This window comes from Streptomyces sp. cg40 (genome assembly GCF_050320165.1).
GTDB classification, from domain to species: domain Bacteria; phylum Actinomycetota; class Actinomycetes; order Streptomycetales; family Streptomycetaceae; genus Streptomyces; species Streptomyces hokutonensis.
In genome coordinates, this window is record NZ_CP190128.1 from 10004902 (window position 1) to 10119120 (window position 114219).

Here is a 114219-nt window from a genome sequence, read left to right on the forward strand (position 1 = left end):
CTGCTGGACGGCGGTGTCCGCAGGGGCGGCGATGTCGCCAAGGCCCTGGCCCTCGGCGCCCGCGCCGTCCTGATCGGCCGCGCCTATCTGTGGGGCCTGGCGGCCAACGGACAGGCCGGAGTGGAGAACGTCCTCGACATCCTGCGCGGCGGACTCGACTCGGCGGTACTGGGCCTCGGACACTCCTCCGTCCACGAGTTGACCCCCGACGACCTGGTGATACCTCCAGGCTTCCGCCTGGAACTGGGCGCCCTCTCCGGCCATGACACTTCGGCCGCCCGGGCGACACGGTGACCGAACTGGCCCGCGCCGCCTGGCCGGACGTGCCGTCCGACGCGCTCGTCCTGCTGCCGATCGGCTCTACCGAACAACACGGCCCGCATCTACCGCTCGACACCGACAGCGTCATCGCCCACGCTGTCGCCCGGCGAGCCGCAACTGCCCTCCCCGGCAAGCTGGTTGCGCCGACCCTGCCCTACGGCGCGAGCGGCGAGCACGCGGACTTCCCCGGCACCGTCTCGATCGGCCACGAAGCACTGCGCGCGGTACTCGTGGAGTTGGTGCGCTCACTGTCCCTGTGGGCCGCACGGACCGTCCTGGTCAACGGCCACGGCGGCAACACCGCCACCCTCGAAGCCGTAGTACGCCTGCTGCGCGCCGAGGGTCACGACGTGGCTTGGACCGGTTGCTCGGTACCCGGAAGCGACGCGCACGCCGGCCGTACGGAGACCTCGGTGATGCTCCATCTCGCCCCCGGGCGCGTGCAGTTGGAGGCCGCGGTCACCGGCGACACCCGGCCGCTGTCCGTCCTCCTCCCGGAGCTGATGGCTCATGGCGTCCGCGCCGTCTCCCCGTCCGGCGTCCTCGGCGACCCGACCGGCGCCTCGGCGGGGGAGGGCCGTACGACGATGGACGCGATGGTGTCGACGGCGGTACGCCGGATCACCGCCTGGAGTGTGGACGACCGGGGCCGCTTGACCGAGCCCGCTCATCAGGCCGTACGGCCATGACCCTGCCCGTCGGCTTTCTGGTCGAACTGGACCGGCACACCCGGATCGTGGACGGTGGCCGGGCCCTCGTCGGCGGCTTCCCGACCCGGCTGATCCGGTTGACCGCACGGGCCCAACGGCTTCTCTCCGGGCGGACGTTGTACGTGCGGGACGCGGCGGGAGCGCTGCTCGCGGACCGGCTGCTCGACCTGGGCATGGCCAACCCGGTCGTCGGTGCCCTGCCCCCGCCCGCCGACCCCCGGTACACCGTGGTCGTGCCGGTGCGTGACCGACCGCGTCAACTCGCCAGGCTGCTCAGCAGTGTTGGTGGCGGCCATCCCGTGATCGTGGTCGACGACGCGTCACGGAACCCGAGGGCCGTCGCGGCCGTAGCCGCCGAACACGGCGCCAAGCTGATCCCCTTGACCACGAACGTCGGCCCGGCCGGCGCCCGCAACGCCGGACTACGGCTCGTCACCACCCCGTTCGTGGTGTTCGTCGACTCCGACATCGTGCTGGCCCCCGACACCGTGCCCACCCTGCTCCGGCACTTCGCCGACCCCGCCGTCGCCATGGCCGTACCCCGCATCACCGGATTGCCCTCGGCCGCCCCCACCTGGATCGAACGCTACGAGAACGCCCGCTCCTCGCTCGACCTGGGTGCCCACCCGGCCGGCGTACGACCCGGCAGCCCGGTCTCCTGGGCCTCGACTGCCTGTGTCGTGGCGCGAACCGATGCCCTCGTGGAGGGGTTCGACGAGGAGATGAGGGTCGGCGAGGACGTCGACCTGTGCTGGCGGCTGATCGAGCGGGGCCGACGGGTGCGCTACGAACCGGCCGCCGAGGCGGCTCACGAACACCGGACTCGCACCGCCGACTGGCTGCTGCGCAAGGCCGTCTACGGCACCGGGGCTCACCCCCTGGCCGAGCGCCACCCACGGTTCATCGCCCCCGCCGTGTACGCCCCGTGGAGCGCGGCACTCGTGACCGCATTGCTCGCCCAGCGGCGCTGGTCGGCGCCGGTCGCCGGGGCGGTCCTCGCCGGCGTCACCTACCGGATCGGCCGCAGACTCGGCGACACCCGGGACCGCCACCGGCTCGCCGCGCGACTCACGGCCAATGGCGCGCTGGCCGCCCTCGCCCAGACCTCGGCGCTCCTGAACCGGCACTGGTGGCCGCTCACGGTCGTCGGCTGTGTCGTCTCCCGCAGGGTGCGCCGGGCGACTGCGGTGGCCGCGCTGGCCGACATCGCCCTGGAGTACCGACGGGACCGGTCCAATCTGGACCCGGTCCGCTACGGCGTCGCCCGCCGCCTCGACGACCTCGCCTACGGGGCCGGTGTCTGGCTGTCCGCTCTCAAGGGACGTTCCACCACCGCGCTGCGGCCTCGCATCACTCGCTGATCCACAGTCCCGGTCAGCGGAAACCGGCCAGCGGGCGCTCGGTACCGGAAATGACACTGGGATCATCCCGCCGCGTGTGTGCGGCACTTGCGAGGAATCAGCCAGCAGGAGGTGTGCGGCGTGACGCACGAAGTGGTCAACCGTGTCGAGGAACTCGGGCCCGAACTGGCCGCACTCGCCGAACAGAACGAGAAACTGGGCAAGTTGAGCGACCGCACCGTCGAACTCCTTTGCTCCGCAGGGGTGATACGGCTCCTGCAACCCAAGGAGTTCGGCGGCTACAGTGCCCACCCCCGCGACTTCGCCGAAGCGGTGATGGCGGTCGCGCGGTACGACGGGGCGGCGGGCTGGGTGTCCGGTGTCGTCGGCGTACACCCTTGGGAACTGGCCCAGTTGGACCCCCGGCTCGCCCACGAGGTGTGGGACGACGACCCGGACACGTGGATCGCCTCGCCGTACATGCCCAACGGCATCGCGGAACCCGTCGACGGCGGCTATGTGCTCAGCGGCCGCTGGCCCTTCTCCTCAGGGAGCGACCACTGCAGCTGGGACTTCCTCGGCGCGCTCGTCGGCGACGGCAAGGGGAAGCCGGCGGGGCCGATCTCCGTGCTCCATGTCGTCCTGCCGCGCTCGGACTACGAGATCATCGACGGCACCTGGGACGTCATCGGCCTGGCGGGCACCGGCAGCAAGGACGTCGTCGTCGACAAGGCGTTCATCCCCACGTACCGCACCATCCGGCAGGAAGTGGTCCAGGAGGGCAGTGCCGCCGAGGCGGTCGGACTCACCGACACCCTCTACAAGCTGCCCTTCAGCTCCATGTTCCCCCTCGGGATCACCGCCGCCGTCGTCGGCATCTGCGAGGGCGCCCTCGCGCTGCATCTGGCCCAGCAGAAGGACCGGGTCGCCGTGACCGGGGTACAGGTACGCGACGATCCCTACGTGCTGTACGCCGCAGGAGAGGCCGCGGCGGAGATCGCCGCCTCCCGGGTCCAGTTGATCGACGGCATCAGCCGGTTGTACGACCAGGTCGAGGCAGGGAAGCCCATCAGCGTCGAGGACCGGTCCAATGTCCGCCGCAACCAGGTGCGTTGCGCGTGGCGGGCCGTCGCCGCCCTGGACGAGATCTTCGTACGGTCCGGCGGAAACGCGATCCGGCGCGGCAACCCGCTCCAGCGGTTCTGGCGGGACGCGCACGTCGGGCTCCAGCACATGATCCACGTCCCGGGGGCGGCCTATCACGCAAATGCCCTCGCCCAGATGGGACTTGAGCTGCCCGAGCCGATGCGCGTCCTGATCTGACGGGACGTCAAGAGAGTGGGCGAGCAAGGAGGGGCCGTGGCTGACGCGGTCGAGGCGCGCTATTTCCGTGAGGTGCTGGGGCACTTCCCCACCAGCGTGGTCGCGATCACCACGACGGACAGCGACCGGCAACCCCAGGGAATGATCGTCGGAACCTTCATGTCCGTGTCCCTGGAACCGCCCCTGGTGTCCTTCCTGGTGGACGGTTCCTCCAACACCCTGCGGACGATCCGGACGGCCGGGCGGTTCTGCGCCAACGCCCTCGCGGGCAACCAGGAACGCCTGTCCCGGCGGATGGCCGGCGGCCCGAACCGTTTCGAGGGGACCGAGTGGGAGGAATCCCCGCTCGGCAATCCCGTCCTCGCCGGAATCGTCGCATGGGTCGACTGCACGGTCGAGAAGATCGTCGAACTCGGCGACCACCAACTCGTCGTCGGACGGGTCCGCACGCTCCGCGTCGAGTCGATGAAGACCCCACTGCTCTTCTTCCGCGGTGGATACGGCGACTATCTGTCCAGCGCGGGACTTCTGCTGGACAGGCTCGTCGGCTGGTGAGAGAGCGAAGAGCACAAAGAGCCGCGAGATCAAAGGAGATCCGTTGATGCGCCAGGACCTGCATTTCAGATTGGAACGCATCTCCGCATGGTGCGGATTTGTACTGCTGCTGGGATTCGCCGTGGCTTTCTCCGTCGGCCATCTCATCACGCCGATGGACCCGACGAAGAATGCGCAGGGCGTCGTCGAATTCCTCACCGACCATCAGACGGGCATCCTCGCCTGCGCCGCGATCATGGTCCTTGTCGTGCCGTTCGAGTACCCGTTCGTCGTCCTGACCAGCATGCAGATGCGCCGTATCGAAGGCGGCTGGGGCCTGCTGTCCATGGTCCAGCTCACCACCGGCGTCGTCGCGCCGATCGGCTTCTTCTTCCCGATCGCGATACTCGCCGCCGCTGCCTACCGACCGGAAAGCCACTCGCCCGACGTGCTCTACGCGATGTCGGACATCTACTGGCTCATGCTGGTCGGCAACGCCTGCATATTCGTCCTCCAGGTCTGGTCGATCGGCTACGCGGCACTCGTCGATGACCGCGCCAAACCGGTTTTCCCGCGTTGGTTCGGCTATCTCAACCTGGTGCTCGGCGTGCTGCTCATTCCGGGCGCCTTCGTCTTCCTCACCAAGACCGGCCCGTTCGCCTGGAACGGAATCCTCGCGAACATGCTGCCCACGCTGGTGTATTTCATCTGGAAGATCGCCACACCGATCGTGCTGCTGCGCGCCGTGAAATCCGAGGAGGAGGAAGCGAAGGCGAAGGCAGCGGAACCCGCCGCGCTCGCGAGCACATAGCCGGCCGTCAGCCGAGCCCCCGGGAGCCGACGATGAGGAACGTGGGATGGTCGGCGGGGTCGGGGAGCTGCCGGAACGTCTCGGCCACGGTGGGGAAGCGGCCGAACCGTTCCAGATAGACCTGGATCAGCGGCGTGCGCTCCGTCACCGGGACCTCGACCGCCTCGAACTCCTCGCCACGGCCCTTGCGTTGGAGCCGTCCGCTCTTCGCGGCCCGCAGATTGCGCGACCACTCGGTGTTGCCGCGGGGTGCTATCAGATAGCGCTCCCCGTCGTGGTCGAGGACGGCCACCGGCACACTCCGCCAGCGGCCCGAGACACGGCCCCGGACACTCAGCGTGCTCAGCACCGACCGGGCGAAGAGCTTGGCCATCCGGTTGCCGATGACCCGGGCTCCCCAGGGCGGGGGCAGGTACGGGGTACTCATCGGGACCTCCTCGGAGACGGCAGTGAAGTACTATCTAGGGTGACCCAAAATATAGGGTCACCCTAGAGTATTTTCCGGACGGAGGCGACGATGGGACTGCGCGAGCTGAAGAAGGAGCAGACGCGGACACTGATCGCTGACATCGCCTGGCGGCTCTTCACCGACCGGGGGTTCGACGCCGTGCGGGTCGCCGAGATCGCCCGTGAGGCACGCGTCTCGGAGGCCACCGTCTTCAACTACTTCCCGCGGAAGGAAGACCTCCTCTACTCGCGGCTCGACGACTTCGGCGAACGGCTCCTCGCGGCAGCCGACTCCCGGCCGCCGGGCGCCTCGGTCCTGGACGCCGTACGGACCTTCCTGACCGGGACGGCCGGGCTCCTCGCCCAGGTCGCGGCCGGCGACGACGAGGCCCTCGTACGACTGCGGACCGTGCACCGAATGATCGCCGACAGCCCCACGCTACGAGCTCGCGAACAGCAGGCGATCACCGATGCGACGACGGCACTGGCCGCCCTCCTCGCGGCGGAGTCGGCCGAGACCGACGAGGTGACCGCGTACGTGGCGGCCAACGCCCTGATGGGTGTCCACCGGGCGCTCATCGACCTCGTACGCCGACGCGTTCTCGCTGACGAGGCGCCGGATCGACTCGCCGACGATGTCCGGGCACAGGGCACCCGCGCCTTCGCCCTCCTCGGGAAGGGGCTCGCGGACTACGGCGTACGTCCAAGTGCGGGGAACGGACGGTGACTTGACCGGCCGTCCCATGACATGCCACCGCTACGGACAGGACTCCCCGAACTTCACCGCCTTGAACTCCACGGGCTGCCCGGTCAGTTTCGTCCCGGCCGACGGTTTCTGCGAGCAGACCTGCCAGTTCGAGGGCAGCAGGATGAAACGCCCTTTGCCGGACGCGTCCTTGACCGTGACCGACGTCCCGGACGCGAGTGCGGCGCGGGCGGTGTTCACCGACTTTCCCTTGAAGTCCGGCATTGTCGAGCCGGCCCGTGCGGGTGGGGACTGGTCCTTCGACGGGCAGGTCTCGGCGAGCTTCACCGCGCCGAAGTCGAGCCGGGTGGTGGTGGCGGTACGCGTACCGGCCTTCACGTTCTGCGAGCAGACCTTCCAGTCCCGGTCGAGGATCTGGTGGCGGTCGCGGCCGAGCGAGTCGTGGGAGGTGAGGCTGTAGAAGCCCTGTTTCTGGGCGGTGTCCTGGGCTGACTGGAGCCCCATGCCCACGAAGGCGGGAACGGTCCTGGTCCCGCCACCGGTCTTGGCGTTGCCGCTCGCGCCCGCGGTCGTGCCCCCTTGCCCGGTGTCGGGATTGCAGGCGGTTCCGAGGCCGCCGATGACGAGGACGCCTACGACGACTCCGACGACGAGCTTCCCCTCACGCCGCCTGTTCGGCGACAGGAATACGGAGTTGGACACGGTACGCCCCCTGGTGTCATCGGCAACGCGGGCTGATCCGCGCCTACTTGAGATGCTGCCCCAGGAAGTCGACGATGTGCCCCGTCGTCCCCTGCGTGGACCAGGGCAGGGCGGCCGAGGTGTCGCCGGTGAAGGACAGGTCGGCCGGGCCGAACTCGTCGACCACGCCCTGCACTTCACCGCTCTGGTCGAGGTTGTCGCCGACGTCGAAGGACTTCTCCCCGTTGGTCGCGCCGGTCATCGCGGCACGACATCACCCGGGAGGCGGTACGAGTGGTAAGGCGGAGCCCGCTGAACCCGGCAGGGCGCCGCTGCGGCGCGACGCCGAGCTGAGCCGACGCCGGCTGATGGCCGCCGCCCGCGAGGTGTTCCGGGACAGGGGAATGGCAGCGACCCTCGACGACGTCGCCCGTCACGCGGGGCTCGGCGTGGGGACCGTCTACCGGCACTTCGCCAACAAGGAAGAGCTGGTCGACGCGGTCTTCGAGGACATGATCGACCGGGTCGAGGAGTGCGCGCGGGAAGCGTCGCCGATCCCGATCCATGGCACGGGCCGGCGGCCGGCCCGGAGAAGGTCTGCGAACTCCAGGCGCACGATCGCGGGCTGCGCGAGGTCATGCTGGGCACCGGCAAGGCCGCCCGGCGGCGCGCCCTCGTCGACCGGCCGATCAAGCCTCTGGTCGATCCACTCATCGACCGCGCCGAGGAGCAGAGGGCGCCGCGGCCGGATGTGGAGCCCCTGGATCTCCCGATGATCCAGCTGATGGTGGCAGCGGTCACCGACCAGACCGGAGAACCCGACCTGTGGCGCCGCTATCTGCGGATGCTGCTGGACGGCATGCGCACCCGCCCGGACGGCACCGAGCCGCTGCCGCCGGGCCGCAAGTCCCACCCGCTGTGACTCGGGAAGCCGGACACTCCGACTCGAAACGCTAGACGGAGAGCGCGAACCCGCCCGTCACCCGCAGCGTCTCACCCGTGACGAACGACGCCTTCGACGAGACCAGATACAGCAGCGCCTCGACGATGTCCCGTTCCTCGCCCTCCCGTTGGAGGATCTGCTCGCCCAACACCCGCTTCGCCTCGGCCTCGGGCAGTTGGGCACGCACGGTGTCCGTGAAGATCAGGCCCGGCGCGATCGCGTTGACCCGGATGCCGTCGGCGGCGAACTCCCGCGCGAAGGACACCGTCAGACCGCGCACGGCGAGCTTGGAGACGCCGTAGATGCTCCGGTTGGCGTAGGCCGCCGACGAGGAGATGTTGACGATGGCGGCACCCGCGCGTCCCCGCATGGCCCGTTGGGCCGCGAGGGAGCAGATGACGACGCCCATGACGTTCACGTCGAGCACGCGCCGCACCTTGGCGAGGCCGAGTTCCGTGAACGGCCGGTTGTAGGCGGCGTGCAGGCCCGCGTTGTTGACCAGGATGTCGAGACCGCCGTGGCGTGCGACGACCTCGTCCATCACCGTTTCGACGGCGGCCTCGTCGGCCACGTCACAGGCCACGCCCGTCAAACTGCCTCCGGCGGCGGTGAGTTCGGCCGCGGCGGCCTTCGCCGCGTCCCCGTCGATGTCCGCGAGCACGACATGCGCGCCCCGCGCCGCCAGCGCGGCGCCGAACGCCTTGCCGAACCCGCGCCCGCCCCCGGTGATGAACGCGACCTTGCCCTGGTGCTCGTCGTGATCCGGCATTACGGATGCTCCCCTCGTCGTCCTGGCTCCAACCGGCCCCTGACACCGCTCACTTGGGACCGAACCGCTGCCCCGCGTCGAGCCGCAGGCACTGGCCGTTCAGCATCGGGTTGTCGACGACGGCGAGCGCGAGCTTCGCGTACTCCTCCGGCCGGCCGAGGCGCTTGGGGAACGCCGCGTCCTTGACCAACTCGGCGCGCACCTCGTCCGGGATCTTCTCGACGGCGCCCGTGTCGAACAGGCTGGGCGCGATGGCCAACACCCGGATGCCGAACGGCCCGAGATCACGCGCCATGGTGAGACACATGCCGGCGATCGCGGCTTTGGCCGCCCCGTACGCGACTTGGCCGATCTGCCCCTCGAAGGCCGCGATCGACGACGTGTTGACGATGACACCGCGTTCGCCGTCCGGGTCCTCGGGCTCGTTGCGGCTCATGTGCGCGGCGGCGAGCCGGCTGATGTTGAAGGTCGCGACGGTGTTGAGGTCGAGGATGTGGCGGAAGGTGTCGAGGTCGTGTGGACCGTTCCTGCCGAGGGTTCGTTTCGCCTTGCCGCCACCGGCAGTTGTGATCGAGACATGCAGCCCGCCCAACGCCTCCACGGCGGCGGCGAGCGCACTCTCCGTCGCCTCGAAGTCGGTGACGTCGACCGGTTCGAAACGCCCGCCGAGCGCCGCCGCGACCTCGGCACCGGCCGACGCCGGACGGTCGAGCACGACGACGTCGGCACCGCGCGCCGCGAGCAACTCGGCGCTGGCCCGGCCCATTCCGGAGGCCCCGCCGAACACCACGGCCTTCTTGCCCTTGATCTCCATCGGTATCGATTCCCTTTCGCTTGCGCTCAGGCCGGCGCGGCGGACCGCTGAAGGAGGGTGCAGAGCCGGTCGCGATGGACGGCGGTGTCCCCGTACAGCACCCGGTCGGCCCTGGCCCGGCGCAGATGGAGGTGCAGGTCGTGCTCCCAGGTGAAGCCGATCCCACCGTGCAACTGCAGGGCGCGGGCGGCGACTTCACCGGTACCGGCCGTGGCGTAGGAGGCGGCGGCACAGGCCGCCCGGGCGGTGTCGTCGGCGCCGGCATCGGCGGCCATCGCCGCGTAGTAGGTGGCGGCACGGGTGCCGTGCACGATCAGCGCCATGTCGGCGCAGGCGTGCTTGACCGCCTGGAAACTCCCGATCGGCCGGCCGAACTGCACCCGGGTCTTGGTGTGTTCGACGGTCAGCTCCAGCATCCGCTCCATCACACCCAGCGCGTCGGCACACCGCAGGACGGACGCCTCGTCGAGCAGGGCCTGGACTCCGGCCGGCCCACCGTCGAGACGGGTGTCGAGCGGCACGCGTACGGCATCGAGGCGGACCTCGTGGAACGCGCGCGTGGGATCCAGAACGCGCTGCCGCCGGACGGTCACTCCAGGAGCCGCGCGGTCGACGAGGAATGACGCCGGTACACCGTCGTGGAGCGCAGTGACGAGCAGCCAGCGGGCACCGCCGGCATCCTGTACCACGGTCTTGACCCCGTCGAGGACGACTCCGCCGCCGTCGGTGCGTGCGGTGGCGTGGATCCCGTCCAGTGTCCAGGGCGCGTGCGGCTCGGCGAAGGCCCAGGTGGCCCAGCCGTCCCCGGCGGCGAGCGCGGGCAGAACCTCGGAGCGCAGCCGCTCGGAACCGCCGTGGGCGATGCCCCTGCCGACGACCGCCGTCGGCAGGAACGGGCCCCGGCCGAGTGCGCGCCCGATCTCCTCGGCGACCAGGGCGAGTTCGACCAGGCCCTGGCCGGAGCCGCCGTACTCCTCGGGCAGGGCCAGGCCGGGCCAGCCGAAGTCGGCCGTCAGGCGCCACAGCTCGGGGTCGACGTCTTTGGAACGGTCCATCGAGGCTCGTACGACGGCCATCGGGGCCCGGTCGGACAGCAGGTCGCGCGAGGCCTCGCGCAGCATGGCCTGCTCCTCGCTGAGCTCGAAGTTCACCAGCCACCACCCGGGTCCGCAGCGGATCAGTACCTCGAAGAAGGTATCCTCTTTTGTGTCGCCGGTCGAGATCCAGTACGGATTCTGGGCGTTCTTACGTCCGTATCGCCAAGTTGAGTATCATCAATTGCATGACTGATGCCGTTCTGCTCGCCGCCTGCCGCACCGCGATCGGTACCGCCCGCAGGGGAACGCTCCGCGACACCAGCGCCTTCGACCTCGCCACAGTCGTCGTACGGGAGGCGGTCCGGCGCTCCGGGCTGCCGCTCGATCTGATCGACGACGTCGTCCTCGGCGAGACCCTGGCCGGAGGCGGCGACATCGCCCGCTACGCGGCACTCGAAGCGGGGCTCACGCATGTGCCGGGACTCGCCCACAACCGGCACTGCGCCTCGGGGCTGGCCAGTGTGGCGACCGCCGCCGCGGGCGTGCTCGCCGGCATGGACCGCGCGGTCGTCGCCGGCGGCACCCAGTCCTCGTCCACCGCCCCGCGGACCCGACGCCGGATTCCGGGCACCGACGACTGGCAGGACCCTTGGTCGTCGCCCTCGCACGCGCCGACCCGCGAGGCCCCCAACAACGACATGGCCACGCTGGTCGGCTGGAACACGGCCCGGTTGACCGGTATCTCCCGCCAGGACATGGACAGTTGGGCCCTGCGCTCGCACCAGCGAGCCGTCCGTGCGATCGACGAGGGGCAGTTCGTCGACGAGATCGTCCCTGTGGACGTCACCGACCGCAGCGGCTCGGTCTCCGTGTTCGACACCGACGAACACCCGCGCCGCGACACCAGCATCGAGAAGCTCGCCGCACTTAAGGCGCTGCGCCCCGAGATAGAGGGCTACTCCATCACCGCGGGCAACTCCAGTGGGGTGAACGACGGTTCGGCCGCGGTCGTCGTCGCCTCCTCCGAGATCGCCGCCCGTCATGGGCTCACCCCGCTCGCCACCGTACGGTCGTGGGCGAGCGTCGGAGTCGACCCCGTCGAGACGGGACTGGCCCCGATCGCCGCCATCCGCAAGGCACTTGACCGGGCCGGGCTGCGGATCGAGGACGTCGATCTGTTCGAGGTCAACGAGGCCTTCGCCGCGGTCGCCGTCGCCGCCACCCGTGAACTGGGCCTGGATCCCGAGCGGGTGAACCCCTTCGGCAGCGGGTGCAGCCTCGGCCACCCGATCGCGACCACAGGCACCCGCATGATCGTCACGCTCGCGCACGAGCTGCGCCGCCGTGGTGGAGGCACCGCGGTCGCGGCGATGTGCGCGGGCGGCGGCATGGGATCGGCGATGGTGCTCACCGTGTGACGTGCTGGGCACCGGTCAGCGGGCCGCCCAGCTCACCGTCTTCGTCTGGAGATACTCGTCGAGCCCGAACTCGCCCCATTCCCGGCCGAGTCCGCTCTGCTTGTAACCGCCGAACGCGGACCGTGGGCTCACCCCGGCGCTGCCGCCGTTGATCGTGACCCCGCCGGTCCGCAGCCGGGTCGCCATCTCGTACGCGGCCACGGTGTCGGCGCTCCACACGGCACCACCGAGGCCGTAGAGACTGTCGTTGGCGATGTGTACCGCCTCCTCGTCGGTGCGGAACGGGATGACGACGCCGACCGGTCCGAAGAACTCCGTCCGGGCGACGGTCATCGCGTTGTCCACGGCGGCGAAGAGCGTCGGCTCCACGAAGTAGCCCCGGTCGAGCCCGGCCGGACGCTTCCCGCCGCACACGATGCGGGCGCCCTCCTCCTCGCCGACCCGGATCAGCTTCTCCACCTTGTCCCGCTGGGCCGCGCTGATGAGTGGCCCCATTGTGGTGGCCGCGTCGGCGGGATCACCGACCCTGACCCCGGCGAGGGCCGCGCTCAGCCGGTCGACGAACTCGTCGTGGACGGACTCGTGCACCAGCGTGCGGGTCAGCAGCGAACAGCCCTGCCCCGCATGGGTGGTCATGCCGGAGAACGCGGAGCGGACGGCGCCGTCGAGGTCGCCGTCGGCGCGCACGATGCTGGCCGACTTGCCGCCGAGTTCCAGGACGACCTTCTTCATGGAGGCCGCGGCCTGGGCGTACACCGTGCGGCCCACCGTGTCCGAGCCGGTGAAGCTGACGAGATCCACCATCGGGTGCGTGGTCAGCTCCCGGCCGGCCTCCACATCGCCGGTCACGATGTTCAGCACCCCCGGCGGCAGCCCGGCCGCGTCCGCGAAGTCGCCGAGCAGCAGTGAGTCGAGCGGGGTCTGCGGCGCCGGCTTCAGGACGACGGTGCAGCCCGCGGCCAGGGCGGGGATCACCTTCATCATGCTGAGGAAGAAGGGGAAGTTGTACGCCGAGATCAGTGCGCACACCCCGAACGCCTCGCGGCGCAGCACCCCTTGGAAGATGCCGGCGCCCGGCGCGATCGTGGGATCCATCGGACGCTCCCACGCGAATCGGGGGATCACCCGCTCCGCCATGTCCCGCAGATGCGCCACCGGCACCCGGGTCTGCAGCGTCTCCGCGAGCCCGCGCACCGAACCCGCCTCGGCCATGTTCACGGCGACCAGTTCCGGCAGCCGCCGCTCCAGCTCCTCGGCCATGCGCAGCAGTAGCGCACCGCGCTCGGCCGGCCTCATCCGCGGCCACGGCCCCTCGTCGAAGGCCCGGCGCGCCGCCTCGACCGCCCGCCGCACATCCCCGAGCGAGGAGTCCGGCACTTCGGCGACCGTCTCCTCCGTCGCCGGATTGCGTACGACGATCCGCGCGTCCGACGTGCCGTCGGTGTGCCGTCCGTCGATGTAGAGCCGCGAAGAGAACGAGTACGTCGTCGTCATGTGCCGTCTCCTCATCAAGTGTGTCCCCTGTTGAGTGTACTGAATTAAGAGGGGTGGGTCAGGGCTGTGCCATTTTTATTGACTCGACCGGTCGGTACAGCTAACTTCGCAGATATCTGGGGGTCGGCCTTCTGGCTACGAACGACGGAGTTCGAAAAGAGGTACCGCCTGTGTTCAAGGAATTTGTTGTGTCCGGCGATTCGCACATCATCGAGCCGGTCGATCTGTTCAAGACCCGTCTGCCCAAGGCGCTGCGTGAACGTGCCCTGTGGGAGGAGGAGTTCACCCTGGACGAGCCGATCGTCCCGGGTGGGCACACGGAGTTCAAGAAGCTCCACACCATCGGGTTCGACGGCTGGACCATCTCCAAGTACCGCCAGACCGGCGGGGAGACCCCGGACGGCGATCCCGACCACATCATCCGGGACATGAACTTCGACGGCGTGGACGCCTCGGTGATGTTCCCGAACCTCTCGCTGTTCGTCCTGTTCACCGACGACCACGAGCTGTCGATGGCCCACGCGCGCGTGTGGAACGACTACCTCGTCGAGCGGTACCTCCCCTACAAGGACCGGCTGCGCCCCACCGCCGCGATCCCGATCACGGACGTCCCCGCTGCCGTGGCCGAGATCGAGCGAGTCGCGGGTCTCGGACTCGGCGCGATCCTGCTCCCGGAGATCCCGCCGCTGCCGTACTACGCCCGGGAGTACGACCCGGTGTGGGCCGCCGCGCAGGCCCACGGCCTGCCGGTGTTCATCCACGTCGCCACCGGCGGCGTGAAGGTCAAGGAGCAGATCTCCGGGACGGCGCAGACCGTCCGGGGCCTGATGACGTCGATGAACATGGGCAAGGGCAACCTCACCGACGACATGGTGGCCGGCCGCACCATGGGCTTCGCGGCCGGTGCCGGAGTGGCGGGTCCGCAGGGCATCATCGCCAGCCTGGTCGGCGGCGGGGTCTGTGAGCGTTTCCCGGACCTGCACTTCAACCTGATCGAGTACACGGCCGGCTGGCTGGTGTCCTTCATGGGATACATGGACAAGGCGTGGAAGACGGGCACCGGCCAGGACCCCGACTGGTGGCTCGGTTTCTGGGACGACAACCGTCCCGCCAACGAACAGCCCTCGATGGGAAGGCTGTTCGCGATCAACGACAAGTGGCCCTACCCGCTCAAGCCCACCGAGTACGTCCGCCGCCAGATCCATGTGCAGTTCGCGGACGACCCCACGGCGGTCAAGGCGCGTCACATCACCGGTCTGTCGACGGTCATGTGGGGCAACGACTACCCGCACGCGGAGGGCACCTTCCGCAGCAGCGCGGAGTGCATCGCGGAGAACTTCGAGGGCGTCAACGACGAGGACCGCGCGGCCATCCTGGGCGGCACGCTCGCCGACGTCGTGCACTTCGACAAGAGCCGCAAACTCGCCCCGGTCACCGAAAGTGCCTGACCATCGGAACGGCGTTTCAGGGCACTGAGACGCGACGGTAGCGGCGGGCGGTCCGAGGGTGCCGCCCGCCGCTTCTCCTGTCAGGGCGTGGGCAGTTCGCCGATCAGGGCGAGGGAGGCGCGGGCGTACGCGGCCCGGCGCCGCCGGCTCACCAGGAAGCTGGGCGGTGCGAAATAGCCGACGTCCCGAGGGAGCGAACCGGCGCGAGCGGCGAGCATGTCCTTCGCGTCGGCCGTCGTCCCGCACACGGCGATCGCGGTCAGCATCTCGTCGGTGACGGCGGCGGCCATCGCGTCCGTGTCCCCGGCCCTGAACGCCTTGCGCAGCTGCGCCACCGGAGCCTCCCAGCCGTGGTGGGCGACGAACGGGTCGTACGTCTTCACCGTGAGGTAGAAGGCGATCATGCGGCGGGCGTCGGCCACCGCGCGTTCGGGGGCGGAGTCGTCCACCGCCGTGATGACCCAGCCGTGCTCCAGGGGTGGTTCGGTGCGTCCGGCAGTGGCGGTGCCGCGCTCGACGGACGGCCGTACGACGTCGTTCCACCAGGAGCGGGTGAACAGCCCGTGCCCGATGACGCCGTCGGCCACCCGGCCCGCCGTGGCGGCCATGCGCGTGTTGAACGCGGCGAGCAGCACGGGGATGTCGAGCCGGCCGAGCACGGGGGCGCGGACGTCGGCGTCCAGCGAGTAGAACTCGCCGGAGTAGTGGACCTTCTCGCCGTTCTCCGCGTGCAGCCAGGCGCGGACGGCGCCGACGGTCTCCGCGATCCGGTCCACCGGGCGGTCGGCGGGTACGTCGAGCCAGTCGCGGTTGATACGGAACGCGGCGCTGCCGAGGCCGAGGAAGAGCCGTCCCGGCGCCTGGGCGTGGAGCTGGCGCAGCGCGGTGGCGTGCGCGTACGGGGTGCGGGCGAAGGCGTAGGCGATGGCGGGCCCCGCCAGGGCGCGTTCGGAGTTCGCGACGATCTCGGCGAGGGTGAGGTAGGCGTCGTGGTCGACGAACTCGCCGGCGCAGAAGGCGCCCGCACCGGCCTCCTCGGCCTCGTGCGCCACCTCTCGGCCCGGCCAGGGCATGCCGAATCGCATCAGAGCCAGCCCTTCATGGAACCTCGTGAATAAAGGATACTGTTTTATGGAGCGTAGGGGAGTGTCAGCGCAGTGTCCACCGTCCTCGCGGCACCGTGGCGCGGTCCACCTCGGCCTTCCCGACGGGGTTTCCGATCTGCGTGTACGACAGCCCGGTGCGCAGGGCCTGTGTGCGGGTCGCGTCCAGGGACTCCCAGATCGCGCGAACCGTGCCCTGGATGGCGGCCGGCGGTTTGGCGGCGATGATGCGCGCGATCTCGTCGGCCCGGTCCCAGAGCTCCGCACCCGGCAACACCTCGCTGACCAGGCCGATCTGGAGGGCCCGTGCGGCCGACACGCGCTCGTCCAGGCCGAGCAGTGCGATGCGCAGGGTCTCGCCGAGCGGGATGCGGCGGGCCAGCCCGATCGGTTCGAGGGCGGCGGTGAGTCCGTAGCTGACATGCGGGTCGAAGAAGGTCGCGTCGTCCGAACAGATCAGGATGTCGGCCTCGTTGAGCCAGTAGAAGGCGCCACCGGCGGCCATCCCGTGCACCGCGCAGACCAGCGGTTTCCACACCTGGTTGAGCTTCGGCGACAGGAACTCCCCGGGGTCGGTCTGCGACCAGGCGTTGGGATGCCGGTCGATGCCCTCCTTCACGTCCATGCCGGTGCTGAACGCCCGCTCGCCCGAGCCGCGCAGCACGACGACCCGCACGTCGTCGTCGGTCTTGACCCGGTCCCAGATCGCGGAGAACTCGTCCAGCATCTGCTGGTTGAAGCTGTTCATGGCCTGCGGCCGGTTCAGCGTGATGGTGGCGACATGGTCGGTCACCTCGAACAGGACGGTCTTGAGATCCATCCGGCGACTCCGTTCGTGGACTCGGTTCGTCATCTCGACGTGATCGAGGTAAGTAGTATACTTTTTTCTGGTCTTCGGGCGTCCGGAACGGAACAAGATCCGCGGAGGAACCTGCGATGAGGCCACGAGTGGGACAGATGCTCGCCAGCACGGTGGACACGACGGCGGTGGTGGTCGTGCGCTGCCCCGACAGCGAGCTGGACATCACCTGCGGCGGTGCCGCGATGGCCGAGGGGCCCGCGACCGGGGCCCCGACCGGCACCCCGGACCCGGACCGGATGGACGGTTCGCTGCTGGGCAAGCGCTACGCCGAGGAGGACCTCGGCCTCGAACTCCTCTGCACGAAGGGGGGACCGGGCACCCTCGCGGTGAACGGCGTCCCGCTGCCGGTGAAGACCGCGAAGCCGCTCCCGGCCTCGGACTGAGAAAGAGGGAAGCGCGCCGATGAACGTGTCGATGATCCTGGACATGGCCGCCGAGGGCTTCGGCGACCGGATCGTGATCGGACGCGCACAGGACGGGCTCACCCCCGTACGGCTGCGCGAACTGGCCCTCGGCGGGGCCCGGGTGGTCCGCGCGGCCGGCGCCGACGCGCTCGTGTACCTGGCCACGAACGGCCCCGCCTTCGCCGTCGCCCAGTTCGCCGCGGCCCACGCCGGAGTCCCGCTCGTCCCGGTCAACTACCGCCTGGGCGAAGAGCAGTTGGACGCGCTGCTCGCGAACCACCCGCGCGCCCTGGTCATCGCCGCCCCCGACCAGGACGCGGCCCCGCGCCGCGCCGGACTACCGATCCGCAGCCCGGCCGACTGGCTCACGGAAGCCGCCGCGCACACTGACGGCGACACCGAACCGGCCCCACCGACCGACGCCCCCGCCGTGCTGATCTACACCAGCGGCACGACCTCGGCCCCGAAGGGTGTGGTCCTGCGCCACCACAACCTGGTGTCGTATGTGCTCGGCACCGTGGAGTTCGCCGCAGCGGACCCGGCCGAATCGGCGCTGATGAGTGTGCCGCCGTACCACATAGCCGCCGTCTCCAATGTGCTGACGAACCTCTACGCCGGCCGACGCACCCTCACCCTCGACCAGTTCACCCCCGAGGCCTGGCTGGCGCTCGTCCGGGAACAGCGGGTCACCCACGCGATGGTCGTCCCCACCATGCTCGCCCGGATCATGGACACGGCAGGGTTGGACCGTTCCATACCCTCAATGCGCTCGCTCGCCTACGGTGGCGCGAGGATGCCGGTGCGCGTGATCGAGACGGCGCTGCGCTCCTGGCCCCGCGTGGACTTCGTCAACGCCTATGGCCTGACGGAGACTTCGTCCACGATCTCCGTGCTCGGCCCGGCAGAACACCGCGCGGCCGTCGCCAGCGACGATCCCGTCGTACGGGCCCGGCTCGGCTCGGCCGGACTGCCGGTGCCGGGCATCGAGATCGAGGTCCGTGACGTGACCGGGGAACCCCTCGGCGCGGGGGAGACGGGGCAGATCTGGGTGCGCGGGGAGCAGGTCTCGGGGGAGTACGCCGGTCAGGGCTCCGCCGTCGACGAGCGCGGCTTCTTCCACACCCGCGACCGCGGCCGCCTCGACGCCGACGGCTACCTCCACATCGAAGGCAGGTCCGACGACACGATCATCCGCGGCGCGGAGAACATCGCCCCCGCCGAGATAGAGGACGTACTGCTGCGCCACCCGGACGTCCTGGACGCCGTCGTGGTCGGTGTCCCCGACGAGGAGTGGGGGCAGCGCATCGAGGCCGTGGTCGTAGCCCGCGACGGCGCGCAGGTCGACGCCGGAGCACTGCGCGCGGCCGTGCGCGGCACCCTGCGCGGCTCGAAGACCCCGGAGCGCATCACGTACTGGACCGAACTCCCGCGCACGGTGACCGGCAAACTGGTGCGCCGCGACATCGTGGCCGCACTCACCGCACCCGAGAACGGGACGAAGGGGCAGGCATGAGCGTCGCGACCAACACCCCTGACGTGCTACGGGAGTTGACGGACCGGACGGCCTCCGCGGTCGTCGGCTGGATCCCCGGCGCCACCGTCGACGGCGTCGAACCGCTCACCGGCGGCACGTCGAGCCTGACGTACGTCGCGACCCTGTCGGGTGTCCCGGCCGGTTACGAACGTGTCGTCCTCAAGGTGGCCCCGCCCGGCCTGCCCCCGGTCCGCAACCGGGACGTGCTGCGCCAGGCGCGGCTCATGGCCGCCCTGGCCGGACAGCCGGGCGTTCGGGTGCCGAAGGTGCTGTTCTGCGACGCGGGCACGCCCCCGGACGTACAGCCTTTCGTGGCAATGGAGTTGGTGCCGGGGGAGTGCGTCGAACCGATACTTGTGCCGCGCGGCAGGCTCACGGCGGGGGAGGTGCGGTCCCGCGCGCTGGACGCGGCCCGGATGCTGGCCGACCTGCACCGGGTGGATCCGGCGCGGACGGCGCTCGCGGCGGAGTCGGCCGTGTCGCTCCACGCCGAGATCGACCGCTGGACGCGGGCGTTCGGCACCGTCCCCGACGACCTGCGCACCGGGCACGAGGCGGTCGCCGACCGGCTGCACGCCACCGCGCCCGCCGCCATGACACCGGTGTTCACCCACGGCGACTACCGGCTCGGCAACACGCTGTGCGCGGACGGTTCGATCACGGCGATCATCGACTGGGAGATCTGGTCGCTAGGTGATCCCCGAGTCGACATGACCTGGCTGACCTTCTTCACCGACGAGGCCCGCCACCCCGCCTCTGCGTCGGACGAAGCGACAGGCATGCCGAGCAAGGCCGAACTGGTGGGCGCCTACGAGGAGTTGCGAGGCGAGGCGCTGCACGACCTGCCGTGGTTCGAGGCGCTCACCAAGTACAAGGAGTCGGCGGCGACCGCCCTGCTGATCAAACGGGGCCGCAAAGCGCGGCAGTTGAACGCCATGCATCAGCGGATGCTGCCCGCGCTCCCGGTATTGCTGGACGAGGCGGCCGAACTGCTGGGCACAGCCCGCAGTTGACGGATGCCCAGATCGAGGGCCGCTTCGAGATGTGTGAGCGAGCCGGTGGGCATCATGATCAGGACGCCGATGGCGAGCTTGTCCTGCCACGAGGCGACGAGCTGGCTGGTGACGGCCCGCACACCGGGTGAGGCGGGGGTCAGCTGGGAGATGAGCGCGTTGAGGTGGGGCTGCTGGCAGGACAGGACCCAGTCCGCCTCGTTCTGGGCCAGGGCGAGCAGGAGCTCCTCCTTGCCACCGGGGAAGTAGCGGAAGAGCTGGCTCTTACTGGTGGACGTGCGGGCCCGGATGTCGTCCAGGGTCGTCTCGGTCACACCGCGGGCGCGAACGCTCCCTCGGCGGCGAGGGCCCCGAGACGGCCGCTCACTGGACTTGCGGGTCCATTTGCCGGGTACACCGATAGCGTTGGTGAAGCCGGTGACCAGGGCATTCCGCCTTAGTCGCTCGATCATGTGGCTGTACCTCTCCGAGTCCACTCGCCGGAGGAGATCCGTCGTCAGCGGACGCGACGAGCGGCGCGGAGCCGAGGTGGTGGCCCGTATCGAGAAGGACGGCGATACGGGGGCCTTCGTCCAGGCGGATCTGTCCGGGGGCGCCGAGGTGATCGACCGCTTCGCCACCGAGGCGCGCACCGCGGCCGGCGGGCGGATCGACGTGCTGGTCAACAACGCGGCGCTGATCCTCCCGCCCGCCCCACCGCCGAGGTCGCCCGGGAGACCATCGACGAGGCGCTGGCCGTGAGCGTGCGGTCGGTGTTCCTGCTCACCGGCCTGCTCGCACCGCCCATGGCCGAGCGAGGCCACGGCGCCGTGGTCAACCTGGGCTCCATCTCCGGCCTGCGGGGCAGCGCGCACTCGGCGCTCTACAACATGACCAAGGCGGCCGTGCACTCGCTCACCACGTCGTGGGCCGGGGAGTACGGACCACACGGCGCGCGGGTCAACACCGTTGCTCTCGGACCGACTTCGACCGAGAAGGCCGCGACGATGGAGGAGCGCCTGGCCCCGTTCGTCGCGCGCATGCCCTCCGGCCGTGCCGGTACTCCGGACGAGGTGGCCTCCGCCGTCGTCTTCCCCGCGAGCGACGAGGCATCCCGGATCCACGGCGCCACGCTCACCGTCGACGGCGGATTCTCGGCGGTGTAGAACCGCTCCTTCGATGGTCAGTACAGCCCGCCGTCCACCCGGATCAGCGCCCCTGTCGTATAGCTCGACGCGTCGCTCGCGAGGTACAGCGCGGTGCTGACGATCTCCTCCGGCTGCCCTGGACGCCCGATCGCGCTGCGGGTCGTCTCCCGTTTCTCCGGCGCCCAGGCCTTGGAGATGTCGGTGAGGAACGGCCCGGCCGAGATCGTGTTGACGCGCACGGACGGGCCGTACTCCAGGGCGAAGACCGTAGTGAGCGCGTTGAGAGCGGCCTTGGCGCCCGCGTACGGGCCGAAGCGCGGCTGGGGCATCAGCGCCCCGGACGACGAGACGTTGATGATCGAGCCCCCGTTCTCCGACTCGGCCATCCGCTGTCCGATCAACGAGGCAAGCCGGAACGGGCCTTTGAAGTTGACGCCGATCACCTTGTCGAACAACTCCTCGCTGGTGTCGGCCGAGGAGGGGGCGAGGGGTGACATGCCGGCGTTGTTGACCAGGACGTCGACCCGGCCGAACTCCTCGTAGGCCGCGTCGGCGAGGCGGGCCAGGTCGTCCCAGTGGCCGACGTGGGCGGCGACCGGCAGGGCGCGGCGGCCGAGGGCGCGGACCTCGGCCGCCGCCGTCTCGCACGCGTCGGGCTTGCGGCTGGCGATCACGAGGTCGGCGCCCGCGGTGGCGAAGGCGCGCACCATCGCGAGCCCCAGCCCCCGGCTGCCTCCGGTGACGAGCGCGACCTTGCCGGAGAGGTCGAACAGGTCTGCGGGGGCAAGGGACTTGGTGTCGCGTGCCTCGCTCATGCCTGCACCCGGCCGGAGAGGCTGTCGTCCTCGACGATGTGCGCGTACCGCTTGCGGGCGGCCTCCAGCTTCGGCGGGATGTGTTCGCTGGGGAACAGACCCTCGGCCGGACGGCGGTTCTTGAGCAACTGCTTGGCGATCGTGGTGCGGTGCACCTCGGTGGGGCCGTCGGCGAGCGCGAGGTTCGGTGCGGCCATCCACCATTTGGCGAGCGGGAGTTCGTTGGTGGTGCCGAGCGAACCGTGCAGATGCAGGGCGCGCTGGATGACGTCGTGCAGCACCTTCGCCGTCTGCACCTTGCACATCGCGATCTGGGTGCGGGCCGCGCCGTGCGGCTGGGTGTCGATGATCCACGCGGTGTGCAGCACCAGCAGCCGGAACTGCTGCAACTCCACCCACGAGTCCGCGATGAACTGCTGCACCGCCTGCTTCTCGGCGAGAAGAGTGCCCTGAGTACGACGGGACAGCGCCCGCTCGCACATCATGTCGAAGGCGCGGGTGCACTTGCCGACGGTGCGCATCGCGTGATGGACGCGGCCCCCGCCGAGCCGGGCCTGGGCGACCTTGAAGCCCTCGCCGGGGCCGCCGAGCATGGCGTCGAGCGGGACGCGCACCTGGTCGTAGCGGATATAGGCGTGGATGCCCTCGTCGAGGGAGTCGCGCTCGTCCATGGTGCCGACGTTGCGCTTGATCTCGATGCCGGGTGTCTCGGCCGGAACGATGAACATGGACATCCGGGCGTGCGGTGGCGCCTCCGGGTCGGTGACGGCCATGACGATGAGGAAGGCCGCGTAGCGGGCGTTGGAGGAGAACCACTTCTCCCCGTCGATCACCCACTCGTCCCCCTCGCGCCGCGCCCGGCACACGAACTCCTTCGGGTCGGCCCCGGCCTGCGGTTCCGTCATCGAGAAGGTGGAGACGATGTCCCCGTCGAGCAGGGGCTGGAGATAGCGCGCCTTCTGCTCCTCGGTGCCGAACATGGCCAGGATCTCCGCGTTGCCGGTGTCCGGCGCGGCGGTGCCGAACACCGTCGGCGCCCAGTAGGAGCGGCCGAGGATCTCGTTGAGGTAGGCGAGCTTCACCTGGCCGTAGCCCGCGCCGCCGAGTTCCGCGCCGAGGTGGCAGGCCCACAGCCCCTGGGCGCGGACCTGGTCCTGGAGCGGCTTGAGGATCGCGCGGGCCTTCTCGTTGCGCGTGTCGTACGGGTCTCCGCCGTGCGGGAAGAGGAGGTCGAGCGGCTCGACCTCCTCCCGTACGAAGGCCGTCGCCCAGTCCAGCTTGGCCTGGAACTCGGGTTCGATCGAGAAGTCCAGCATCGGCCCTCCGGAAGGTGCGGGTTGGTCGGCGACAGCAAAACAGTATACTTTTTAGCGAGGTTCGGTCCATACTCGGAGTGCGTGACGGCAGATGAGTATGAGGAGTTGGTCGATGCGCAGGCCGATGGAGGGCGTACGCGTTCTCGAAGTAGCCCAGTTCACCTTCGTCCCGGCGGCGGGCGCCGTGCTCGCCGACTGGGGCGCCGATGTGATCAAGATCGAACACGCCGAACGCGGCGACGGACAGAGGGGGTTGGTCCGTGTCCTCGGTTACGACGCCACCAGTGAGGGGTCGTCGTTCTTCCCGATCGTGGAGGGACCCAACCGGGGCAAACGCAGCGTCGGCCTCGCCCTGGAGAAGCCGTCCGCCCGTAAGGCGTTCGAGGAACTGGTCCGCCGCAGCGATGTGTTCCTGACCAACTTCCTGCCCGAGGCGCGCGCGAAACTGCGCATCGAGGTCGAGGACATCCGGGCCATCAACCCGGACATCATCTACGTGCGGGGCAGCGGTTTCGGCCAGCGCGGCGACGAGGCCACGAAGGGCGGCTACGACTCCACTGCCTTCTGGGCACGCGGCGGCAGCGCCGCCGGTGTCACACCGCCGGGCGCGGACCGGATGATCCGGATGCCCGCCGGTGCCTACGGCGACGCGATGGGCGGCATGACGATCGCCGGCGGTATCGCCGCCGCCCTCTACTCCCGTGCGACCACCGGCGAACCGTCCGTGGTGGACGTGTCGCTGCTGGGCGTAGGTGCCTGGGCGACCCAGTTCACGGTCAACATGGCGCTGATGAACGGCGGCCCGCTGCCGGCGAACGTTCAGCCCCGGCACGGATCGCGCACCAACCCCCTCATCGGGGCGTATCTCACGTCGGACGGACGCTGGATCGAACTCTCGATGCTCCAACCCGGCCGCTACTGGGCCGAGTTCTGCAAGCTCGCCGGACGCGGCGAACTCGGCACCGACGAACGCTTCGACAGCACCGCGAAGTTGATGGCCAACGCGGCGGACGCGGCCGACATCGTCGCCGAACTCATCGCGTCCCGCCCCTTCGAGGAGTGGGTCGAGATCCTCTCCCGAGGCGAGGGGCAGTGGTCGGTGGTGCAGAACGCCTGGGAGGTCGGCCAGGACCCCTCGCTGCGCGCCAACGGACTGATCGCCTCCGTCGTGGACGCGGACGGCGTCGACCGCGAACTCGTCGCCAGCCCGGTCCAGTTCGACGAGACCCCGGTCGACATCACCCGGGCACCGCAGTTCGCGGAACACACCGACGAGGTCCTGCGCTCACTCGGTCTCTCCGACGAGGAACTGATCGCGCTGAAGATCGACGGCGCGGCGACATGAGAGCCGTGGGCGACCTGGCCGCGGTAGGTCCGGCCGCGGTAGGTCCGGCCGCCGTGGGCATCCCGCAGACCGTACGAAAGGAGCCGTGATGAGCGCGACCCTCGAACCCGACGGGACGCACCAGGGCGTTCCCGCCTACCACTTCGACAACCGGCTCGGCGGCCCGGTCCTCAGCCATCAGGAACGCTGGGACGAGATCGCCCGCACCCACTCCGGATTCCGCAGCACCACCGCGCGCGGATACTGGGTCGTCACCGACGGCGAGGCCGTCCAGCAGGCTCTCCAGGACTGGCGGACCTTCTCCAACCAGTCCGTGACGGCGCTCGATCCGGACCCCAGGTTCCTGTGGATCCCGGAGATGCTCGACCCGCCCCAACACACCGCGTGGCGGCGCCTGCTGGGCAGCGCCTTCTCGCCCAAGACCGTCGCCGCCCGCGAACCGGAGATCCGCGAGGTCGCGTCCGGCCTGATCGACGAGCTGAAGGACAGCGGCTCCGCCGACGTCCTCGACTCGTTCGCCCGCCGCTTCCCGACCCTGATCTTCATGCGCCTGATGGGCCTGCCCGAACAGGACCTCCCGCAGTTCCTCGACTGGATCCACGACCTGCTGCATCTGTCCCACGGCGAAGACCCGCACGGCGAACGGCAGTTGAGCGCCATGAACGCCGTGTCGGAGTACTTCGAGCAGCAGATCGCGATCCGCCGCGAGGCACCCCGCGACGACCTCCTGTCCCGCGCCATGACCTGGACGATCGACGACGAACCGATCAGCGACCGGGACATGCACGCGTTCTGCATCCTGCTGTTCCAGGCCGGCTTCGACACCGTCCCCATCTCCATCGGCTGGGCCCTCTACCACTTCGCCACGCACCCGGAACAACGCGGGGCGATCGTCGACGACCCGTCGCTGATCCCCACGGCGGTCGAGGAACTCCTCCGCGTCTACTCGTTCGTCGTGCCCGCCCGCAAGGCGACCCGGGACGTCGAGATCGGCGGCTGCCCGGTGAAGGCGGGGGAGATGGTGATGCTCCCGCTCGCGGTCAGCAACCGCGACCCCGAACGCTTCGACCGACCCCTCGAAGTCGACCTCCGGCGCAAGACCACCAACCACATCGCGTTCGGCTCGGGACCGCATCGCTGCCTCGGCTCCCACCTCGCCCGCCTCGAACTCAACGTCGCCGTCGAGGAATGGCACCGGCGCATCCCCGACTACGGGATCACCCCCGGCCAGGAACTCGAACAGCACGGCAACATGTACGGGATCAAGCAACTCCGGCTGGAGTGGTGAACGATCCCATGACGCATCCCCTCAGCGCGACGGACCTTTACCACACGGGAATCGTCGTCCCGGACATCGAACTCTGGAAGACCCGGCTGACCGGGATCGCGGGCTACCGCTGGACCGAGACCCTCGCCGCCGACCTGCCGATCCGGCTCGCGGACGGCGACCGCGTGCTCCCGATGCGCTACGCCTACTCGCTGGACGCCCCGCACATCGAACTCGTACAGGAGATTCCCGGGACACCGTGGACGGCGACCGAGCACATCGCCACCCATCACCTCGGCTACTTCTGCGACGACGTACCGGCGACGTCCAAGCGCATGGAGGAGGCGGGATTCCCGCTGGAGGCCTGCGGGTTGGTCGACGGCGCCATGTCGATCTTCGCCTACCACCTGGCCCCCTCGGGCCTGCGCATCGAGATCGTGGAGCGCACCCGCATCCCGGACCTCGAGGCCTACCTGCGGTCCAAGGCGCAGCCGTGACCGTGACGTTCACCGAGGAGCAGGAGCAACTCCGTACGACACTACGGCGCTTCCTCGCCGACAAGGCACCGAGCGCCGCCGTACGCCGTGCGATGGACTCCACCGAAGGGCACGATCCCCTGCTGTGGCGGCAGATGGCCGACCAACTCGGCCTGCACGGCCTCGCGTTGCCCGAGGAGTACGGCGGATCAGGCGGCGGGCCGGTCGAGTTGGGGATCGTACTGGAGGAGACCGGACGGGTCCTGCTCCCGTCGCCGTACTTCGCGACGGTGGCGGTCGCCGGTCAAGCCCTTGCGGCCTCCGGCGACGAGACGGCGAAGACGCGCTGGCTGCCCGCGATCGCCGACGGAACGCTGACGGCCACCCTGGCCCTCGCCGAGGAACGCGGCTCATGGCGGCTGGAGGACATCGAGACCTCGGCCGCGAACGGGACCCTCTCCGGCACCAAGATGTTCGTCGTCGACGGCCACACCGCCGACCTCATCCTCGTAATGGCCCGCACCGGCACGGGACTTGGGCTCTTCGCCGTCGAGGGCGACGCCCCCGGAGTGACCCGCACCCGGCTGGAGACCCTCGACCCGACCCGGCGGCTGGCCCGCGTCGACCTCGACGGCGCGCCCGCACTGCGGGTCGGCCCGAGCGGGGACGCCTCCGCCTATCTGCGCACCGTGCTGGACCTCGTGGCGGTGGCGCTCGCCGCCGAACAGGTCGGCGGGGCACAGGCGTGCCTCGACGCGGCCGTGGCGTACGCGAAGCAACGTGTCCAGTTCGGGCGTCCCATCGGCTCGTTCCAGGCGATCAAGCACAAGTGCGCCGACCTGCTGGTCGCCGTGGAGGGAGCCCGGTCGGCGGTCTACCACGCGACGGCCGTCGCCGCCGCTGAACCACCCCTGTCCGGCGAGCAGTTGGTGACCACCGAGCTGCCCGTGTCCGCCGCGCTGGCCGCAGCGTGCTGCGCGCAGGCCTTCACTCACGCGGCCAAGGAGAACATCCAGATCCACGGCGGCATCGGCTACACGTGGGAGCACGACGCACACCTCTATCTGAAGCGCGCCAAGTCGTCGGAGCAGTTGTTCGGCGGCCCGGCGACGCACCGGAGCCGGTTGGCCGACCTGGTCGGAATCTGAGACCGACGTCCTGTCGAAAGGTTCATCACGTGGGAATTCGCGACCGCCTGTCCCGCCTGCTGGCGGAAGCGCCCGCGGCTGCCGAGGCGATCGAGTACGACCGGAACTGGTGGACCTGGGGACAGGTCCAGCGCACCGCGCGGGACCTCGGCGACGCGCTCGACGCGCTGGGCCTGCCCGCCGGCACCCGCGTCGGAGTCGTCCTGGAGAACCGGCCCGAGCACGTCGCCGTGGTCGCCGCGGTGATCGCCTCCGGCCGCTGCCTGGTCATGCTCAGCCCGCTCCAGCCCGCCGCCCGCCTCGCCGCCGACATCGCCCGCTGCACCCCACCCGTTGTGGTCTCCGGCGCCGAAGTCCTCGCCCGTGAGGGCGTATTGGACGCGGTGACCGCACAGGGCGCGGCCCTTGAGCTCGACACCGACGGGTCCCTACGACCCGCAGGCGGCACCGCACCCGCCGGGGCACCGGCCGGCCCGGGCATCGCCGTAGAGATGCTCACCTCCGGCACGACCGGTCCCCCGAAACGTGTCCACCTGCGCATCGGCCAACTCGACCAGGCCCTCGTCTCCGGTGGACAGACACGCAAGGACGACCGGCTCCTGTCGGAGTCGGCGTCCCTGGTGGCCACCCCGCTCGTGCACATCGGCGGCCTGTGGCGGGCCCTCGCCTGCCTCGCCACCGGCCGCCGCATGCTCCTGATGCCCAGGTTCGCCGTCGAACCCTGGGTGAGCGCCGTCGAACGCCACCGGCTTCGCGCGGCGAGCCTGGTCCCGGCCGCGATCCGCGCCGTACTCGACGCACGGATCCCGAAGGAACGCCTCGCCACGCTCCAGGTCGTCACCTCAGGCACGGCCCCCTGCCCGCCGGAACTCGCCGACGCCTTCTTCCGCACGTACGGCATCCCTGTCCTGATGACCTACGGTGCGACGGAGTTCGCCGGAGCCGTCGCCGGCTGGACCCTCCCGCTGCACGAACACTGGTGGCAGCGCAAGGCGGGCAGCGCCGGACGCGCCTTCGCCGGCGTCGAGTTGAGGGTGACCGGCGAGGACGGCACCGAGCTGCCGCCCGGCCGGACCGGCCGACTGGAGGTCCGCACCGAGCAGAGCACCCACGGCGGCCGGACCTGGATGAAGACCAGCGACCTGGCCCGGATCGACGCCGACCGGTTCGTGTGGATCGAGGGCCGCGCGGACGACGCCATCATCCGCGGCGGCTTCAAAGTGCAGCCGGAGACCGTCAAACGCGTCCTGGAGACCCACCCCGCCGTACGCGAGGCAGCCGTCGCCGGACTACCCGACTCGCGGCTCGGTGAAGTACCCGTCGCAGCCGTCGAGTTGGAACCGGAACGTCCCGCACCGGACGCGGCCGAACTCACCGCCCTGTGCCGCACCCACCTCACCCCGTACGAGGTGCCGGCCCACATCGTCGTCCTCGACCGACTGCCCCGCACACCGTCGAGCAAGGTCAGCCGCGTCGAACTCCTCGACCTCGTACGGTCCCGGCTCGCCGAGCACACGGAAGCATCCGAAGACCTGACCGCGTTGTCCAGCAAGGAGGTCGACCGGTGAGCGACACCGAACAGAAGCCGGCCGAGCAGTTCGGCGTGCTCACGGACGAGGCCGTCGAACGCTCCCGGCGCCGCCTCGGCGTCCCCCAGCCGCAGCGCAACCCACCGCACAACTACGAGGTGACGTGGGACGGTTCACGCCACTTCGCCTACGGCTACGGCGACGCCAACCCCTTGTACTGCGACCCGGACTACGCGGCGAAGACCCGCTGGGGCGCGCTCGTCGCACCGCCGACCTTCCTCTACACGATGGGAGAGGACGCGGCCCCGGCACCGGACCCGGAGACCAAGGCGCTGCTCAAGGGCGACCCCTTCGCGGGCCTCGGCTCCTATCAGGCGGTAATGGAGTTCGAGTGGTGGCGGCCCCTCCAACTGGGCGACCGGTGCCGGGTGTTGCAGACCCAGGTCGGCGTCGAGCTCAAGCGCAGCAGCTTCGGCGGACGTACCGCGCACGTCGTCCGTGACTACCTCTACGCCAACGGACGCGGCGAGATGCACGCCCTGCGACGCGGCACCTGGATCAACGCCGAACGCCACACGTCGAAGAAGCGCGCCAAGGAAACACTCGAACAACAGCCGTACCCGCCCGAGCAGTTGGCCGAGATCGATGCCGCCTATGCCGCCGAGACCAGGCGCGGCGCCGAACCCCGCTACTGGGAGGACGTCGAGGTCGGCGAGGAACTGCAACCCCGCGTGAAGGGCCCGTTGACCACGACGGACGTGGTCGTCTGGCACCTGGGCTGGGGCATGCAGCTCACCCCGCCCGGCGCCTTCGGCATCGCGGCGGCCGTACGGCGCAAGGCCCCCGGCCTCTACCCGCCCAACCGCCTGGGCGTCCCCGACACCGTGCAGCGCCTGCACTGGGAACCCGAGCGGGCCCGCGAACTCGGCCTCCCCAACCCCTACGACTACGGCGGCATGCGCGAGACCTGGCTCTGTCATCTCCTCACCGACTGGATCGGCGACGACGGCTGGCTGTGGCAACTGCGCTGCGAACACCGCAGGTTCAACTACCTCGGTGACACGACCTGGGTGCGCGGCACGGTCGTCGACAAACGGCGGGTGGACGGACGCGGCGAGGTGCACATCGATGTGCGCTGCGAGAACCAGCGCGGCGAAGTCACCACACCCGGCAGAGCGGTTGTGCTGCTGCCGACCAGGGAGCGGGCCGTCGAACTTCCCGAGCCACCCGCCCAGGACCTGGACGGCATGGTCGCCCACGAACTGGAGCGGTTCGCCGTCAACTGAACGGCGGTCGAGAACGAGAACTCAAGGAGGCAAGGTGTCGGACGAAGTGCTGGTGGAGCGCCGGGGCGCGGTCCAGATCATCACGATCAACCGTCCCAAGGTCAAGAACGCGCTGGACGCCGGGGTGGGCGCCGGAATCGCCGCCGCCGTCGACGAGTTGGACGAGACGGACGAGCTGCGGGTCGGCGTGCTCACGGGAGCGGGGGGCACCTTCTCGGCGGGCATGGACCTCAAGGCGTGGCTGCGCGGTGAGAGCCCCGCGATCGAGGGCCGGGGGCTGTGCGGGATCACCATCACCCCGCCGCGCAAACCGCTGATCGCGGCGGTCGAGGGCTGGGCGCTGGCCGGCGGCTTCGAGCTGCTGCTCGCCTGCGACCTCGTCGTGGCGTCCCGCGCGGCGCGGGTCGGGGTGCCGGAGGTGACGCGGTCCCTGGTCGCCCGGGCCGGTGCGGCACTGCGGCTGCCCCAACGGGTTCCGTACGCCATCGCGTTGGAGCTGCTGCTGACCGGCGAGCCCATCACCGCCGAACGCGCGGCCGAGGTCGGACTGGTCAACCGGCTCACCGACGAGGGCGGCGCGCTCGCCGGAGCGCTGGAACTCGCCGGGACCATCGCGGCGAACGGCCCACTCGCCGTCGCCGCCACCAAGCAGATCGCGCAGTCCGCCGCCGACTGGACCCTGGAGGAGGGCTGGATCCGGCAGGCCGAGATCGCCTCACCGGTGTTCTCGTCCGAGGACGCGCGGGAGGGCGCCGCCGCGTTCGCCGAGAAGCGCCCGCCCGTCTGGAAGGGACGCTGACGGCGTCGTAGAAGTGCCGGGATCCTCAACTCAGGCTGCCAGGGAGGGTGTTGTGAGCGCAGGACCACTGTCCGGCTGTCGCGTGGTCGAGCTGGGCGGCATCGGGCCGGGCCCGTTCGCCGGGATGCTCCTCGCCGACCTCGGCGCGGAGGTCGTCCGGGTGGACCGGCCGGAGCGGGCGGCCGAGCCCGACGCGGGCGGCCCGGCGGACGTCCTCAACCGGGGCAAGCGCTCGGTCGTACTCGACCTGAAACACCCGGCAGGACCCGCCGCACTCCTCCAACTCGCCGAGCGGGCCGACGTGTTGATCGAGGGATTCCGCCCCGGCGTCACCGAACGCCTCGGCATCGGACCCCACGAGTGCCTCGCCCGCAACTCCCGGCTGGTCTACGGCCGGATGACCGGCTGGGGCCAGACCGGACCGCTCGCCGCGGCCGCCGGACACGACCTCACCTACATCGCCCTCACCGGCGCGCTCGGCGCGATCGGCGACGCGGCGGGCCCGCCGCAGATACCGCTCAACCTGGTCGGCGACTTCGGGGGCGGTGGCTGCTACCTCGTGATCGGCGTGCTGGCCGCCCTGCACGCCGTAGGACGCACGGGAGTTGGGCAGGTCGTCGACGCGGCCATCGTCGACGGGACGGCGCATCTCCTCGCGAGCACCTTCGGCAAACTCGGGCGCGGGGCCTGGACCGACGAGCGGGGCATCAACCAACTCGACGGCGGCTGGCCCTTCTACGCCGTCTACGCGACCAAGGACGGCGGACACGTGGCGGTCGGCGCCCTTGAGGCCAAGTTCTACCGGTGCCTGATCGAGCTGCTGAAACTCGACGTAGACCCCGGACTTCAGCACGACCGCTCGACCTGGCCGGAGTTGCGCCGCCGGCTGGCCGAACGCTTCGCCGAGCGCACCCGCGACGAATGGGCGGCCCTGTTCGAGGGCACCGACGCCTGCGTCGCACCCGTCCTCGGCCTCACCGAGGCGGCGGCACACCCCCAACTGGCCGCGCGCGGCAGCCTGTTCACCCGGGAGGGCGTCGTGCAGCCCGCCGCGGCACCCCGCTTCTCTGCCACACCGTCGAGCCCCGGCCCGGCGGCCCCAGCCGTAGGCGCCGACACCCGCGCCGTCCTGAGGGACTGGGAGATCGCCGATGCCGACGCACTCGTGGACAGCGGCGCCGCCGTCCAGTTCCCCACCGACTGAAAGGACCCTGTCATGCCCGAGGCCGTCATCGTCGACGCCGTACGCACGCCCATCGGCAAGCGCAACGGCTCCCTGGCCGCCGTGCACGCGGCCGACCTCTCGGCACACGTACTGACCGCGCTGGCGGAACGCACCGGCATCGACCCCGGCACCGTGGACGACGTGATGTGGGGCTGCGTCACCCAGATCGGCGACCAGTCGAGCAACATCGCCCGCTTCGCGGCACTGGCCGCGGGCTGGCCCGAGCATGTGCCCGGGGTGACCATCAACCGGGCCTGCGGCTCCAGCCAGCAGGCCGTCGACTCGGCCGCGCACGCCGTGATGGCCGGGCAGTACGACCTGGTGGTGGCCGGGGGAGTGGAGACCATGACCCGGGTCCCGCTGGGCTCGCACCGGACCACCGGACAGCCGTACGGACCGGCCGTCCTGGCCCGCTACGACGGGTTCCAGTTCAGCCAGGGCGTCGGCGCCGAGCTGATCTCCGAGCGGTGGGGCCTCAGCCGTACCCGCCTGGACGAGTTCGCCTCCGAGTCGCACGCCAAGGCCGCCGCGGCGATCGACTCGGGGATCTTCGACGACCACATCGTGCCCATCGAGGTCGAGGGCACCAAGTTCACCGCCGACGAGGGCCTGCGGCGCGGCACCTCGGTCGAGACCCTCGCCAAACTCAAGCCGTCGTTCAAGGAGGACGGTGTGATCCACGCCGGAAACGCCTCCCAGATCTCCGACGGCGCCGCCGCACTGCTCATCACAACTCCCGAACGGGCAAGGGAGTTGGGCCTCAAGCCGATCGCCCGCTACCACTCCGGCGCGGTCAGCGGCGCGGACCCGATCATGATGCTGACGGGCCCGATCCCCGCGACGGAGAAGGTCCTGCGCAGGTCCGGACTCACGATCGACGACATCGGCGCCTTCGAGGTCAACGAGGCTTTCGCACCGGTCCCGTTGGCGTGGCTCGCCGAGACCGGCGCCGACCCCGAGCGGCTCAACCCACTGGGCGGGGCGATCGCGGTCGGCCATCCGCTCGGCGGCTCCGGCGCCATCCTGATGACCCGCCTGCTCGCCCGCATGCGGCAGCGGAACCTGCGCTACGGCCTCCAGACGATGTGCGAGGGCGGCGGCACCGCCAACGCCACGATCGTCGAACTGCTTCCGTGACAGCTGTCCTCCGCCCGCGGATGGCCGGTCCACCGGCATGACGGAGGGCCGAGCCCGCTTCACTCGATCCCGGTGATCCCTTGCCAGTGGCCGGGGACGGGCATCGCCGGAGGCGGGCCCGCGACGCGCAGCGGCCGGTGCGCGGGCCGGGCCACCAGGCCGCGGGCGGCAGTGGCGAAAGCGGCCCGGTCGGGGTGGCCGGTCTTCCGGAGCAGACTCGCCACATGCTTCTCCACGGTCCGCGGCGAGATGTGCAGCCAGTCGGCGATGTCCTTGTTGCCGTTCCGCTCGACGAGCAGCCGGGCGACCTCGAACTCCCGGCCGGTGACACCGCACCGGCGCAGATCGGGCGGTACGTGCTCGGTACCGCTGCGCCGCTGCCGGACCGGTGCTCCCATGCCGCGCAACAGGCTCCGGCAGGCGGCGGCGACCGTCGGCACGCCGACTCCGTGGAAGTACTCCTCCGCCTCACGTACCCAGTCGACGGGCTCGCCCCACCCGTCCTCGTACGCCGACCGTGAGACCAGGCGCAGGCACAGGTTCCGTGCCACCGGGTACGGTGCCGCGGCCTCAAGTGCCGCGGTCGCGGCGGCGGTCGCCTCGACCGGCCTGCCCTCGCGACCCAGCAGCACCGCGTGCGCCGCCCCGGTGAACTGCCGGTTCCACCGGGTGCCGTCGGCGGCCCGGGCGACATCGGCGTGGTGCCGCCGGCCCGCGCGCCCGGCGAGCACACCGCGCAGCAGCATGACGCCGTACAAGTCGTGCGCCCCGAACTCACCGGCTCCGGGATTCTCCCTGTCGTAGGCGAGAGCCTGCGCGAACTCCTGCTCGGCGGCGTCGTGGTTCTCCTCCAGCAGCGAGCAGAACGCCCGCGCCAGCCCGTACGACATGGCCCGCACTCCGGGCGCGTCGTCGACGCCGGGGGCCAACTCGTCGAGTGCCTCTTCCATTTCGGCGCGTCGCCCCTGGTGTGCGAACCGTACGGCCTCGGCCAGCCGCAGCATGGCCGCGACCGGACCCAGCCGCAGGCGTGTCGCGGCGGTCAGCCCTTCCCGGATCCGCCGGCCGGCCGCCTCGAACTCGCCGCGTCGCACCTGGTCCAGCGCGAGGACGCAGCCCGTCTCGTGGGCCAGCGGGAGCACACTGAGCCGCAGGGCCCGCCGCTGGACCTCTTCGAGCCCGGCCGGCTGTCCGTCGCTCCGCAGCGCGCTCCGGGCCAGGTGTACTTCGGCGGACACCCGCAGGTCGGGGAGCCGGTGCAGTTCGGCGATCGCGCCGGCGCGCGCGAAGTGTGCCGCGGCGGTCTCAGCGTCGTGTTCCGGGGCCAGGTGCCCGAGCATCAGCAGTGCCCCGCCGAGCACATCCGGAAGGTCGGCCCGCTCGGCCGCGTCCGCCGCCCGGCGGGCGTACTCGGCGGCCGTGCGCAGCCGGTCGGGCGCCGGCCGGGTCAGTTCCACGTGGGCCGAGGCGAGGTCGACCGGGGCGGTGTGCGCGGCGGTCGGAGCGGCGCCGAGCAGTCGGCGGGCGATGTCGAGCTGCCGGAAGGCGTCGACGGGCCGGCCCGCCGACGCGGTGGCACGGGCCAGCCGGGCATGGAGCCCGGCCCGGCGGGCCGCGGGAATGTCGTGGCCGCCCAGGGCTTCGAGGTCGGCGGTCAGCCCGGCTACGGCGTCGAACCGGGCCGCGCGCGAGACGGTGTCCAGGAGCAACTCCAGCACAGTGGCCCGTAGTTCGGGGTCCGAACCGGCATCGGCCGACCGCTGGGCCCGGGTGAGCAGGACCACGGCCCGGTCCACCGCGCCCTCTCCCGTCGCCCGCCGCGCGGCCTCGCAGTAGCGGGGGACGGCCTCGCAGGTGTCACCGGCCTGCTCGAACAGGTCGGCGGCGTGGGCGCACCACTCGCCGGGCAGCCCCGGATGGAGCGCGAGCAGGGCGTTCGCCGCGCGCCGGGCCTGTCCGGCGCGTTCCGCCGGCCCGAGATCCTCCAGCAGGACCTGTGCGGCGAGCCGGGGCCGGAACGCGTACCAGTCCGGGCTCGACCCGTCCGGTTCGAGCAGATACGAGGCGACTCCCGCTTGGAGGACCGTGAGCAGTTCGCGGTCGTCGCACCCGGCCGCGTGCTGGAGCGCGGGCAGCGGGAATCGTGGTCCGAAGAGGGCCGCGATGCCGAGGATCGTGCGTCCGCGGGCGTCGAGCCGGCCGGTCCGGTACCGGACGCTGCGGGCGACCGCGGCGGGGACAGGGAGTCTCCGGGCGGCATCCCGGGGGTGGCGGGTCACCGCGTCACGCAGGAGTTCCTCGACCACCAGCGGGATACCGGTGCTGTCCTCCACCACGGTGTCGACCAGTTCGGCGCCGGCCGCGCCCGGGACGGATCCCAACTCGGCCACGACGAGGGAGCGTACGTCCGGGTGCCCCAGCGGGCGCAGTTCGAGGGTCGTCGCGGCACCCCGCTGACGCGCCCGGTCGGCCAGTTCGGTTGCCACACAGGGCTCGCGACCTGCGATGAGGAGCAGCACGGCGGGCTGCTCCGCGAGATTGTCGAGGACGTACTCGAGGACGGCCAGCGTCTCCGTGTCCGCATCGTGCAGATCGTCGAGCACGAGCAGGAATCCGTGGTCTCGTCCGGTCACGGTGAGCACGCGCAGGAGGGTCTCGGCGACCGTGAGGTGCGAGCCGACGGCCGTGCCGGAAGCAGGGCTTCCCGGCAGCAGGTGGGCGAGCACCGGCCCGTAGAGGCCCAGTTCGTCCGCGTCCGGCAGCAGGCCGGCCCGGGACAGCGAGAGCAACGCCTCGACCAGCGGCCGGTACGGCACGACCGATCCGACCGTAGCGGCCCGGCCCCGTGCGGTGACCATGCCCGCCGCCGCAGCCGCGCGCAGCGCCTCCACGGCGAGCCGCGTCTTGCCGATACCGGGTTCGCCGGTGACGAAGACGGCGCCGCCGCGCCCCGAGCGCGCGGCGGCCAGCGCCCTCATGACCTGCCGCATCTCGGCCTGCCGACCGACGAACTCGCCGCGGGCGCCGGCCCGGCCCCCGGCCGGACGGATCCGGCGGACGACCGTGGTGCCGCCGCCGTCCGTCGACGTGTGCCGTGAGTCCAGGAAGCCGGTGGCCGCCTGCCCCGCCGTGTACCGGACCTGCCGGCATCCGCGTGCGCTCATCAACATTCCCCCGATGTCGAGTCGTCCCAAGTCAGCGTGGTTCACCGTGGTCCGCCTGTCGCGTCGGGTTCCGTTCAACGGACCGGATCCGGCGCCTCCCGCCCGGGAAACGAGGCAGGACCACCACCATTCGAGCGGGCCGGAAGCGTGTGTTCCTGGGGGCTGCGCCGCCCAAATACGGGGTGCTTTCCCTGATGTACGCGTCCGGAGCGCGCCGTTGACTGGCGCAGCCGACCGGTCGGTACCCGTTCCATCCCCGGAGCGCGTCCAAGCGCTCCCGACCATCGAGGAAGTGACCCGCATGAGCGTTCTGAAGCTGCAGTCGATCGAACCGCGGACGGAGAACAGCAGCGCTCTGGTACTGAGCATCACCAGCAGCCTGAGCAGCACCTGCTGCCGGAACCCCTCCTGAGCGGTATCCGCCTGAGGTGAACTGACGGCGTGAACCATGCGGGGCGCACACCGCGCGCCCCGCATGGTTCACGCCACCCCTGCGCCCCGTCGAGAACCGCCCGCCAGGCTCCTCGGACACACTCACAGAGGCAGACATGATCAACGAACGATGGGTATACCGATTCCCCTTCTGCTGGAACGACACCCTGTTCTTCGACCCGCTCGACGTCTCCTACGAGCCGAAGCCCGACCACTTCCTCGCCTCCCTCGACGAGCGGATACGGTCGCGATTCGTCCGCAAGGGCATCTGGTGGAGCTACCGGCACAATCCGGACCTGCCCGAGCAGGGGTGGAAGATCCATGTGTCGGCGAACCAGCGCAACGTGCGCGAGGTCGCCGCCTCGGTGATCGGGTATCTGACCGAGCACGACATCGACTTCAAGATCGCACTCGATCTCATGGTCTTCGAGATGCTGAGTTCGAAGGCCATATCGCGGGGCAGCGGCGGCAAACTCGTCACCGTCTACCCCCGGGACGACGACGAGTTCCGGTCGTGTCTGGCCGACCTCGCCCGGGTCCTGGACGGAGCCGAGGGCCCGTACGTGCTGTCGGACCTGCGGTACCGCGACTGCAAGGCGCTCTACTTCCGCTACGGGCAGTTCCTGGACACCCACTCCGTCGACGTCCTGGGCCGGCCGGTGCCCCACATCACGGGGCCGGACGGGCCGGTCGCCGACGACCGGCGCCCCGGATACGCCCAACCGCCCTGGGTGGCCTGGCCGTTCACCGACTGGGAGCCCCCGGCCGATACCGACGAGGACGGCCTGCTCGCGGGCCGCTTCCGGGTGACCGGGGCGCTCCAGTTCTCCAACAGCGGTGGGGTGTACACCGCGCAGGACACGGCGAACGACGACCGGGTGGTGGTCCTCAAGGAAGCCCGCCCGCACACCAACGTGGACCCGCGGCAGGACCACGACGCCGTGGACATCCTCAACCGCGAGTGGGTGTTCCTGAACCGGCTGGCCGACGTCGGCTCGTTCCCCGCCCCGATCGCCACCTTCCGGCACTGGGAACACCACTTCATCGCGGAGGAGTTCGTCGACGGCACCGACATCCGCTCCATGCTGCTCGAACGCAACCCGCTCGCCCGGCTCGGACCCGGTGGCGTAGCGCAGTCGCGGGAGTTCCTGCGGATCTTCCTGGGCGTCTTCCGGGGGCTCGCGGGCGCGCTCCGGGCCGCCCACGACCGCAAGGTGATCCTCGGTGACTTCACCGCCGCGAACGTGCTCATCGACCCGGACACCCTGGACGTCACCATCGTCGATCTGGAGACGTGCCGACTGACCGAGGCCGACCCCGAGCACGCCCACCTGGAGGCACCGGTCGAGCTGTACACACCCGGGTTCAGCAACTTCCGGCGCCGCTTCGCCGCGTCCGCGGTCGAGGACGACCAGTTCGGCCTCGCCATGACCATGGCCTACTTCATCTTCCCGGTCGCGGCCCTGTCGTATCTGCGCGAGGACATCCTGGACCGCTACCGGATCTTCACCGACAGTCTGGGCTGGCCGAAGCGGATCCACGAGATGCTGACCGACCTGGCGCAGGCGCGGATCACGCTCACGGACGTACTGCGGGAACTGGAACACGAGGACGACCTGGTCGACCAGGTCCGTGCCGTTGCGGTGCGGCCGGTCGTGGAGGAGCGCCTCGGCCTCGCGGAGACCGAGGCCGGACTGGCGGCCTTCATCGACGTCGTCGCCGACACCGACCGGCCCACGCTCTTCCCCGTCGACCCGTTCGCGCACGTCACCAACCCGCTGAGCCTGGGCTTCGGCGCGAGCGGCGTCCTGTGGGCCCTGAACTCCTCGGGCGTCCCGCTCCGATCGGAATGGACACGGCGGCTGCGCGACGACCTGGCCGACCTCGACCCGGCCCAGTACCCGGCCGGCCTCATGAACGGGCTGGCCGGCATCGCCTGGGCGACCGACACACTCGGACTCCCCACGCAGGCACGGCAGTTGCTGGCACAGGCCAACCGGCACGCGCACGAGTCCGGCGACCACACCTTCTACTACGGCCTCTCCGGCGTGGGCATGACGAACCTGCGGTTCTACCTCCACGACCGCGACGAACGTCACCTCGCCGCGGCGCGGGACTGCGCCCGGGCGCTGTGCGAGACCGCACGGCACGACGGCGAACGGGTCCACTGGCGCAACGAGTTCACGACCGAGGTCCCGTTCACCGGCCTGGGCTTCGGCCAGGCGGGCGTCGCGATGTTCCTGCTGCGCATGCACCAGATCACCGGAGAGGACTGGTGTCTGGACCTCGGCCGCGGCGCACTGGCCTGGGAGATGGCACACGCGGACCGGCAGGACGACGGCAATGTGACGTTCGATCACCGCGGGACCGCGGAGCCCTATCTGGAGGTGGGTTCCGCGGGTGTCGCCCGAGTCCTCCTGCGCTACGGCGACCTGGATTCCGCACGGACCGTCCTGCGCGCGCTGGACGTCCGGCAGGCCGTGCTGCCCGGGTTCTCGTTCGGTATGTCCGGGATCGCCGACACGCTGCTCGACGCGGCCTCGATCACCGGCGACACCGCGTACCGGGGCATCGCACTGCGGCAACTCGACTTCGTGAGGCGGCTGTTCCTGTTCGAGCCGGACGAACGGTTCGCGATACCGCGACACGGCGAGGCGGTTCCCCTCGGCTCACCCGGCGACGGACTGCTGCGCTGCTCCACCGACTACCTCACCGGATCGGCCGGCATCCTTCGGGTGCTCCACCGCGTGAACCACGGCGGCACGGCGGACTTCCTGCTGGACGAGGTGTCGCGGTGAGGGAGCTGTGGCACACGCTCAGGGGCCACCGGACCCAGTTCTCGGTGATCGTCCTCATCGAGGCGGCCCTCGGCGGGACCGAAGCCCTGGTGCATCCCCTCCTGCTCAAGGCCCTGTTCGACCAGGCGATCCTGACCGGCCGCTTCCACAGGTTCGTCGTACTCGCCGCCTGCTATCTCCTGCTCGGCCTCACCCTGAGCCTCGCGGGCTACTGGGTGGCGCGGTGGCGCAAGGGGTTCGAGAACACGTTCACACTCGACCTGGAGATGGAACTGCTGGACCGCGCGCTCGACCAGGACGGACGGCGGATGGCACAGGCCGGCAACGCCTCGTTCGTCAGCCGGGTGCACAACGACGTCAAGGAAGGCGTCCTGCCGGCCGTCGACGTCTCGATCCGGATCGCGAAGCAGGCGGTCTCGTCCGTCGTCTTCGTCGGCGTGCTGCTGTACCTGTCCTGGCAGGCCAGTCTCATCCTGCTCGTCATCGTGCCGCCGCTGGTGTACGTCAGCAACCGCATCGCCAAGCGGATCGAGGACAACACGGAACCGGAACGCGAGGCGGAGGCGCAGTACGTCAACACACTGTCCCGGACCCTGGAGTCCTTCCACGCCCTGCGCGGCCTGCCGGCGCTCCTGTCCGGCACCCGGGCCGCCAACAGGAAGGCGCTGCGCGGCTTCCTCGGCATCACCTTCACCAACTTCCGGCTCACCCAGAAGCAGAGCACGCTCAGCGACCTCGTCATGAACCTGTCCGACACCACCTCGATGATCACCGGGGCGTACTTCGTGTTCGCCGGCCGGATGACGTTCGGCAGTTTCCTCGCCTTCGTGAACTCGCTGTGGCGGGCCGTCACCGGAATCTTCGAGCTCGTGAACATGATTCCGCAGGCCCGCCGGAACACCGCGGTGCTCAGGCGGATCACCGCGCTGCGTGCCTCCGGGGTGTCGCCGTACCACGACGAGGGACACCTGGTGCTGGTCCACGCGGCCCGCGTCGGGTACGACGACGGCGCGGAAGTGACGATCGACGACTTCGAACTGGCCGTCGGCGAGCACGTCCTGCTCCGTGGCCCCAACGGCTGTGGCAAGACGACGCTCCTGCACATCATCTCCGGAGCGCTCGCCCCCGACTACGGGATGGTCACGCTGCCGGCCCGGGTGGCCGCCCTGACCGCTCCGGTCAACCTGCCCCCGTTGCCCGTGCGTGAACTGGTCGCCGACGAACGGGTGCGCACCGCCCTGGGGCTCGACGGGGTGGCCGGCCAACTCCCCTCGGAGCTGTCGTCCGGCCAGCGGCAGCGGACCGGGGTCGCGGCCCTCCTCTGCGAGGAAGCGGACGTGTACCTCGTCGACGAGCCGTTCGCGAACCTCGACGAGACCGGCCGGGACCTGGTGCTGCGGGCGCTGGAACAGCACACCCACGGGCGCGGCCTGCTCGTGGTGCACCACGGCGACGAGGACCTCGACAGCCGGTTCGACCGCGTGGTCACCTTGTCGACGACCGCCGCCCACCCCTAAGCCGTCGCGGACGGCCGGGTGTCACCAGGCGACCGGCAACTCGTAGATGCCGTAGGCCTGCGAGTCCTCCTTGAACTTCAACTCCGAGAAATCGACGGCGAGTCGCAGGGTGGGCACGCGGCGGAACAACGTGCTGAAGACGACGTGGAGTTCGATGCGGGCGAGCTGCTGGCCCACGCACTGGTGCGGGCCCCAGCCGAACGCGTGGTGGTGGGCCGCGGCGCGGGTGAGGTCGAGCTTCTCGGGGTCGGGGAACGCCTGCGGGTCCCAGTTCGCGGCCGGCAGCGAGGCGATGACACCCTCGCCCGCGCGGATGATCTCCCCGTCGATCTCGATGTCGTCCAACACCGCCCGGCGCGCCAGCAGATGCGGGATGGTGAGGTAGCGCAGCAGTTCCTCGACCGTGCTCGTCACATACTTCGCGTCGTCGGAGTGCTCGCGCAGGCCCGCGAGTTGAGCGGGGTTCTGCAGCAGCAGCGCGGTGCCCAGCGTGATCATGTTGGCGCTGGTGTCGTGCCCGGCGACGAGCAGGATGTGCCCGAGAGGGGCCGCCTCCTCCATCGACAGCTCGCCCGCCTTGATGCGCGCGCCGAGATCGGAGAGGACGTCCTCACCGGGGTCGTCCATCTTCGCCTCGATGAGCCCGGCGATGTAGCGGCGCACGGTCGCCGTGCTCTCCGCCGCCTGCTCCGGGGTCTTGAAGCGCGCGTTGGTCACACCCGCGTGCTCCTGGAAGAAGTCATGGTCCTCGTACGGCACCCCGAGGAGCGCGCAGATCATCAGCGACGGCAGCGGGAGCGACAGCGCCTCGTTCAGCTCGGCCGGGTTGGGACCGTCCAGCATCTTGTCGATGAGGTCGTTGGTGATCCGCTGGATCTCCGGGCGGATCTTCTCCATCCGGTGCCGCGTGAACGAACTCGTCAGCATCCGCCGCCACCGTGTGTGCTCGGCCCCGTCGGTGTTGTTGATCGACGGCTGGATATGCGCCGCGTGCGCCTTCATCGCCTCGGTCGTGTGCGGATATCCGGGCGCACCGATATTCGCGCTGAGCCGGGGATCGGTCAGCAACTGCCGCTGGGCCGCGTGCGTCGTGACGACCCACGGCGTCGTACCGTCCCACGTCCTCGCCCGCACCAGTGCCTTGCCCGAGTCGTGCAGCTTCAGCAGCCCAGGCGGCGGCGCGAACGGGCACTCGCCCGATCGGGGCGACGGGTACTCCGGCAGCTCTTCGGGGACGTCGGTTCCGGCCGCGCTCTCGGTCATGGTTCTGTCGTCCTCTCGTCGGCCCCACACCTGACGGAACCATACGTCGACCGATCGGTACAATCAATCTCCCGGAAACCTTCGAGAACCTTCGAGAACCTTCGAGAACCTTCGAGAGGCTGGTGAAGGAATGTGAAGTCGAAGTATTGACCGAGTGGTCTATTTTCGCGTCCGGGTCGCCGGTCAGCGAGGCTCCCGCGGCATCCCGAGCCCCCGCTCGGCCACCTGCGTCCGCAGCACCTCGTTCGCCCCGCCCGCGATCGTGTACGCCCGCGAGTAGAGATGCGCGTCCTGCCACCAGCCATCCGCCACGGCGTCCACGTCCCCCTCGATCAAGAGCCCGTCCGTGCCCTGGAGGCCGAGGCCGAAGTCGACCAGGTCGTGGTTGAGCTCGCTGAAGAAGATCTTGCCGAGGAGGGCGTCGACGGGACCCTCCGTGTCGTGCAGCATCCGGGACCGGGCGAGGTCGAGCAGCGCGCCGTTCACGTGAACCCGCGTGGCCAGCTCACCGATCGTCTGCCGGGTCGCGGAGTCGTCCAGCGCGGGCCGGCCGTTGACCGACGTACGCGCCGCGAGACGCAGCAAGTCGTCCAGTACGGCGATCAGTTCGACACCGCGGGCGCCCACCCCGGACCGCTCGTGGCCGAGGCTGCTCATCGCCACCCGCCAGCCGTCGTTCACCCGCCCGATCACGTTCGCGGCCGGGATGCGCACGCCGTCGAGGAAGACCTCGTTGAAGTCGGTCGTCCCGGTGATCTCCCGCAACGGCCGGATGTCGACGCCCGGGCTGCGCAGATCGAGCGCGAACGCGGTGATGCCCTTGTGCTTCGGCGCCTCGCGATCGGTGCGCGCGAGCAGGTAACCCATGTCCGCGTGCTGGCCGTTGGTCGTCCACACCTTCTGGCCGTCCACGACGAACACCGCGTCCTCGCCCTCGCCCTCGCGAACAGCCCGGGTCCGCAGTGCCGCCAGGTCGCTGCCCGCCTCCGGCTCGCTGAACAGCTGGCACCACACGTCCTCGCAGGAACGGATCCGGGGCAGGAGACGCGCCCGCTGCGCGTCGGTGCCGAACTCCAGCAGCGCGGCCGAGGCCAGCGAGGCGGCCCCGATCGGCTGCCAGGTGCGGGCGCGGGCGATCTCCTCCGCCACGACCGAGGGTTCGAGAGGGTGTGCGTCGGGACGGCCGCCGAACTCGGCCGGCCAGTCGATCCCGAGGAAGCCGGCCTCGTACAGCTTGGCGGTCCACTCCCGGATCGCCGGCATCAGTTCGGGCTCCGGTGCGCGCACTCCCGTATGGGTCTTGATGCCCGGGGCGTGCTCCGCGACGAACGCGCGCACCTTCCTCCGGAACGCTTCGAGCTCGGGCGTGGACTCCAGTCGCATCGCTGTCGGCTCCCTGTTCTCATGCAGCGGCCCAGAAATGAGGTTACTCTAACTGTGTCGATCACCCGCCTGCCAGAGCCCGGAACCAGAAAAAGTGGCCTCATCTAGGTTCCAGGTGCCCGAACCGCACGCCTCCGGCCCAGGTGACGAATAGACTGGGGATCCGCAATATCCGCCCCAGAGGAGTTGGCCATGGCGACTGCCGTCGACCGCGAGCCCGCCGACGGCGAGACCGGCATCCCGGTCGGCAAGCTGGCCGCGCAGACCGCCCGCCGTATCGAGGCGACCGTGATCCGCCAGGGCTGGCCGGTGGGCGAGTCGTTGGGCTCCGAGGTGGACCTGCGGGAGCGGCTCGGGGTGAGCCGGGCGGTACTGCGCGAGGCAGTACGGCTCGTCGAGCACCACCAGGTGGCCAGGATGCGGCGCGGCCCGAACGGCGGCCTGATCGTCTGCGCACCCGACGCGGGACCGGCCACCCGCGCCATGGTGATCTACCTCGAATACGTCGGCACGAGCGTCACCGACCTGCTCCAGGCCCGCCTCCTGCTGGAGCCGATCGCCGCCGGACTCGCCGCCGAGCGCATCACCGAGCGGGGCATCGACACCCTCCGCACCACGCTCGACGCCGAACTCGACCACTGGGACGACCCCGGCGTCCACTCGCAGGACCCCCTCCACCCCGTGCTGGCCCAGCTCTCGGGCAACCCGGTGCTCCACCTGTTCGTCGACGTGCTCACCCGGCTCACCGCCCGCTACGCGCACACCTCCCGCCGTATCTCCAAGACCGAGATGCACGCCGCGAAGGACACCTCGCACCGCGCGCACAAAGCCGTCGTCGACGCGGTGATCGCCGACGACGGGGCACGCGCCCAGACGGAGTTGACCGCGCATCTGGAGTCGGTGGCCGGCTGGATCGAGAAGCACCGGGTGCGGCGCGGGCAGCGGATCGCGGGCAATGTCGTCGAGCCCGAACTGGTCGAAGGCCCGCGCGCCAAGCTCGCCGAGGTGGTCGCCGCCCGCATCCACGACGACATCGCCGCGCGCGGCTGGCAGACCGGCATGGTGCTCGGCTCGGAGGCCGACCTGCTCGCCCGCTACTCGATCAGCAGGGCTGTACTCCGGGAAGCCGTACGGCTGTTGGAGTACCACTCGGTCGCCCGGATGCGCCGCGGTCCCGGCGGCGGCCTGATCGTCACCGAGCCCGAACCGCAGGCCAGCATCGACACCATGGCGCTGTTCCTCGAGTACCAGGGCGTCACCGCCGACGACCTGCGGATCGTCCGCAACGCCATCGAACTCGGCATCGTCGCCCGGGTCACCGCCCGTGTCGCGGAGGGCGACAAAGAGGTGACCGAACGGCTCGGCAAGGCCGTCCGCTGGAGCACGGAGGGCCCCGCCGACGACCCGCGCAAGGCCGACCTCTTCCACACCGAACTGGCCGCGCTCTCCGACAATCCGGTGCTGTCCCTGTTCCTCTCCATCATCACCGAGCTGTTCCGCCGCCACGCCTCCGGCCACGACCGGCCGCTGCCCGGCGACACGGCGGCCGAGGAGGTCCAGCACGTTCACCAGCGCATTCTCGACGCCATCGTCGAGGGCGACGCCGGGGTGGCCCGGCACCGGATGCGCCGCCACCTGGACGCGCTGATCCCTTGGTGGCACTGATCTCCTGATGCTCGACCTGCAACGCCCCTGTGCGGCCTTCGGGCCCGCGGGGGCGTTCTGCTGAACCGGGCTGTGTCGGGCGAGGCTAATTAGGTATACTGAATAGGTCGAGCCGAAGGAGATCCGATGCGCCGGACCCTGTTCGAAGAGACCCATGAGGACTTCCGTCTGCTGGTCCGTGACTTCATCGCCCGCGAGGTGGTCCCGTCGTACGAGGACTGGCGGCGCGTCGGACTCGTCCCCCGGGACCTGTTCACCGCGCTGGGCAAGCTCGGCATCATCGGCACGTCGATCCCGGAGGAGTACGGCGGGGGCGGCCAGGACGACTACCGCTACAACGCCGTGATCCAGGAGGAGTGTGCCCGCGCCTGCGTCACGCTCGGCGGGCTGCGCACCCACCTGGACATCGTCGTCCCGTACTTCACGGGCCTGGCCAATGCCGAGCAACGGGCCCGCTGGCTACCGGGGTTGGCCTCGGGCGAGCTGTACACCGCGATCGCGATGAGCGAGCCCGCCACCGGCTCCGACCTGGCCGGCATCACCACCCGGGCGGTCCGCGACGGCGACCACTTCGTCCTCAACGGCGCCAAGACCTTCATCACCGGCGGCCACCACGCCGACCTGGTGATCGTGGTCGCCCGCACCACCGTGGACCCGGACAACCGGCGCGCCGGGCTCTCCCTCCTTGTGGTGGAGAGGGGCACGCCCGGCTTCACCGTCGGGCGCAAGCTGGAGAAGATCGGCCTGGCCGTCCAGGACACCGTGGAACTCGCCTTCGACGACGTCCGCGTGCCCGCCGCCAACCTCCTCGGCGAGGAAGGCGCCGCCTTCACCCTCCTCGGCCGCAACCTCGCCCAGGAACGCCTGGCCATCGCGGTCGGCGCGGTCGCCCAGGCCCGTACCGCGATCGACCTGACCGTCTCCTACGTCCGCGACCGGAACGTGTTCGGAAAGCCGCTGGCCCAGTTCCAGAACACGAAGTTCGAACTCGCCTCCCTGGACGCCGAGTTGACGGCCGCGCAGGCTCTGCTCGACGCGTCGATCACCGCGCTCGTCGCGGGAGAACTCGCCCCCGTGGACGCGGCCCGCACCAAGCTGGTCTGCACCGAGACACAGGGGCACGTGGTCGACCGCTGTCTCCAACTGCACGGCGGCTACGGCTACATCCTCGAATCCCCGATCGCCCGCCTGTACGCGGACGCCCGGGTGACCCGTATCTACGGCGGCACCAGCGAGGTCATGAAGCTCATCATCAGCAAGTCCCTGGGCCTTTGACACCACGAAGACCATGAGGAGTTGGGTGTGAACATCGACGGTTCAGCGGCACTCGTCACCGGCGGCGCCTCCGGGCTCGGCCTGGCCACCGCGCGCCGCATCATCGAACGCGGCGGACGCGTCGTCCTCGCCGACATCTCCGAGGAACAGGGGGTCAAGGCGGTCGCCGACCTCGGCGAGGCCGCACGCTTCGTCCGCACGGACGTCACCGACGCGACCGAGGTCACCGCCGCCCTCGACGCGGCCGAGCAACTCGGCACCCTGCGCGCCGTCGTGCACTGCGCCGGACGCGGCGGCGACCGCACCCGGATCATCGACCGCGACCGCAACCCCGGCGAACTCGACACCTTCGCCGAGGTCATACGCGTCAACCTGATCGGCACCTACAACGTCCTGCGCCTGGCCGCCGCCCGCCTCGCCGGCAACGAGGTCGTCGACGGCGACCGGGGCGCCGTGGTACTCACCGCGTCGGTCGCGGCCTTCGACGGCCAGATCGGGCAGACCTCCTACACCGCGGCCAAGGCAGGAGTCCACGGCATCACCCTCGTCGCCGCCCGCGACCTGGCCAGCTGGCAGATCCGGGTGAACACCATCGCCCCCGGCATCATGGACACCCCGATGCTCGGCCGCCTCCGCGCCGACATCCGCGACGGCCTCGCCGCCTCCGTACCGCACCCCAAGCGCCTCGGAGAGCCGGACGACTTCGCCCGCCTCGCCGTGGAGATGCTGGAGAACCCCTACCTCAACGGCCAGACCGTCCGCCTCGACGGCGCGATCCGCATGGCCCCGCGATGACAGCGGACGGGACCGGCGAGTCGGACGACCAATTCCGCGCCCGCCTGCGGGCCTTCCTCGCAGAGCAGCATCCCGGGCGCCGCCCCAAGGACCCCGTCGAGCGGGTCGCCTGGCAGAAGAAGTGGCTCGCCACGCTCTACGACGCCGGTTACGCGGGCCCGAGTTGGCCGCGCGAGTACGGCGGCATGGACCTGTCCTTCGCCCGCCAGGTGAGCTACCAGGAGGAGTACGCCCGCGCCCGCGTCCCAGGACCCCTCGGCACCGGACTGGGCATCGCCGCCCCCACCCTCATCAAGTACGGCACGCCCGAGCAGAAGGAGCGCCACCTGCGCCCCATGCTGCGCGGCGACATGGTGTGGGCCCAGGGCTACTCCGAACCGGAGGCGGGATCGGACCTCCCCGCGCTGCGCACGACGGCACGGCGTGAAGGCGAGGAGTACGTCGTCAACGGGCAGAAGGTGTGGAACAGTTCGGCCGACATCGCCGACATCTTCTTCACCCTCGTCCGCACCGGGCCCCCCGACTCCCGCCAGGACGGCATCAGTTACCTCCTGATCGACGCCCATGCCTCCGGGGTGACGGTACGCCCGCTGCGTGATCTGACGGGCGACGCGCACTTCTGCGAGATCTTCTTCGACGACGTCCGCGTCCCGGTCGCCAACCGCATCGGCGAGGAGAACGGCGGCTGGCCGCTGGTGCGCACGAGCCTCGGGCACGAGCGCGCAGCCGGGGCGATGAACCAAGCGGCCCTGTACCGGCGGGTGTTGGACGAGTTGATCGAACTCGCCCGTGAGCGCGGGGCGACGGCCGACCCGATCGTCCGGGATCGGCTCGCCGACTTCGAGATCCGCGTCCGCGTCATGCGGCTCACCGGCATGCGCACCATCGCCGACATCATGGCCAAGGGCGAACCCGGGCCCGCCTCTTCGACGGCGCGGCTGTCCATCGTGACCTTCGAGCAGGAGCTGCACGAGTTCGCGCTCGACCTGCTCGGACCGTACGGCATCCTCGACCGCCACGACCCGCACGCCGTCCAACGCGGGCGCTGGGTATGGGGGTTCCTCCGTACGCGTGCCTCGTCGATCGGCGCGGGCACGGCCGAGATCCAGCGCAACACGATCGCCGAACAGGTGCTGGGGCTGCCCCGCGACCCGGCGATGCCGACAGTGGAGAGGACCCGATGAAGGCCGCACGCTGCACGGAGTACGGGCCGCCCAGCGGCCTCTCGGTCGTCGAACTCGACGATCTACGGCCCGGACCCGGCGAGGTGCTGGTCCGGGTGCACGCGGCGGCGGTGAACTTCCCGGACGTACTCCTCGTGGCGAACCGCTACCAGGTGCCCGCGCCACTGCCCTTCACGCCGGGCAGCGAATTCGCCGGTGTGGTCGCGGAGTTGGGACCGGGCGTGTCCGGCCCGCCCGTCGGCTCCCCCGTCGCCGGGGCGGTGCTCACCGGCGCCTTCGCCGAACAGGTCGTCGTGCCCGTCGCGGGTCTGCGCCAGGTCCCCGAGGGCCTCGACATGGTGCACGCCGCCGCGTTCCACGTCACGTACGCCACCGCCTACCACTCTCTCGTCACCGTCGGACAGGGCAGCGCGGGGGAGTGGGTGGCGGTGCTCGGCGCGGCCGGCGGGGTCGGTTCGGCGGCGGTCGACATCGCGACGCGGCTCGGCATGCGGGTGGTCGCCGCCGCGTCGAGCCAGGAGCGGCTGACGGTCGCCCGCAAGCTCGGGGCCGAGGCCGGCGTCGACTACGTGCATGAGGATCTCAAGCTCCGCACAAGGGAGTTGACCGGCGGCGAGGGTGTCCACCTCGTGATCGACCCGGTGGGCGGCGACCACGCGGAGGCCGCCCTGCGAGCGCTGCGCCGGGGCGGCCGGTTCGTCACGGTCGGGTACGCCGACGGGAAGATCCCGCGCATCCCGCTGAACCTGGTGCTGCTCAAGGACCTGGTCGTACGGGGCTTCGAGATCCGTACGGTGCGGCAGTACGCCCCGGCTGCCGTGGCCGCCGCCGACCGAGCCCTCGCCGCGATGGTCCGGGACGGGATGCGCCCGCTGGTCTCCCGGGTCCACCCGCTCGCCGAGGTCGCCACCGCCCTCACCGATGTCGCGGAGCGCAGGACCACCGGCAAGGTGGTCCTGGATCTCACCTCATAGCAAAGGCCGTCGGAGCCAAAACGCTTCAGAACGTGGGGAGTTGAGGACGCCTGCGGACATAGCCGCCGGCGTCCACCCGCATCTGCATCCCGGTGACGTAACGGGACTCGTCGGAGACGAGGAAGAGCACCATGTCGGAGACGTCCTCCGGCTCGACATACGGGATGTCCATACCGGTCGTCGCGGGGAAGGACTCCAGCGCGTCCTCGCGCGTCGGGTTCTCCAAGTCCGGCCGGAAAGACCGGTACATGATGTCGCTGTTGAGCATGTCCGTGTTGACGTTGGTGGGGTGCAGGCCGTTGACGCGGATCCGCCGGGACAGCAGCACCGTCGCCAAGTCGTGCACGAACGCGGCCACTTGGCGCTTGGCGAAGGAGTAGCCGAGGCCCCCGGGCCCGTTGGTCGGGCTGTCGACCGTCGCCGGGGTCAGGGCCGCGATCGATCCGGTCGCCACGATCGAGGCGCCGTCCGGCAGATGGGGCAGGGCGGCCTCGACGGCGTGCACGACACCGTTGAAGTCGACGGTGACGGCGTCGATGAAGGCCTGCACGCCCTGCCGGGGACCGAGCGGGGCGATGCCGGCCTGCGCCACCACGGCGTCCAGCCGCCCGAGTTCGGCCACCCCGTCGGCCACGGCCGCCTTCAGCGCCGCCGGATCCCGTACGTCCGCCTTGCGCGCGACGATGCGTCGCCCGAGCTTCTCGACCTGGCGCACGGTTTCGTCCAGGTCGTCCTGTGTGGCCAGCGCATACGCGTTCGTCGCGATGTCCTCGCACAGGTCGACGGCGATGATGTCGGCGCCCTCCGTAGCCAGCCGGAGCGCGTGGGCGCGGCCCTGTCCGCGCGCCGCCCCGGTGATGAACACGACCTTGTCCTGTACTCGGCCCATCCTGGGGCTCCTTCCGCCGGAGATAAAAGAGTAGCCTGAATACTGTCCGATGGTGCTGTTCGTGATCCATGATCGGTATCAAGTCCGCTGACTGCTGGCCGGTTTCCGTTCAGTGGGACCTGAACAGTGCACACAATTCGGCCGGTGCTAGAGAGTCCATGAGATTCGAGGGAGCACATCGATGCCATTGCAGCCATGGATGAAGTTGCTGTCGACCGACGACCACCTGATCGAGCCGCCCCGCCTGTGGACGGACCGCCTGCCGGCCAAGTACCGCGACCTCGGGCCGAGGATCGTCGAGCAGGCACGGGGAGAGGGCCAGGCCCCGGCCGAGGTGTGGAACTACGAGGGCCGCATCTACCCCTACATCGGCCTGAACGCCGTAGCGGGCAAGTCGCCCGAGGAGTTCGGCCTCGAACCGACCCGCTACGACGAGATGATCCCGGGCTGCTACGACCCGAAGGCCCGGCTGCGCGACATGGATCTGGACGGGGTGTGGGGCGCGCTGTGCTTCCCGTCGTTCCCGCGCTTCGCCGGCACCGTGTTCCTGGACGGCCAGGACCGGCAGCTCGCCCTGCTCTGCGTCCAGGCGTGGAACGACTTCGTGATCGACGAGTGGTGCGCCACCGCTCCCGGCCGGCTGATCCCGCTGGTCATCCTGCCGCTGTGGGACGTCGACGCCTGCGCGGCCGAGATCCGGCGGACGGCGGCCAAGGGCGCCAAGGCGATCTCGTTCCCGGAGAACCCGGTCCCGCTGGGCCTGCCGTCGTTCCACACCGACCACTGGGACCCGGTGTTCACGGCGGCCGAGGAGACCGACATGCCGCTGTGCCTGCACTTCGGCACCTCGGGTGCGGCGCCCAAGACCGCCCCGGAGGCACCGTTCGCGGTGACGATCACCCTGTTCGCCACCAACTCGATGTACGCGGCCGCCGACCTGCTGTTCTCCCCGGTCCTCCACAACCACCCGCGGCTGAAGATCGGCCTGTCCGAGGGCGGAATCGGCTGGATCCCGTATCTGCTGGAGCGCGCCGACGGCACCTGGGAGCGGCACCGCTTCTACCAGAACGTCAACCAGAGCGTGCGGCCCTCGGAGCTGTTCCACAAGCACTTCCACGGCTGCTTCATCGACGACCGGTTCGGCGTGGAGGTACGCCACCACATCGGCGTCGACAAGATCACCTGGGAGTGCGACTACCCGCACTCCGACTCGTACTGGCCCAAGAGCCGCGCCTACGCGGCCGAGGTCCTCGCGGACGTTCCGGACGACGAGGTGCACAAGATCGTGGAGCTGAACACCCGCCGCCTCTACAACCTCCCCGCATGAGCAGGCGCCCGGAGTCCGAGCGCTCCGACTGGACCGACCTCGACCTGCTGACCCGCGACGAGGCGTACGGCCGCCTCCAGGAGGAGATCGCCGTCACCGCCGGTCGGCTCGCCGAACTCGGCGCTGGTGACGAGGCCGAGCGCGAACTCCTCGACACCCGGCTGCGCGCCCTGCGCGAGGCCGCCGAGGATCTGAATGTCCGCTGAAAGAGAAGGAGTTGGCGTGGGGCGCATGGAAGGCAAGGCGGTGCTCATCACGGGGGCCGCCCGGGGTCAGGGACGTTCCCACGCCGTGCGGCTGGCGGAGGAGGGAGCCGATGTCGTCGTGACCGACGTGTGCCACGACATCAGCGACGAGCTGCCCTACTCGCTGGCGTCGAAGGAACAGCTGGAGGAGACCGCGGAGTTGGTGCGCGCGACCGGCCGCCGCTGCATCGCCATGCAGGCCGACGTGCGCTCGGTGGTGGAGCTGCGGGCCGCCGTCGACGCGGCGTGGGAGGAGTTCGGACGGCTCGACACCGTGGTGGCGAACGCGGGCGTGATGAGCATCGGCGCCGCCTGGGAGCTGTCCGAGGAGGCCTGGGACGTCAACATGGACGTCAACCTCAAGGGCCCCTGGAACACGGTGCGGGCCGCGGTGCCCAGGATGATCGAGGCCGGACAGGGCGGCTCCATCGTCATCACCAGCTCGGCGGCGGGCATCCGCGGCCATGTGCCGTACGCCCACTACACGGCCAGCAAGCACGGTGTGGTCGGCCTGATGAAGGCGCTCTCCAACGAACTCGCCCCGCACCGTATCCGGGTGAACACCGTGCACCCCACCGGCGTCAGCGACACCGGCATCACCGTCGGCGTCCCGATCGAGGAACTCGCCGCGCGGGAACCGCTGTTCGCGCTCGTGGCGATGAACCCCCTCGCCCCGTACGTCGAACCGCGCGATGTCTCGAACGCCGTCCTGTTCCTCGCGTCGGACGAGTCGCGCTATGTCACCGGCCTTCAGTTCACCGTCGACGCGGGCTCGACGAACAAGCCGTAGAGACGAACGAGCCGTAGAACGGAGTTGTGCATGAAGATCACGATCGACTCCTCGTTGTGCTCCGGGCACGCGAGGTGCGCGGCGGCGGCCCCGGAGGTGTACCGGCTCGACGACGACGGCTATGCGCTGCCCTACGACGGCGAGGTGCCGCCGGAGCTCGAACAGGCGGCCAGGGACGGGGAGTTGGCCTGCCCGGAGCGGGCCATCACCGTCGAGCGCTGACATATGGAACAGCCCCACGGCCGTGGACCGTGGGGCTGTTCCGCTGCCTGTTCGGATCAGCCGGCGGGCTGCGGCGGCGGGGTGAAGTGGTGGCCCCAGAACGCGCCGTCGGTGATCTCGTAGACCGGTACCGGCTCGGGCACCTTCAGGCCGTTCCAGCCGAACTCGACGGCGTAGTTCTCCGGCGACCACACGTAGAAGGACACCATGTGGTCGTTGGTGTGTTTGCCGAGCGAATGCATCATCGGGACGTCGAGCTTCGCGGCCCGGTCCAGGGCGCGGCCCACGTCGTCCAGGGTCTTGCCCTCGACCATGAAGTGCAGCAGCCGCCCGGGGCCCGGCGCAGGGGTGACGCCCAAGGTGTGGTGGCGCGGGTTGCAGCCCATGAACCAGGTCGTGCCGCCCGGCGAGCGCATCGTGTTGCGCTCGATGAAGCCGAGGGTGTTGACGTAGAAGTCGAACGTGCCCCGCGCGTCCTCGGCGGAGACGATCGCGTGCCCGAAGCCCATGTCACCGGTCAGGAAGCCCGAGACCAGCGGAGTGTGCACCGGAACGTGGTCGAGGATCGCGCCGTAGAACAGCTCGACCGGGTTGCCGCCCGGGTCGTTGAACTTGACGAAACCCGTGACCCGGCGTTCCGCGGCCTCGTCCTCGGTGCCGGCGGTGACCTTGATGCCGGTCTTCTCGACGTCGGCGACCAGTCGGGCCAGCTCCCGCTCGTCGATCACCTCGAACCCGAGGGCGGTCATCCCGTTCTGCGAACCGGGGGAGACCACGATGCGGGCCGGATAGTCGTCCATCCGGTAGTAGAGGGATTCCGGGTCGCCGCCCTCAACTGGCATCAGGCCGAGGAAATCCGCCCCGAACACCTTCCATTTCTCGATGTCACTGTATTCCAGCCGGACATACCCGAGTGAGCGCACACCCATCAGGGTTCTCCCATCACCGTCGTCAAGTCCTTGCGGTCCGACGCTAATGAGGCGGGCGGACCAGGAGTCGTGGACGTCCCACTGATCGGGAGGAGTACGGCACCCGGCAGGGACGCGGTGGCACGGTGACTGTCGCCTGTCACCCCGCGACCGGAGGCCACGCACCGCCATGACACTCACCGCTGAGGACACCCTGCGCGAACTGCACACCGACGAGGGCACGTTGCGCTACCACGAGGCGGGTGACGGGCCGCCGCTGCTCCTGTTGCACGGTTCCGGTCCGGGCGTGACCGGCTGGCGCAACTACCGGGGAAATCTCCCCCTGTTCGCGAAACACTTCCGCTGCCTCGCCCTGGAATTCCCCGGGTTCGGGGTCAGCGACCCCACCGACGAGAACCCGATGATGGCGGCCCCGAAGGCCGTCCTGCGTTTTCTCGACGGCCTCGGCCTCGAACGAGTCGACGTCATCGGGAACTCCATGGGCGGCTTCGTCGCCGCCGGACTCGCCGTCGCCCACAAGGACTTGTTCCGCCGGGTCGTCACCATCGGCGGCGTCGGCCGCAACATCCTCTCGCCCAGCCCCAGCGAAGGCCTCAACCTGCTCGTCGAGTTCGCCGAGAACCCGACCCGCGAGAACCTGCTCCAGTGGCTGCGGTCGATGGTCCACGACCCGTCCCTCCTCACCGAGGAACTCATCAAGGAGCGCTGGGCGAGCGCCACCGAGCCCGCGACCCTGGAGGCCTCCCGGCGGATCTACGGCCGGCAGGCCATGGCCGCCATGCAGGCCGCGCAGGCCCACTCCGACCAGCCCATCTGGGCCGCCCTGCACAAGATCACCGCGCCCACGCTGCTGACCTGGGGCCGCGACGACCGGGTCACACCGCTGGAGAGCGCGCTCATCCCGATGCGTACGATTCCCAAAGCGGAACTGCATGTGCTGCCCGACTGCGGCCACTGGGCCATGATCGAGCAGAAGGAGGCCTGGGAGAGCGCGGTCCTGGCCTTCCTGACCCGCCCCGAGGCGTCCTGAGCGTCGGCGGGAGCACCCAACGACCGGGGGGACGACGTGGCGAGAACCGCTGAGGGACGGCAACCGGCGGCCCCGATGTCGAGCGGCCAGGCCGCCCGCCGAGTGCGCATCCTGCGCGCCGCCTCCGAACTCGGCGCCCGCGAGGGACTGGCCAGCGTCCAGATGCACGACGTGGCCAAGGAGGCCGGCGTCGCCATCGCCACCCTGTACCGCTACTTCCCGTCCAAGCCGTATCTGTTCATGGCGGTCCTGGAGTGGCACATCGAGCAGTTCGTCGGCGGCCACGGGAACACGGCCGTCGCCGCCGAGGGCGCGGACCCCGCCGCCGAGATCGCGGAACTCCTCATCACGCTCAGCGTGAAGCTGCTGGACAGCCCGCTGCTCGCCTCGGCGGTGGCGCTGTCGTCGTTCACCGAGTACACGAGCGTCGTCCCGGCCCACGCGGACCTCGTCGACAGCCCCCTGGGCCAGGCCATCCTGCGCCTGCTCCGTGGCAGTGTCCGCGAGGCTTCCGAGACCGACCGCAGCCGGGCCCGCCTGCTCATCTACGGCTGGTGGGGCCTGTTCGTGGCCATGCTCACCGAGGAACTCTCCACCGAGGAGGCGGAGACCAACATGCGCCTGGCCGCACGGCTGCTCCTCACGCCGTAGGACATCACGACAGTGCCCGGAACACCCTTGGTGTTCCGGGCACTTGACGTGGTGTCAGCTTTTGGTGTCCGCGATGTCGAGTACGGCCAGGTACGAGAACGCGACACTCGAACCGATGGGGGCTCCCGCACCCGGGTACACGCGGCCCGTCATCGCGGCGGCGGTGTTGCCGGCCGCGTAGAGCCCCTCGATCGGGCCGCCGTCCGGGCGCAGCACCCGCGCGTGGTCGTCGATCTTCAGGCCGCCCTTGGTGCCTATGTCGGCGGGGACGATGGTCGCCACGTAGTACGGCGGGGTGTCGAGCGGGGGCAGGATCGGGTTGGGCCAGTCGTTCGTGGGCGGCGGCGCCGGGTAGTTGAGCTGGGGCAGGGCGGGGAAGCCCAGCACGTACTGGGCCATCTGGTCCCAGGGCGTCTCGCCGCGGTGGAACTTCTCGTCGACCCCGGTGTGCGCGAAGCCGTTGAACTCCTCGATGGTCTTGCGGAGGGCGTCGAGCGGTACGTCGATCAGCTGGGCCAGCTCCTCGAGCGTGTCGGCCTTCTTGAGCGCGCCCGACTCGAACCACTCGGGGCGGACCGGCTCGTCGTACGGGCCGCCGAAGCCGTCCCGGTCGAGCTGGCGCTGGTCGATGATCCAGTGGGCGGGGATGTGCGAGACGCCCGACGTGGCGTGCAGGCGGACCAGCTCGCGGCCCGCCTGGTCGTAGGGGCGGGTCTCGTTGACGAAGCGTTCGCCGGCCGCGTTGACCCAGATTCCGCCACGGGTGCCCGTGTGGAAGAGCGGCAGGCCGTCCGGCCACACGAGTCCCGGGGTGAACCAGGCCGCGTCCAGCAGATCGGTGGCGGCGCCGACCGCGATGCCGGCCTGGAGCGCGTCGCCCGTGTTGCCCGGGGCGCCGTGGCTCCACTCGCTGCCGCGCTCCGGAACCGGCTGGTACTTCTCACGCAGCTCGCGGTTGCGCTCGAAACCGCCGGCCGCGAGGATCACCCCGCCCGTGGCGCGGAACGTGACCCGCTCGCCGTCGCTCACCGCCTCCACGCCCACGACCCGGCCGTCCTCGACGACCAGACTCTCCAACGCGGTGTCGAGGCGCAGCGTGCCGTGGCCCGTCTCCAGGAACGCGGCCAGCGTCCGGCCGATCAGCGCGCGGCCCCCGCTGAGGACCGGGCCCTCGTCCTGCCCCCAGCGCTGGGCGGGCAGGCAGGCGCGGACCAGTCGGGCGTGTTCGCCCAGCTCGGCGACGGTGACCGTCGGCGGGAAGATGGTGTGACCGGTGGGGGACGAGCCGGCGACCGACGGATAGTAGTCCGGCACCGGGAGGTGCTCGAACGACTGGAACCACGGGTTCTGCTCCAGCTCGTCGATCAGCTGGACGCCGGCCCGCAGATAGGCCGCCTGGAGCGGCTCGCGCGACGCGTCGTCGACGGTGTCGCGCAGATACGTCCGCGCGTCCTCGATGCTGTCGTCCAGCCCCGCCCGCCGCATGGGCGCGGAGCCGGGGTACCAGAGACCGGAACCGGAGTAGGCGGTGGTGCCGCCGACCCGGTCGGTCTTCTCGATGACGAGGGTGCGCAGTCCGCGCGAGGCGGCGGCATAGGCACCGACCAGACCTCCGCCCGACCCGACCACGATCACGTCGTAGACGTCCTCGTTGCTGGCCAAGATGACCTCCTCAGGTGTGCTGACGTTCTCGACGGCGAGCGCGGCTCAACGCCACAACCTCAAGCAATGTGCGGGCGACGGTATCGAGCCGACTCCCCGGCTCCGACCGGTCATCTCGCTCAGCGAGACCATTTGTCCACACCCGGATCGAGTCCCGGTGAGCGGAACGCGCGGGCCCGTGAACGGGCACGGATGCCCAGGCTGGAGGCCATCACGAGTTGAGGATGCGAATGACAGACGTTTGGGAACCGAGGGCCGTGGCGGACCGCGAGGCTGCGGTGGCCGAGGCGGTCGTACGACTGACGCGCGCGGCCCGTGACCGTCAACCGTGCGCTCCCGTACGGGACTTGCTCGGCGCCACCGACATCAGCCTCGCCTATGCCGTCCAACAGCGCGTCGTCGCCGACCGGATCGCGGCCGGAGCACGCCTCGTCGGCCGCAAGATCGGACTCACCTCCGAGTCGGTGCAGCGCCAAGTCGGCGTCGACCGACCCGACTTCGGGGTGCTCCTCGCCGACATGGACGTCAGCGCGCTCCCGGCCGTACCGAGCGAACGGCTGCTCCAGCCCAGGGTCGAGGCCGAGATCGCGTTCGTCCTCGCCGCCGACCTCGACGACGGCGATCTCGACATCGAGCGGGTCCGGTCCGCCGTCGCGTACGGCGTCGCCGCGCTGGAGATCGTGGACAGCCGGGTCGCCGACTGGGACATCGCGATCACCGACACCGTCGCCGACAACGCGTCCAGCGGACTGTTCGTACTCGGCGGCGAGCGGGTCGAGTTGAAGGCGTTCGAGCCCCGGGACGTGACGATGCGGCTGTACGCCGACGGGAAGCTCGCGTCCGAGGGCGACGGCACCGCCTGCCTCGGCGATCCCCTCGCCGCGCTGCTGTGGCTGGCGCGCACCGCGCGGGAGTTCGGCGATCCGCTGCGGGCCGGGCAGGTCGTGCTCTCCGGGGCGCTGGGGCCGCTGGTCCCCACCCCGCCGGGAGTCACCGTCCGGGCCGAGATGTCGGGCCTGGGCACCGTGACCGCGACGTTCTCCGACGCGGTGGAATCAGCCAACTCATCCGAATCATCCGACTCATCGGACTCTTCGAAGGAACAGGGATGACGAAGACCAAGGTGGCCGTCATCGGCTCCGGGAACATCGGGACCGACCTGATGATCAAGGTGCTGCGGCTGTCCGACACCCTGGAGATGGCCGCGATGGTGGGCATCGACCCGGACTCGGACGGCCTCGCCCGCGCCGCGCGCCTCAAGGTGCCCACCACGCACGAGGGCGTGGACGGACTGATCCGGATGGACGGCTTCGACGACATCGAGATCGTCTTCGACGCCACCTCCGCGAAGGCACACGTCGAGAACGCCAAGCGCCTCGCCCCCTACGGCAAACGGCTCGTCGACCTCACACCCGCGGCCATCGGCCCGTACGTCGTGCCGCCGGTCAACCTCGACGAGCACCTTGCCAACGATGTCGACAACCTCAACCTGGTCACCTGCGGCGGCCAGGCCACCATCCCGATCGTGCACGCGGTCAGCCGGATCACCCCGGTGCCCTACGCCGAGATCGTCGCCTCGATCGCCTCGAAGTCGGCCGGACCCGGGACCCGCGCCAACATCGACGAGTTCACCGAGACCACCTCCGCCGCGATCGAGAAGGTGGGCGGCGCCCAGCGCGGCAAGGCGATCATCGTGCTCAATCCGGCCGAGCCGCCGCTGATCATGCGGGACACCGTGTACTGCCTGATCGGCGACGCCGACCAGGAGCAGGTGCGGGCCTCCGTGGAGGGCATGGTGGACGCGGTCGCCGAGTACGTGCCCGGCTACCGGCTCAAGCAGCAGGTGCAGTTCACCCCGATCCCGGCCGGCGACCCGGTCCACACGCTCTTCACCGGCGACGCCTCAGAGGTCACCACCAAGGTGTCCGTCTTCCTCGAAGTCGAGGGCGCCGCCCACTACTTGCCCGCCTACGCGGGCAATCTCGACATCATGACCTCGGCCGCCCTGCGCGTCGCCGAGCGCATCGCCCAGCGCTTCTCCACCGAGGTGACCCAGTGACCCCCAGGCTCTATGTGCAGGACGTCACCCTCCGGGACGGCATGCACGCCATCCGGCACCGGATCACGCCCGAGAACGTGGCCGCCATCAGCGCGGCCCTGGACCGGGCGGGCGTGGACGCCATCGAGGTCGCCCACGGCGACGGCATCTCCGGCGGCAGCCTCAACTACGGCCCCGGCAGCAACACCGACTGGGAATGGATCGAGGCCGCGGCCGGCGCCATCCACCGGGCGACGCTGACGTCCCTCCTGCTGCCCGGAATCGGCACCATCGCCGAACTCAAGCAGGCCTACTCCCTCGGGGTCCGCTCGGTCCGGATCGCCACCCACTGCACCGAGGCCGACGTGGCCGCACAACACATCGCCACGGCACGCGAACTCGGCATGGACGTCTCCGGCTTCCTGATGATGGCCCACATGACCGAACCCGCCGAACTCGCCCGCCAGGCACGCCTGATGGAGTCCTACGGCGCGCACTGCGTGTACGTCACGGACTCCGGCGGCCGGCTGACCATGGACGGCGTGCGCGACCGCATCCGCGCCTATCGGGACGTCCTCGACCCGGAGACCCAGATCGGCATCCACGCGCACGAGAACCTCTCCCTCTCGGTCGCCAACTCCGTCACGGCGGTGGAGGAGGGCGTGACCCGGGTCGACGCCTCCCTCGCCGGACAGGGCGCGGGCGCCGGCAACTGCCCGATCGAACCGTTCGTCGCGGTCGCCAACCTCCTTGGCTGGGAACACGGTTGCGACCTGTTCGCTCTCCAGGACGCCGCCGACGATCTCGTACGGCCCTTGCAGGACCGTCCCGTGCGCGTCGACCGCGAGACCCTGACACTCGGCTACGCGGGCGCCTACTCCAGCTTCCTGCGGCACGCCGAGACGGCGGCCGGACAGTACGGCCTCGACGCGCGCACCATCCTCCAGGAGGTCGGCCGGCGGGGGCTGGTCGGCGGGCAGGAGGACATGATCGTGGACATCGCGCTCGACCTCACGCGCGGCTGCTGACCGCGCGTCTCCGCAGAGCCGCTCCCCGGACCACGCACCGGGGAGCGGCTCTTCGACGCGTTGATTAGACCGTGCGTACCAATAAACTCGTGCACGCCTCTTGGCCCGCGTCCGGCGCCATTGATACGTTGACGAAGGCGCCGAACTAGAATTGATTTCAGTTTGAGCAGAGAGGCATTGACGATGACGTCTGCCCTTCGCCTGGAACCGCGATACGAGGCCGACCGGCATGCGCTGCCACCGTCGATGATGGAGCGCGTGACGTTGATCATGGACCTCTTCGAGCGGCCCCAGACACACCTCACCCTCGAAGTGGTCTCCCGCCGGACCCAGTTGCCGCGCTCGACCACCCACCGGATCCTCGACCAACTGGTGCGCCTGGACTGGCTGCACCACACGGTCGCCGGGTACGCGCTGGGACCGCGCGCGCTCGGTCTCGGCGGGCGGGAGATCGGACACAGCACACTGCGCGCGGCAGCCGCGCCCCAACTCCTCGACCTGGCCGTCCGCACGAAGATGGTCGTCCATCTCGCCGTGCTCGACGGCCCCGAGATCTACTACCTGGACAAGGTCGGCGGCCGGGCTGCGGTCGACATCCCCTCCCGCGTCGGCGGGCGGGCGGTCGCCCACTGCACCGGTCTCGGCAAGGCGATGCTCGCCTGGCTCAGCCCGGAGGAGATCGACGCCCGCTACCAACAATCAATGGAGTGCCGCACCTCCCACAGCATCGGCCGACTCGACCTGCTCCACCGGGAGTTGAGCACCGTACGCCGACGCAACGGCCTGGCGATCGACCGGGGCGAGTGTTTCCCCGACCTCGGCTGTGTCGGCCTCGCCCTGCGCGGTCCGGACGGCCCGGTGGGCGCGATCTCGGTCGTCGGCGACGGGCGGGCACCGCTGGAACTGGTCGCTCCGCTGGTCGTGAACGCCGTACGGGCCGTGTCCGAGGAACTGTTCGGGGGCGGGGAGTCGTATCGGCGGGACGTGACGGAGACAGTGGCCTTGTAAGCGGGTGCCGGTCAGGCAGCCGTGGGGTGCACGGAGAGCAGGTCCGCGAGGTCGACGCGGGTCAGGAAGTCGCGGCGGATGCGGTCGGCCACGACGGAGACCGCCTCGGAGCCGTCGTCGGCCGGGTCGATGTGCACCCGATACGGCCGGTGCCCTGCGGGGAGCGCGACGATTCGCGCGATCTCCTCGGAGACCAGCGAGGCGTCCGCACCCTCGGGCGCCAACGCGGCCAGCTTCTGAGCGACTTGGGTCATCAGGCCCGCGTACCGCGTCTCGTACTGCGCCTCGACCGCGCTGTCCGCCGGGCGCCCGGAGTGCGCGAAGTGGTTCGTACCGCCGGTGAAGGAGCCGGGCACCACGATGGAGGTCTCCACGCCCCAGCGGGCCAGTTCGGCCGCGTAGCTGACGGCGAGGGAGTCCATGGCGGCCTTGGCCGCGAAGTACGGGGCCAGATACGGCGGGGTGCCGCCCTTGACGCTCGAACTCGACACCCAGATCACCAGACCCCGGCCGGCCGCGCGCAGATGGGGCAGTGCGGCGCGGTTGACGCGCTGGGTGGAGAGGACGTTCACGTCGTACAGCTCGGTGAGCTGCTCGGGGGTGAAGGCCTCGGCCGGTCCGGTGACCATGTGGCCGGCGTTGTGGATCAGGACGTCGATGCGGCCGTGTTCGGCGACGATCCGCTCGATCGCCGAGTCGACCGAGTCCTGCGCGTTGACGTCGAGTTCTATGGAGCGCAGGTCGACGCCGTGTTCCTTGCCGTAGTCGGCGGCGGCCCGAACCTGGGGCGCGTTGCGGGTGGTGGTGTTGCGCATCCCGGCGTAGACGGTGTCGCCCTTGTCCGCGAGGGCGCGGGCGGTGAGGGCGCCGAAACCGCTGGAGGCGCCGGTGATCACGATGATGTTGCTCATGGGGTTCACTCCTTGAGTGGGGTGGCTCAGGCCAGCCCGCCGTTGGCGAACAGCACTTGGCCGTTGATCCAGCGGGCGGGGCCCGCCAGGAACGCGACCGACTCCGCGATGTCGTCCGGGGTGCCCAGGCGCTCCAGCGGGGCGGCCTTGGCGAGGTTCTCGATCGTGGTGTCGTCCTTGCCGTTCAGGAACAGGGGTGTGGCGGTGGGGCCGGGAGCCACGGCGTTCACGGTGATGTCCCTGCCGCGCAGCTCGCGGGCCAGGACCAGAGTCATCGCCTCGACCGCGGCCTTGCTTGCCACGTAGCCGCCGTAGGTCGGGAACTTGGTGCGGGTGACGGTGGTGGAGAAGTTGATGATCGCGCCGCCCGCGCGGACTCGCCGGGCCGCCTGTTGGGAGACGACGAACGTGCCTCGGACGTTGGTGCGGTGCATGCGGTCGAGGTCGTCGAGGTCCAGGGTGGCGATGGGGGAGAGGACCATGATCCCGGCGGTGTTGACGACGACGTCGATGCCGCCGAACTCCTGCTCCACCGCGTCGAACGCGGCCGACATCGCGTCCTCGTCGGCGACGTCGCCGCCGACCGGGATCGCCCTGCCGCCGGCCGCGACGATCGCGGCGACCGTCTCGTCGGCCTTGGCCTTGTTGCCGGCGTAGTGCACGCCGACCGCGATGCCGTCCCCGGCCAGTCGCTCGGCGACCGCGCGGCCGATGCCGCCGGAGCCGCCGGTGACCAGGGCGACGCGGGTGGTGGTGTCGGTTTCAGTCATGGTCAGGGTCCTTCTGTGTGGTGGGGATCTGCGTGAGCCACTGCCCGAGCAGGGCCGACTCCGCGGGGGTGAACGGTTCGGGGGTGAGGTCGTCCAGGGACGAGAGCAGTGTGGTCGCGGCCGCGGCGCGGGCGTCCACGGCCGTGGTGTCAGCCGCGGGGTCGAGCAGGATCGCCTGGTGGATCGCGTCCCGGACCAGCCTCGACAGGCCGGAGTCCGGATACAGCGTGGGACGGGTGATCAGTGCAAGGGACACCCCGGTGTTGGCCGACATGACCATGCGTGCCGCGATCTCGGGTGCGACGCGGAGACGGCCCTGCGCGGCGAGCCGCTCCAGGTCACCACGGAGGATGCGCATCGCCTCGGCCGCCGCCTCGGGCACGGAACGCAGCGTCGGGGCGAACATCAGCTTGTAGGCGTTGGGGTGCGCCAGCGCGAACGCCGTGTGCGTGTCCCAGCCGGCCTGGATGTCCCGCAGCGGGTCCGCCGACTTCTCGGCCGCGCGCTTGGTCTCCAGGTACTGGTCCCACACGTGGTCGACCGTCGCCGCGAGCAGCCCGTCCTTGTCGCCGAACAGGCGGTAGAGGACCGGCTGTTGCACACCCGCCGCCTCGCACACCGCGCGCGTCGACACGTCGCCGCTCGGCGACTGGGCGATCAGCTCGGCCGCCGCCTCGATAATCAGCGATCTCGTGTTCATGTAATCGACGATAACACCGATGCGTATCGCTGACAACAGTGAGCTGTTAGCGGCGAAAACAGGGGTGCCTCCCACCGCGTCCGTGCGGTGGGAGGCACCCCTGTTCTGCCGTGCGGTGGCTCAGGACTGCACGGCGAGTGTGAAGGACTGTGCGGTCGAGCCGTCACAGGTCCGTTGGGTGAGCTGGACACTGTTGGTCGCCGCGGTGGCGGCCGTCAGGCACTTACCGCTGTGCCGGGCGACGAAGTGGTACCGCCCGCTCGTCTCACGCACCGGCTGCCACTGCTGGTTCGTGCCGCCGGAGTAGGCCCACAGCTGCAACGGCGCGTTGTCCGCCGTCGAGCGGTCGGTCACGTCGATGACCTGTGCGGGGTTGCCGCGCGCGGTGATCTCCATGTACCCGCTGTCGGTGGAGCGGAACTGGTACTGCTGCGCCGTCGTGCCGTTGCAGGCGTACTGCTGGATCGCCGTGCCGTTGGCCGTGGCCGCCGAACGGGCGTCCACGCAGGTGCCGTTGCCGCCGTTCTGCACGGAGTACCAGGAGGTCTCGGAGATCGGGGTGTCCGTCGGCGGCGTCGAAGTGTCGCCCCCGCCCAGCCACTTGAGACCGTTCAGCAGGAACTGGTTCTGGGTGGCGCTCGCGAACGTCGACGACAGGCGCGTGTTGGTCGTGTAGTTCATCGCGTTGTGGCCGAAGTTCGCGTACAGCATCTTGTACTTCGTGTTGGTCCAGATGATCGGGTAGTACCCGCTGTACCAGGACTGGTTGGGATCGGTGCCGACCGGGAAGCTGCTCGGGTCGATCGACGCCAGGATCTTGATGTCCGGGTTCTGCCGCAGATCGTTGGACCAGCTGTACCACTCGCTGACCGACGAGGTGAACGTGGTCGGCAGGGCTGCGGTGGGCGGGATCGAATGGTCCTCCACCTTCAGGGTGACCGAGGTCGGACCCCAGGTGTTGGACACGAAGTTCCCCGAGCCGAGGAACGTGTTGTGGTACCAGGACCAGCTCGCCGCGTTCGTCGTGAAGGCGGAGACGTGGAAGCCCATGAAGCCGCCGCCACCCCTCATGTACGCCTCGAATCCGCTGCGTTGGGCGGCGGTCTGCGGCAGGTCGTCGAGGAACAGGACGACCTGGTACGCGTTGACCCCGCCGTTGGCGAGCAGGTCCCAGTCGGTGCTGGCCGTGTAGGTGTAGCCGTTGGCCGCCGCCTGCTGCGGGAACCAGACGTTCGCCTCCTTGTCGAAGTCGATGTGCGCCGCGTCGTAGGTCCCGCTGTAGAGCGCGAGAATCTTGAACGGGGTCGCCGCGGTGCTCGCCCGGGCGGCCGGCGGTACGGACGCGAGCCCGAGCAGCGTGGCCAGCAGGAGCAGGACCCGCAGGAGCGCGCGGGTGGAACCGGATCTGTTGGTGTTCATGTGAGTGATCGATCCTTTCCGTGCGGTCTTGGATCTACGGGTAGTTGGTCAAGTAGGCGACGTTGGTGCTGGAGTTGGACGGTCCGCCCGTGCTGTTGACAATGTGGCTGATCGTGCCGACGCCACCCAGCGAGACGGTCACCATGTCGTGGAACTTCACCCCGGACACGCTCGGCACCTCGAAGGCATGGTCGGCGACCACGCCGGAGTTGGAGCTGAAGTAGCAGTAGCTGCCAAGTCCCCACGCCTCATGGGTGGTTACGCCCGCGGCGACCTTGTAGGCGGGGTAGCCCTTGCCGGTGCCGTTCATCCAGGAGGCCTGGTTCGGCGGGTCGTAGGGCATCTCGTTCTGGAAGAAGTACGTCCGGCCGCCGTTGCCGTTCCAGAGGACCTGGGTCTTCTGGAAGTGCTCGACGAACAGGCCGTACGCGGTCACGTTGGCGCCGTTGACGATCAGTCCGGTGTCCGCCGTGTTGGTGGTCCAGCCGACCGTGCCGCTGTTGCCGTGGTCGGCCCGCCAGATCCAGGTGTGGTCGACGATCGTGTTGGCGCTGTTGATGACAACCGAGTTGGTGGCCTTGCCAATGGTGGCGCCACCGATGCGGACGAAGACATCGGACAACTGCGTCGGGTCGGCGGCGTGCGAGGCGGTCGAGCCGGACGGGCCGATCTGCACCAGCGTCGCGGAGTTGGTGGTGCCCGCGTCGACCAGCAGACCCGCCAGCTCGATGCCGTCCACGTCGGCCGTGGAGATCGCGGTGATCCCGCCGTCCGGCACGAAGGTGGCCAGGCCCATGCCCAGGACGACCGTGTCAGGGCGCGTGATGTTGATCGTCTGGTTGAGGTGGTAGACGCCGGGGGTGACGAGGAGGTTCTTGCCGGCGGCCAGGGCCGTGTTCATGTCGGCGGCGGTGGCGCCGGGCTTGACGATGTAGAACTGGTCGATCGGCAGGGACTTGCCCGCCGGGGTCTTCCCGCTCCACGTGGTGCCGACGGCGTTGGACTGGAGTCCGGGCACGAACACCTGGTAGGCGCCCGCGCTGTCGACGTAGAGGAAGGGCTTCTCGCGGATCGTCGGGGAGCCGGCGACGTTGGTGTACGTCGGGAAGGACTGGGCGGGTGCGCCCTGGTCACCGACGAAGACCATGTTCCAGTTGGAGCCGGACCAACTGCCCATCGTGGAGTTCCTGGTGAGGAACTGCTGCTGGGTCCCGGACTGGATCTGGCCGTCGACCTTGGTGTCGGAGATGAAGCCGCCGCTGGACCAACCGCCGTCGTCCAGAGCCAAGTTGCCGCGCACGTGCATGCGTCGGTACGGCGCGGCCTGCGAGACGGCCCAACGGTCAGTGCCGCCGGTGGGGTTGACCGACAGGTTCTCGGCGTCGCGCCAGAAGTTCTGGGTCGCGTTGCCCTGGAACCAGTCGGCCTCCGCGTGCACCGCGCCGTTGATCGTCACGTCGTCCGGCGAGAAGCCGAGCCCCGCCACCTGGGTGTAGAAGCCGACGTTGGCGTTGGCGCTGTACGTGCCCGGCTTGAACAGCAGGGCCTGGCGGGCCGAGCCGAACTGGTTGGTCTGCTGCTGGGCGAAGACCGAGTCCAGCTTGGACTGGATGCTTGACGCCGACATCGACGGGTCGAACACCGTCACGTTGGGGCCGAAGTCCGGGGTGCCGGGCGGGTTCGTCGTGCCGCCGCCGCTCAGCGTGAAGGACTGCGCGGCCGTGCCGTTGCAGGTGTACTGCGCGAGCTGCACGCTGTCGGCGGTCGACGCGCTAGGCACGTCGAGGCACTTGCCGCTGTTGCGGTTGACGAAGTGGTAGGAGCCGTCGGACTCGGCGACCGGCAGCCACTGCTGGTTGTTGCCGCCGGAGTACGTCCACAGCTGGATCGGCGCGGAGTCGGCGGTCGAGACGTTGGTGACGTCCCAGGCCTCGGCGCCGTTCAGGTTGCTGTTCACGCGGTAGTAGCCGCCGTCGGTGGCGACCAGCTGCCAGTTCTGCGCGGTGCTTCCGTTGCACGTGTACTGCTGGACGGCGGTGCCGTCGGCGCTCGCGGCCGAGCGGGCGTCGACGCACTTGCCGCTGCCCTTGTTGACCACGGTGGTGTAGCCGGTCGGTATCGCGGCGGCGGCCGAGTTCGCGGCGCTCGCCGAACCCTGCGCGGCGAACTCGACGCCGGTCACGGTCGTCGCCACGAGCGCGACGGCCGTGAGCGCTCTCGGTATCACGTCGCGGCCGGACAGTCTTTTCCGTCTGAGCACGGATTCTCCTGTGGGGATGGGGGGTTGGGAGGAAAGGGTCGGAGGGCGTCCGTCAGCCGGTGTACTGGGCGAAGATGCTGGTGAACTGCCAGTTGCTCTGGCTCACGCCCGAGCAGGTGTCGTCGTTCGGGTAGGCGCCCGGGCAGGGCCGGTCACGGTTGGCCGACCAGAACGTCAGCCGTGCCAGGTGGTGCGCCTGCGCGTAGCCGAGGATGGTCTGGAAGTCGGCGGTGGTGACGGTCTCGTTGTTGTCGGTGATGCCGTTCATGGACGAGATGCCCATGTCCCGGTAGGCCGCGTCGTCGCTGTAGCCGTACGCGTTCTTCAGCGCGGTCTTGAGGCCCTCGGCCGCCCGCTGGGTGAGCGTGCCCATGTTCTGGCCGGCGCCGCCGAAGTCGAACGGCATGATCGTCCACGCGTCCACGGTCAGCCCGGACGACGCGGCCCGGTTGATGAGGCTGGTGTCGGGACCGCTCTGCCCGGTGCCGATGGTGACGTACACCTTGATGCCCGGGTTGTTGGCCTTGACGGTCTTCAGCGCGTCCACGGTCCGCTGCTGCACGGTCCCGTTGCTGTACGCGTCGGCCTCGATGTCGATGTCGATGGCCTTCAGGGAGTAGGCGCTGATGACCTTCTGGTAGGCCGCCGCGAGTTCGCTCGCGCTGGAGCAGGAGCTCTCCAGCTTGTTGCCGCTGTAGCCGCCGAAGGACGGGACGACATCGCCGCCGTTGGCCCGTACGGTGTTGATGGTCGACTGGTCGACCCCGCCGGTCAGCGCCCGGCCGCCGTCCCACTGCGGGTTGCAGTAGCCGTTGCTCAGGACGAACGCGAGCGTGAACCACTTCACGCCGGTTGCGTTCATGACAGTCGTGGGGCTGGGCGGGTTCCCCCAGCCGTTGTAGAGGTACGGCGCCACGGCCATCGGCGCGGTCGTGGGCGGGGTCGTGCCGCCGGCGGGGGCCGTCCACTTCTGGTTGGCGGCGCCGGTGCAGGTCCAGATCTGGGTGCGGGTGCCGTTGGCCGAGGAACTCCCGGTCACGTCGAGGCACTTGTTGGCGGCCGGGTTCACGATGTCGCGCGCCGCGGTGACCGTCCACTGCTGGTTGGCGCTGCCCGCGCACGTCCACAGCTGGAGCTGGGCGCCGTTGGCCGTCGAATTGCCGGTGATGTCAAGGCACTTGCCGAGGGCTCTGATGGTGCCGTCGGTGCCGACCGTCCACTGCTGGGCGGCGGTGCCGTTGCAGTCGTAGAGCTGTACGGCGGTGCCGTCGGCCGAGCTGGCGCCGGCCACGTCGAGGCACTTGCCGGCCAGGCCGGTGATGGTGCCGGTCGCCGCCGAGGCGGAAGGTGCTCCGAGGGTGCCGACGGCGGTGAGGCCGAGGGAGAGCGCGAGGGCGCAGCGCAGGGCGAGGCGTTGCATGACGAGGGGGCCTTTCGTCCTGGGGTGGGGGGTGGACGCCGCCGGCGTGAGGGCGGTGAGAGGTGAACACGCGTGTTCACATATGTGAGCGCGGAATGCATTCATGGGAGGTCTGTTGGCTGGTGAACCTAAAGGTCTGCACCAAAGCCGTCAAGAGATGCGACCGGATAAGTCCCGCAGGCCTTGGCTGAGTTGAGAAGTTGTAGGCGAAGGAAAAGAAATCACCAGGACCATTGAGCGGCCGGTTCCCACAGGTGACACTGTGCGAGCTTCGTGATGATCGTCAGGGCGGGCGTCGGAGGAACCATGAACACAGCGGGGACCGCGGAGGTCGCAGTCCGGCACATACTCGGAGACAAGGTCACGGGCGGCTTCCTCACACCGAGGACACGCACGATCACCTGGTCCGCCGCCCACTACGTGGTCAAGCGGCCCCCGTCGGGCAAGCAGACGGTGGAGCTGACCTGCACCGAGTGCTCGGCCTCCCTGCTGGCCGAGGTCCGCGACCAGTCCTTCACCCGCACGTTCGCCGCCGTCCTCCGGATCATCGGGGTGGTGTGCGCCGTCGTCTTCTTCGCCGCGTTCGCCTACGCCATTCACGAGGGCGGCAAGACCCTCCCCGAGGGGCAGTCGCTGCCGGTCCTCTTCCCGATCAGCGTGATCGCCATCGCCGTCACCTTCGTCGCCGCGCCCACGTTCTACCTGCACGGCCGGAGCTACAACGGCGTCAGCATGCTCGACGCCCCCAAACCACGCCGCGGGCACCAGATCCGACCGGTCCGGCCCGGGCAGCGGGGTGCGCGAACTCCCCGTTGATCCGGGCAGGTCCGGCAGGTCCCGGCGAGTGGCACAATCGACGCCGTGGATCGGGGGATCCTGGAACGCGAGCCGGAGCTGGTACGGCTGGCCGCGGCCGCGCGTGAGGCGGCGGACGGGGCCGGATCCGTCGCGCTCGTCTTCGGCGAGGCCGGCATCGGCAAGTCGAGCCTGGTCAGGGCCATGCCCGAGCGGCTGCCGCAGCACACCCGGATCCTCCTGGGCCAGTGCGACGACCTCGCCACCCGCCGGCCCCTCGGCCCGTTCCGTGACCTGATCGGCAGCGTCGGCGCCGAACTCGCCCAGGTCGTCATGGAGGGCGGCGACCGCCACCGCGTCTACGAAGCCCTGCAAGGTGAGCTGTCCGGTGTACCGCATCCGGCGGTGCTCGTCGTGGAGGACGTCCACTGGGCCGACGAGGCCTCGCTGGACGCACTGCGCTTCCTGGTCCGGCGGATGGCCCGGCTGCCCGCCGTACTCGTCCTCACCTACCGGGACGACGAGTTGAGCCGCGAGCACCCGCTGCGCCACCTCCTCGGACAGGTCTCCCGCGCGGACCGCGTACACCGGATGCCGCTGGCCCGCCTCTCCGAGTCGGCCGTGCGCACGCTGAGTTCGGCCAGTCGGCTCGACCCGGCCCAGGTGTACGAGGTGACCTCGGGCAACCCCTTCTTCGTCACCGAGATCCTCGCGGCCGGCGGCACCGGGACCGTGCCCCCGACGGTCGTCGACGCGGTGCTCGCCCGGTTGCGCGGACTCGACGGCCGCAGCGTCGACGCGCTGGAACAACTGGCCGTGGTGCCCTCCGCCGTCGAACGCGGCCTCGTGGACAGGCTGTTGGCGGACGGTGTGGCCGGGCTCGCCGCGGCCGAGCAGCGCGGGCTGCTCACGGTCACCCCCGAACGGGTCGCGTTCCGCCACGAGTTGATCCGCCGGGCCGTCGCCGACTCACTGCCCGCCGCCCGCCGTATCGAACTCGACCGGCAGGTGCTCACCGCGCTCGTGGCCCGGCCCGGCTCCGACCCGGCCCGAATCGTCCACCACGCGGCACGGGCCGGCGACCAGGACGCCATCGCCCGCTACGGCCCCGACGCGGCCCGCGACGCCACCGAGGCCGGCGCCCATCGCGAGGCCGCCGCCCATCTGCGGCTCGTGCTGCGACAGCGGCACCGCTACACCCCTGCCGAACTCGCCGACCTGCTCGAACGCTACGCCGTGGAGTGCTACACCGTCGCCCACTCCGTCGAGGCCGTCGCCGCCCAGCGCGACGCCGTGGCGCTGCGCCGCTCGCTCGGCGACACCCTCGCGCTGGGCGCCGATCTGCGCTGGCTGTCCCGCATCCACTGGTGGGCGGGCCACGCGGAGGAGGCGCGGGACGCGGCGCGGGAGGCCATCGCCGTCCTCGAACACGCCGGTGACGACCGGCTGTTGGCGCTCGCGCTCAGCAACACCGCCCAGCTGCGGATGCTGTCCGACCGCTTCGCCGAGGCCATCGCACACGGCGAACGCGCCATCGCACTGGCCCGGCGCGTGGACGACGCCGCGATCCTGGCCCACGCCCTCAACAACGTGGGCTCAGCCCGCTGGCGCAGCGGAGACCCGGACGGGCGACGGCAGTTGGAGGAGAGCCTCGCGGTGGCACTGGCCGCCGGCGAGGTCGAACACGCCTGCCGGTCCTACGCCAACATCATCTGGACCCTCCTCGACAACCTCCAGTACGCCGAGGCCGACCGCTTCCTGCCCCCGGCCATGGAACTCGCCGACCGCGCCGAGCACTTGGGGTTCCTCAACTATCTGCACGTCGAGCAGGCCATGCGCCGCCTCGCCGCCGCCGACTGGGACGAGGCGGAGCGGCACGCCGAGTACGGGATGCACGAGTTCGTACCGGCCCGCTGTCCCGCGCTGACCGTGCTGGCCCGCGTGCGCGTCCGGTGCGGCAGGCCGGGCACGGACGAACCCCTCACGCAGGCCTGGGAGATCGCCGTAGGGGCCGGGGAGTTGCAGCGCACGGGTCCGGTGGCGGCGGTACGGGCGGAGGCCGCCTGGCTGCGGGGCGACCACGCGGCGGCCGCCGAGGCCGCCGGACCGGTCCACGCGCACGCGAGGCGCCTCGGCTACGGGCGGTATCAGGCCGAACTCGGCTACTGGCTCGGCAAGGCGGGGCAGCCGCCCGCGCCCGCCGACGACAGCGACCACCCGTACGCGCTCCAGGCAGTTGGGGAGTGGAAGCGCGCCGCCGACCTGTGGTGGCAGGCCGGCTGCCCCTACGAACACGCCGCCGCGCTCGCCGAGAGCCCCGACCCGGCAGACAAACTCACCGCGCTCGCCCAGCTCGACGCCCTCGGCGCCGAACCCCTCGCCCGGCTGGTCCGCGCCGAACTGCGCCGCCTCGGCGTCCGACACGTCCCGCGCGGCCCGCACGCGGCGACCCGGGGCAACCCGGCCGGTCTCACCGACCGCCAACTCCAGGTCGTACGGCTGCTGGTGGACGGTCTGACCAACCCGGAGATCGCCGACCGGCTCGTCGTGTCCGTCCGTACCGTCGACAACCATGTGCGGGCCGTACTGGAGAAGCTGGACGCGCCCACCAGACGGCAGGCGGCCGCCCGCGCAGCGGAGCTCGGGCTGCCGCCGTACGGCGAAATGTAGGTAGCCGGGGGCGCCGAGGTGGGTGACGCGCACGGATGACAGCGCGGTCGCGGGCGAAATACAACAAGCGGGTCATCCAGTGTGCCAAGAAACGGGGATCCCATGTCCAGCACGATCGCCCAGGACGCTCGCCGTGAACTGACCGACTTCAACGGGGAGTTGATCGGCCCGGACGACGCCGCCTACCCGCAGGTCCGCGCCGTCTACAACGCGATGATCGACAAACGGCCCGCGCTGGTCGCGCGCTGCGCCGACGCGGACGCCGTGGCCCGCGTGATCGCCTTCGCGCGCGCCCACGACCTGCCCCTCGCGGTGCGCGGCGGCGGCCACCACGGCGCCGGACTCGGCACCGTCGACGGGGGAGTGGTCGCCGACCTCTCCCCGCTCAAGGACATCCACGTGGACCCCGGGGCCCGTACGGTCCGGGTCGGCGGCGGCTGCGTCTGGGGCGAGGTGGACCGCGCCACCAACGCGCACGGGCTCGCCACGCCCAGCGGCATCATCTCCACCACCGGCGTAGGCGGCATCGCCACCGGCGGCGGGCTCGGCCACCTCACCCGCAAGTGCGGGCTGACCATCGACAACCTGCTGGCGGCCGACCTCGTCCTCGCCGACGGCAGCCGGGTGCGGGCCAGCGCAGCCGAGAACACCGACCTGTTCTGGGCGGTCCGGGGCGGCGGCGGCAACTTCGGCGTCGTCACCTCGTTCCTGTTCCGGCTGCACGAGATCAGCACGGTCGTCGCCGGGCCCACCTTCTGGCCGGTCGAGATCAGCGCCGAAGTCCTCACCGCCTACCGGGAGTTCCTGCCGACCGCGCCCCGCGAACTGAACGCCTTCTTCCTCCACGGCAGCGTCCCGCCCGCCCCGCCGTTCCCCGAGGAGATCCAACTGCGCAAGACGGCGGGAGTCGTGTGGTGCTGGACAGGCGGTGACACCGAGGCCGCCGCGCGCGAGATGGCCCCGCTGCTCGACGCCCTGCCCGCACCGCTCCTGCACGCGGCCGGACCGATGCAACACCCCGACATGCAGGGCATGTTCGACGGGCTCTACCCGCCCGGCGACCAGTGGTACTGGCGCGCCGACTTCGTCGACGAGATCCCCGACGAGGCCGTCGAACTCCACGCCAAGTTCGGTGCCGAGGTCCCCACCCCGCAATCCACGATGCACCTTTACCCGATCGACGGCGCCGCCCACGACGTGGGCAACGACGAGACCCCGTGGGCCTACCGCGACGCACGCTGGGCGTCCGTGTTCGCCGGCGTCGACAGGGACCCCGCCAACGCCGAGCTCATCAAGAGGTGGGCCGTCGACTACCAGGAGGCCCTGCACCCGTACTCGGCGGGTGGCGCCTACGTGAACATGATGATGGACGAGGGACAGGAACGTGTCCGGGCCAGCTACCGGGGCAACTACGCCCGGCTGGCCCGTATCAAGGCCGACCGCGACCCGGACAACGTCTTCCGCCTCAACCAGAACATCCACCCGGCCCCGAAACCGCGCTACGAGACCCGCCCGTAGCGCCGGCTCCGAGTCCGGGCCAGCATCACGCGTTCGGGTCGAACGAGATGCCGGACGGCTTCGCGATGGACAGGGCGTAGTTGAAGTCGCTGTCCCTGATCTTCAGCGTGGCCGAACCGAAGTCGGCGGCCAGGAGCTTGTCCTTGAGGCCGGCCGGGTAGCCGTTCCAGCCCACCAGGCGCGGGTAGAACCAGTTGCCGGTGGCGTTCTCCGCGGGCTCGTCGTTGGTGTTGGCGAAGCGGAAGTCGTGCGAGCCGATACCGTCCTTGTGGTAGACGATCTTGGGGTGTGTGCCGTCGAAGCGCACCCCCGAGGCCGCCGACACCTGGTAGGCGGAGTGCTGCGACACCGACACGTACTGGACCGTGTTGTCCTTGATCCACACCACGACGTGCTCCCAGTCGTGGGTGTGGCCGATCGCCGCCGGGCCCAGCGTGACCTGGTCCTTCTCGAAGTAGCTGGCGTACATCACCGCGCACCAGTCGTTGTTGCACTTCTCGCGGGAGTACGTGTTGGCGTTGTTCAGCTGGGCCATGTCGTGGCAGTGCCCGTTGACGTCGCCGCCGAGCTTCAGCCCGGGGTTGATGGTGCCGTCCAGGCCGATGGCGGCCGTGGCGTAGCAGCCGTCGCCGTCGTAGTCGTAGGCCGGGGAGAAGGTCTGTTCCAGGCCGTCGGCGTTCTGCGGGAGCAGTGTGAGCACATTGGCCTGGGCGGCCGTCGCCTGGCCGACCACGAGGGCCAGCGCACCGAGGACGGTGACGACGGCGGAGCGGCGAAGACGCCGGCCGCGGGACTTCGGGGCTCTCGCCGGGCTGTCGGTGGGGGGTGTCAGTTCGGGCACGCCGACTCCAGTTCTTGGCGGTGGGGGGCGCTACTGGATGCGCCAGGTCCAGACCTTTGCAGGCCGGTGTGTGCACGTCAACACCCTTGCGATGTACGGGTCTTGACCCGCCGCCGAACTCTCCGGCCTGTGCGTTTCCTGTGTTTCCCCGGCTCTCGGCGCGACCATGGCTCTCGGCGAACAGGTGCGCTAATTTGAGGTCCACGGCACAGGTGAACGGTCACCCGTGGTGAGTGCGGGAGGTTCTGGTTGACCCCGGCACAGCTTCGGGCCTTCGCGGCGACCGTCCGTCTCGGTTCCGTGAAGGCCGCCGCGGCCGATCTCGCCGTGACGGAGTCGGCCGTGTCGATCCACATCGCCCATCTGCGAAAAGAGCTCGGCGACAAGCTCTTCGCCCGCACGGCCAACGGGCTCGCGTTCACCCCCGGCGGACTGCGGCTGGCCAGCCGGGCCGCCGAACTCCTGGGACTCCAGGACCGGACGATCCTCGAAGTGAAGCAGGCCGGTTCGGGCCGACGCCTGCTGCGCGTCGCCGCGTCGAGCCTGTTCGCCGAACATGCCGCGCCCGGCCTGATCGAGCTGTTCGCGGGCCGCGCCGACGATCTCGACGTCGAACTGAGCGTGCACAACCCGCAGCACTTCGCCTCCCTGCTCCTCAACCGCTCCGTCGACGTGGCGATCGGGCCCCGCCCCGCCACCCTCGACTCCGCGATGACCTGCACGCACTTCCTCAACTACCAGGTGATCGCCGTCGTAGGACCCGACCATCCGCTGGCGACCGCGGCGAGTGCGGGTGCCGCCGAACTCCGCGGCCAGACCTGGCTTTTGGGCCCCTCGGCGGTCGGGCGCACGGGCATGGTGCCGTCGATACTGCGCCGCCTGGGCATCCCCGAACACAACCAGCGGATCTTCCAGAGCCATGCCGCCTCCGTCGACGAGGCCAAGCGGGGCAAGGGAGTTGCTCTCGCGGTCGCCTTCGCCGTGACGAAGGACCTCGCCGAAGGCGACCTTCGCCGACTCGCCGGTCCCCAGCTCCCCGCCCGCGGCTCCTGGAACCTGCTCACCCTCCCCGACCGCGAAGCGCCGCCCGCCGCCGCGGAGTTGCGGCGCTTCGTCACCACACCGCGGGCCACGCAGGCGATGCTGCGCGGTGCGGGGGTCACCGCGGGGCGGTTCCGGCCGGCGATTCATGTGACGCTGTGGAGCTAGACCCGTCGGTCGTACGAGTCCTCTCCGCTCACCCCGGAACCACTCAACTCCCCTTGCGCGTAGGTACATTGAGGACGCGGACGCCTTGAGCGAGTAGGGATGGGGATGCGCGGCACGATCCTGGACGGCCGGTACACGCTCACCGAGCGGATCGGCGCGGGCGGCATGGGCGTGGTGTGGCGTGCCCAAGACGGCCGGCTCGAACGCCAGGTGGCCGTCAAGCTGCTGAGCCTGCCACCGGGCACCCCCGGCTCCGAACGGGAGCGGCTGCTTGCCATGTTCGGACGGGAGGCGCGGGCCGCCGCCGCACTGGACAGCTCGTACATCGTGCCCGTCTTCGACCACGGCACGGACGGCGAAATCCCCTACCTGGTCATGCCGTTGATCTCGGGCCGGACCGTGCGCGAGCTGCCGGACGGGGAGCCGCTGCCGCCGGAGCACGTCGCGGAGATCGCCGCCCAGGTCTGCCCTGGCGACCCCGACCACCTTCAACTTCTCCCAGCTCCACAGCACGGCGGTCGACGACGCGATCGACGAGGCCGACGCGACGGCGGACCTGGCGGCCGCAGGCGAGAAGTGGTCCACGGTCGACCGCCGGGTGATGGAGCAGGCGGCGGCCGTCTACACCTCCCGACTGCGCGGGCTCCAGGCCGACATGGACGGACTCTCCCCCCTCAACGCCTGTGTGACGGAGTGACGACCGTCCCCCTCCGCCCGCCGAGCCGGGCCACCTCGCCCGGCACCCGCAGCAGCGCCCCGAAGCTGTCGGCCGGCAGCAGCAGGTCGACGTACGGCAGGGCCGCCGCCATCGTCGTCGTGCGCGGTGCGAAGCCGGGGGCGGCGGCCCGGGGGTTGAGCCAGACGACCGCGTGGGCGCGGCGCCGCAGCCGTCCCATGGCCGTGGCCAGTAGGTGCGGCGGATCGCCGTCCCAGCCGTCCGAGGCGATCAGTACGACCGCCCCGCGCAGGGTGCCGCCATGGTGCGAGGCGAGGAGCGTGCCCAGGCAGTGGGCGATCCGGGTGCCCCCGAACCGGTCGGTGACCCGCTCCGACGCCTCGTCGAACGCCTCCCGCGCCGAGCGGTGCGCGAGGACCGGTGTGAGCCGGGTCAACGACGTGGCGAACGCGAAGACCTCGGCACGGGTCGTCACCGCGAGGGCGCGCATCAGGTACAGATACGCCACCGCCTGGGCCTGCATCGACCGGCTCACGTCGCACAGCACCACGACCCGGCGGGGCCGGTCCACCGGCCCCGCCCGGACCAGCCGTACGGGCTCCCAGCCGGTGCGCCGGGCCTGTGCCACCGTCTCCCGGACCGCCACCCGATGACCGCCCGCCCGTACGGCGAGGCGCCGGGTACGGCGCACGGGCCACTCGCGCAGCCGTGCCTCCAGCCAGCGACCGAGCAACTCGGCCTGCTCCGGGCCGAGTTCGCCGAACGGCGTGTCCACCTCGGCCGCCAGCTCGCTCGGCAGCCGCTCGGGCACGGTCAGGGCGTGGTCCGCACGGTGTTCGGCGGTGTCCACGGCCGGCGGCAGGGTCACCCACGGCAGACCCGAACCGCCGACGGAGTCACCGTCGCTTGAGTGGGCACCCTTCGAGTCCTGGCCGCCGGCTCCCGCGTCGTGCCCGTTGCGGCGCGCGTTCGGGTCGAGGGCGAGCACGGACTGCCCGAAGACAGCGTCGAACACCTCGTCAAAGCGGGCCAGTTCGGGCTGGTCGCGTACGAGGGTTACGCGCGCCGTCCAGTAGAGCGACGTCCGTGTCCCGGGCGGGACCGCGGCGAGCGCGAGCACGAAGTCCCGGGCGGCGGTCGGGCCCACCGTCACGCCGTGCTCCCTGAGCCGGGCGGCCAGCGCGGTGGCGAAGGCGGCCCGGTCGACGGCGGTCAGCAGAGGGCCGGTCGGTGTCATCGGACCAGCAGATAGACCACCGCTGCGACGACGACGGCCGCGACGACGACGGGGATCAGCCGCTTGTACACGGACGTGCCGGCCACCTGCATCAGGTTCAGCGGCTCGGCCGGCGGCGGCGCCACGGAGACCGGTTCGGCCTCCGTCTCCGCCTCGGTTTCGGCCGTCGGTGCTTCCGGCGTCGCCAGCAGCTGCGTCTCCACGTTCGCCACGAACTGCGCGAACAGCTTCTCCGAGATCTCCTTGATCATCCCGCTGCCGAACTGGGCGAGCCTGCCGCTGATGTTGAGGTCCGTGCTGACGGTCACGACCGTGCCCGTGCCCTCGCCGCGCAGCCGGGCATCGACCGTCGCGGACGCGTTGCCGCCCCCGCGCATGTCCTTGCCGGCCGCGCTGATCACGGCGTGATGGGCGGCATCGTCCCGTTCCACGAAACGTGCCGTACCCGCGAACTGGCTGACCATGGGCCCGACTTTGACCCTGACCTTGCCTCGGTGGACATCGCCGTCGACGCCGGTGAGTTCGGCGCCGGGCATGCACGGGGCGAGGGCCTCCAGATCGGTGAGCGCCTGCCACGCCCGCTCGACCGGCACACCGACGCTGAACTCGTTGTCGATCTTCATGGTCTCCTCGCTTCTTCGGGATAGCCGAGCGTGTCGAGGGCCCCGACGACGGCGATGCGGTCGTCGGGGCTCTTGGCGACCGTGCTGAGTGTGCGGACGATGTCGGCGCGGGCCAGCCGTGCGACCCGCAGCGCCGCCAGGGCGGAGACCCAGTCGATGGCCTCCGCCATGCCCGGTGCCTTGTCGAGGTCCAACTCTCGTACCCGGCCGATGAATTCGGTGGTCGACGCGATCAGCGGCTCGTTCGCGGCCGGTACCGTGCGGCGCAGGATCTCCGCCGTGCGTTGGGGCGTGGGGAAGTCGATCCAGTGGTAGAGGCAGCGCCTGCGCAGCGCGTCGTGGAGCTCCCGGCTGCGGTTGGAGGTGAGCACCACGACGGGCGGCCGTACGGCGGTGAAGGTGCCCAACTCCGGGACGCTGATGGACCGTTCGCCCAGGAACTCGAAGAGCAGCGCCTCGAACTCGTCGTCGGCCCGGTCGATCTCGTCGATCAACAGCACGGGCGGCAGCGGGCCTTGATGGCGCACCGCCCGCAACAGCGGCCGGTCGAGCAGGAATTCCTCGCTGAACAGATCGGCGTCGGACAGCTCCCGACCGTGCGCCTCGGTGAGTCGGACGGCGAGCAACTGGCGCTGGTAGTTCCACTCGTACAGCGCCTCGCCCGCCGTCAGCCCCTCGTAGCACTGGAGCCGGATCAGCGGAGTGCCAAGGGCCTTCGCGAGTGCTTTCGCGGCGCTGGTCTTCCCCACGCCGGGCTCGCCCTCCAGCAGCAGCGGCCGGTCGAGCAGGGTGGCGAGGAGGAGGGCGGTCGCCGTGCCGTCGTCGACGAGGTGGCCGACCTCGCCGAGCCGCCGCCGTACGTCGTCGGCGTCCGTGAAGAGTCCGCTCACCCCGCGGCACCCGTGGCACCTGCGGACCAGCGGTCCCGGCAGCCGGTGCCGCAGAACCAGAACTCCCTCTCCCCGGCGGTGAGATGAGGCGTGTCGGCGCGCACGGTGACCGTCATCCCGCACACCGGGTCGACGGCCTGGGCGGGACGCTCGGGCACGGTGGCCTTCGCCGCGTGGACGACTCGCACCACGTCCGCGAGGATCGACAGCGCGATCTCCGGCGGCGTACGGGCGCCGATATCCAGCCCGGCGGGAGCCTGGACGCGGGCCCGCTCCGCCTCGGTCAGGCCGAGTTCGTCGAGCAGGGCGGCGGCACGGCGGTGGCTGGCGACCAGCGCGATGTGACCGACACCCGCGTCGAGGGCGGCACGCAGGGACTCCGCGTCACCCCGGCCCTGCCCGGCCACGATCACGGCGGCGGTGTGCTCGCTGGGCGGTCCTTCCGGCAGCGAGCGGGCCGTGGCGTATCCGAGCAGGGCGGCGAAGGCCACGCAGGCCTCCGCCACCGGCGTGGTCCCGACGACCTCGATCAGCGGCGGCGGCAGCACCGGCTCCAGGAAGATCTCCAACGCGCCGCCGGACAGACAGGGGTTGATGACGACCCGCGCCCCGGGTGTCTCGGGGAACTCGGCGTCCCCCTGCGGCAGGACGCGCAGCAGCAGCGGTCCGCCGTCGTGCAGGGCACCGAGCGCGGCTGTACGGACCGAGCCCTCGGCGCACTGGCCGCCGACGAAACCGTCGATGGTGCCGTCGCCGTGCACGATGGCCTCGTCGCCGGGGTGCGCCGAGGCGGGTGCCTGGGCGCGGACCACGCGCGCGTGGACGAACGGCACGCGCCGCTCGGTGAGTTCGAGCGCGCGGGCGCTCAACTTGCCGGTCATCACAGCCACCTTCAGATCGGCGGAGTCGGTCGGCCCTGCATCGCCTCCCACACCCGCGAGGGTGTGAGCGGCATGTCCGCGTGCCGGATGCCGTACGGCTTCAGGGCGTCGACCACCGCGTTGACGATCGCGGGCGGCGAACCGACCGTCGCGGACTCGCCGACCCCCTTGGCGCCGATGGGGTGGTGCGGGGAGGGCGTGACGGTGAACCCCGTTTCCCAGTCCGGGACTTCGAGCGAGGTCGGGATCAGATAGTCCATCAGCGAACCGCTGAGGCAGTTGCCGTCCTCGTCGAAGGAGATCATCTCCATCAGCGCCATGCCGACGCCGTCGGTGAGGCCGCCGTGCACCTGCCCCTCGATGATCATCGGGTTGATACGGGTGCCGCAGTCGTCGACCGCGACGAAGCGGCGGACAGTCACCTTCGCTGTGCCCGGGTCGATGTCGACGACGCAGATGTAGGCGCCGTGCGGATAGGTCAGGTTCTCCGGGTTGTAGCAGATCTGTGCCTCCAGCCCGCCCTCCACGCCCTCGGGCAGGTCGCCCGCGCCGTGCGCCCGCATCGCGATGGCCTGGATGGTGACCGAGGCCTCCGGGTCGCCCGCGACATGGAAGGACCCCTTCTCCCATTCCAGGTCGGCGACCGACACCTCCAGCATTCCGGAGGCGATCAGCCGGGCCTTGTCCCGCACCTTGCGGGCGACCAGCGCGGCGGCGGCGCCGGAGACCGGGGTGGAGCGGCTGCCGTAGGTGCCCAGGCCGAACGGTGTCTGGTCGGTGTCGCCGTGCACCACGTCGATGTCCTGCGGTGGGATGCCGAGCTCCTCGGCGACGATCTGCGCGAACGTCGTCTCGTGCCCCTGCCCCTGCGACTGCACCGACAGCCGTACGACCGCCTTGCCCGTCGGATGCACCCGCAGTTCGCAGCCGTCGGCCATGCCGAGGCCGAGGATGTCCATGTCCTTGCGGGGTCCCGCGCCGACCGCCTCGGTGAAGAACGAGACGCCGATGCCCATGAGTTCACCGCGGGCCCGCTTCTCGGCCTGCTCGGCACGCAGCGCGTCGTAGCCGGCGAGTTCCTTGGCCAGTTCCATGGTGGGCGCGTAGTTGCCGGAGTCGTAGACCCAGCCGGTCTTGGTGCGGAAGGGGAACTGCTCGGGGCGGATGAAGTTCTTCATCCTCAACTCGACCGGGTCCATGGCGAGTTCGTAGGCGAGGCAGTCGACGATCCGCTCGATCAGGTAGACGGCCTCGGTGATACGGAAGGAGCAGGCGTACGCGACCCCGCCGGGGGCCTTGTTGGTGTAGACGGCGGTCATCTTGCAGTGGGCGGCCTCGATGTCGTAACTGCCGGTGAAGACGCCGAAGAAGCCCGCCGGGTACTTCACGGGGGCGGCCGTGCCGTTGAACGCGCCGTGGTCGGCAAGGACTTGGGTGCGGACGGCGAGGATGCGGCCGTCGCGGGTCGCCGCGATCTCGCCGCGCATCACGTAGTCGCGGGCGAAGCCGGTGCTGATGAGGTTCTCCGCGCGGTCCTCCATCCACTTCACCGGCTTGCCGGTGAGGAGTGAGCCGACGATCGCGCACACATAACCGGGGTAGATCGGCACCTTGTTGCCGAAGCCGCCGCCGATGTCGGGGGAGATCACCCGGATCTTGTGCTCCGGCAGGCCCGCGACGATCGCGTAGAGGGTGCGGTGGGCGTGCGGGGCCTGGGTGGTGGACCACAGGGTGAGGCGGCCGTCGACCTGGTCGAAGTCCGCGACCGCGCCGCACGTCTCCATGGGGGCCGGGTGCACGCGTGGGTAGACGATGTCCTCGGTGACCACGACGTCCGCGCGGGCGAACACCGCCTCGGTCTCGGCCTCGTCGCCGGTCTCCCAGTCGAAGCAGTGGTTGTCGGCCTTGCCCTCCAGGTCGTCGCGGATGACGGGCGCGTCGGGGGAGAGGGCGGTGCGGACGTCGATCACCGGGTCCAGCGGCTCGTACTCGACGTCGATCAACTCCAGGGCGTCCCGGGCCGCGTAACGGTCCTCCGCGACGACGAAGGCGACCTCCTGGCCCTGGAAGCGGACCTTGTCGGTGGCGAGGACCGCCTGCACGTCGTTCGAGAAGGTCGGCATCCACGCCAGGCCCTTCTCGGCGAGCATCGCGCCGGTGACGACCAGCCGGACCTTCGGGTGGGCCTCGGCGAGCGTGGTGTCGACGGAGAGGACACGGGCGTGCGCGAACGGCGAGCGCAGGATGGCCAGATGGAGCATGCCGGGCAGGTCGAGGTCGTCGACGTAGCGGCCCTTGCCGCGGACGAAGCGTGGGTCCTCCTTGCGGAGCATCCGGCCGTGGCCGCATGGCTTCTTGTCGTTGTCGACGAACGCGGTGCGGTGGCCGTTCTCGGAGACGGTGGTCATGAGGCGCTCCCCGAAGCCGAAGCCGAAGCCGAAGTGGCCTGTGTTTCCAGGGAAGTTCGGGTGCCCGCCTCCTCGGCCGCCGCCCACCGGATCGAGCGGACGATGGTGGCGTAACCGGTGCAGCGGCAGATCTGCCCGGAGATCGCCTCCCGGATCTCCGAGTCCGAGGGGTCGGGGTTGCGGTCAAGGAGCGCACGGGCCGTCATCATCATGCCGGGCGTGCAGAAGCCGCACTGGAGGCCGTGGCACTCGACGAACCCGCGTTGCACCGGGTCGAGTTCACCGTTCTGTTCGAGCCCCTCGACGGTGCGCACCTCGTGTCCGCCCGCCATCGCGGCGAGCACGGTGCAGGACTTGACCGGTTCGCCGTCCAACCACACCACGCACGTACCGCAGTTGCTGGTGTCGCACCCCCAGTGGGTGCCCGTCAGCCGGAGGTGGTCGCGCAGGAAGTGGACCAGCAGCAGCCGCCCCTCGATCTCCCGGGTGACCTCTTCGCCGTTGACGACCATGCTCACCTGCACGATCACACCTCCTGTCCGTCGATGCGGGCAACCGACCGGCGCAGCACGCGCACGGTCAACTCCCGTGCCAGATGGCGCTTGTACTCGGCGCTGCCGCGCCGGTCGGTCACGGGGGAGCAGGCCTCGGCGGCGAGGTCCCCGGCCCGTCCGTACAGTTCCTCGGTCGGGCGCCGGCCGCGCAGGGCGTCGGCGATACCGGGGATGCCGGCCGTGTTGGGTCCCACGGCGGCGAGCCCCACCCGGGCGTCGGCGATCAGTCCGTCGCCGTCCAGCCAGACCGCCGCACCGGCCGAGACCACCGCCCAGTCACCGGCCCGGCGTTCGACCTTCTCGTACGCGCTGGAGCCGTTCGGCCGGACCGGGAAGCGGACCTCGGTGAGGATCTCGGCGTCGCCGACGGCGGTTTCGTACGGTCCCCGGTGGAAGTCCTCCATGGACACCACCCGTTGGCCGTCCCGGCCCTGGATCACACAGCTCGCGTCGAGCGTCGTGCACACGGCGGACAGGTCCTCGGACGGGTCGGCCTGGCACAGGGAGCCGCCGAGCGTGCCCCGGTTGCGCACCACGGGGTCGGCGATGACGCGCTCGGCGTCACGGAACACCGGGAAGGCGGCGGCGAGTTCGTCCGACTCCAGCAGTTCGCGGTGGCGGGTCATCGCGCCGATGCGGATCAGCCCGGGTTCGACCCGGACGTAACCCAGCTCGTCGTGCAGGTCGTTGATGTCGATCAGGTACTCGAAGTTGGCCAGCCTGAGCTTCATCATCGGGATCAGACTGTGCCCGCCGGCCACCAGCCGTGCCGTGTCCCCCAGCCGGTCGAGCAGCGCGACCGCCTCGCCCACGCTGCCGACCCGCTGGTACTCGAACGGAGCGGGAACCTGCATACCGCAATCCCCCTGTCCTGCACGGCGGTTGGCCGGTCGGCCGGGCGCCATGTCCGGGCCTCATTGGGCGCCCGGCGGACGGGGGTGTCAACGGCTGGTTAACCGTTCACTTAAGTTGCTCGCCCTGGAGAACCGGGGAGGCGGGCAGGTCGTCCAGGAAGTCCGCCGAGGGGACGAAGAAGAGGCTCCCGGTCACGGCCGTGGAGAAGTCCAGGATGCGGTCGTGGGAGGCGGAGTCGGTGCCCAGGAACATGTTCCGCAGCATCTGCTCGGTGACCGAGGGAGTGCGGGCGTACCCGATGAAGTAGGTGCCGAACTCGCCCTGTCCCGCGCTGCCGAACGGCATGTTGTCGCGCAGGATCTTCCGCTCGGTGCCGTCCGGGCCCGTGATGACGTTGAGCGCGATGTGCGAGTCGGCCGGTTTGACGTCGTCGTCCATCTCCATGTTGGTCAACTTCGTGCGCCCGACGACGCGTTCCTGCTGCTCGACCGTCAACGCGTTCCAGGCCGCCATGTCGTGGACGTACTTCTGCACGATCACATAGCTGCCGCCCGCGAACTCCGGGTCCTCGCCACCGATCACCACCGCCTGGCGGGCCGCCTCCCCGGAGGGGTTCTCGGTGCCGTCGACGAAGCCCAGCAGATCCCGTACGTCGAAGTACTGGAAGCCGGACACCTCGTCGCGCACGGAGACCGCGCCGCCCAGCCGGGCCATGATCTCGGTGACCAGTTCGAAGCACAGGTCGGCCCGTACGGCCTTGATGTGGAACAGCAGGTCGCCCGGGGTGGAGACGGCGGTGTGACGGTCGCCGGCGAGTTCGCGGAACGGGTGCAGCTCGGCGGGGCGCGGGCCGTCGAACAGCCGGTCCCACGCCTCCGACCCGACGCCGGTCACACAGCTGAGCCGGCCGTCCGGCGCGCGGAACCCGATGGACCGGATCAACCCGCCCAGATCGGCGAGGAGTTGGCGTGCGGTCTCCTCGCCGCCGGGCTCCACGGTGACGACGAGAAAGGTCGCGCTGGGAGTCAGGGACTCCAGCACCGCCTGCGTGGTCGGGACGGTTCCCTCGCCGCCGACGGTGCCGTCCGTGCTCTCGACCGAGCCGTCAACTGTCATGTACTCCACGCCTCCGCTGCGTCCTCCAAGGCGCCCGGTGGCACCTCACGACTCAGCCGAGTTTCCCAGTCCGCGCGTCCCGCCACAGATCCACCCCGCCGTCGACGGCGTACGAGTCGATCTCGGTCAGCTCCTCGTCGCTGAAGTCGAGGTTCTCCAGCGCGGCCACGTTCTGTTCGAGCTGCTCCGCGCGCGAGGCACCGATGACCAGCGAGGTGACCCGCTCGTCGCGCAGCGCCCAGGCGAGCGCCATCTGCGCCAGCGTCTGACCGCGCTTGGCCGCGATGTCGTTCAGCGCGCGCAGTCGGCGCACCATGTCCTCGGTCAGCCAGCCCGCGTCGAACGACGTGCCCTGCGCGGCCCGCGACCCCTCCGGAATCCCGTCCAGGTACCGCCCGGTCAGCAGCCCCTGCGCCAGCGCGGTGAAGCCGATCACCCCGAAGCCCTCGTCCTGAGCGGCGTCGAGCAGCCCGTCGTCCTCGATCCACCGGTTGAGCATGCTGTACGACGGCTGGTGAATGAGCAGCGGTGTGCCCAGCTCGCGGAGGATCGCGGCGGCCTGGCGGGACCGCTCGGCGTCGTAGGACGAGATGCCGACGTAGAGCGCCTTGCCCTGGCGGACGGCGGTGTCCAGCGCGCCCATGGTCTCTTCGAGCGGGGTGCCGGCGTCGAGGCGGTGGGAGTAGAAGATGTCCACGTAGTCGAGGCCGGTCCGCTTGAGGGACTGGTCGAGCGAGGCGAGGACGTACTTGCGGGAGCCGCCGCCCTGGCCGTAGGGGCCGGGCCACATGTCCCAGCCGGCCTTGGTGGAGACGATCAGCTCGTCCCGGTAGGGCGCGAGGTCCTGCTTCAGCAGCCGGCCGAAGTTCTGCTCGGCGGCGCCGTAGGGCGGGCCGTAGTTGTTGGCCAGGTCGTGGTGGGTGATGCCGAGGTCGAAGGCGCGCAGCGCGATCTCGCGCTGGGTCTCGAAGGGTCGGTCGTCACCGAAGTTGTGCCAGTAGCCCAGCGAGAGCAAGGGCAGGTCGAGCCCCGAACGGCCCGTGCGGCGGTAGCGCATCGTGCTGTCGTAGCGCCCCGGATCTGCGATGTGGTTCACCGCGCCAACTCTGCCCGCGCCCGCCGCGCGCGTCCAACCGATCCCGTTCATCGCATTCAGCAGCGCCGGCGCACAATCCGGCGGCGGATCGCTGAGCGGACCGCTGCTGTTCGGTGGCCTCCCGCCCGTCCCTAGGGTCCTTTTCATGAACTGCGACATATCGGTGGGCGTCGACCCGGTGGGCGTCGGCGAGGAACCGCTGCGGATCGGCGTGCGCGTCCCGCCCTGCGGCCGGGCGGACCGGGTGGCCCGGACCGTACGGCGGGCCGAGGAGCTCGGCTTCGACCAAGTGTGGTTCCCCGACTCGCAGTTGCTGTGGCGGGATGTGTTCACCACGCTCACCGCCGCGGCCTTCGCCACCGAGCGGATCGGCCTCGGCACCGTGCGCGAGGGCTTCTCCGTGCGCGTGGCCGACGAACTGCTCGACCCCGTCCCGGACGGAGTCCCCGGCGAGCTGCTGGTGCGCAGTGCACACCGATTCGCCTTCTGCACCGGCCACTTGGGGGAGCCCAAGCCCGGCGCCACCGAGTGGCGGCGCACCGGCGACCGGGTGGTGCGCGAGCCCGACGGGTGGTTCCGGTTCGTCGACCGGATCAAGGACGTCATCCGGCGGCGCGGCGAGAACGTCTCCTCGCACGAGGTCATGGTCCCCGTGGTCCCCGCCCGGGCAGGTGCTGGATCTCCGGGACCTCGTACGCCACTGTGCGCAGGACCTGCCCGCGTTTGCGGTGCCCCACCACATCGACACCCTCCGTGAGCTCCCGCTCACCGGGACGGGCAAAGTTCGCAAGGCGACATTGCGGGAACGTGGGGTCACCGACACCGCCTGGGACCGCTCCGCACCGGTCACCCCGGCACGACATCAAACTTGAACCGTTTGTTTTCTTGAATCACTCGTGTTTATGGCTGTAGGTTGAGCGCCATGACCGCTTCCCCGCCTCCGACCACCGCCGAGGAGCTGCGCGGTGCCGGCCTGCGGGTGACGGCAGCCCGCGTCGCACTGCTGGAGACCGTTCGGCACGGCGACCACCTCGATGTCGAGGCGGTCGCGTCCGGGGTCCGTGACCGCGTAGGACACATATCGCTCCAGGCCGTCTACGACGCCCTGCACGCGCTGACCTCGGCCGGACTCATACGCCGTATCGAACCGGCAGGCAGCCCCGCCCGCTTCGAAGGACGCGTCGGCGACAACCACCACCACCTCATGTGCAGGTCGTGCGGTTCCGTCGCCGACGTCGACTGCGCGGTCGGCGAGGCCCCCTGTCTGACCGCCTCCGACGACCACGGCTTCTCGATCGACGAGGCCGAGGTCATCTACTGGGGTCTGTGCCCCACCTGTACCGCCGCCCCCAGTTCCTGAGTCACGTGATCCACCCCGTTTGGAAGGATTCCCATGTCTGAGAACCACGACGCAATCGTCACGGACGCGAAGTCGGAGGACGCCGGAGGCTGCCCCGTCGCGCACGGGCGCGCCGCGCACCCCACCCAGGGCGGCGGCAACCGTCAGTGGTGGCCGGAGCGCCTCAACCTGAAGATCCTCGCCAAGGACCCGGTGGTCGCGAACCCGCTCGGCGCGGACTTCGACTACGCCGAGGCGTTCGGTGCCCTCGACCTCGCCGCCGTCAAACAGGACATCGCCGAGGTACTGACCACCTCGCAGGACTGGTGGCCGGCGGACTTCGGCAACTACGGCCCGCTGATGATCCGCATGGCCTGGCACAGCGCCGGCACCTACCGCATCAGCGACGGCCGCGGCGGTGGCGGCCGCGGCCAGCAGCGCTTCGCGCCCCTCAACAGCTGGCCGGACAACGGCAACCTCGACAAGGCCCGCCGTCTGCTGTGGCCGGTCAAGAAGAAGTACGGCCAGTCCATCTCCTGGGCCGACCTCATGATCCTCACCGGCAACGTGGCGCTGGAGACCATGGGCTTCACGACCTTCGGCTTCGGCGGCGGCCGCGCCGACGTCTGGGAGGCCGACGAGGACGTCTACTGGGGTCCCGAGACCACCTGGCTCGACGACCAGCGCTACAGCGGCGACCGTGAGCTGGAGAACCCGCTCGGCGCCGTCCAGATGGGCCTCATCTACGTCAACCCCGAGGGCCCCAACGGAAACCCGGACCCGCTGGCCGCCGCCCGCGACATCCGTGAGACCTTCCGCCGGATGGCGATGAACGACGAGGAGACCGTCGCCCTCATCGCCGGTGGCCACACCTTCGGCAAGACCCACGGCGCCGGTGACGCCGACCTGGTCGGCGCCGACCCCGAGGCCGCCCCGCTCGAGGCGCAGGGCCTGGGCTGGAAGTCCACCTACGGCACCGGCAAGGGCGGCGACGCCATCACCTCCGGTCTCGAGGTCACCTGGACCACCAAGCCCACCCAGTGGAGCAACGACTTCTTCGACATCCTCTTCGGCTACGAGTGGGAGCTCACCCAGAGCCCCGCCGGCGCCAACCAGTGGGTGGCCAAGGACGCCGAGGCGATCATCCCCGACGCCCACAGCGACGCCAAGAAGCTCCCCACGATGCTCACCACCGACCTCTCGCTGCGCTTCGACCCGATCTACGGTGAGATCTCCAAGCGCTTCCACGAGAACCCGGCCGAGTTCGCGGACGCCTTCGCCCGCGCGTGGTTCAAGCTGACCCACCGCGACCTGGGCCCGAAGTCCCTGTACCTCGGCCCGGAGGTCCCGTCCGAGACCCTGCTGTGGCAGGACCCGCTGCCGCAGGCCGAGGGCGAGACCATCGACGCCGCCGACGTCACGGCCCTCAAGGCGAAGATCCTCGCCTCGGACCTGACCGTCTCGCAGCTCGTCTCCGCCGCGTGGGCCTCCGCGTCCACCTTCCGCGGCAGCGACAAGCGCGGCGGCGCCAACGGTGCCCGCATCCGCCTGGAGCCGCAGCGCGGCTGGGAGGCCAACGACCCCGACCAGCTCGCCCAGGTGCTGCGGGTCCTCGAAGGCGTCCAGCAGGAGTTCAACTCCGGCGCCAAGAAGGTCTCCCTCGCCGACCTGATCGTCCTCGGCGGTGCCGCCGCGGTCGAGAAGGCCGCCAAGGACGGCGGCGTCGCCGTGGAGGTCCCCTTCACGCCGGGCCGTGTCGACGCGACCGAGGAGCACAACGACCCCGAGTCGTTCGCCGCGCTGGAGCCGGCCTCCGACGGCTTCCGCAACTACCTCGGCAAGGGCAACCGCCTCCCCGCCGAGTACCTGCTGCTCGACCGGGCCAACCTGCTCACGCTGACCGCCCCCGAGCTGACCGTCCTCGTCGGCGGCCTGCGCGTCCTGGGCGCCAACCAGGGCCAGTCCAGCCACGGTGTCCTCACCGACAAGGTCGGCACGCTGACGAACGACTTCTTCGTCAACCTGCTCGACCTGGGCACCACCTGGTCCTCGACCTCCTCGGACCAGCAGACCTTCGAGGGCCGCGACGTCTCCGGCGCCGTCAAGTGGACCGGCACCCGTGCCGACCTGGTCTTCGGCTCGAACTCCGAACTCCGCGCGCTCGCCGAGGTCTACGCGAGCGACGACGCGAAGGAGAAGTTCGTGAACGACTTCGTCGCCGCCTGGGCCAAGGTCTCCGACCTGGACCGCTTCGACCTCGTCTGAGCACCCCGCACCACCTGACGTCCGGGTCGGCCCTCACGGGTCGGCCCGGACGTTTCTCAATCACCGAACGCGCGGCACAGCAGTGCACGTTCGTCACATAAGCTCCTCCGCATGAACGAGGGGGAGCCCGACAGACGGGTCGTCGACGGCCGCTTCGAGCTGGAGGCCCGGCTCGGCGGCGGAGGCATGGGCACGGTGTGGCGCGCCCGCGACCTGCTGCTGCACCGGTACGTCGCCATCAAGGAAGTCCGGCCGCCGGACGTCGACCTCGCCGAGTACGACCCCGGCGCGGCCGAGATGCTCCGCCAGCGCGTCCTGCGCGAGGCACGGGCACTGGCCCGGGTCGAGCACCCGAACGTGGTGACGATCCATCACATCGTCGACGGCGGCGAGGGCACCTACCCCTGGCTCGTCATGGAACTCGTCCAGGGCGGCTCACTGGCCGACCGGCTGGAGCGGGGACCGATGGCACCGGCCGAGGCCGCCCGGCTCGGCTCCGGAGTGCTCGACGCCCTTGACGCGGCGCACATGGCGGGCGTCCAGCACCGCGACGTGAAACCCGCCAACGTCCTGCTGCGCACCGACGGCCGCCCCGTCCTCACGGACTTCGGCATCGCCGCGATCCGCGACGCCACGGCCCTCACCGCCACCGGCTCCATCATCGGCACCCCCGACTACATGGCCCCGGAACGCGTCTCCGGCCACAGCGGCGGCCCCGCCGCCGACCTCTGGTCGCTGGCGATGATGCTCTACGTCGCCGTCGAGGGCCACCACCCGCTCCGGCGCGGTACGACCCTGGCCACCCTGGCCGCCGTACTCCAGGAGGAGGTCCCGCCACCGGTACGGGCCGGGTCGCTGACGCCGCTGCTGTCGTGTGTGCTCGTCCGCGATCCCGAGGCGCGGCCGGACGCGGGGACGGTGGGGCGGATGCTGGCGACGGCGGCGGCCCAGCCGGTGGCCCGCGGCCCCGAGACCACGTCGTACCCGCTCGCGCCCCCGGCCCCGCCGGTGCTGCCTGTGCTGCCGACCACCGACGACATGCAGGTGGCCCGGCGACGCGGGCGACCGGGCGTCGCGGTCGCCTCCAGCGTCGTGGGCGTACTGCTGATCGGAACGCTCGCCTGGAAGGTGCTGCCGGGCGGGAACAGCGACGACAAGGGTGCGAGCACGTCCCCGGGAGCGACCGGACAGACGGAGCAGAGTTCACCCACCACCACGCCTTCCAGCTCGGCCTCCGCGAAGACCACGGACCTGCTCACTCCCAACGGCATCCGCACCGCGATCAAGGCCATTGAGAAGGAGACGGGGCGGGACAGCTTCGGTGGCTTGACCGTTTATCCGGACTACGTCTCGGCAGAAGTCATGGTCAAGGGCAGCAAGACCGAGTACGACACGTACACCTACCGGGCCGGCAGCGGTGTGGAGAAGGGCATCATCGAGAGCACGCTGATGGATGGGCTCGAGCCACTGGACCTGGGCAAGTACCGCTGGGACGCCGTTCCCGCGTTGTTCAAGCAGGCGGACAAGGTGCTCAAGGTGAAGAATCCGACGTTCCGTTACCTGGTGGTCCAGGGCCCGTGGAAAACCTTCAACGCCCCTGAGTACATGTCCGCCTACCTGAGCGACTCGCATGGGACGAGCGGCTACCTGGAAGCCACTCCTCAGGGCAAGGTGACCAAGGTGATGCCGGCCGACGGGTAGGTTCACCCCGTGCCCACCCTCCTGATCGTCCATCACACCCCCTCGCCCAACTGCCAGGCGATGTTCGAGGCCGCCGTCTCCGGAGCGACCACCCCGGAGATCGAGAACGTGCAGGTCGTACGGCGTGCCGCGCTGTCCGCGACCGCGTCCGACGTGCTGGCCGCCGACGGGTATCTGCTCGCCACGCCCGCGAACCTCGGCTATATGTCCGGCGCGTTGAAGCACTTCTTCGACCAGGTCTACTACCCGTGCCTGGACGAGACGCGCGGCAGGCCCTTCGGGTACTACGTGCACGGCGGGAACGATGTGACGGGGGCCGTGCGCGGTATCGAGTCGATCACGACCGGGCTGGGCTGGCGGCGGGTCGCGGAGCCGGTGACGCTCACCGGCGAGCCCGACAGGGCCGGCACCGAGGCCTGCTGGGAACTCGGGGCGACGGTCGCCGCCGGACTGACGGTCTGAGCGGGCGGCCCGGAGGGGCGGCCACCACCCGTTCGGACGCCGAAGAGTGTCGTCACCCCCGGGAGCACCCTCAGCGTGGAGGGACATGCCCCTCCGAATGACAGGAGTTCTCCATGAGGAAGCGTCTGACGGCCGCGGTGGGTCTGGCGGGTGCGGCACTGCTGCTGTGCGCCGGTACGGCGAGCGCGGACCCCGACCCCGTCGGTGTCGCCGTCGACAGCCCGGGCGTGCTCTCCGGAAACGTCGTCCAGATCCCCATCGACCTGGACCTCAACGTGTGCGGCAACACGATCAACGTGATCGGTCTGCTGAACCCGGCTGTGGGCAACCACTGCGAGGGCTGACGGGCCGTACCGCGAACGAGCCGTGGGTGTCGTGCCCGCGGCTCGTTCCGCGTTTCACGGGACGTCGGTCAGCTGGTGCAGGGGAGTGCCGTGGGCCCAGCGCCGTAACCGCGTGCCGTCGATGAGCTGGACGCCGCCCTGACGACGCGCCCACTGCACATCACGGCCGCTGAAGGTCCCCCGGTGGACCACGAGACGCAGGTGCGGCCCGGAGCCGGCCGTGCGGCCCGAGCGCGTCGGTGCCTCCTCGTCGGGCAGCGGTTCGGCGACCGGCCGGAAGGCCACCTCCAGACGGCGACCGCGCCGGTCACGGGCCCGGACCCGCGGCTGGCCCAGCGCGTCGGGCCGGGCGAGGGCCCGCCAGCCGTCGCGGCGCAGCATCCGGGACACGGCCAGCGCGAGGCCCTCCACATCGAGATCGGCGATCTCCTCGGGCGTGTAGAAACCCAGGCGGCGACGGGCCAGCGGCCGGTGGTGCACGACCGCGGCCACGGCGATCACGCCGAGCAGCGCCAGACCGCCCACGAGCGCGCCGGTGCCGAGGGCGCGGTACGCCACGGCGAGGCCGGCCACGATCCCGCACACGACGACGGCCACGACCACCAGCGCGGGCAGCACCTCGCGCAGTCCGGGGCCGTAGCGACCCTGGGCGCGCAGCGCGCGGATCATCTCGCGCCGCCGCGCACGGCGCGACGCGCGCTTCTCGTGCCTCCGCAACCTCTGCGTCAACAGCGCCAACTCCCCCCACCCCCAAGCGCGTTGGTGCCTGCGGTAGAGATACCCGGCGGAGGCGGTCCATGTGCACGGCGCCGGGAACCGGCCACCGAACCGGCCGAACCATTTCGGCGGGCCCTGCCCCTGGGGGCAGCGAACTCCTCCCTTCCGACCTCTGGCACCGCGGGGATACCGACCGGTATACAAGGCCAGTTGAAGGAGAGACGACCACGTCGGGGTGTCCTGTCGCGCCGTCTCCTACCTGGGGGAGGAACTCCATGAACCGTGAGACGCATCCGGCCGCCTCGGCGCACCACCGCGGCAGGGCCGTGGCGGTCGCGGCGGCGGTCAGCGGCTGCGCCCTCGTCGTCGCCTCCGCGGCGCCCGCGGCGGCACACGACTCGGGGCACGGCCACGACCGCACCACGCAGTACGTGGCGCTCGGGGACTCCTACACGTCGGGCCCGTACATACCGACCCAGGTGGACGCCAACTGCGCCCGCTCCGACCACAATTACCCCTCCGTGGTGACGGCGGACCAGAGAGGGACCGTCCTCACGGACGTCAGCTGCAGCGGGGCGACGACCGCGGAGATGTGGCAGGCGCAGGGCACCAACCCGCCCCAACTGGACGCCGTACAGCGGGACACGGACCTGGTGACCGTCCAGATCGGCGGCAACGACATCGGGTTCAGCACCATCATCGGCACCTGCGTCAAGCTCAGCGCCACGGACCTGGCGGGCAACCCCTGCCAGCGCTACTACAACTCCTCCGGCGTCGACCAGTTGGCGCTGAACATCCTCAACACCGCGCCGAAGGTGACCAAGGTGCTGCGCGCGGTCCACAAGAAGGCGCCGCACGCGCGCGTGCTCGTCGTCGGCTACCCGGACCTCCTGCCCGACGACGGCAGCGGCTGCTACCCCTCGGTGCCGTTCGCCGCCAAGGACTTCCCCTATCTCCGCGACACCGGCAAGCGCCTCAACCTGATGCTCCGTCTGGTCGCCGCGCTCAACGGCGCGGAGTACGTCGACACCTACGGCCCGACCGTCGGCCACGACATGTGCAAGGCGCCCGCCGACCGCTGGATCGAGCCCCTTCAGCCCGCCTCCCCGGCGGCTCCGGCGCACCCCAACGCGAGGGGCGAGGCGGCCATGGCGGGCGCGGTCCTGAAGCAACTGGACCGGCGCCACCGGTACTGACGGACAGCGCGGGCCCGGGTTTTCCACAGGCGGCCGGGGTCTACTCGCTAAACGCGCCCCTGACGAGGAAAGATGGGGCCGTACGCGAAGTCGGTCGACATGGAGGAGCGGGCAGATGCCACACGAGCGAGCGGGCGAACAGGCCCGTGCCGAGGATCTCGTAGACGTAGCCCGACTGGTCACCGCCTACTACGCGCTGCACCCGGACCCCGCCGAGCCGGGGCAGCGCGTCGCGTTCGGCACCTCCGGGCACCGCGGTTCCTCGCTGAACACGGCGTTCAACGAGGACCACATCGCTGCCACCAGCCAGGCCATCTGCGAGTACCGGGCGGGCCAGGGCACCGACGGCCCGCTCTTCCTCGGCGCCGACACCCACGCGCTGTCCGAGCCCGCGCAGGTCACCGCGCTGGAGGTGTTCGCCGCCAACGAGGTCACGGTCCTCATCGACAGCACGGACGGCTACACGCCCACCCCGGCGGTGTCCCACGCCATCCTCACCCACAACCGGGGCCGGACCTCGGGCCTCGCGGACGGCGTCGTGGTCACCCCCTCGCACAACCCGCCCGCCGACGGCGGCTTCAAGTACAACCCGCCCAACGGCGGCCCGGCCGGCTCCGAGATCACCTCCTGGATCCAGGACCGCGCCAACGAGATCATCGCGAGCGGCATGAAGGACGTCCGCCGCATCCCGTACACGCAGGCCCTCGCCGCCCCCGGCACGGGCCGCTACGACTTCCTCGGCACGTACGTCGCCGACCTGCCGAGCGTGCTCGACCTGGACGCGATCCGGGCGGCCGGTGTGCGGATCGGCGCCGACCCGCTGGGCGGGGCGTCCGTCGCCTACTGGGGCCGGATCGCCGAGGTGCACCGGCTCGATCTGACCGTGGTCAATCCGCTCACGGACCCGACCTGGCGGTTCATGACGCTGGACTGGGACGGCAAGATCCGCATGGACTGCTCGTCGCCGTACGCGATGGCCTCGCTGATCGCCCAGCGCGACCGGTTCGACATCGCCACGGGCAACGACGCCGACTCCGACCGGCACGGCATCGTCACCCCGGACGCCGGTCTGATGAACCCCAACCACTATCTGGCCGTGGCCATTTCGTACCTCTACGCCCACCGCGGGCAGTGGCCCGCGGACGCCGGGGTCGGCAAGACGCTGGTGTCCTCCTCGATGATCGACCGGGTCGCCGCCGACCTCGGACGCCGGCTGGTCGAGGTACCCGTCGGCTTCAAGTGGTTCGTGGACGGACTGGTTGACGGCTCGCTCGGTTTCGGCGGCGAGGAGTCGGCCGGCGCGTCCTTCCTGCGCCGGGACGGCTCCGTGTGGACCACCGACAAGGACGGCATCATCCTGGCGCTGCTCGCCAGCGAGATCACCGCGGTCACCGGGAAGACGCCCTCGCAGCACTACGCCGGCCTCACGGACCGCTTCGGCACCCCGGCCTACGCGCGGATCGACGCCCCCGCGTCCCGCGAGGAGAAGGCGCTGCTCGCCAAGCTCTCGCCCGCGCAGGTCACCGCCGACACCCTCGCCGGTGAGCCGGTGACCGGTGTACTCACCGAGGCGCCCGGCAACGGCGCGGCCCTCGGCGGCATCAAGGTGACCACCGCCAACGCCTGGTTCGCGGCGCGGCCCTCCGGCACCGAGGATGTGTACAAGATCTACGCCGAGTCCTTCCTCGGCCCCGACCACCTCGGTCAGGTCCAGGAGGAGGCCAGGGCCGTGGTCGGGGCGGCGCTGGGCGGCTGACCGTACGGTCGGCCGTGTGCCGCCCGTGGCCGGAATGAACGGTGGGGCGGCCGGTGTTGGGCCGACACGTGAGTCACGACGCCAGGTGGAGTTGAACCCCGTATGTCCCTCGAAGCCACCGACTACACGGGGCAGACGTCGTGCGGCGACGAAGCCCGCACCCCGCTCCGCGACTTCCTGCGGACCGAGACCGGAAGCGCCGCCGTCCTCGTGGCGGCGGCGCTGGTCGCGCTCGTCTGGGCCAATGTCGCACCGTCGGCGTACGAGTCGTTCTGGGGGACCCATCTCTCCGTCCGGCTCGGCTCGCACGGGGTCTCCCTCGATCTGCGCGAGTGGGTCAACAGCGGGCTGATGACGCTGTTCTTCCTCGTCGTCGGCCTGGAGGCGCGCCGCGAGTTCGACATGGGCGAGCTGCGCGAACGCAAGCGACTGGCCCTGCCGCTCGTCGCGGGCCTGAGCGGCATGCTCGTGCCGATCGGCATCTACCTGGCGATCAACGCCGGCCACGGCACGGCGGGCGGCTGGGGCGCGGCGATGTCCACCGACACGGCGTTCGCGCTCGGCATGCTGGCCGTCGTGGGCCGGGACATGCCGCCCGGACTGCGCGTCTTCCTCCTCACGATCACCGTCGTCGACGATTTCCTGGCGCTCGTGGTGATCGCCGTCTTCTACAGCGACCACATCGCCGTACCGGCGCTCCTGACCGCCGTGGGCACCTTCGCCGTCGTCGTGCTGCTGAGGCGGTTCAGGGTGCGGCGGGGCCCCGTGTACGCGCTGCTCGGGGTCGTCGCCTGGGTCGCGCTGCTCGAATCGGGCGTGGACCCCGTCGTCATCGGGCTCGCCATGGGCCTGATCACCTTCGCCTACCCGGCGGGACGCGACGACCTGGAGCGCGCCACCGGACTGTTCCGGCTCTTCCGCGAGCAGCCCACGCCCGAGCTGGAACGCGATGTACGGGCCGGCATCGCCGCGTCCATCTCCCCGAACGACCGCCTCCAGCGCATGTACCACCCGTGGGCGAGCTATGTCGTTGTCCCGTTGTTCGCGCTGGCCAACGCCGGGCTCCAGATCAGCGGTGAGCAGCTGGCCAGGGCCTTCACCTCGCCCGTCGGGCTGGGCATCCTCATCGGGTACGTCGTCGGCAAGCCGCTCGGCATCATCTCCTCGACGGCGCTGACCGGCGTCCTGTCCCGGGGCCGGGTCCGGCCGCCGGTCGGCTGGGGCGCCGTGACCGCGGGTGGCACCCTGGCGGGCGTCGGCTTCACCGTCTCCCTGCTGATCGCGACGCTCGCCTTCGACGGGACCACCCTGGAGGACGCGAAGACGGGCATCCTCAGCGCCGTCGTCGGCTCCTTCCTGGTGTCCCGGCTGGTCACCGGGGTGATCGGACTGCTGCCGCCGCAGATCCGGCCCCGCGTGCTGTTCGGCAAGGCGGAGACCATCGTCGACCTGTCCGTCCCCGTCGACCCCGACCGCGACCACCTGCGCGGCCCGCGGCACGCCCCGGTGACCGTCGTGGAGTACGGCGACTACGAGTGCCCGTACTGCGGCCAGGCCGAGCCGGTCGTCCGCGAACTGCTCGGCGACTTCGGGGACGAGGTGCGCTATGTGTGGCGGCACCTCCCGCTCACCGACGTCCACCTGCACGCCCAGCTCGCCGCCGAGGCGGCCGAGGCAGCCGCGCTCCAGGGCGGCTACTGGGCCATGCACGACCTGCTGCTCAGCCACCAGGGCGCCCTGCGCCTCAAGGACCTGCGGGGCTACGCCGAACAGATCGGCCTGGACACAGCCCGCTTCGAACGCGACATGCGGGCCCACGCCGGGGCCGGCCACGTCGCCGAGGACGTGGAGTCGGCCGACCTCAGCGGGGTCGCGGGCACGCCCACCTTCTTCGTGAACGGCCGCCGCCACTACGGCGCGTACGACATCGAGGGCCTCTCCCAGGCCGTACGAGCGGCTCGGGAGCGGGCCGCGCTACGCGTCTAGACGGCGGGAATGCGCCGAGGGGTGCCGGTGTTGGAACGCATGTAGCTGACATGCTCGGGACAATATCCCGGGATGTGGGCGGAAGGAGGTCCTTATGGCACGCACCACGATCCGTCCCGTCGTCACCCTCAGGTCGACGGCCGGGACCGGCGTCACCTACGTGACGCGCAAGAACCGTCGCAACGACCCCGACCGGCTGGTCCTGCGCAAGTACGACCCGGTCGCCGGTGAGCACGTCGAATTCCGCGAACAGCGCTGAACCCCGCAGAGCGGCCGTCCCTCCGGGGACGGCCTGAGGAAGGAAACACCATGAGGTCTGGCATCCACCCCGTGTCCCGTCCGGTCGTCTTCCGCGACCGTGCCGCGGACACCGCGTTCCTCACCACCTCGACCGCGCAGTCCGCGCGCACGATCGAGTGGGCGGACGGGAACACCTACCCGCTGATCGACGTCGAGATCTCGTCGGCCAGCCACCCCTTCTACACCGGCAACACACGGGTCGTGGACACCGCCGGCCGTGTGGAGCGCTTCGAGCGCCGCTACGGGAGGCAGTCATGAAGGTCCGCAAGTCCCTGCGCTCGCTGAAGGCCAAGCCCGGCGCGCAGGTGGTCCGCCGTCGCGGTGTGACGTTCGTCATCAACAAGAAGGACCCGCGCTTCAAGGCCCGCCAGGGCTGACACAGCGCGAACGACCGGTCGGCCCGGCCCCGCTACGGCGGTGGCCGGGCCGTTCCCGTGTCCGCACCCGGGAGGAGAAAAATCGGTTCTTTATGCTTATAGCGGTACCAACCCCTTTGGAGTGGTCGATGTCGCGGATACGCCCGACGGACGACGGCGACGAGCTGCTGGCCAGGCTCGGGACGCTGACCGCCCAGGCGCGCGAGCGGGCCGAGCTGCAACGCTCCCTGCTGCAACTGGCCGTCGCCCTGCAACGCGGCATGCTGCCCGGAGACATGCCCGTCACTCCCCGCTTCCACCTGGCGGTGAAGTACTCGCCCGCCAACCACGGCCTCAACGTGGGCGGCGACTGGTACGACGCCTTCACCATGCCCGACGGGCGCATCGGCCTGTCCATCGGCGACGTCCAGGGCCACAACATCGAGGCCGCCGCGTTCATGGGCCAGGTCCGGGTCGGTCTGCGCGCCCTCGCCTCCGTCACCAGCGAGCCCGGCGAACTCCTCGCCCTGACCAATGACCTGCTCCTGTCGCTGGGCACCGAACTCTTCGCGACCTGCACCTTCGTCCGGCTCGACCCGGCCACCGGGGTCCTGGAGAGCGCGCGGGCCGGCCACATACCCTCCGTATGGGCCACCGCCGACGGCCGCTGCGGTATCGCCGACGACGAGGGCGGACCGCCGCTGGGCATCGTCGCCGGACAGCGCTACCCGGTGACCGAGCACCGGCTCACCACCGGCGGAGTCTTCGTCCTGGTGACCGACGGCGTGGTGGAGGGCCCCTCCATGAGCGTCGACGAAGGCCTCGACCAGGTGAAGCGCCTGGCGGGAATCGCCGCAGTGGCGGGCATGGAGGCCGGTGCGCTCGCGGCCGCCGTGATCAAGGGAGCCGAGCGTGTGGGGCACGAGGACGACGCGGCCGTACTGGTCGTGGGACACGACGCGCCCGAGACCGGACCATCCGGGCCGTAGGGCCACCTCGCGTCGCTCGCCTCGCCGACACGGCGGGGTCGGTGTCTGATGGCAGCTGTGGTGGGTTTCGATGATCTGCGGCGACCGGCCGGGTACGCCCTCCTGACGCTGGCCGTCGCCGGCTGCTACTTCGCGGCGGGACGGCTCGGCCTGCTCCGCGAGCTCGTGGTCGAGGGCGCCGTGTTCACCCCGATCTACCCTCCCACCGGCGTAGCGGTCGCCGCCCTGCTGATCTTCGGCCTGCGGGTCTGGCCCGGCATCGCCCTCGGCATCCTCTTCGTGATCATGTCCCTCACCTCCTCGCTCCAGCCGACCGCGCTCGTCGTCCTCGCCGGCAACACCGTGGCCCCCGTCTGCGCGTACCTCATGCTGCGCCGGGTGGGCTTCCGCACCGACCTCGGCAGACTCCGCGACGGACTCGCCCTGGTCTTCCTGGGCGCCCTGACCGCCATGCTGATCAGCGCGAGCTGCGGGGCCGTCCTGCTCGTCGTCACGGACAAGCTGGCCGCGCACTCCTTCTGGCCGGTCTGGCTGGGCTGGTGGGTGGGGGACGCGATGGGCGTGCTCATCGTCACCCCGCTCCTGCTCATGCTGCGCACGGTGAGTCTCCCGCTGGACCTGCACCGCTGGAAGGAGGCCCTGCTGCTGGTGGTCACCATCGCCGTCATCGTCCCCCTGGTCACCCACAGCCACGTGAGCCTGCTGTTCCTGATCTATCCCCTGCTGATCTGGGCCGCACTGCGGTTCCGGTTCGCGGGCAGCATGCTGTGCGCCCTGTTCGCGTCCGTCATGGCCACCATCGCGGCGACCCGGGAGTCGGGCCCCTTCGCCGACCTGACCCATGTTGAGGTCATGGTGAAACTCCAGGCCTTCAACGGCACCATGGCCCTCACCGCCCTGCTGCTCTCCTCCGTCATCACCGAGCAGCGCAACACCAGAATCTCGGTGGAACAGGCCTGCCAGGAACTGGCCGAGGTCCTCGAACACCTCACCGCGGGCGACCCCCGCCAGGGCGGCCGACCCTGACCGTCCCGCCCTGTCAGAGAAGGCCCGCGTCGCCCCTGCGGCGCAGCACCAGCAGCGCGGTGTCGTCGCGGGGCATGCCCGCCGTATGGCGGCGCAGATCGCCGTAGACGGTGGCCGGAACGTCCTTCGGCAGGACATCGCACCAGGCCGCCGCCCGCTCCTCCAGTGGGTAGAAGGTTCCGGACGGATCGCGTGCCTCGGTGACGCCGTCCGTGCAGAGCAGGAGTGTGCCGTCGGCGGGGAAGGCGAACCACTCGACGGTACGGGGCTCGGGGGCCAGCGCGTCCAGGCCCAGCGGCACACACGGTTCTTGCCGCAGTACCGGATCGGCCCGCTCGTCGCGGAGCAGCAGCGGTGCCACATGACCGCAGTTGATCGCCTGGACCTCCTGCTCGCCGTCGACGCCCAGGACGATCGCCGTCACGAACCGCTCCCGCTCACCGGTCTGCGCCGCGAAGGAGTTGTGCCGCAGCACCGCCTCCTCCAGGGCGTCCACCACGGCGGTGAGCGTGGGCTCGGCCACGGCCGCCTCGCGGAAGGCGCTCAGTACCGCGAAGGCCGCGCTGATCGCCTGGAGGCCCTTGCCCTGGACATCGGCGATGAAGACCCGGGTGCCGTAGGGGGAGGCGACGACCTCGTAGACGTCGCCGCCCACCCGGCTGTCCTCCTCCACCGGCCGGTACAGACCGTGGACCAGCAACTGGTCGGTCATGAGAGGGAACGGGCGCAGGATCTGCCGTTGCAGCGCCGCCGCCGCCGAGCGCAGCCGGGCGATCTCGCCCTCCCAGCGGATCCGCTGCGCCGCCCGGGCCACGCTGAGGCCGTTGAACACCAGGGCGAAGGCGATGACCGCCGCGTCCGCCCCCACCGTGTGCAGCGGGCTGTCGAAGAGGGAGCCGACGATCACGATCGTCACCCACACGGACGCCACTGTGGTCTGCCGCACGGTGCCGCGCCCGGCGATGAGCGCGGGCAGCACCACCAGAAAGGGGGCCGGCCGGGTGTCGCGGCCCAGGGCGATACCTGTCAACGCCACCAGCGCGGTGATGCTGACCAGCCAGAACAGCACCGCGGCCCAGCTGAGCGGAGGCGTCGTCCGGTGCCCTGCGTCGGTCGCGGTGGAACCGGCCGGATCTCCGGAGATACGCACCGGCCCTCCCACTGCCTGCGGTCGTCGGCCAACCGTCGGGAACACTTCCCACTCTTCAATATCAGCCCCATGTGTACCGTCCGCGAGCCGCAACACCACTCCGGCCCGAACCGAGACACACCTGACCCCGTCAGGGGGCTAGATTCCGATCCGTGTGTTCGTCCGAGGGTGGGGGAGTGGGGAGAGCGTGTTCATCTGGCGCACACTGCGGGGTGAATGGCAGGGCATCGTCGTCGATCCCGTACGACAGCTGCTGCGGCGCGGACTGCCGGGTATGTCCCTGGCGTTCGTGGCAGCCTTCGGTGTCATCTTCTTCCATGCGCTGGCACAGCGGCCTGGCGGCGCGTCGATCGTCCGGGACATCGGCGGCGTCCAGGGCGACCTGCCGCTGTGGCTCGCCCTGCTGCGTACCCCGATATCGCTGTACGTGCCTGCCCTGGACCTGCCCGTGTGGGCCGGCATCACCCAGCTGTTCCTGGCGTTCGCGCTCGCCGAACTGGCCCTCGGCCGGGTCCGCACCCTGGTCGTCGCCTACGCGACCACCCTGGCCGGCACCCTCACCGTGCGCCTCATGCTCCTGATCGGGCCCGGCTGCGGGGGCATCGGCCTGCGGCCCGAGATCGGGCACGTCCTCGACACCGGGCCGTCCGCGGCGGTCGTAGGACTCTTCACCTATCTCGCCGTCGTCCGCCGTGCGCCCGTCGTGTTCGTCCTCACCGGCGGGTCCATGGTGTGGGAGTCGATCGTGAAGCCCAACCTGGCGGGCCGCGAGCACCTGGTGGCGGTGGGCACCGCCATCGTCCTCGGCGTGGTCCACGAACTTCGCCACAGGCGCCCGACCGCCGCTACCCTGCTCCCGCAGTTCAAAGCGGACCGGCCGGTCAGGCCTGAGGCACGCTGCCCATCTCCGCACTGAAGCCGAGCGGCTCGCTGTCGAACCCGCGCACCATCGGGCGGAACTCCCAGTCCCCGGAGGCGTCCTTGGTGAACTCCCCGACGGTCGCCGCGGTGGACCCGCCCACCTTGGTGAAGTCGTCCGACAGCAGCTCCTTGTACCCCTCCACGACCAGGGCTCTGGCGTGCGACAGGTCGCTGAAGGTCCGCGTCCCGCCGTTCTGATGGATGGCCACTCCGACGACCACCCGCCCGAAGGACGCGGCCAGGCGGTCGAGTTCCAGCACCATCACCTCGATGTCGCCGTACCCCTGACCGGTCTCGCTGTGCCAGCTCATGTTGATGGTGCCGTCCGGCGAGCGGTTCTCGGAGTTGACGACGTATACCGGACGTCCGTGCGGGGCGGCGGCCGTGTAGGTCGCCGCGATGATGTCCAGCCGGCACGGCCGGCTGCCCCAGGGACTCGGATCCCAGCGGAGCCGTACCTCGACCTTGCCCGCCACCTTGCTGATGCTGCTCACCGGATGCCGCTCTCCCGATTCAGGCCAGGACGGGACAATCCCCCGTATGGTCAAGTATGGCTCTTCACCGGTCGGTTGATGCCGTCCGGGCGGTCCTGACATGCCCGGGATCAAACACTCCGGATCGCGTCCACCAGTCCGGCGACGAGACGGGCCCGCTCGGACATCGACGCGACGACCAGGTACTCGTGATCGGCGTGCGCCCCGCCCCCGACCGCGCCGAGGCCGTCGAGTGTCGGCACTCCCAGCGCGGCCGTGAAGTTGCCGTCGCTGCCACCGCCGACCGCCCTGCCCTCGAGACCGGGGAGCAGCCGTTGCGCCACCGCGAACAGCCCGGCCGCCGCCGACTCGGGCATCGGCGGCCGGCCGACACTTCCCCGTACGGTGATCACGGCCTCGTCGATCTGTGGGGTGAGGGTGGCGAACGCGGACTCGATCCGCTCCTTCTCCTCGGGCGACTCGACCCGGACGTCCACGACGACGGTCGCCGCCGCCGGTACGACGTTGTCCAGCGTGCCCGCCGAGGCGACGGTCGGGGTGACCGTCGTACCGACCTCGGGCCGCCCCAACTCCGCGATGGCCAGCACCTGGTGGGCCGCCTCGACCAGCGCGTTCACTCCGGCGGCGGGCTCAAGGCCCGCGTGCGAGGCCCGGCCAGTGACGGACACCTCGAAGGTGCCGCAGCCCTTGCGGCCGGTCTTGACGCCCCCGCCGTCGGCGGCGCCCTCGACCACCAGCACGGCACCGCAGGCGAGGGCGCGTTCCTCGATGAGGGCCCGGGAGGCGTGGGAGCCGACCTCCTCGTCGGCGGTCACCAGGATCTCGACGCCCGAGAGGTCGTCGAGCGACGCCAGCCCGTGAATCGCCTGCACCAGACCGCCGAGCATGTCGAAGACACCGGGTCCGGTCGCCCGGCCGTCCTCGACCAGGAAGGGGCGGCGCGCGAGGGTGCCCAGCGGGAACACCGTGTCGTGGTGACCGAGGATCAGCACGCGGGGTGTGCCACCGCCGGACCAGTTGACGTGCGGGCCGCCCGCGCTGTCGACGAGTACGGCCTTCCCGCCGAGTCGGCCCTCGATGACGGAGGCCACGGTTTCCGCCGACTTCCCCAGGGCGTCCAGGTCGCGGGAGGGGGACTCGACCTCGACGAGGGTCCGGAGGTCATCGATCATCGCGTCGACACTCGGGCCGACCGTCTCGCTTGTGGTCACGAGGGAAGGGTACGCGGGCCGCTGTCCGCACCCCGACCGACGAAGGGCCGGCCCGACGGCGAACGCGTCGAACCGGCCCAACGGCGCTACTGATCCCCGGAGTTCGGTCAGTCCGTGCCGGACTCCATCGCGGCGCGGTCCAGCAGTGCCTCGTCCTCGGAGACCTCGCCGCGGGACGCGATGGCCTCGGCGCCGCCCTCCGGCATGCTGCCGATGAGACCGGTCGCGGCGGCCTGCGCGGCACCGATCGCCGCGTTGCCGCTGCCGATCAGACCGAGCACGGCGTACTGCTCCAGCTTGGCGCGGGAGTCGGCGATGTCGAGGTTGCGCATGGTCAGCTGGCCGATGCGGTCGACCGGGCCGAACGCCGAGTCCTCGGTGCGCTCCATGGAGAGCTTGTCCGGGTGGTAGCTGAACGCCGGGCCCGAGGTGTCGAGCAGCGAGTAGTCCTCGCCGCGCCGCAGCCGCAGGGTGACCTCACCGGTGATCGCCGAGCCGACCCAGCGCTGGAGGGACTCCCGGACCATCAGGGCCTGCGGGTCCAGCCAGCGGCCCTCGTACATCAGGCGACCGAGACGCCGGCCCTCGTTGTGGTACTGGGCGACGGTGTCCTCGTTGTGGATCGCGTTCACGAGCCGCTCGTAGGCCGCGTGCAGCAGGGCCATGCCGGGCGCCTCGTAGATACCGCGGCTCTTCGCCTCGATGATCCGGTTCTCGATCTGGTCCGACATGCCCAGGCCGTGCCGGCCGCCGATGGCGTTGGCCTCCATCACCAGGTCGACGGGGGAGGCGAACTCCTTGCCGTTGATGGTCACCGGGCGGCCCTGGTCGAAGCCGATCGTCACGTCCTCGGTGGCGATCTCGACCGACGGGTCCCAGAAGCGGACGCCCATGATCGGCTCCACGGTCTCCACGCCGGTGTCCAGGTGCTCCAGCGTCTTGGCCTCGTGGGTGGCGCCCCAGATGTTGGCGTCGGTGGAGTACGCCTTCTCCGTGCTGTCCCGGTACGGCAGCTGGTGCGCGACCAGCCACTCCGACATCTCCTTGCGGCCGCCGAGCTCGGTCACGAAGTCCGCGTCCAGCCAGGGCTTGTAGATCCGCAGATGCGGGTTGGCGAGCAGGCCGTAGCGGTAGAACCGCTCGATGTCGTTGCCCTTGAAGGTCGAGCCGTCGCCCCAGATCTGGACGTCGTCCTCCAGCATCGCCCGGACCAGCAGGGTGCCGGTGACGGCACGGCCCAGCGGGGTGGTGTTGAAATAGGCGCGCCCGCCGGAGCGGATGTGGAACGCCCCGCAGGTCAGCGCGGCCAGACCTTCCTCGACCAGCGCCGCACGGCAGTCGACCAGACGCGCGATCTCGGCGCCGTAGGCCTGCGCGCGGCCGGGCACCGAGGCGATGTCGGGCTCGTCGTACTGGCCGATGTCGGCGGTGTAGGTGCAGGGGACGGCACCCTTGTCGCGCATCCAGGCGACCGCGACCGAGGTGTCGAGTCCGCCCGAGAAGGCGATGCCGACGCGCTCGCCGGTGGGGAGGGAGGTGAGGACCTTAGACATAGGAAGATTATGCACGCTCGCGCATGGTCATGCAAAGTCCCTCTGTTGGAGCAGTTCCGCCGGGCGCCCCGGAAGCGGTGGGGTGCCCGGCGGAACGGGCCGTCGCGGAGCGGTCAGCAGCCCGCCTTGTAGAAGTACTTGCTGATCTCGGGCTGGTCCATGTTCGCCTTGGTGATGGCGACCATGTTGGTGCCGATCGACTTCTGGACCGACTTGCCCTCGAAGGCCGCGGCGAGCTGGTCCACGGCCTCCTTGCCGATCGCCGCGGGGTCCTGCGCGACCAGCACCTGGAGGGTGCCCGCCTTGAGGGAGGCGACCTCGTCCGGCTCGGCGTCGAACGCGGCGACCTTCACCGTGCCCTGCTTGCCGGCCTGCTTGAGACCGGTGGCTATGCCGGTACCGGTGTTGGTGTTGCCCGCGAAGACACCGCCGAGGTCGGGGTGGGCCGCCAGCGTCGACTGGATCTGGGAGGCGGCGGTGGCCGGGAGGTCGTTGTCGTAGAGCGTGGGCAGCATCTTGATGTTCGGGTACTTCTTCATCTCCTCGGTGAAGCCCTTGATGCGGGCGTCCGTCGTGGAGACGCCGGGCTTGACGCTGATGACGATCGCCGAGCCCTTCTCGTTCATCAGCTTGGCGAGCGCGTCGGCCGCCACCCGGCCGCCCTTCTCGTTGTCCGACGAGATCCGGGTGATGCCGATGGAGGGATCGGTGACCGTGGTGTCGACGAGGGCGACCTTCGTCCCGGCCGACTGGATCTGCTTGAGCGACGGGGTGAGCGCGCTGACGTCGACCGGCGAGATCAGCAGCCCGTCGGGGCGGGAGGCCGCCACCGAGTCGAGGAGGGGCCGCTGCACCGACACGTCCCACTGCGCGGAACCGTCCGCCGAGAAGTCCATGCCCTTGGCCTTGGCCTCGGTCTGCGCCGCACAGGTCATGGTGATGTAGAAGGGGTCGCTCTTCACGCCGGTGATCAGCCGGACCTTCTTCCCGGAGGCACCCCCCTTCGACCCCGAACCGCCGCCGTCGCTCGACGAGCTGCAGGCGGCGGCGCCGGTCAGGACCAGCACGGTGCCCGCGGCGACCAGTACTTTGCGCGTGATGCGAATGCTCGACATAAGGCTGTCCTCCAGGGTCGTACGAGGGTTGGGGCGAAGGTCGGGGAGGGGGTCACGCACGCTCTCGGGTCTTCCTGCGCATCTGGTCGATGTAGACGGCCGCGACCAGGACGACACCGACGGCGACGTCCTGCCAGTACTGCTGCACGCCGATGACGATCAGCCCGGTCGTCAGCACGGCGGGGATGAACACACCGATCACCGTGCCGAGTACGGAACCCCGCCCGCCGAACAGGCTGGTACCGCCCAGGACCACCGCGGTGATCACCTTCAGGTTGTCGGTGGAGTGCCCGGCGATGGACGTCGTCCCGTACGACGCCAGCCACATCACCGCGCCGAGACCGGCCAGCAGGCCCATCAGGCCGTACACCATGATCAGATGGCGGCCCACCGGAATGCCCGCGCGCCGGACGGCGGTCGGGTTGGAGCCGATCGCCAGGGTGTGGCTGCCGAACCTCGTGGCACCGAGCACCGCGCCGAACAGGGCGGTGACCGCCGCGGCCAGGATCACCATCCACGGGATGCCGGCCAACTTGCCGAAGCCCAGGCTGTTCTGGAGGTGGGTCGCGGCGGCACCGGCCGGGTCCTGGCCGCCGGTGGCGAGTTCGGCGATGCCCAGCGCCGCGCCCAGACCGCCCAGGGTCACGATCAGCGGCGGCACCTTACCGGTCGCCACCACCGCCCCCTGCAACGCGCCCCAACCCGCGCCCACCGCAAGGGCGATGACGACACAGACGGCGACCGTGCCCCAGCTGGAGGCGGGTCCGCCGTGGTGGATGTTGTACTCGCCCGCCGCGACCGCCGCCAGCACCAGCACCGAGCCGATCGACAGGTCGATGCCCGCAGTGATGATCACGAACGTCATGCCGACACCGAGCACCAGATAGATGGCCGCGTTCACGGCGATCTGGGTGAGGTCGTACTGCGTGAAGAACTTGCCCGGCGCCGCGATGGTGAAGAACGCGACCAGCGCGACGAGGATCACGAAGGTCCACAACTCGCTGATGCCGGCGGCCCGTCGCAGCCACGGGGGTATCGCGAACCGTCCGCCGTCGGACGGGGGCGCGTCCGGCGCCTTGGCCGCCGGCTTGATGTCCTGGCTGTTGGCGCTCATCGGCCGTCCTCCGCTTCGGTCGCGCCGTGGTTCCCGTTCTGCGCGGGCTCGTCCAGCGATCCGGTCATGGCGCCGACGAGCTTCTCGATCGTGGCGTCGGCCGCGGTGAACGAGGCGACCCGGCGGCCGAGGCGCAGCACCTCGACGCGGTCGGCGACCGACAGCACCTCGGGCATGTTGTGGCTGATGAGGACGACGCAGATGCCCCGGTCGGCGACCCTGCGGACGGTCTCCAGGACCCGGGCGCGCTGGACGACGCCCAGGGCGGCGGTCGGCTCGTCCATGAAGATGACCTTGTTGGCGAAGGCGACCGCGCGGGCGACGGCCACGGACTGCCGCTGCCCTCCCGACAACGTTGTCACAGGAGCCGTCACATCTTTCAGTTCGACTCCCAGTTCACCGAAGGCCGCGATCGCCTCCCGCCGCATCGTGGGCCGGTCGAGTACGCCCAGGCGGCCGAGCAGACCCCCGCGGACGAGTTCCCTGCCGAGGTAGAGATTGGCCGCCGCGTCCAGATCGGGCGCCAGCGAAAGATCCTGGTAGACGGTCTCGACTCCGTGCCGTTGCGCGTCCATCGGCCCCGTGAACCGGACCGGCACCCCCTCCAGGCGCACCTCGCCCTCGTCCGGCGTGAGCACACCGGAAAGTACGTTCACCAGCGTCGACTTGCCGGCACCGTTGTCACCGATCAGTGCGACGACCTCACCGGCGTACGCCGTGAAGTCGGCACCCTGGAGCGCCTGGACATGGCCGAAACGCTTGACCACACCATGCGCCGCGAGAAGTGGTTCCCTTGCAGAGGCCATGCTGTGCTTTCTGGTTGGTATCGTTAACAGTTCGTCGATTCTGGGAGGCCCATGAGTGGGCGTCAAGAGTCGCGACGGACACGGTTCGGGCGCATGTCATCGGCCTGTCGGCCTCGTTGCGCGCGACGAGATCTGGAGGACGCGGCGTGGCCAGTCGTCCCAGGATGAAAGACGTGGCCGCGGAAGCGGGCGTGAGCGTGATGACGGTGTCCCGGGTGGTCAACGGCGAGGCGGGCGTGGCGCCCCGCACCGCCGCCCGCGTCGAGGCCGCGGTCCGCAAGCTGGGGTATCAACGCGACGACGTGGCACGGCAGTTGCGCCGTACGGACCAGTTGAGCCAGACCATCGGACTGATGGTGGACAACGTTGCCGACCCCTTCATGGCCGCCGTCGCCTCGGCCATCGAGGACATCGCCCACCGGCGCGGCAACATGGTCCTCATCGGCTCCAGCCGCGCCGACCCGCACCGCGAACGGGAGGTCGTCGCGGCCTTCACCGCCCGCCGCGTCGACGGTCTGATCCTCACCCCGGCCGCGGGCAGCCACCGCTTTCTGCGCGCGGCGCAGGCACGCGGCACGAAGATCGTGTGCGTGGACAGGGCGGCACCGGGCCTGGACGTGGACACCGTCGTGGTGGACAACTTCGGCGCGGTGGAACAGGCCGTACGCCATCTCGTCGCACACGGCCACCGCCGGATCGGCTACCTCGGCGACCGACGGGAGATCTGGACCTTCGGCGAACGCCACCGCGGCTATCTGGCGGCCCTGAGCGCCGCGGGCATCGACGCCGACCCGGCACTCGTCCGGCACGGACTCGGCTCCGGCGCGGACGCCGCCCGGGCCGTCACCGCGATCCTCTCCGCGCCCGAACCGCCCACGGCCGTGCTCGCGGGCAACGAGATCCTCGCGCTGGGCGCGCTGCCGGTGCTGCCCGCCGGCGTCGCGTTCATCGCCTTCGACGACTTCGCGCTGGCCGCGCAGCTGACCCCGCCGGTCACCGTCATCGCACAGGACCCGGTCGCCCTCGCGACGAGCGCCGCGCATCTGCTGTTCGCCCGCATCCACGGGGACACGTCGCCGCCGCGGCGGGTGGTGATGCCGACGGAATTGATTCCGCGTGGGTCGGGGGAGATTCCGGGGCCCGGCGGGCTGCTGCCGGTTTCTCGGGGCTGACGACTGTCGGCCTGCGCCGCGCACGGAGTCGGCTGCCGCGCGGGGCCGGTCCGGCGGCGCGTGCTGCGGATGCGGGGCGCCTGGCACGCCCTGCTCCGTGGGGGCCGCGGATCTGCTGTCCGCTCGCGTCCGTGGGGACGCGTCACTGTTGCCGGGGGGATGCCGGCGGAGTTGATTTCGCGTGAGTCGGGGGAGATTCCGAGGCCCGCCGAGTCGCTTCCGGTTCCTGGCCGCTGACGACTCCCTGCCTGCGCCCCGCGCACGCGGGACCCCCGTCAGGTGTACGGCGTCGGCGGCCGTGCAGGGCCTCTCCGGCGAGTCAGGCCGTAGACGCGGGCCCGGCACGTCCTTCTCCGCTTCGCGGCTGGACGCGCCGAACCCCGCTCACCGGTACCGGTCGGTCGCCGTTTCCAGGCGCTACGCGCGGGGCCGCTCGAAGGTGAGGAGCAGGCCCTCGACCGCGCCGGGGCCTATGCGGCCCTTGACGTCGGCGGCGGTGATGGCCTTCAGGCCCCAGCCGTCCTCGGCGTGCTTGTTCAGGACCTTCTCCAGCTTGTCGCTGTCCAGCGCGTCGCCGATCAGCGACTCCCGGAAGCTGACGACCTTGTACTCGAACGTGTAGGCGTTGCTCATGACTGCGATGTCCTCCTGTGCGTGCGCACGGTGTGCGGCGGGCGGGGTCAGCCAATCACGGGAGGAGGCTCGCGCGCAGGCCGGGGGTGGTTTCGGGGCACGTCCGTCAACTGGGCCGGGGGACAGGTGCGTTGAGCGGGCGGGGGGAAGAAAGGGACCCTGCGGGTATGTCATCACGGTGTGCTGTGGCCGTCGTGTCACCCGGGACGGGGCGGGGTGGAGACGTAGCGTGACGGCGCAGGCGGACGCGGACCGATCACGTGGGGGAGCGATGTGCTGGAGTGCGAAGGCCGATCTCGTCGCGGGCGCGGGCGTCCTCGCCGTGGGGGTGGCCTGTGTGGCCCGTACCCGTCGGCCGGCCGATCTGCCGATGGCCGCGCTGCCGTGGCTGCTCGGTGTCCACCAGATCGTCGAGTCGCTGGTGTGGGCCGCCGGCGGAGGCACCGGCGCCGCCACCGTCACCTGGGCCGTCATCGCCCTGCCGCTGCTGGCGGTGTGGGTACCGGCGGGGGTGTGGTGCGCCGCGCCACCACAGGCCCGGCCCCGGATCGCCGTACTGCTGGCGATCGGGGCGGCGACGGCCGCGGCACTCGCCTACGCCCTCGTCGCGCACCCGGTGACGTCCGAGATCCGCGGCCACACCGTCGGGTACGTCGTCGACCTCGCCCATCCCCAACTGGTCATCGCCGGCTACCTCGTGGCGACGGTCGGTTCGCTGCTGCTGTCCGGTGACCGCGGGCTGCTGGTGCTGGGGATCCTGGTCACGGTCGGCGCGCTCGTCTGCTGGACGCTGTGGGAGCTGGAGTTCGTCTCGACCTGGTGCGCGGTCGCCGCGGTGTCCTCGGTGGTCCTGTTCTTCTGGGTGCGCGGCCGGGACGGGCAGCCGGGCAAGCGACCGTACGCCGGTGTGGCGGGCGGCGGATCCGCGCGACCGTGACGAGGAGGACGGAGTGCGAGATCGGAGGAGCCCAACATGACCTGCGTACAACTTCGTTGATGTCGGGCGGTGCGGTCGGGTTGGATGGCGCCATGGAACGCGTTGACGTAGAGCTGTTCACCGACGGTGGGAACGACGCCGTGGTCCGTCTGCCCGGGCGCCGGTTTCCCGGTGTGCTGATCCAGGGCGACTCCCTGCACATACTCCGCAGCGATGTGGCCGAGGTGGTGGAGGCCTGCGAGCGCGGCGACCTCGCCGAGGCGGGGGAGTCCGCGGGGCTGCTGCTGGCCGGCCTCGACGCGCTGCTCACGCGCTACTCCGTGGCGTTGGCGAACCACAGCATCCGGGCGCCCTACTGACCCGGCCGCGCTCACACCTCCCGGTGCTCGATGCCCAGCAGGCTCGCGGCGGCGCGGAAGTCGGCCGAGTGGTGGCCGAGCGCGAGGGACCAGTGGTGGCCGACGCCCGTGGCGCTCCACGCGTCGACCCACTCGCCGGGATCGCGGCCGAAGTCGACCCGGCTGGTGGTGTTGCCGATCGCCAGCAGCGGTCCGGGTACGACACTGCCCTCGGACGTGATGAACGACAGGCTGCCGTCGGCGTCCTGCCCCAGGCCGAGCAGGGTCACGGGACCGTTCCGGACATCGAACTCCACGCTGACGCCCCAGCCCCGCTTGCCGTGAAAGACGCCCAGGCCGCGCAGCAGCGGCTCACGGGAGCTGACCGCGAGGTGCGCGGGCCCGTCGTGCCCCATCTCCACCACCCCGTCCTCGAAGTCGAGGGCCTGGATCTCGGTGAAGGAGCCCCCGGCGCCGATGCTCTGCGTCGCCAACTGGGCCAGGCTGGTGCGCAGTTCGTACTCACCGGCGGCCGGCACACCCCGGGCGGTGAGCAGGGAGGCACCCAGGATCATGCCGGCGCCGAGCCGTTCGTGCAGTTCGCCGTCGAGACCGCGGTGGTAGTAGGCGAGGGTGTCGAGGCCGAAGTCCTCGACGAGCCGGTCGAGCGCGACCGACACGGTCGCCCCCCACGCGAGGTCCTCGTCGACCACGGTGTCGTCCACGGCGAAGATCCGCCGGGCCAGCGCCGTGCGCTCACGGGTCTCGGCCTCGCTCACCCGCTCCACGCGCTGCCGTAGATCGTCGAACTCCAGCACCTCGACGTGCGAACCGAACGTCGCCGGGAGCAGGGTCAGATCGGTCGACACGTCGAGCATGCCGGGATACAGATGCCCCATCAGACCGTGCCGGGCGTGCCGGAGCGCGGCCCGGACGTGCGCCGCCCGGACCCACTGCTCGATGCGCCGCCAGGCGGACTCCTGGCGCAGCCAGCCCGACACCGACCGGAAGGGGATGCCGGCCCGCCGGAAGACGTTGCCGACCTCGGGCACCGGGCACTGTCCGCAGTAGGCGAGCCAGGCGCCGGTGTCGAAGGAGGCGTGGTCCATCCGCTCGGACGGCTGGAGGTCGATGACCAGGACGGGGGTGTGCGAGCGCTGGGCGATCGGCAGCACCATCGACGAGGTCAGGTAGGTCGTCAGGAACAGCACGATCAAGTCGCAGTCCGCGCGCCGCAGTTGCTCCGCCGCTGCCGCTCCCTCCACCGCGTCGGAGATGAAGCCGACGTCGGTCACCTCCGCGTCCATCCGCTGGAAACGCTCGGCGACGTACGCGGACGACTCCCTCAACTGCGGAAGCAGGGCAGGGAATTGGGGCCAGTAGGCGCCCAGGCCGCCCGCCACGAGTCCGATCCGGGTGCGGCGGCGGGACACCGGGGGGAGCAACTCGCGCAGGACCGCGGCGCGTTCCGTGGTCACGGTCAGGGGGTCGGTCGTGGTCATGCGGGGTGTTCCTTCCGGGTTCCGGTGGGGACTCAGGTCCGGGCCACGCCGAGTCCCTTGACCCGAGCGGCCGTTGCCTCGGGGGAACGCCGGATGAGGGTGTGGATGACGTACACGCCCGCGACCCCCGACGCCGCCATGCAGACAGTTATCGACCAGAGCAGGACGGAGGCGCTGTAGTCCATCAGGGCGGGCGTGACGAACGCGACGCCCGCGAAGACCCCGCGCGACAGGGCGTAGGTGAGGCCCTGCGTGGTGCCGCGGGTGTCCGGGGGCAGCGTCAGCTGCGACCACACCTTGTAACTGGCCTCCCCCGCGAAGGGGTTGGAGATCTGGTACAGCACGAAGAACACGAGCATGCCGACGAGGGCGCCCGCCGTGAGCGAGGCGATGCAGAAGGCGAGCACCTGCACGACCGTGAACACGTAGAAGAGCCGGTCGCGCCAGGCGGTGTCGGCGAGCCGGACGAAGACGAACGTCAGCACCAGCGCGATGGGCAGGAACGCCAGATTGATCCCGGTGGCCAGGCTCTGCGA

At 70.5% G+C, this 114219-nt stretch carries 109 protein-coding genes (2 of these 109 cut by a window edge); 64 read left to right on the forward strand and 45 right to left on the reverse strand.

The genetic code is table 11. From position 1 onward, the window contains the following. The 6 genes from mftD to ACQHII_RS45095 all read left to right on the forward strand — a co-directional run. On the forward strand, window positions 1–294 hold the final stretch of the coding sequence (mftD, locus tag ACQHII_RS45070) for a pre-mycofactocin synthase MftD (protein ID WP_427924717.1). Its footprint begins 921 nt before the window's first position; only the last 294 of its 1215 coding nucleotides appear in the window; its start codon lies beyond the left edge, outside the window; it ends in the stop codon at window positions 292–294. Beyond that, window positions 291–1010, forward strand: coding sequence for a mycofactocin biosynthesis peptidyl-dipeptidase MftE (gene mftE, locus ACQHII_RS45075; protein ID WP_427924718.1), 720 nt, complete (start codon window positions 291–293; stop codon window positions 1008–1010). Before mftD ends, mftE begins: the two co-directional genes overlap by 4 nt. After that, entirely contained in the window at window positions 1007–2392 is a 1386-nt protein-coding gene (gene mftF / locus ACQHII_RS45080) for a mycofactocin biosynthesis glycosyltransferase MftF (RefSeq protein WP_427924719.1), read from the forward strand. The genes mftE and mftF overlap by 4 nt, the downstream gene beginning before the upstream one ends. 120 nt (window positions 2393–2512) lie before the next feature. Beyond that, window positions 2513–3694, forward strand: coding sequence for a hydroxylase (locus ACQHII_RS45085; protein WP_427924720.1), 1182 nt, complete (start codon window positions 2513–2515; stop codon window positions 3692–3694). A gap of 36 nt (window positions 3695–3730) precedes the next feature. Beyond that, a complete protein-coding gene (locus tag ACQHII_RS45090) occupies window positions 3731–4249 on the forward strand; it encodes a flavin reductase family protein (protein WP_427924721.1) in 519 nt (172 codons plus the stop codon). Window positions 4250–4295: 46 nt separating this feature from the next. Further along, a complete protein-coding gene (locus ACQHII_RS45095; protein WP_427924722.1) occupies window positions 4296–5039 on the forward strand; it encodes a hypothetical protein in 744 nt (247 codons plus the stop codon). 7 nt (window positions 5040–5046) lie between these two features. Here the strand turns inward: ACQHII_RS45095 and ACQHII_RS45100 are convergent, their stop codons facing one another. Then, a complete protein-coding gene (locus ACQHII_RS45100) occupies window positions 5047–5466 on the reverse strand; it encodes a nitroreductase/quinone reductase family protein (RefSeq protein WP_427924723.1) in 420 nt (139 codons plus the stop codon). 90 nt (window positions 5467–5556) lie between these two features. Between ACQHII_RS45100 and ACQHII_RS45105 the strand changes: the two genes are divergently transcribed. After that, a complete protein-coding gene (locus ACQHII_RS45105; RefSeq protein WP_427924724.1) occupies window positions 5557–6213 on the forward strand; it encodes a TetR family transcriptional regulator in 657 nt (218 codons plus the stop codon). 30 nt (window positions 6214–6243) lie between these two features. On the opposite strand, the gene ACQHII_RS45110 is transcribed toward ACQHII_RS45105, so the two are convergent. Both ACQHII_RS45110 and ACQHII_RS45115 read right to left on the reverse strand, forming a co-directional pair. Further along, window positions 6244–6894: a PASTA domain-containing protein gene (locus ACQHII_RS45110; RefSeq protein WP_427924725.1), complete on the reverse strand. Its 651-nt coding sequence runs from the start codon at window positions 6892–6894 to the stop codon at window positions 6244–6246. Between the two features lie 43 nt (window positions 6895–6937). Continuing rightward, window positions 6938–7135, reverse strand: a complete 198-nt coding sequence (locus ACQHII_RS45115) for a hypothetical protein (protein WP_427924726.1) — start codon at window positions 7133–7135, stop codon at window positions 6938–6940. 270 nt (window positions 7136–7405) lie between these two features. On the opposite strand from ACQHII_RS45115, the gene ACQHII_RS45120 reads away from it, so the two are divergent. Next, complete coding sequence (locus tag ACQHII_RS45120; RefSeq protein ID WP_427925571.1) at window positions 7406–7795, forward strand: hypothetical protein; 390 nt, start codon at window positions 7406–7408, stop codon at window positions 7793–7795. 31 nt (window positions 7796–7826) lie between these two features. On the opposite strand, the gene ACQHII_RS45125 is transcribed toward ACQHII_RS45120, so the two are convergent. The 3 genes from ACQHII_RS45125 to ACQHII_RS45135 are packed head-to-tail and all read right to left on the reverse strand — an operon-like array spanning window position 7827 to window position 10550. After that, the gene (locus ACQHII_RS45125; protein WP_427924727.1) at window positions 7827–8585 is read right to left on the reverse strand and encodes an SDR family NAD(P)-dependent oxidoreductase; all 759 of its coding nucleotides are present in this window, start codon (window positions 8583–8585) and stop codon (window positions 7827–7829) included. A 49-nt stretch (window positions 8586–8634) separates the two neighbouring features. Beyond that, on the reverse strand, window positions 8635–9399 hold the full coding sequence (locus ACQHII_RS45130; RefSeq protein ID WP_427924728.1) for an SDR family oxidoreductase: 765 nt from the start codon (window positions 9397–9399) through the stop codon (window positions 8635–8637). Between the two features lie 26 nt (window positions 9400–9425). Then, window positions 9426–10550, reverse strand: a complete 1125-nt coding sequence (locus tag ACQHII_RS45135) for an acyl-CoA dehydrogenase family protein (RefSeq protein WP_427924729.1) — start codon at window positions 10548–10550, stop codon at window positions 9426–9428. A gap of 131 nt (window positions 10551–10681) precedes the next feature. On the opposite strand from ACQHII_RS45135, the gene ACQHII_RS45140 reads away from it, so the two are divergent. After that, complete coding sequence (locus tag ACQHII_RS45140) at window positions 10682–11854, forward strand: thiolase family protein (protein WP_427924730.1); 1173 nt, start codon at window positions 10682–10684, stop codon at window positions 11852–11854. 15 nt (window positions 11855–11869) lie between these two features. Here ACQHII_RS45140 and ACQHII_RS45145 read toward each other — a convergent pair whose 3' ends face one another. Further along, window positions 11870–13348 carry an aldehyde dehydrogenase family protein gene (locus ACQHII_RS45145; protein WP_427924731.1) on the reverse strand — a complete coding sequence of 493 codons (1479 nt, stop codon included), beginning with the start codon at window positions 13346–13348 and terminating at the stop codon, window positions 11870–11872. A 188-nt stretch (window positions 13349–13536) separates the two neighbouring features. On the opposite strand from ACQHII_RS45145, the gene ACQHII_RS45150 reads away from it, so the two are divergent. Continuing rightward, on the forward strand, window positions 13537–14796 hold the full coding sequence (locus ACQHII_RS45150) for an amidohydrolase family protein (RefSeq protein WP_427924732.1): 1260 nt from the start codon (window positions 13537–13539) through the stop codon (window positions 14794–14796). Between the two features lie 80 nt (window positions 14797–14876). Here the strand turns inward: ACQHII_RS45150 and ACQHII_RS45155 are convergent, their stop codons facing one another. Further along, window positions 14877–15881, reverse strand: a complete 1005-nt coding sequence (locus ACQHII_RS45155; protein ID WP_427924733.1) for an LLM class flavin-dependent oxidoreductase — start codon at window positions 15879–15881, stop codon at window positions 14877–14879. Between the two features lie 64 nt (window positions 15882–15945). Next, on the reverse strand, window positions 15946–16719 hold the full coding sequence (locus ACQHII_RS45160; protein ID WP_427924734.1) for an enoyl-CoA hydratase/isomerase family protein: 774 nt from the start codon (window positions 16717–16719) through the stop codon (window positions 15946–15948). Window positions 16720–16835: 116 nt separating this feature from the next. Between ACQHII_RS45160 and ACQHII_RS45165 the strand changes: the two genes are divergently transcribed. From ACQHII_RS45165 to ACQHII_RS45175, 3 genes are read left to right on the forward strand one after another with little or no spacing between them, the layout of a single operon-like run. After that, window positions 16836–17144, forward strand: coding sequence for a hypothetical protein (locus ACQHII_RS45165; RefSeq protein ID WP_427924735.1), 309 nt, complete (start codon window positions 16836–16838; stop codon window positions 17142–17144). A 19-nt stretch (window positions 17145–17163) separates the two neighbouring features. Next, window positions 17164–18678, forward strand: a complete 1515-nt coding sequence (locus tag ACQHII_RS45170) for a class I adenylate-forming enzyme family protein (protein WP_427924736.1) — start codon at window positions 17164–17166, stop codon at window positions 18676–18678. Continuing rightward, window positions 18675–19712, forward strand: coding sequence for a phosphotransferase family protein (locus tag ACQHII_RS45175; protein WP_427924737.1), 1038 nt, complete (start codon window positions 18675–18677; stop codon window positions 19710–19712). Before ACQHII_RS45170 ends, ACQHII_RS45175 begins: the two co-directional genes overlap by 4 nt. Here ACQHII_RS45175 and ACQHII_RS45180 read toward each other — a convergent pair. Next, window positions 19640–20026 (reverse strand): TetR/AcrR family transcriptional regulator, encoded by a 387-nt coding sequence (locus ACQHII_RS45180; protein ID WP_427924738.1) that lies wholly within the window; start codon window positions 20024–20026, stop codon window positions 19640–19642. The genes ACQHII_RS45175 and ACQHII_RS45180 overlap by 73 nt on opposite strands. A gap of 103 nt (window positions 20027–20129) precedes the next feature. Here ACQHII_RS45180 and ACQHII_RS45185 point away from each other — a divergent pair, with 103 nt between their 5' ends. Continuing rightward, window positions 20130–20453 carry an SDR family NAD(P)-dependent oxidoreductase gene (locus tag ACQHII_RS45185; protein WP_427924739.1) on the forward strand — a complete coding sequence of 108 codons (324 nt, stop codon included), beginning with the start codon at window positions 20130–20132 and terminating at the stop codon, window positions 20451–20453. Beyond that, on the forward strand, window positions 20450–20857 hold the full coding sequence (locus ACQHII_RS45190; protein WP_427924740.1) for an SDR family NAD(P)-dependent oxidoreductase: 408 nt from the start codon (window positions 20450–20452) through the stop codon (window positions 20855–20857). The genes ACQHII_RS45185 and ACQHII_RS45190 overlap by 4 nt, the downstream gene beginning before the upstream one ends. Window positions 20858–20874: 17 nt before the next feature. Here the strand turns inward: ACQHII_RS45190 and ACQHII_RS45195 are convergent, their stop codons facing one another. Then, entirely contained in the window at window positions 20875–21654 is a 780-nt protein-coding gene (locus tag ACQHII_RS45195; RefSeq protein WP_427924741.1) for an SDR family NAD(P)-dependent oxidoreductase, read from the reverse strand. After that, window positions 21651–22970 (reverse strand): acyl-CoA dehydrogenase family protein, encoded by a 1320-nt coding sequence (locus tag ACQHII_RS45200; RefSeq protein ID WP_427924742.1) that lies wholly within the window; start codon window positions 22968–22970, stop codon window positions 21651–21653. Before ACQHII_RS45200 ends, ACQHII_RS45195 begins: the two co-directional genes overlap by 4 nt. Window positions 22971–23082: 112 nt before the next feature. Between ACQHII_RS45200 and ACQHII_RS45205 the strand changes: the two genes are divergently transcribed. The 9 genes from ACQHII_RS45205 to ACQHII_RS45245 all read left to right on the forward strand — a co-directional run bounded on the left by ACQHII_RS45205 (window position 23083) and on the right by ACQHII_RS45245 (window position 33182). Beyond that, window positions 23083–24315: a CaiB/BaiF CoA transferase family protein gene (locus tag ACQHII_RS45205; RefSeq protein WP_427924743.1), complete on the forward strand. Its 1233-nt coding sequence runs from the start codon at window positions 23083–23085 to the stop codon at window positions 24313–24315. Window positions 24316–24403: 88 nt separating this feature from the next. Next, window positions 24404–25603: a cytochrome P450 gene (locus ACQHII_RS45210; protein ID WP_427924744.1), complete on the forward strand. Its 1200-nt coding sequence runs from the start codon at window positions 24404–24406 to the stop codon at window positions 25601–25603. An 8-nt stretch (window positions 25604–25611) separates the two neighbouring features. Next, entirely contained in the window at window positions 25612–26079 is a 468-nt protein-coding gene (locus tag ACQHII_RS45215) for a VOC family protein (RefSeq protein ID WP_427924745.1), read from the forward strand. Beyond that, the gene (locus ACQHII_RS45220; RefSeq protein WP_427924746.1) at window positions 26076–27206 is read left to right on the forward strand and encodes an acyl-CoA dehydrogenase family protein; all 1131 of its coding nucleotides are present in this window, start codon (window positions 26076–26078) and stop codon (window positions 27204–27206) included. Before ACQHII_RS45215 ends, ACQHII_RS45220 begins: the two co-directional genes overlap by 4 nt. Before the next feature lie 29 nt (window positions 27207–27235). Beyond that, window positions 27236–28774, forward strand: coding sequence for a class I adenylate-forming enzyme family protein (locus ACQHII_RS45225; RefSeq protein ID WP_427924747.1), 1539 nt, complete (start codon window positions 27236–27238; stop codon window positions 28772–28774). After that, window positions 28771–30021 (forward strand): FAS1-like dehydratase domain-containing protein, encoded by a 1251-nt coding sequence (locus tag ACQHII_RS45230; protein ID WP_427924748.1) that lies wholly within the window; start codon window positions 28771–28773, stop codon window positions 30019–30021. Before ACQHII_RS45225 ends, ACQHII_RS45230 begins: the two co-directional genes overlap by 4 nt. Before the next feature lie 34 nt (window positions 30022–30055). Next, the gene (locus tag ACQHII_RS45235; protein ID WP_427924749.1) at window positions 30056–30820 is read left to right on the forward strand and encodes a crotonase/enoyl-CoA hydratase family protein; all 765 of its coding nucleotides are present in this window, start codon (window positions 30056–30058) and stop codon (window positions 30818–30820) included. Window positions 30821–30872: 52 nt separating this feature from the next. Further along, the gene (locus ACQHII_RS45240) at window positions 30873–32024 is read left to right on the forward strand and encodes a CaiB/BaiF CoA transferase family protein (RefSeq protein WP_427924750.1); all 1152 of its coding nucleotides are present in this window, start codon (window positions 30873–30875) and stop codon (window positions 32022–32024) included. A 12-nt stretch (window positions 32025–32036) separates the two neighbouring features. Next, a complete protein-coding gene (locus ACQHII_RS45245) occupies window positions 32037–33182 on the forward strand; it encodes a thiolase family protein (protein ID WP_427924751.1) in 1146 nt (381 codons plus the stop codon). Between the two features lie 59 nt (window positions 33183–33241). Here the strand turns inward: ACQHII_RS45245 and ACQHII_RS45250 are convergent, their stop codons facing one another. Beyond that, complete coding sequence (locus ACQHII_RS45250; protein ID WP_427924752.1) at window positions 33242–36346, reverse strand: helix-turn-helix transcriptional regulator; 3105 nt, start codon at window positions 36344–36346, stop codon at window positions 33242–33244. A gap of 301 nt (window positions 36347–36647) precedes the next feature. Between ACQHII_RS45250 and ACQHII_RS45255 the strand changes: the two genes are divergently transcribed. The 3 genes from ACQHII_RS45255 to ACQHII_RS45265 all read left to right on the forward strand — a co-directional run bounded on the left by ACQHII_RS45255 (window position 36648) and on the right by ACQHII_RS45265 (window position 41093). Further along, entirely contained in the window at window positions 36648–36758 is a 111-nt protein-coding gene (locus tag ACQHII_RS45255; RefSeq protein ID WP_427924753.1) for a class III lanthipeptide, read from the forward strand. 136 nt (window positions 36759–36894) lie between these two features. Continuing rightward, window positions 36895–39576, forward strand: coding sequence for a class III lanthionine synthetase LanKC (lanKC, locus tag ACQHII_RS45260; RefSeq protein WP_427924754.1), 2682 nt, complete (start codon window positions 36895–36897; stop codon window positions 39574–39576). Beyond that, window positions 39573–41093, forward strand: a complete 1521-nt coding sequence (locus ACQHII_RS45265; protein WP_427924755.1) for an ATP-binding cassette domain-containing protein — start codon at window positions 39573–39575, stop codon at window positions 41091–41093. Before lanKC ends, ACQHII_RS45265 begins: the two co-directional genes overlap by 4 nt. Before the next feature lie 21 nt (window positions 41094–41114). Here ACQHII_RS45265 and ACQHII_RS45270 read toward each other — a convergent pair whose 3' ends face one another. After that, window positions 41115–42356 (reverse strand): cytochrome P450, encoded by a 1242-nt coding sequence (locus ACQHII_RS45270; RefSeq protein ID WP_427924756.1) that lies wholly within the window; start codon window positions 42354–42356, stop codon window positions 41115–41117. Window positions 42357–42539: 183 nt separating this feature from the next. Then, entirely contained in the window at window positions 42540–43739 is a 1200-nt protein-coding gene (locus ACQHII_RS45275; RefSeq protein WP_427924757.1) for an acyl-CoA dehydrogenase family protein, read from the reverse strand. A gap of 192 nt (window positions 43740–43931) precedes the next feature. Here ACQHII_RS45275 and ACQHII_RS45280 point away from each other — a divergent pair, with 192 nt between their 5' ends. The 5 genes from ACQHII_RS45280 to ACQHII_RS45300 all read left to right on the forward strand — a co-directional run bounded on the left by ACQHII_RS45280 (window position 43932) and on the right by ACQHII_RS45300 (window position 49632). After that, window positions 43932–45404, forward strand: a complete 1473-nt coding sequence (locus tag ACQHII_RS45280) for a FadR/GntR family transcriptional regulator (protein WP_427924758.1) — start codon at window positions 43932–43934, stop codon at window positions 45402–45404. Between the two features lie 126 nt (window positions 45405–45530). Beyond that, the gene (locus tag ACQHII_RS45285) at window positions 45531–46679 is read left to right on the forward strand and encodes an acyl-CoA dehydrogenase family protein (RefSeq protein WP_427924759.1); all 1149 of its coding nucleotides are present in this window, start codon (window positions 45531–45533) and stop codon (window positions 46677–46679) included. 27 nt (window positions 46680–46706) lie between these two features. Next, complete coding sequence (locus tag ACQHII_RS45290) at window positions 46707–47474, forward strand: SDR family NAD(P)-dependent oxidoreductase (RefSeq protein WP_427924760.1); 768 nt, start codon at window positions 46707–46709, stop codon at window positions 47472–47474. Then, window positions 47471–48658 carry an acyl-CoA dehydrogenase family protein gene (locus tag ACQHII_RS45295; protein ID WP_427924761.1) on the forward strand — a complete coding sequence of 396 codons (1188 nt, stop codon included), beginning with the start codon at window positions 47471–47473 and terminating at the stop codon, window positions 48656–48658. Before ACQHII_RS45290 ends, ACQHII_RS45295 begins: the two co-directional genes overlap by 4 nt. Beyond that, a complete protein-coding gene (locus tag ACQHII_RS45300) occupies window positions 48655–49632 on the forward strand; it encodes an NADPH:quinone oxidoreductase family protein (protein WP_427924762.1) in 978 nt (325 codons plus the stop codon). The genes ACQHII_RS45295 and ACQHII_RS45300 overlap by 4 nt, the downstream gene beginning before the upstream one ends. A gap of 25 nt (window positions 49633–49657) precedes the next feature. On the opposite strand, the gene ACQHII_RS45305 is transcribed toward ACQHII_RS45300, so the two are convergent. Next, window positions 49658–50521, reverse strand: a complete 864-nt coding sequence (locus tag ACQHII_RS45305; RefSeq protein WP_427924763.1) for a mycofactocin-coupled SDR family oxidoreductase — start codon at window positions 50519–50521, stop codon at window positions 49658–49660. Between the two features lie 181 nt (window positions 50522–50702). Here ACQHII_RS45305 and ACQHII_RS45310 point away from each other — a divergent pair, with 181 nt between their 5' ends. Genes ACQHII_RS45310 through ACQHII_RS45325 form a run of 4 tightly spaced genes read left to right on the forward strand, consistent with a single transcriptional unit; the run spans window position 50703 to window position 53105 of the window. Further along, entirely contained in the window at window positions 50703–51848 is a 1146-nt protein-coding gene (locus ACQHII_RS45310; RefSeq protein WP_427924764.1) for an amidohydrolase family protein, read from the forward strand. Beyond that, on the forward strand, window positions 51845–52054 hold the full coding sequence (locus ACQHII_RS45315; protein WP_427924765.1) for a hypothetical protein: 210 nt from the start codon (window positions 51845–51847) through the stop codon (window positions 52052–52054). Before ACQHII_RS45310 ends, ACQHII_RS45315 begins: the two co-directional genes overlap by 4 nt. 16 nt (window positions 52055–52070) lie before the next feature. Then, window positions 52071–52883, forward strand: coding sequence for a mycofactocin-coupled SDR family oxidoreductase (locus ACQHII_RS45320; protein WP_427924766.1), 813 nt, complete (start codon window positions 52071–52073; stop codon window positions 52881–52883). Window positions 52884–52913: 30 nt separating this feature from the next. Further along, window positions 52914–53105, forward strand: a complete 192-nt coding sequence (locus ACQHII_RS45325) for a ferredoxin (RefSeq protein WP_427924767.1) — start codon at window positions 52914–52916, stop codon at window positions 53103–53105. Between the two features lie 56 nt (window positions 53106–53161). Here ACQHII_RS45325 and ACQHII_RS45330 read toward each other — a convergent pair whose 3' ends face one another. After that, a complete protein-coding gene (locus tag ACQHII_RS45330) occupies window positions 53162–54034 on the reverse strand; it encodes a VOC family protein (RefSeq protein WP_427924768.1) in 873 nt (290 codons plus the stop codon). Between the two features lie 169 nt (window positions 54035–54203). Between ACQHII_RS45330 and ACQHII_RS45335 the strand changes: the two genes are divergently transcribed. Both ACQHII_RS45335 and ACQHII_RS45340 read left to right on the forward strand, forming a co-directional pair. Continuing rightward, window positions 54204–55064 (forward strand): alpha/beta fold hydrolase, encoded by an 861-nt coding sequence (locus ACQHII_RS45335; RefSeq protein ID WP_427924769.1) that lies wholly within the window; start codon window positions 54204–54206, stop codon window positions 55062–55064. 36 nt (window positions 55065–55100) lie between these two features. Further along, window positions 55101–55715 carry a TetR/AcrR family transcriptional regulator gene (locus tag ACQHII_RS45340; protein WP_427924770.1) on the forward strand — a complete coding sequence of 205 codons (615 nt, stop codon included), beginning with the start codon at window positions 55101–55103 and terminating at the stop codon, window positions 55713–55715. A gap of 54 nt (window positions 55716–55769) precedes the next feature. Here the strand turns inward: ACQHII_RS45340 and ACQHII_RS45345 are convergent, their stop codons facing one another. Further along, window positions 55770–57377, reverse strand: coding sequence for an FAD-dependent oxidoreductase (locus ACQHII_RS45345; protein WP_427924771.1), 1608 nt, complete (start codon window positions 57375–57377; stop codon window positions 55770–55772). Between the two features lie 230 nt (window positions 57378–57607). Between ACQHII_RS45345 and ACQHII_RS45350 the strand changes: the two genes are divergently transcribed. The 4 genes from ACQHII_RS45350 to ACQHII_RS45365 all read left to right on the forward strand — a co-directional run bounded on the left by ACQHII_RS45350 (window position 57608) and on the right by ACQHII_RS45365 (window position 61451). Further along, window positions 57608–58489 carry a 2-keto-4-pentenoate hydratase gene (locus tag ACQHII_RS45350; protein ID WP_427924772.1) on the forward strand — a complete coding sequence of 294 codons (882 nt, stop codon included), beginning with the start codon at window positions 57608–57610 and terminating at the stop codon, window positions 58487–58489. Next, the gene (locus ACQHII_RS45355) at window positions 58486–59436 is read left to right on the forward strand and encodes an acetaldehyde dehydrogenase (acetylating) (RefSeq protein WP_427924773.1); all 951 of its coding nucleotides are present in this window, start codon (window positions 58486–58488) and stop codon (window positions 59434–59436) included. The genes ACQHII_RS45350 and ACQHII_RS45355 overlap by 4 nt, the downstream gene beginning before the upstream one ends. Continuing rightward, window positions 59433–60443 carry a 4-hydroxy-2-oxovalerate aldolase gene (dmpG, locus tag ACQHII_RS45360; protein WP_427924774.1) on the forward strand — a complete coding sequence of 337 codons (1011 nt, stop codon included), beginning with the start codon at window positions 59433–59435 and terminating at the stop codon, window positions 60441–60443. The genes ACQHII_RS45355 and dmpG overlap by 4 nt, the downstream gene beginning before the upstream one ends. Before the next feature lie 246 nt (window positions 60444–60689). Next, window positions 60690–61451 (forward strand): IclR family transcriptional regulator, encoded by a 762-nt coding sequence (locus ACQHII_RS45365; protein WP_427925547.1) that lies wholly within the window; start codon window positions 60690–60692, stop codon window positions 61449–61451. Window positions 61452–61462: 11 nt separating this feature from the next. On the opposite strand, the gene ACQHII_RS45370 is transcribed toward ACQHII_RS45365, so the two are convergent. The 6 genes from ACQHII_RS45370 to ACQHII_RS45395 form a co-directional block, all read right to left on the reverse strand. Further along, complete coding sequence (locus ACQHII_RS45370; RefSeq protein ID WP_427924775.1) at window positions 61463–62362, reverse strand: SDR family oxidoreductase; 900 nt, start codon at window positions 62360–62362, stop codon at window positions 61463–61465. Between the two features lie 26 nt (window positions 62363–62388). Continuing rightward, a complete protein-coding gene (locus ACQHII_RS45375) occupies window positions 62389–63132 on the reverse strand; it encodes an SDR family oxidoreductase (protein ID WP_427924776.1) in 744 nt (247 codons plus the stop codon). Next, window positions 63125–63832, reverse strand: a complete 708-nt coding sequence (locus ACQHII_RS45380) for a TetR/AcrR family transcriptional regulator (RefSeq protein WP_427924777.1) — start codon at window positions 63830–63832, stop codon at window positions 63125–63127. The genes ACQHII_RS45375 and ACQHII_RS45380 overlap by 8 nt, the downstream gene beginning before the upstream one ends. Before the next feature lie 120 nt (window positions 63833–63952). After that, a complete protein-coding gene (locus ACQHII_RS45385; RefSeq protein ID WP_427924778.1) occupies window positions 63953–65251 on the reverse strand; it encodes a ThuA domain-containing protein in 1299 nt (432 codons plus the stop codon). 34 nt (window positions 65252–65285) lie between these two features. Then, window positions 65286–67511, reverse strand: a complete 2226-nt coding sequence (locus ACQHII_RS45390; RefSeq protein WP_427924779.1) for an RICIN domain-containing protein — start codon at window positions 67509–67511, stop codon at window positions 65286–65288. A 52-nt stretch (window positions 67512–67563) separates the two neighbouring features. Then, complete coding sequence (locus ACQHII_RS45395) at window positions 67564–68931, reverse strand: ricin-type beta-trefoil lectin domain protein (RefSeq protein ID WP_427924780.1); 1368 nt, start codon at window positions 68929–68931, stop codon at window positions 67564–67566. Window positions 68932–69237: 306 nt separating this feature from the next. Between ACQHII_RS45395 and ACQHII_RS45400 the strand changes: the two genes are divergently transcribed. The 3 genes from ACQHII_RS45400 (at window position 69238) to ACQHII_RS45410 (ending at window position 73914) form a co-directional block, all read left to right on the forward strand. Next, a complete protein-coding gene (locus tag ACQHII_RS45400) occupies window positions 69238–69747 on the forward strand; it encodes a hypothetical protein (protein WP_427924781.1) in 510 nt (169 codons plus the stop codon). 45 nt (window positions 69748–69792) lie between these two features. Then, complete coding sequence (locus ACQHII_RS45405; protein WP_427924782.1) at window positions 69793–72396, forward strand: helix-turn-helix transcriptional regulator; 2604 nt, start codon at window positions 69793–69795, stop codon at window positions 72394–72396. Between the two features lie 102 nt (window positions 72397–72498). After that, window positions 72499–73914 carry an FAD-binding oxidoreductase gene (locus ACQHII_RS45410; RefSeq protein ID WP_427924783.1) on the forward strand — a complete coding sequence of 472 codons (1416 nt, stop codon included), beginning with the start codon at window positions 72499–72501 and terminating at the stop codon, window positions 73912–73914. 25 nt (window positions 73915–73939) lie between these two features. On the opposite strand, the gene ACQHII_RS45415 is transcribed toward ACQHII_RS45410, so the two are convergent. After that, on the reverse strand, window positions 73940–74647 hold the full coding sequence (locus ACQHII_RS45415) for an NPP1 family protein (RefSeq protein WP_235029664.1): 708 nt from the start codon (window positions 74645–74647) through the stop codon (window positions 73940–73942). A gap of 357 nt (window positions 74648–75004) precedes the next feature. Here ACQHII_RS45415 and ACQHII_RS45420 point away from each other — a divergent pair, with 357 nt between their 5' ends. After that, window positions 75005–75964 carry a LysR family transcriptional regulator gene (locus ACQHII_RS45420; protein WP_427924784.1) on the forward strand — a complete coding sequence of 320 codons (960 nt, stop codon included), beginning with the start codon at window positions 75005–75007 and terminating at the stop codon, window positions 75962–75964. Window positions 75965–76638: 674 nt separating this feature from the next. On the opposite strand, the gene ACQHII_RS45425 is transcribed toward ACQHII_RS45420, so the two are convergent. The 9 genes from ACQHII_RS45425 to mgrA form a co-directional block, all read right to left on the reverse strand. Further along, entirely contained in the window at window positions 76639–77877 is a 1239-nt protein-coding gene (locus ACQHII_RS45425) for a vWA domain-containing protein (RefSeq protein ID WP_427924785.1), read from the reverse strand. Continuing rightward, the gene (locus ACQHII_RS45430; protein WP_427924786.1) at window positions 77874–78500 is read right to left on the reverse strand and encodes an SRPBCC family protein; all 627 of its coding nucleotides are present in this window, start codon (window positions 78498–78500) and stop codon (window positions 77874–77876) included. The genes ACQHII_RS45425 and ACQHII_RS45430 overlap by 4 nt, the downstream gene beginning before the upstream one ends. After that, window positions 78497–79390 (reverse strand): AAA family ATPase, encoded by an 894-nt coding sequence (locus ACQHII_RS45435; RefSeq protein WP_427924787.1) that lies wholly within the window; start codon window positions 79388–79390, stop codon window positions 78497–78499. The genes ACQHII_RS45430 and ACQHII_RS45435 overlap by 4 nt, the downstream gene beginning before the upstream one ends. After that, complete coding sequence (locus ACQHII_RS45440; RefSeq protein ID WP_427924788.1) at window positions 79387–80271, reverse strand: XdhC family protein; 885 nt, start codon at window positions 80269–80271, stop codon at window positions 79387–79389. The genes ACQHII_RS45435 and ACQHII_RS45440 overlap by 4 nt, the downstream gene beginning before the upstream one ends. An 11-nt stretch (window positions 80272–80282) precedes the next feature. Then, window positions 80283–82679 (reverse strand): aerobic carbon-monoxide dehydrogenase large subunit, encoded by a 2397-nt coding sequence (locus ACQHII_RS45445; protein ID WP_427924789.1) that lies wholly within the window; start codon window positions 82677–82679, stop codon window positions 80283–80285. Then, complete coding sequence (locus ACQHII_RS45450) at window positions 82676–83209, reverse strand: (2Fe-2S)-binding protein (RefSeq protein ID WP_427924790.1); 534 nt, start codon at window positions 83207–83209, stop codon at window positions 82676–82678. The genes ACQHII_RS45445 and ACQHII_RS45450 overlap by 4 nt, the downstream gene beginning before the upstream one ends. Continuing rightward, entirely contained in the window at window positions 83206–84087 is an 882-nt protein-coding gene (locus ACQHII_RS45455; protein ID WP_427924791.1) for an FAD binding domain-containing protein, read from the reverse strand. The genes ACQHII_RS45450 and ACQHII_RS45455 overlap by 4 nt, the downstream gene beginning before the upstream one ends. Window positions 84088–84193: 106 nt before the next feature. Then, complete coding sequence (locus tag ACQHII_RS45460; protein WP_427924792.1) at window positions 84194–85204, reverse strand: Dyp-type peroxidase; 1011 nt, start codon at window positions 85202–85204, stop codon at window positions 84194–84196. Window positions 85205–85256: 52 nt separating this feature from the next. Beyond that, window positions 85257–86300: an L-glyceraldehyde 3-phosphate reductase gene (gene mgrA / locus ACQHII_RS45465; protein ID WP_427924793.1), complete on the reverse strand. Its 1044-nt coding sequence runs from the start codon at window positions 86298–86300 to the stop codon at window positions 85257–85259. A 145-nt stretch (window positions 86301–86445) separates the two neighbouring features. Here mgrA and ACQHII_RS45470 point away from each other — a divergent pair, with 145 nt between their 5' ends. From ACQHII_RS45470 to ACQHII_RS45495, 6 genes are all read left to right on the forward strand, one after another. Further along, window positions 86446–87057, forward strand: a complete 612-nt coding sequence (locus ACQHII_RS45470) for an LLM class flavin-dependent oxidoreductase (RefSeq protein WP_427924794.1) — start codon at window positions 86446–86448, stop codon at window positions 87055–87057. 165 nt (window positions 87058–87222) lie between these two features. After that, a complete protein-coding gene (locus tag ACQHII_RS45475; RefSeq protein ID WP_427924795.1) occupies window positions 87223–87660 on the forward strand; it encodes a Fur family transcriptional regulator in 438 nt (145 codons plus the stop codon). Window positions 87661–87693: 33 nt separating this feature from the next. Continuing rightward, window positions 87694–89904 carry a catalase/peroxidase HPI gene (gene katG, locus ACQHII_RS45480; protein ID WP_427924796.1) on the forward strand — a complete coding sequence of 737 codons (2211 nt, stop codon included), beginning with the start codon at window positions 87694–87696 and terminating at the stop codon, window positions 89902–89904. 111 nt (window positions 89905–90015) lie between these two features. Further along, window positions 90016–91605, forward strand: a complete 1590-nt coding sequence (locus ACQHII_RS45485; protein ID WP_427924797.1) for a serine/threonine-protein kinase — start codon at window positions 90016–90018, stop codon at window positions 91603–91605. Between the two features lie 9 nt (window positions 91606–91614). Then, a complete protein-coding gene (locus tag ACQHII_RS45490; RefSeq protein ID WP_427924798.1) occupies window positions 91615–92067 on the forward strand; it encodes a flavodoxin family protein in 453 nt (150 codons plus the stop codon). A gap of 113 nt (window positions 92068–92180) precedes the next feature. Continuing rightward, window positions 92181–92411 (forward strand): chaplin, encoded by a 231-nt coding sequence (locus tag ACQHII_RS45495; RefSeq protein ID WP_427924799.1) that lies wholly within the window; start codon window positions 92181–92183, stop codon window positions 92409–92411. Window positions 92412–92465: 54 nt separating this feature from the next. Here ACQHII_RS45495 and ACQHII_RS45500 read toward each other — a convergent pair whose 3' ends face one another. Further along, on the reverse strand, window positions 92466–93140 hold the full coding sequence (locus ACQHII_RS45500; protein ID WP_427924800.1) for a hypothetical protein: 675 nt from the start codon (window positions 93138–93140) through the stop codon (window positions 92466–92468). 263 nt (window positions 93141–93403) lie between these two features. On the opposite strand from ACQHII_RS45500, the gene ACQHII_RS45505 reads away from it, so the two are divergent. The 8 genes from ACQHII_RS45505 (at window position 93404) to ACQHII_RS45540 (ending at window position 100737) form a co-directional block, all read left to right on the forward strand. Continuing rightward, window positions 93404–94324 (forward strand): SGNH/GDSL hydrolase family protein, encoded by a 921-nt coding sequence (locus tag ACQHII_RS45505; RefSeq protein WP_427924801.1) that lies wholly within the window; start codon window positions 93404–93406, stop codon window positions 94322–94324. A 115-nt stretch (window positions 94325–94439) separates the two neighbouring features. Next, on the forward strand, window positions 94440–96080 hold the full coding sequence (gene pgm / locus ACQHII_RS45510; protein ID WP_427924802.1) for a phosphoglucomutase (alpha-D-glucose-1,6-bisphosphate-dependent): 1641 nt from the start codon (window positions 94440–94442) through the stop codon (window positions 96078–96080). A 102-nt stretch (window positions 96081–96182) separates the two neighbouring features. Beyond that, window positions 96183–98066 (forward strand): Na+/H+ antiporter NhaA, encoded by a 1884-nt coding sequence (gene nhaA / locus ACQHII_RS45515; protein WP_427924803.1) that lies wholly within the window; start codon window positions 96183–96185, stop codon window positions 98064–98066. Window positions 98067–98160: 94 nt separating this feature from the next. Then, the gene (gene rpmG, locus ACQHII_RS45520) at window positions 98161–98325 is read left to right on the forward strand and encodes a 50S ribosomal protein L33 (RefSeq protein WP_427924804.1); all 165 of its coding nucleotides are present in this window, start codon (window positions 98161–98163) and stop codon (window positions 98323–98325) included. Window positions 98326–98375: 50 nt separating this feature from the next. After that, window positions 98376–98624: a type B 50S ribosomal protein L31 gene (locus ACQHII_RS45525; protein ID WP_317883668.1), complete on the forward strand. Its 249-nt coding sequence runs from the start codon at window positions 98376–98378 to the stop codon at window positions 98622–98624. Further along, complete coding sequence (ykgO, locus tag ACQHII_RS45530; RefSeq protein ID WP_006130958.1) at window positions 98621–98743, forward strand: type B 50S ribosomal protein L36; 123 nt, start codon at window positions 98621–98623, stop codon at window positions 98741–98743. Before ACQHII_RS45525 ends, ykgO begins: the two co-directional genes overlap by 4 nt. A gap of 128 nt (window positions 98744–98871) precedes the next feature. Continuing rightward, window positions 98872–99711, forward strand: a complete 840-nt coding sequence (locus tag ACQHII_RS45535; RefSeq protein ID WP_427924805.1) for a PP2C family protein-serine/threonine phosphatase — start codon at window positions 98872–98874, stop codon at window positions 99709–99711. 48 nt (window positions 99712–99759) lie between these two features. Beyond that, on the forward strand, window positions 99760–100737 hold the full coding sequence (locus ACQHII_RS45540) for an MASE1 domain-containing protein (RefSeq protein WP_427924806.1): 978 nt from the start codon (window positions 99760–99762) through the stop codon (window positions 100735–100737). Window positions 100738–100750: 13 nt separating this feature from the next. On the opposite strand, the gene ACQHII_RS45545 is transcribed toward ACQHII_RS45540, so the two are convergent. After that, window positions 100751–101887 carry a PP2C family protein-serine/threonine phosphatase gene (locus ACQHII_RS45545; RefSeq protein ID WP_427924807.1) on the reverse strand — a complete coding sequence of 379 codons (1137 nt, stop codon included), beginning with the start codon at window positions 101885–101887 and terminating at the stop codon, window positions 100751–100753. A 187-nt stretch (window positions 101888–102074) separates the two neighbouring features. Between ACQHII_RS45545 and ACQHII_RS45550 the strand changes: the two genes are divergently transcribed. Further along, window positions 102075–102803, forward strand: a complete 729-nt coding sequence (locus ACQHII_RS45550; protein WP_427924808.1) for a hypothetical protein — start codon at window positions 102075–102077, stop codon at window positions 102801–102803. Here ACQHII_RS45550 and ACQHII_RS45555 read toward each other — a convergent pair. The 6 genes from ACQHII_RS45555 to ACQHII_RS45580 all read right to left on the reverse strand — a co-directional run bounded on the left by ACQHII_RS45555 (window position 102769) and on the right by ACQHII_RS45580 (window position 109101). After that, window positions 102769–103302: a TerD family protein gene (locus tag ACQHII_RS45555; protein WP_427924809.1), complete on the reverse strand. Its 534-nt coding sequence runs from the start codon at window positions 103300–103302 to the stop codon at window positions 102769–102771. The two genes, ACQHII_RS45550 and ACQHII_RS45555, sit on opposite strands and share 35 nt — an antisense overlap. A gap of 110 nt (window positions 103303–103412) precedes the next feature. After that, a complete protein-coding gene (locus ACQHII_RS45560; protein WP_427925548.1) occupies window positions 103413–104474 on the reverse strand; it encodes a M20/M25/M40 family metallo-hydrolase in 1062 nt (353 codons plus the stop codon). 146 nt (window positions 104475–104620) lie between these two features. Beyond that, entirely contained in the window at window positions 104621–106066 is a 1446-nt protein-coding gene (gene argG / locus ACQHII_RS45565; protein WP_427924810.1) for an argininosuccinate synthase, read from the reverse strand. Window positions 106067–106179: 113 nt separating this feature from the next. Further along, a complete protein-coding gene (locus tag ACQHII_RS45570) occupies window positions 106180–107181 on the reverse strand; it encodes an ABC transporter substrate-binding protein (protein ID WP_427924811.1) in 1002 nt (333 codons plus the stop codon). Window positions 107182–107233: 52 nt separating this feature from the next. Continuing rightward, a complete protein-coding gene (locus ACQHII_RS45575; protein ID WP_427924812.1) occupies window positions 107234–108295 on the reverse strand; it encodes an ABC transporter permease in 1062 nt (353 codons plus the stop codon). Then, window positions 108292–109101: an ATP-binding cassette domain-containing protein gene (locus tag ACQHII_RS45580; RefSeq protein ID WP_427924813.1), complete on the reverse strand. Its 810-nt coding sequence runs from the start codon at window positions 109099–109101 to the stop codon at window positions 108292–108294. The genes ACQHII_RS45575 and ACQHII_RS45580 overlap by 4 nt, the downstream gene beginning before the upstream one ends. Before the next feature lie 164 nt (window positions 109102–109265). Here ACQHII_RS45580 and ACQHII_RS45585 point away from each other — a divergent pair, with 164 nt between their 5' ends. Continuing rightward, window positions 109266–110273 (forward strand): LacI family DNA-binding transcriptional regulator, encoded by a 1008-nt coding sequence (locus ACQHII_RS45585; protein WP_427925549.1) that lies wholly within the window; start codon window positions 109266–109268, stop codon window positions 110271–110273. Between the two features lie 417 nt (window positions 110274–110690). Here the strand turns inward: ACQHII_RS45585 and ACQHII_RS45590 are convergent, their stop codons facing one another. Beyond that, on the reverse strand, window positions 110691–110906 hold the full coding sequence (locus tag ACQHII_RS45590; protein WP_019056094.1) for a DUF4177 domain-containing protein: 216 nt from the start codon (window positions 110904–110906) through the stop codon (window positions 110691–110693). 271 nt (window positions 110907–111177) lie between these two features. On the opposite strand from ACQHII_RS45590, the gene ACQHII_RS45595 reads away from it, so the two are divergent. Beyond that, entirely contained in the window at window positions 111178–111843 is a 666-nt protein-coding gene (locus tag ACQHII_RS45595; protein ID WP_427925550.1) for a DUF6629 family protein, read from the forward strand. Window positions 111844–111935: 92 nt separating this feature from the next. Next, window positions 111936–112202 carry a DUF6959 family protein gene (locus tag ACQHII_RS45600; RefSeq protein WP_427924814.1) on the forward strand — a complete coding sequence of 89 codons (267 nt, stop codon included), beginning with the start codon at window positions 111936–111938 and terminating at the stop codon, window positions 112200–112202. An 11-nt stretch (window positions 112203–112213) separates the two neighbouring features. Here ACQHII_RS45600 and ACQHII_RS45605 read toward each other — a convergent pair whose 3' ends face one another. Together ACQHII_RS45605 and ACQHII_RS45610 are read right to left on the reverse strand one after the other, a co-directional pair. Continuing rightward, complete coding sequence (locus ACQHII_RS45605) at window positions 112214–113683, reverse strand: arabinose isomerase (RefSeq protein WP_427924815.1); 1470 nt, start codon at window positions 113681–113683, stop codon at window positions 112214–112216. 32 nt (window positions 113684–113715) lie between these two features. Next, a protein-coding gene (locus ACQHII_RS45610; RefSeq protein ID WP_427924816.1) for an MFS transporter crosses the window boundary here: on the reverse strand, window positions 113716–114219 show its 3' end. 789 nt of this gene lie beyond the right edge of the window; only the last 504 of its 1293 coding nucleotides appear in the window; the start codon falls outside the window, past its right edge; it ends in the stop codon at window positions 113716–113718.

Bases quoted from the DNA above. Each gene is read 5' to 3' on its own strand.
- nhaA (WP_427924803.1), top strand. From the start codon at position 96,183: ATGTCCCTCGAAGCCACCGACTACACGGGGCAGACGTCGTGCGGCGAC.
- ACQHII_RS45280 (WP_427924758.1), top strand. From the start codon at position 43,932: ATGGCGACTGCCGTCGACCGCGAGCCCGCCGACGGCGAGACCGGCATC.
- ACQHII_RS45275 (WP_427924757.1), bottom strand. From the start codon at position 43,739: ATGCGACTGGAGTCCACGCCCGAGCTCGAAGCGTTCCGGAGGAAGGTG.
- ACQHII_RS45355 (WP_427924773.1), top strand. From the start codon at position 58,486: ATGACGAAGACCAAGGTGGCCGTCATCGGCTCCGGGAACATCGGGACC.
- mftF (WP_427924719.1), top strand. From the start codon at position 1,007: ATGACCCTGCCCGTCGGCTTTCTGGTCGAACTGGACCGGCACACCCGG.
- ACQHII_RS45525 (WP_317883668.1), top strand. From the start codon at position 98,376: ATGAGGTCTGGCATCCACCCCGTGTCCCGTCCGGTCGTCTTCCGCGAC.
- ACQHII_RS45485 (WP_427924797.1), top strand. From the start codon at position 90,016: ATGAACGAGGGGGAGCCCGACAGACGGGTCGTCGACGGCCGCTTCGAG.
- ACQHII_RS45285 (WP_427924759.1), top strand. From the start codon at position 45,531: ATGCGCCGGACCCTGTTCGAAGAGACCCATGAGGACTTCCGTCTGCTG.
- ACQHII_RS45160 (WP_427924734.1), bottom strand. From the start codon at position 16,719: ATGGATCTCAAGACCGTCCTGTTCGAGGTGACCGACCATGTCGCCACC.
- pgm (WP_427924802.1), top strand. From the start codon at position 94,440: ATGCCACACGAGCGAGCGGGCGAACAGGCCCGTGCCGAGGATCTCGTA.
- ACQHII_RS45095 (WP_427924722.1), top strand. From the start codon at position 4,296: ATGCGCCAGGACCTGCATTTCAGATTGGAACGCATCTCCGCATGGTGC.
- ACQHII_RS45410 (WP_427924783.1), top strand. From the start codon at position 72,499: ATGTCCAGCACGATCGCCCAGGACGCTCGCCGTGAACTGACCGACTTC.
- ACQHII_RS45250 (WP_427924752.1), bottom strand. From the start codon at position 36,346: ATGAGCGCACGCGGATGCCGGCAGGTCCGGTACACGGCGGGGCAGGCG.
- katG (WP_427924796.1), top strand. From the start codon at position 87,694: ATGTCTGAGAACCACGACGCAATCGTCACGGACGCGAAGTCGGAGGAC.
- rpmG (WP_427924804.1), top strand. From the start codon at position 98,161: ATGGCACGCACCACGATCCGTCCCGTCGTCACCCTCAGGTCGACGGCC.
- ACQHII_RS45105 (WP_427924724.1), top strand. From the start codon at position 5,557: ATGGGACTGCGCGAGCTGAAGAAGGAGCAGACGCGGACACTGATCGCT.
- ACQHII_RS45305 (WP_427924763.1), bottom strand. From the start codon at position 50,521: ATGGGCCGAGTACAGGACAAGGTCGTGTTCATCACCGGGGCGGCGCGC.
- ACQHII_RS45330 (WP_427924768.1), bottom strand. From the start codon at position 54,034: ATGGGTGTGCGCTCACTCGGGTATGTCCGGCTGGAATACAGTGACATC.
- ACQHII_RS45445 (WP_427924789.1), bottom strand. From the start codon at position 82,679: ATGACCACCGTCTCCGAGAACGGCCACCGCACCGCGTTCGTCGACAAC.
- ACQHII_RS45470 (WP_427924794.1), top strand. From the start codon at position 86,446: ATGAACTGCGACATATCGGTGGGCGTCGACCCGGTGGGCGTCGGCGAG.
- ACQHII_RS45295 (WP_427924761.1), top strand. From the start codon at position 47,471: ATGACAGCGGACGGGACCGGCGAGTCGGACGACCAATTCCGCGCCCGC.
- ACQHII_RS45205 (WP_427924743.1), top strand. From the start codon at position 23,083: ATGCGCAGGCCGATGGAGGGCGTACGCGTTCTCGAAGTAGCCCAGTTC.
- argG (WP_427924810.1), bottom strand. From the start codon at position 106,066: ATGTCTAAGGTCCTCACCTCCCTCCCCACCGGCGAGCGCGTCGGCATC.
- ACQHII_RS45560 (WP_427925548.1), bottom strand. From the start codon at position 104,474: ATGATCGATGACCTCCGGACCCTCGTCGAGGTCGAGTCCCCCTCCCGC.
- ACQHII_RS45595 (WP_427925550.1), top strand. From the start codon at position 111,178: ATGTGCTGGAGTGCGAAGGCCGATCTCGTCGCGGGCGCGGGCGTCCTC.
- ACQHII_RS45300 (WP_427924762.1), top strand. From the start codon at position 48,655: ATGAAGGCCGCACGCTGCACGGAGTACGGGCCGCCCAGCGGCCTCTCG.
- ACQHII_RS45575 (WP_427924812.1), bottom strand. From the start codon at position 108,295: ATGAGCGCCAACAGCCAGGACATCAAGCCGGCGGCCAAGGCGCCGGAC.
- ACQHII_RS45140 (WP_427924730.1), top strand. From the start codon at position 10,682: ATGACTGATGCCGTTCTGCTCGCCGCCTGCCGCACCGCGATCGGTACC.
- ACQHII_RS45270 (WP_427924756.1), bottom strand. From the start codon at position 42,356: ATGACCGAGAGCGCGGCCGGAACCGACGTCCCCGAAGAGCTGCCGGAG.
- ACQHII_RS45430 (WP_427924786.1), bottom strand. From the start codon at position 78,500: ATGAAGATCGACAACGAGTTCAGCGTCGGTGTGCCGGTCGAGCGGGCG.
- ACQHII_RS45600 (WP_427924814.1), top strand. From the start codon at position 111,936: ATGGAACGCGTTGACGTAGAGCTGTTCACCGACGGTGGGAACGACGCC.
- ACQHII_RS45425 (WP_427924785.1), bottom strand. From the start codon at position 77,877: ATGACACCGACCGGCCCTCTGCTGACCGCCGTCGACCGGGCCGCCTTC.
- ACQHII_RS45580 (WP_427924813.1), bottom strand. From the start codon at position 109,101: ATGGCCTCTGCAAGGGAACCACTTCTCGCGGCGCATGGTGTGGTCAAG.
- ACQHII_RS45245 (WP_427924751.1), top strand. From the start codon at position 32,037: ATGCCCGAGGCCGTCATCGTCGACGCCGTACGCACGCCCATCGGCAAG.
- ACQHII_RS45175 (WP_427924737.1), top strand. From the start codon at position 18,675: ATGAGCGTCGCGACCAACACCCCTGACGTGCTACGGGAGTTGACGGAC.
- ACQHII_RS45195 (WP_427924741.1), bottom strand. From the start codon at position 21,654: ATGAGCGAGGCACGCGACACCAAGTCCCTTGCCCCCGCAGACCTGTTC.
- ACQHII_RS45145 (WP_427924731.1), bottom strand. From the start codon at position 13,348: ATGACGACGACGTACTCGTTCTCTTCGCGGCTCTACATCGACGGACGG.
- ACQHII_RS45385 (WP_427924778.1), bottom strand. From the start codon at position 65,251: ATGAACACCAACAGATCCGGTTCCACCCGCGCGCTCCTGCGGGTCCTG.
- lanKC (WP_427924754.1), top strand. From the start codon at position 36,895: ATGATCAACGAACGATGGGTATACCGATTCCCCTTCTGCTGGAACGAC.
- ACQHII_RS45335 (WP_427924769.1), top strand. From the start codon at position 54,204: ATGACACTCACCGCTGAGGACACCCTGCGCGAACTGCACACCGACGAG.
- ACQHII_RS45215 (WP_427924745.1), top strand. From the start codon at position 25,612: ATGACGCATCCCCTCAGCGCGACGGACCTTTACCACACGGGAATCGTC.
- ACQHII_RS45165 (WP_427924735.1), top strand. From the start codon at position 16,836: ATGAGGCCACGAGTGGGACAGATGCTCGCCAGCACGGTGGACACGACG.
- ACQHII_RS45455 (WP_427924791.1), bottom strand. From the start codon at position 84,087: ATGCAGGTTCCCGCTCCGTTCGAGTACCAGCGGGTCGGCAGCGTGGGC.
- ACQHII_RS45395 (WP_427924780.1), bottom strand. From the start codon at position 68,931: ATGCAACGCCTCGCCCTGCGCTGCGCCCTCGCGCTCTCCCTCGGCCTC.
- ACQHII_RS45170 (WP_427924736.1), top strand. From the start codon at position 17,164: ATGAACGTGTCGATGATCCTGGACATGGCCGCCGAGGGCTTCGGCGAC.
- ACQHII_RS45535 (WP_427924805.1), top strand. From the start codon at position 98,872: ATGTCGCGGATACGCCCGACGGACGACGGCGACGAGCTGCTGGCCAGG.
- ACQHII_RS45540 (WP_427924806.1), top strand. From the start codon at position 99,760: ATGGCAGCTGTGGTGGGTTTCGATGATCTGCGGCGACCGGCCGGGTAC.
- ACQHII_RS45380 (WP_427924777.1), bottom strand. From the start codon at position 63,832: ATGAACACGAGATCGCTGATTATCGAGGCGGCGGCCGAGCTGATCGCC.
- ACQHII_RS45115 (WP_427924726.1), bottom strand. From the start codon at position 7,135: ATGACCGGCGCGACCAACGGGGAGAAGTCCTTCGACGTCGGCGACAAC.
- ACQHII_RS45350 (WP_427924772.1), top strand. From the start codon at position 57,608: ATGACAGACGTTTGGGAACCGAGGGCCGTGGCGGACCGCGAGGCTGCG.
- ACQHII_RS45590 (WP_019056094.1), bottom strand. From the start codon at position 110,906: ATGAGCAACGCCTACACGTTCGAGTACAAGGTCGTCAGCTTCCGGGAG.
- ACQHII_RS45440 (WP_427924788.1), bottom strand. From the start codon at position 80,271: ATGACCGGCAAGTTGAGCGCCCGCGCGCTCGAACTCACCGAGCGGCGC.
- ACQHII_RS45310 (WP_427924764.1), top strand. From the start codon at position 50,703: ATGCCATTGCAGCCATGGATGAAGTTGCTGTCGACCGACGACCACCTG.
- ACQHII_RS45200 (WP_427924742.1), bottom strand. From the start codon at position 22,970: ATGCTGGACTTCTCGATCGAACCCGAGTTCCAGGCCAAGCTGGACTGG.
- ACQHII_RS45505 (WP_427924801.1), top strand. From the start codon at position 93,404: ATGAACCGTGAGACGCATCCGGCCGCCTCGGCGCACCACCGCGGCAGG.
- ACQHII_RS45130 (WP_427924728.1), bottom strand. From the start codon at position 9,399: ATGGAGATCAAGGGCAAGAAGGCCGTGGTGTTCGGCGGGGCCTCCGGA.
- ACQHII_RS45315 (WP_427924765.1), top strand. From the start codon at position 51,845: ATGAGCAGGCGCCCGGAGTCCGAGCGCTCCGACTGGACCGACCTCGAC.
- ACQHII_RS45495 (WP_427924799.1), top strand. From the start codon at position 92,181: ATGAGGAAGCGTCTGACGGCCGCGGTGGGTCTGGCGGGTGCGGCACTG.
- ACQHII_RS45475 (WP_427924795.1), top strand. From the start codon at position 87,223: ATGACCGCTTCCCCGCCTCCGACCACCGCCGAGGAGCTGCGCGGTGCC.
- ACQHII_RS45605 (WP_427924815.1), bottom strand. From the start codon at position 113,683: ATGACCACGACCGACCCCCTGACCGTGACCACGGAACGCGCCGCGGTC.
- ACQHII_RS45585 (WP_427925549.1), top strand. From the start codon at position 109,266: ATGAAAGACGTGGCCGCGGAAGCGGGCGTGAGCGTGATGACGGTGTCC.
- ACQHII_RS45375 (WP_427924776.1), bottom strand. From the start codon at position 63,132: ATGACTGAAACCGACACCACCACCCGCGTCGCCCTGGTCACCGGCGGC.
- ACQHII_RS45370 (WP_427924775.1), bottom strand. From the start codon at position 62,362: ATGAGCAACATCATCGTGATCACCGGCGCCTCCAGCGGTTTCGGCGCC.
- ACQHII_RS45155 (WP_427924733.1), bottom strand. From the start codon at position 15,881: ATGCGATTCGGCATGCCCTGGCCGGGCCGAGAGGTGGCGCACGAGGCC.
- ACQHII_RS45100 (WP_427924723.1), bottom strand. From the start codon at position 5,466: ATGAGTACCCCGTACCTGCCCCCGCCCTGGGGAGCCCGGGTCATCGGC.
- ACQHII_RS45325 (WP_427924767.1), top strand. From the start codon at position 52,914: ATGAAGATCACGATCGACTCCTCGTTGTGCTCCGGGCACGCGAGGTGC.
- ykgO (WP_006130958.1), top strand. From the start codon at position 98,621: ATGAAGGTCCGCAAGTCCCTGCGCTCGCTGAAGGCCAAGCCCGGCGCG.
- ACQHII_RS45125 (WP_427924727.1), bottom strand. From the start codon at position 8,585: ATGCCGGATCACGACGAGCACCAGGGCAAGGTCGCGTTCATCACCGGG.
- ACQHII_RS45400 (WP_427924781.1), top strand. From the start codon at position 69,238: ATGAACACAGCGGGGACCGCGGAGGTCGCAGTCCGGCACATACTCGGA.
- ACQHII_RS45255 (WP_427924753.1), top strand. From the start codon at position 36,648: ATGAGCGTTCTGAAGCTGCAGTCGATCGAACCGCGGACGGAGAACAGC.
- ACQHII_RS45210 (WP_427924744.1), top strand. From the start codon at position 24,404: ATGAGCGCGACCCTCGAACCCGACGGGACGCACCAGGGCGTTCCCGCC.
- ACQHII_RS45365 (WP_427925547.1), top strand. From the start codon at position 60,690: ATGATGGAGCGCGTGACGTTGATCATGGACCTCTTCGAGCGGCCCCAG.
- ACQHII_RS45570 (WP_427924811.1), bottom strand. From the start codon at position 107,181: ATGTCGAGCATTCGCATCACGCGCAAAGTACTGGTCGCCGCGGGCACC.
- ACQHII_RS45460 (WP_427924792.1), bottom strand. From the start codon at position 85,204: ATGACAGTTGACGGCTCGGTCGAGAGCACGGACGGCACCGTCGGCGGC.